This is a genomic window from Pseudomonas sp. QTF5, assembly GCF_000512695.2.
Lineage (GTDB): Bacteria > Pseudomonadota > Gammaproteobacteria > Pseudomonadales > Pseudomonadaceae > Aquipseudomonas.
The window spans coordinates 1-98497 of record NZ_AZRW02000020.1; the positions used below are offsets into that span (position 1 = coordinate 1).

General features: G+C 59.0%; 95 protein-coding genes, 5 tRNA genes, 5 pseudogenes and 1 riboswitch. Of the genes and pseudogenes, 50 read left to right on the top strand and 55 right to left on the bottom strand.

Features of this window, described 5'->3' with window-relative positions:
• Window positions 1–144 precede the first annotated feature (144 nt).
• Together IC37_RS16610 and IC37_RS16615 are read left to right on the top strand one after the other, a co-directional pair.
• Complete coding sequence (locus tag IC37_RS16610; protein WP_030131617.1) at window positions 145–486, top strand: type II toxin-antitoxin system RelE/ParE family toxin; 342 nt, start codon at window positions 145–147, stop codon at window positions 484–486.
• A 10-nt stretch (window positions 487–496) separates the two neighbouring features.
• The gene (locus tag IC37_RS16615) at window positions 497–799 is read left to right on the top strand and encodes an XRE family transcriptional regulator (RefSeq protein WP_030131618.1); all 303 of its coding nucleotides are present in this window, start codon (window positions 497–499) and stop codon (window positions 797–799) included.
• Between the two features lie 296 nt (window positions 800–1095).
• On the opposite strand, the gene IC37_RS16620 is transcribed toward IC37_RS16615, so the two are convergent.
• Window positions 1096–1185 (bottom strand) — tRNA-Ser (locus IC37_RS16620).
• A gap of 308 nt (window positions 1186–1493) precedes the next feature.
• On the opposite strand from IC37_RS16620, the gene IC37_RS16625 reads away from it, so the two are divergent.
• The 3 genes from IC37_RS16625 to IC37_RS16635 all read left to right on the top strand — a co-directional run bounded on the left by IC37_RS16625 (window position 1494) and on the right by IC37_RS16635 (window position 4237).
• On the top strand, window positions 1494–2183 hold the full coding sequence (locus tag IC37_RS16625) for a crotonase/enoyl-CoA hydratase family protein (protein WP_030131619.1): 690 nt from the start codon (window positions 1494–1496) through the stop codon (window positions 2181–2183).
• A gap of 214 nt (window positions 2184–2397) precedes the next feature.
• Window positions 2398–3120 (top strand): 1-acylglycerol-3-phosphate O-acyltransferase, encoded by a 723-nt coding sequence (locus tag IC37_RS16630; RefSeq protein WP_030131620.1) that lies wholly within the window; start codon window positions 2398–2400, stop codon window positions 3118–3120.
• A gap of 145 nt (window positions 3121–3265) precedes the next feature.
• The gene (locus IC37_RS16635) at window positions 3266–4237 is read left to right on the top strand and encodes a magnesium and cobalt transport protein CorA (protein ID WP_030131621.1); all 972 of its coding nucleotides are present in this window, start codon (window positions 3266–3268) and stop codon (window positions 4235–4237) included.
• A 115-nt stretch (window positions 4238–4352) separates the two neighbouring features.
• Here IC37_RS16635 and IC37_RS16640 read toward each other — a convergent pair whose 3' ends face one another.
• From IC37_RS16640 to IC37_RS16650, 3 genes are all read right to left on the bottom strand, one after another.
• A complete protein-coding gene (locus tag IC37_RS16640) occupies window positions 4353–5087 on the bottom strand; it encodes an amidotransferase (RefSeq protein ID WP_030131622.1) in 735 nt (244 codons plus the stop codon).
• 95 nt (window positions 5088–5182) lie between these two features.
• Entirely contained in the window at window positions 5183–7327 is a 2145-nt protein-coding gene (locus IC37_RS16645) for a 3-hydroxyacyl-CoA dehydrogenase NAD-binding domain-containing protein (protein ID WP_030131623.1), read from the bottom strand.
• A gap of 38 nt (window positions 7328–7365) precedes the next feature.
• Window positions 7366–8571: an acetyl-CoA C-acetyltransferase gene (locus tag IC37_RS16650; protein ID WP_030131624.1), complete on the bottom strand. Its 1206-nt coding sequence runs from the start codon at window positions 8569–8571 to the stop codon at window positions 7366–7368.
• A 589-nt stretch (window positions 8572–9160) separates the two neighbouring features.
• Between IC37_RS16650 and IC37_RS16660 the strand changes: the two are divergent.
• Window positions 9161–9968, top strand: a pseudogene (locus IC37_RS16660) (cytochrome c).
• Between the two features lie 124 nt (window positions 9969–10092).
• Here the strand turns inward: IC37_RS16660 and IC37_RS16665 are convergent.
• From IC37_RS16665 to IC37_RS16705, 9 genes are all read right to left on the bottom strand, one after another.
• Window positions 10093–10899 carry a transglutaminase family protein gene (locus IC37_RS16665; RefSeq protein WP_030131626.1) on the bottom strand — a complete coding sequence of 269 codons (807 nt, stop codon included), beginning with the start codon at window positions 10897–10899 and terminating at the stop codon, window positions 10093–10095.
• Window positions 10896–11846, bottom strand: coding sequence for an alpha-E domain-containing protein (locus IC37_RS16670; RefSeq protein ID WP_030131627.1), 951 nt, complete (start codon window positions 11844–11846; stop codon window positions 10896–10898). Before IC37_RS16670 ends, IC37_RS16665 begins: the two co-directional genes overlap by 4 nt.
• Window positions 11847–11858: 12 nt before the next feature.
• Window positions 11859–13268 (bottom strand): circularly permuted type 2 ATP-grasp protein, encoded by a 1410-nt coding sequence (locus IC37_RS16675; protein WP_030131628.1) that lies wholly within the window; start codon window positions 13266–13268, stop codon window positions 11859–11861.
• A gap of 383 nt (window positions 13269–13651) precedes the next feature.
• Complete coding sequence (locus tag IC37_RS16680) at window positions 13652–13993, bottom strand: ribonuclease E inhibitor RraB (protein ID WP_008005633.1); 342 nt, start codon at window positions 13991–13993, stop codon at window positions 13652–13654.
• A 215-nt stretch (window positions 13994–14208) separates the two neighbouring features.
• A complete protein-coding gene (locus IC37_RS16685) occupies window positions 14209–14442 on the bottom strand; it encodes a hypothetical protein (protein ID WP_030131629.1) in 234 nt (77 codons plus the stop codon).
• 370 nt (window positions 14443–14812) lie between these two features.
• Window positions 14813–15004 carry a PLDc N-terminal domain-containing protein gene (locus IC37_RS16690; protein ID WP_007902193.1) on the bottom strand — a complete coding sequence of 64 codons (192 nt, stop codon included), beginning with the start codon at window positions 15002–15004 and terminating at the stop codon, window positions 14813–14815.
• 83 nt (window positions 15005–15087) lie between these two features.
• Entirely contained in the window at window positions 15088–15618 is a 531-nt protein-coding gene (locus IC37_RS16695) for a hypothetical protein (RefSeq protein ID WP_030131630.1), read from the bottom strand.
• A gap of 236 nt (window positions 15619–15854) precedes the next feature.
• Window positions 15855–16373 carry an ankyrin repeat domain-containing protein gene (locus IC37_RS16700; RefSeq protein ID WP_030131631.1) on the bottom strand — a complete coding sequence of 173 codons (519 nt, stop codon included), beginning with the start codon at window positions 16371–16373 and terminating at the stop codon, window positions 15855–15857.
• A gap of 125 nt (window positions 16374–16498) precedes the next feature.
• Window positions 16499–18337 (bottom strand): long-chain-acyl-CoA synthetase, encoded by a 1839-nt coding sequence (locus IC37_RS16705; RefSeq protein ID WP_030131632.1) that lies wholly within the window; start codon window positions 18335–18337, stop codon window positions 16499–16501.
• A 354-nt stretch (window positions 18338–18691) separates the two neighbouring features.
• On the opposite strand from IC37_RS16705, the gene IC37_RS16710 reads away from it, so the two are divergent.
• Window positions 18692–18970 carry a DUF3509 domain-containing protein gene (locus tag IC37_RS16710; protein WP_030131633.1) on the top strand — a complete coding sequence of 93 codons (279 nt, stop codon included), beginning with the start codon at window positions 18692–18694 and terminating at the stop codon, window positions 18968–18970.
• Between the two features lie 123 nt (window positions 18971–19093).
• On the opposite strand, the pseudogene IC37_RS16715 reads toward IC37_RS16710, so the two are convergent.
• The 5 genes and pseudogenes from IC37_RS16715 to aroC form a co-directional block, all read right to left on the bottom strand.
• Window positions 19094–19207: pseudogene (locus tag IC37_RS16715) on the bottom strand (acireductone synthase); the annotation flags it as partial.
• A gap of 69 nt (window positions 19208–19276) precedes the next feature.
• Window positions 19277–19822 carry an acireductone dioxygenase gene (locus IC37_RS16720; protein WP_030131635.1) on the bottom strand — a complete coding sequence of 182 codons (546 nt, stop codon included), beginning with the start codon at window positions 19820–19822 and terminating at the stop codon, window positions 19277–19279.
• A gap of 20 nt (window positions 19823–19842) precedes the next feature.
• Window positions 19843–19935, bottom strand: a pseudogene (locus tag IC37_RS30990) (hypothetical protein); the annotation flags it as partial.
• A gap of 5 nt (window positions 19936–19940) precedes the next feature.
• On the bottom strand, window positions 19941–21092 hold the full coding sequence (locus tag IC37_RS16725) for an MFS transporter (RefSeq protein WP_177409407.1): 1152 nt from the start codon (window positions 21090–21092) through the stop codon (window positions 19941–19943).
• 28 nt (window positions 21093–21120) lie between these two features.
• On the bottom strand, window positions 21121–22212 hold the full coding sequence (gene aroC, locus IC37_RS16730; RefSeq protein ID WP_030131637.1) for a chorismate synthase: 1092 nt from the start codon (window positions 22210–22212) through the stop codon (window positions 21121–21123).
• An 85-nt stretch (window positions 22213–22297) separates the two neighbouring features.
• Here aroC and IC37_RS16735 point away from each other — a divergent pair, with 85 nt between their 5' ends.
• Both IC37_RS16735 and IC37_RS16740 read left to right on the top strand, forming a co-directional pair.
• Window positions 22298–23296, top strand: a complete 999-nt coding sequence (locus IC37_RS16735; RefSeq protein WP_030131638.1) for an alpha/beta hydrolase — start codon at window positions 22298–22300, stop codon at window positions 23294–23296.
• Between the two features lie 96 nt (window positions 23297–23392).
• Entirely contained in the window at window positions 23393–24184 is a 792-nt protein-coding gene (locus IC37_RS16740) for a hypothetical protein (protein ID WP_030131639.1), read from the top strand.
• 129 nt (window positions 24185–24313) lie between these two features.
• On the opposite strand, the gene prmB is transcribed toward IC37_RS16740, so the two are convergent.
• Window positions 24314–25222 carry a 50S ribosomal protein L3 N(5)-glutamine methyltransferase gene (gene prmB / locus IC37_RS16745; RefSeq protein WP_030131640.1) on the bottom strand — a complete coding sequence of 303 codons (909 nt, stop codon included), beginning with the start codon at window positions 25220–25222 and terminating at the stop codon, window positions 24314–24316.
• 238 nt (window positions 25223–25460) lie between these two features.
• Here prmB and IC37_RS16750 point away from each other — a divergent pair, with 238 nt between their 5' ends.
• From IC37_RS16750 to IC37_RS16770, 5 genes are all read left to right on the top strand, one after another.
• Window positions 25461–26051, top strand: coding sequence for a cysteine hydrolase family protein (locus tag IC37_RS16750; RefSeq protein ID WP_030131641.1), 591 nt, complete (start codon window positions 25461–25463; stop codon window positions 26049–26051).
• Between the two features lie 131 nt (window positions 26052–26182).
• On the top strand, window positions 26183–26503 hold the full coding sequence (locus IC37_RS16755; RefSeq protein ID WP_030131642.1) for a hypothetical protein: 321 nt from the start codon (window positions 26183–26185) through the stop codon (window positions 26501–26503).
• Between the two features lie 75 nt (window positions 26504–26578).
• Complete coding sequence (locus tag IC37_RS16760; RefSeq protein WP_030131643.1) at window positions 26579–27136, top strand: Smr/MutS family protein; 558 nt, start codon at window positions 26579–26581, stop codon at window positions 27134–27136.
• 77 nt (window positions 27137–27213) lie between these two features.
• Window positions 27214–27759, top strand: a complete 546-nt coding sequence (gene folE / locus IC37_RS16765) for a GTP cyclohydrolase I FolE (protein ID WP_007898818.1) — start codon at window positions 27214–27216, stop codon at window positions 27757–27759.
• Window positions 27760–27860: 101 nt separating this feature from the next.
• The gene (locus IC37_RS16770; protein ID WP_030131644.1) at window positions 27861–28232 is read left to right on the top strand and encodes a glutathione S-transferase N-terminal domain-containing protein; all 372 of its coding nucleotides are present in this window, start codon (window positions 27861–27863) and stop codon (window positions 28230–28232) included.
• 195 nt (window positions 28233–28427) lie between these two features.
• Here the strand turns inward: IC37_RS16770 and IC37_RS16775 are convergent, their stop codons facing one another.
• Entirely contained in the window at window positions 28428–29594 is a 1167-nt protein-coding gene (locus tag IC37_RS16775; RefSeq protein ID WP_030131645.1) for a PLP-dependent aminotransferase family protein, read from the bottom strand.
• An 82-nt stretch (window positions 29595–29676) separates the two neighbouring features.
• On the opposite strand from IC37_RS16775, the gene IC37_RS16780 reads away from it, so the two are divergent.
• The 3 genes from IC37_RS16780 to IC37_RS16790 all read left to right on the top strand — a co-directional run bounded on the left by IC37_RS16780 (window position 29677) and on the right by IC37_RS16790 (window position 32499).
• Window positions 29677–30123 (top strand): MarR family winged helix-turn-helix transcriptional regulator, encoded by a 447-nt coding sequence (locus IC37_RS16780; protein ID WP_030131646.1) that lies wholly within the window; start codon window positions 29677–29679, stop codon window positions 30121–30123.
• Window positions 30124–30443: 320 nt separating this feature from the next.
• On the top strand, window positions 30444–31793 hold the full coding sequence (locus IC37_RS16785) for an NCS2 family permease (RefSeq protein ID WP_030131647.1): 1350 nt from the start codon (window positions 30444–30446) through the stop codon (window positions 31791–31793).
• Between the two features lie 79 nt (window positions 31794–31872).
• A complete protein-coding gene (locus IC37_RS16790) occupies window positions 31873–32499 on the top strand; it encodes a LysE family translocator (RefSeq protein WP_030131648.1) in 627 nt (208 codons plus the stop codon).
• A 203-nt stretch (window positions 32500–32702) separates the two neighbouring features.
• Here the strand turns inward: IC37_RS16790 and uraH are convergent, their stop codons facing one another.
• A complete protein-coding gene (gene uraH / locus IC37_RS16795; protein WP_030131649.1) occupies window positions 32703–33056 on the bottom strand; it encodes a hydroxyisourate hydrolase in 354 nt (117 codons plus the stop codon).
• A 433-nt stretch (window positions 33057–33489) separates the two neighbouring features.
• On the opposite strand from uraH, the gene puuE reads away from it, so the two are divergent.
• The 6 genes from puuE (at window position 33490) to IC37_RS16825 (ending at window position 39390) form a co-directional block, all read left to right on the top strand.
• Window positions 33490–34416, top strand: coding sequence for an allantoinase PuuE (gene puuE, locus IC37_RS16800; protein ID WP_030131650.1), 927 nt, complete (start codon window positions 33490–33492; stop codon window positions 34414–34416).
• The gene (gene uraD, locus IC37_RS16805) at window positions 34413–34928 is read left to right on the top strand and encodes a 2-oxo-4-hydroxy-4-carboxy-5-ureidoimidazoline decarboxylase (RefSeq protein ID WP_030131651.1); all 516 of its coding nucleotides are present in this window, start codon (window positions 34413–34415) and stop codon (window positions 34926–34928) included. The genes puuE and uraD overlap by 4 nt, the downstream gene beginning before the upstream one ends.
• Window positions 34929–35016: 88 nt before the next feature.
• Entirely contained in the window at window positions 35017–36012 is a 996-nt protein-coding gene (alc, locus tag IC37_RS16810; protein ID WP_030131652.1) for an allantoicase, read from the top strand.
• Between the two features lie 122 nt (window positions 36013–36134).
• Window positions 36135–36638, top strand: coding sequence for an ureidoglycolate lyase (locus tag IC37_RS16815; protein ID WP_030131653.1), 504 nt, complete (start codon window positions 36135–36137; stop codon window positions 36636–36638).
• A 50-nt stretch (window positions 36639–36688) separates the two neighbouring features.
• Complete coding sequence (locus tag IC37_RS16820) at window positions 36689–37987, top strand: urate hydroxylase PuuD (RefSeq protein WP_030131654.1); 1299 nt, start codon at window positions 36689–36691, stop codon at window positions 37985–37987.
• Between the two features lie 617 nt (window positions 37988–38604).
• Entirely contained in the window at window positions 38605–39390 is a 786-nt protein-coding gene (locus IC37_RS16825) for an outer membrane protein OmpK (RefSeq protein WP_030131655.1), read from the top strand.
• Window positions 39391–39507: 117 nt separating this feature from the next.
• Here IC37_RS16825 and IC37_RS16830 read toward each other — a convergent pair whose 3' ends face one another.
• Entirely contained in the window at window positions 39508–40680 is a 1173-nt protein-coding gene (locus tag IC37_RS16830) for a patatin-like phospholipase family protein (protein ID WP_030131656.1), read from the bottom strand.
• 35 nt (window positions 40681–40715) lie between these two features.
• A complete protein-coding gene (locus IC37_RS16835; RefSeq protein ID WP_030131657.1) occupies window positions 40716–41648 on the bottom strand; it encodes a lipid A biosynthesis lauroyl acyltransferase in 933 nt (310 codons plus the stop codon).
• Between the two features lie 118 nt (window positions 41649–41766).
• Between IC37_RS16835 and minC the strand changes: the two genes are divergently transcribed.
• The 6 genes from minC (at window position 41767) to IC37_RS30100 (ending at window position 46457) form a co-directional block, all read left to right on the top strand.
• Entirely contained in the window at window positions 41767–42504 is a 738-nt protein-coding gene (gene minC, locus IC37_RS16840) for a septum site-determining protein MinC (protein ID WP_030131658.1), read from the top strand.
• Window positions 42505–42705: 201 nt separating this feature from the next.
• Window positions 42706–43518 (top strand): septum site-determining protein MinD, encoded by an 813-nt coding sequence (minD, locus tag IC37_RS16845; RefSeq protein WP_030131659.1) that lies wholly within the window; start codon window positions 42706–42708, stop codon window positions 43516–43518.
• Window positions 43518–43772, top strand: coding sequence for a cell division topological specificity factor MinE (minE, locus tag IC37_RS16850; protein WP_007898843.1), 255 nt, complete (start codon window positions 43518–43520; stop codon window positions 43770–43772). Before minD ends, minE begins: the two co-directional genes overlap by 1 nt.
• Window positions 43773–43953: 181 nt before the next feature.
• A complete protein-coding gene (locus IC37_RS16855) occupies window positions 43954–44589 on the top strand; it encodes an RluA family pseudouridine synthase (RefSeq protein ID WP_030131660.1) in 636 nt (211 codons plus the stop codon).
• Window positions 44590–44799: 210 nt separating this feature from the next.
• Window positions 44800–46089, top strand: a complete 1290-nt coding sequence (locus IC37_RS16860) for a M18 family aminopeptidase (RefSeq protein WP_030131661.1) — start codon at window positions 44800–44802, stop codon at window positions 46087–46089.
• Between the two features lie 191 nt (window positions 46090–46280).
• Window positions 46281–46457: a hypothetical protein gene (locus IC37_RS30100; RefSeq protein ID WP_008005668.1), complete on the top strand. Its 177-nt coding sequence runs from the start codon at window positions 46281–46283 to the stop codon at window positions 46455–46457.
• 82 nt (window positions 46458–46539) lie between these two features.
• Here IC37_RS30100 and IC37_RS16865 read toward each other — a convergent pair whose 3' ends face one another.
• Complete coding sequence (locus IC37_RS16865) at window positions 46540–47253, bottom strand: UTRA domain-containing protein (RefSeq protein WP_030131662.1); 714 nt, start codon at window positions 47251–47253, stop codon at window positions 46540–46542.
• A 350-nt stretch (window positions 47254–47603) separates the two neighbouring features.
• On the opposite strand from IC37_RS16865, the gene IC37_RS16870 reads away from it, so the two are divergent.
• From IC37_RS16870 to IC37_RS16895, 6 genes are all read left to right on the top strand, one after another.
• On the top strand, window positions 47604–48668 hold the full coding sequence (locus tag IC37_RS16870; protein ID WP_030131663.1) for an ABC transporter substrate-binding protein: 1065 nt from the start codon (window positions 47604–47606) through the stop codon (window positions 48666–48668).
• 179 nt (window positions 48669–48847) lie between these two features.
• The gene (locus IC37_RS16875) at window positions 48848–49654 is read left to right on the top strand and encodes an alkaline phosphatase family protein (protein ID WP_030131664.1); all 807 of its coding nucleotides are present in this window, start codon (window positions 48848–48850) and stop codon (window positions 49652–49654) included.
• Window positions 49655–49659: 5 nt separating this feature from the next.
• Window positions 49660–50496 (top strand): ABC transporter permease subunit, encoded by an 837-nt coding sequence (locus IC37_RS16880; RefSeq protein WP_177409409.1) that lies wholly within the window; start codon window positions 49660–49662, stop codon window positions 50494–50496.
• Window positions 50483–51283: an ABC transporter permease gene (locus IC37_RS16885; RefSeq protein ID WP_030131666.1), complete on the top strand. Its 801-nt coding sequence runs from the start codon at window positions 50483–50485 to the stop codon at window positions 51281–51283. The genes IC37_RS16880 and IC37_RS16885 overlap by 14 nt, the downstream gene beginning before the upstream one ends.
• A complete protein-coding gene (locus IC37_RS16890) occupies window positions 51280–52269 on the top strand; it encodes an ABC transporter ATP-binding protein (RefSeq protein ID WP_030131667.1) in 990 nt (329 codons plus the stop codon). Before IC37_RS16885 ends, IC37_RS16890 begins: the two co-directional genes overlap by 4 nt.
• Window positions 52270–52303: 34 nt before the next feature.
• Window positions 52304–52957: an HAD family phosphatase gene (locus IC37_RS16895; RefSeq protein WP_030131668.1), complete on the top strand. Its 654-nt coding sequence runs from the start codon at window positions 52304–52306 to the stop codon at window positions 52955–52957.
• A 105-nt stretch (window positions 52958–53062) separates the two neighbouring features.
• On the opposite strand, the gene IC37_RS16900 is transcribed toward IC37_RS16895, so the two are convergent.
• Entirely contained in the window at window positions 53063–54025 is a 963-nt protein-coding gene (locus IC37_RS16900) for a zinc-binding dehydrogenase (RefSeq protein ID WP_030131669.1), read from the bottom strand.
• A gap of 138 nt (window positions 54026–54163) precedes the next feature.
• Here IC37_RS16900 and IC37_RS16905 point away from each other — a divergent pair, with 138 nt between their 5' ends.
• Both IC37_RS16905 and IC37_RS16910 read left to right on the top strand, forming a co-directional pair.
• A complete protein-coding gene (locus tag IC37_RS16905) occupies window positions 54164–56245 on the top strand; it encodes a carboxy terminal-processing peptidase (protein ID WP_177409408.1) in 2082 nt (693 codons plus the stop codon).
• Between the two features lie 135 nt (window positions 56246–56380).
• Window positions 56381–58171 carry a bifunctional diguanylate cyclase/phosphodiesterase gene (locus tag IC37_RS16910; protein ID WP_030131671.1) on the top strand — a complete coding sequence of 597 codons (1791 nt, stop codon included), beginning with the start codon at window positions 56381–56383 and terminating at the stop codon, window positions 58169–58171.
• Window positions 58172–58320: 149 nt separating this feature from the next.
• Here IC37_RS16910 and IC37_RS16915 read toward each other — a convergent pair whose 3' ends face one another.
• The 6 genes from IC37_RS16915 to IC37_RS16940 all read right to left on the bottom strand — a co-directional run bounded on the left by IC37_RS16915 (window position 58321) and on the right by IC37_RS16940 (window position 61836).
• Window positions 58321–58650 carry a hypothetical protein gene (locus IC37_RS16915; RefSeq protein ID WP_030131672.1) on the bottom strand — a complete coding sequence of 110 codons (330 nt, stop codon included), beginning with the start codon at window positions 58648–58650 and terminating at the stop codon, window positions 58321–58323.
• 488 nt (window positions 58651–59138) lie between these two features.
• Window positions 59139–59546 carry an SEL1-like repeat protein gene (locus tag IC37_RS16920; protein WP_030131673.1) on the bottom strand — a complete coding sequence of 136 codons (408 nt, stop codon included), beginning with the start codon at window positions 59544–59546 and terminating at the stop codon, window positions 59139–59141.
• Entirely contained in the window at window positions 59547–59918 is a 372-nt protein-coding gene (locus tag IC37_RS16925) for a hypothetical protein (RefSeq protein ID WP_007898892.1), read from the bottom strand. It lies immediately after the preceding gene.
• A complete protein-coding gene (locus tag IC37_RS16930; protein ID WP_030131674.1) occupies window positions 59915–60256 on the bottom strand; it encodes a helix-turn-helix domain-containing protein in 342 nt (113 codons plus the stop codon). Before IC37_RS16930 ends, IC37_RS16925 begins: the two co-directional genes overlap by 4 nt.
• Before the next feature lie 115 nt (window positions 60257–60371).
• Complete coding sequence (locus tag IC37_RS16935) at window positions 60372–60827, bottom strand: YkvA family protein (RefSeq protein WP_030131675.1); 456 nt, start codon at window positions 60825–60827, stop codon at window positions 60372–60374.
• Between the two features lie 295 nt (window positions 60828–61122).
• A complete protein-coding gene (locus tag IC37_RS16940; protein WP_030131676.1) occupies window positions 61123–61836 on the bottom strand; it encodes an FKBP-type peptidyl-prolyl cis-trans isomerase in 714 nt (237 codons plus the stop codon).
• Between the two features lie 269 nt (window positions 61837–62105).
• Here IC37_RS16940 and IC37_RS16945 point away from each other — a divergent pair, with 269 nt between their 5' ends.
• Both IC37_RS16945 and IC37_RS16950 read left to right on the top strand, forming a co-directional pair.
• Complete coding sequence (locus IC37_RS16945) at window positions 62106–63938, top strand: di-heme-cytochrome C peroxidase (protein ID WP_030131677.1); 1833 nt, start codon at window positions 62106–62108, stop codon at window positions 63936–63938.
• A gap of 3 nt (window positions 63939–63941) precedes the next feature.
• Complete coding sequence (locus IC37_RS16950) at window positions 63942–65078, top strand: catalase family protein (protein WP_030131678.1); 1137 nt, start codon at window positions 63942–63944, stop codon at window positions 65076–65078.
• 291 nt (window positions 65079–65369) lie between these two features.
• Here the strand turns inward: IC37_RS16950 and IC37_RS16960 are convergent.
• The 4 genes from IC37_RS16960 to IC37_RS16975 all read right to left on the bottom strand — a co-directional run bounded on the left by IC37_RS16960 (window position 65370) and on the right by IC37_RS16975 (window position 65910).
• Window positions 65370–65446, bottom strand: a tRNA-Asp gene (locus IC37_RS16960).
• A gap of 19 nt (window positions 65447–65465) precedes the next feature.
• Window positions 65466–65541: transfer RNA gene (locus tag IC37_RS16965), tRNA-Val, on the bottom strand.
• A gap of 198 nt (window positions 65542–65739) precedes the next feature.
• Window positions 65740–65816, bottom strand: a tRNA-Asp gene (locus IC37_RS16970).
• 18 nt (window positions 65817–65834) lie between these two features.
• A tRNA-Val gene (locus IC37_RS16975) sits at window positions 65835–65910 on the bottom strand.
• Between the two features lie 160 nt (window positions 65911–66070).
• Between IC37_RS16975 and rdgC the strand changes: the two genes are divergently transcribed.
• The 3 genes from rdgC to sugE all read left to right on the top strand — a co-directional run bounded on the left by rdgC (window position 66071) and on the right by sugE (window position 68542).
• On the top strand, window positions 66071–66991 hold the full coding sequence (rdgC, locus tag IC37_RS16980) for a recombination-associated protein RdgC (protein ID WP_030131679.1): 921 nt from the start codon (window positions 66071–66073) through the stop codon (window positions 66989–66991).
• 152 nt (window positions 66992–67143) lie between these two features.
• The gene (locus tag IC37_RS16985) at window positions 67144–68109 is read left to right on the top strand and encodes a bile acid:sodium symporter family protein (RefSeq protein ID WP_030131680.1); all 966 of its coding nucleotides are present in this window, start codon (window positions 67144–67146) and stop codon (window positions 68107–68109) included.
• 118 nt (window positions 68110–68227) lie between these two features.
• On the top strand, window positions 68228–68542 hold the full coding sequence (sugE, locus tag IC37_RS16990; protein WP_030131681.1) for a quaternary ammonium compound efflux SMR transporter SugE: 315 nt from the start codon (window positions 68228–68230) through the stop codon (window positions 68540–68542).
• Between the two features lie 96 nt (window positions 68543–68638).
• On the opposite strand, the gene IC37_RS16995 is transcribed toward sugE, so the two are convergent.
• The 3 genes from IC37_RS16995 to IC37_RS17005 form a co-directional block, all read right to left on the bottom strand.
• On the bottom strand, window positions 68639–70513 hold the full coding sequence (locus IC37_RS16995; RefSeq protein ID WP_030131682.1) for an MFS transporter: 1875 nt from the start codon (window positions 70511–70513) through the stop codon (window positions 68639–68641).
• A 109-nt stretch (window positions 70514–70622) separates the two neighbouring features.
• Window positions 70623–71774, bottom strand: a complete 1152-nt coding sequence (locus tag IC37_RS17000; RefSeq protein WP_030131683.1) for a TDT family transporter — start codon at window positions 71772–71774, stop codon at window positions 70623–70625.
• Window positions 71775–71879: 105 nt separating this feature from the next.
• Window positions 71880–72191, bottom strand: a complete 312-nt coding sequence (locus IC37_RS17005) for a cupin (RefSeq protein ID WP_030131684.1) — start codon at window positions 72189–72191, stop codon at window positions 71880–71882.
• 300 nt (window positions 72192–72491) lie between these two features.
• On the opposite strand from IC37_RS17005, the gene IC37_RS17010 reads away from it, so the two are divergent.
• On the top strand, window positions 72492–75962 hold the full coding sequence (locus IC37_RS17010; RefSeq protein WP_030131685.1) for a PAS domain-containing hybrid sensor histidine kinase/response regulator: 3471 nt from the start codon (window positions 72492–72494) through the stop codon (window positions 75960–75962).
• Window positions 75963–76133: 171 nt separating this feature from the next.
• Here IC37_RS17010 and rmuC read toward each other — a convergent pair whose 3' ends face one another.
• The gene (gene rmuC, locus IC37_RS17015; RefSeq protein WP_177409410.1) at window positions 76134–77498 is read right to left on the bottom strand and encodes a DNA recombination protein RmuC; all 1365 of its coding nucleotides are present in this window, start codon (window positions 77496–77498) and stop codon (window positions 76134–76136) included.
• 175 nt (window positions 77499–77673) lie between these two features.
• Window positions 77674–77997, bottom strand: coding sequence for a hypothetical protein (locus IC37_RS17020; protein WP_081729396.1), 324 nt, complete (start codon window positions 77995–77997; stop codon window positions 77674–77676).
• Window positions 77998–78988: 991 nt separating this feature from the next.
• Here IC37_RS17020 and IC37_RS17030 point away from each other — a divergent pair.
• The 3 genes from IC37_RS17030 (at window position 78989) to IC37_RS17040 (ending at window position 81390) form a co-directional block, all read left to right on the top strand.
• Entirely contained in the window at window positions 78989–79213 is a 225-nt protein-coding gene (locus IC37_RS17030) for a hypothetical protein (protein WP_007898912.1), read from the top strand.
• 275 nt (window positions 79214–79488) lie between these two features.
• Window positions 79489–79971 carry a hypothetical protein gene (locus IC37_RS17035; protein ID WP_030131688.1) on the top strand — a complete coding sequence of 161 codons (483 nt, stop codon included), beginning with the start codon at window positions 79489–79491 and terminating at the stop codon, window positions 79969–79971.
• Window positions 79972–80118: 147 nt separating this feature from the next.
• Complete coding sequence (locus IC37_RS17040) at window positions 80119–81390, top strand: OmpP1/FadL family transporter (RefSeq protein ID WP_030131689.1); 1272 nt, start codon at window positions 80119–80121, stop codon at window positions 81388–81390.
• 76 nt (window positions 81391–81466) lie between these two features.
• Here the strand turns inward: IC37_RS17040 and IC37_RS17045 are convergent, their stop codons facing one another.
• The 14 genes from IC37_RS17045 to cobO form a co-directional block, all read right to left on the bottom strand.
• Window positions 81467–82015: a glutathione peroxidase gene (locus IC37_RS17045; protein WP_030131690.1), complete on the bottom strand. Its 549-nt coding sequence runs from the start codon at window positions 82013–82015 to the stop codon at window positions 81467–81469.
• Window positions 82016–82073: 58 nt separating this feature from the next.
• Window positions 82074–82196 (bottom strand): hypothetical protein, encoded by a 123-nt coding sequence (locus IC37_RS30575; RefSeq protein WP_256580749.1) that lies wholly within the window; start codon window positions 82194–82196, stop codon window positions 82074–82076.
• Entirely contained in the window at window positions 82193–83401 is a 1209-nt protein-coding gene (locus tag IC37_RS17050) for an MFS transporter (protein ID WP_030131691.1), read from the bottom strand. The genes IC37_RS30575 and IC37_RS17050 overlap by 4 nt, the downstream gene beginning before the upstream one ends.
• 52 nt (window positions 83402–83453) lie before the next feature.
• Window positions 83454–83858 (bottom strand): MarR family winged helix-turn-helix transcriptional regulator, encoded by a 405-nt coding sequence (locus IC37_RS17055; protein ID WP_030131692.1) that lies wholly within the window; start codon window positions 83856–83858, stop codon window positions 83454–83456.
• 155 nt (window positions 83859–84013) lie between these two features.
• The gene (locus IC37_RS17060) at window positions 84014–84748 is read right to left on the bottom strand and encodes an adenosylcobinamide-GDP ribazoletransferase (RefSeq protein ID WP_030131693.1); all 735 of its coding nucleotides are present in this window, start codon (window positions 84746–84748) and stop codon (window positions 84014–84016) included.
• 2 nt (window positions 84749–84750) lie between these two features.
• Window positions 84751–85326: an alpha-ribazole phosphatase family protein gene (cobC, locus tag IC37_RS17065; protein ID WP_030131694.1), complete on the bottom strand. Its 576-nt coding sequence runs from the start codon at window positions 85324–85326 to the stop codon at window positions 84751–84753.
• On the bottom strand, window positions 85323–86378 hold the full coding sequence (gene cobT, locus IC37_RS17070; RefSeq protein WP_030131695.1) for a nicotinate-nucleotide--dimethylbenzimidazole phosphoribosyltransferase: 1056 nt from the start codon (window positions 86376–86378) through the stop codon (window positions 85323–85325). The genes cobC and cobT overlap by 4 nt, the downstream gene beginning before the upstream one ends.
• Window positions 86375–86908 (bottom strand): bifunctional adenosylcobinamide kinase/adenosylcobinamide-phosphate guanylyltransferase, encoded by a 534-nt coding sequence (gene cobU / locus IC37_RS17075; protein ID WP_030131696.1) that lies wholly within the window; start codon window positions 86906–86908, stop codon window positions 86375–86377. The genes cobT and cobU overlap by 4 nt, the downstream gene beginning before the upstream one ends.
• A gap of 121 nt (window positions 86909–87029) precedes the next feature.
• Window positions 87030–88502 (bottom strand): cobyric acid synthase, encoded by a 1473-nt coding sequence (locus IC37_RS17080; RefSeq protein WP_030131697.1) that lies wholly within the window; start codon window positions 88500–88502, stop codon window positions 87030–87032.
• Complete coding sequence (cobD, locus tag IC37_RS17085) at window positions 88499–89491, bottom strand: threonine-phosphate decarboxylase CobD (protein WP_030131698.1); 993 nt, start codon at window positions 89489–89491, stop codon at window positions 88499–88501. The genes IC37_RS17080 and cobD overlap by 4 nt, the downstream gene beginning before the upstream one ends.
• On the bottom strand, window positions 89484–90392 hold the full coding sequence (cbiB, locus tag IC37_RS17090; RefSeq protein WP_030131699.1) for an adenosylcobinamide-phosphate synthase CbiB: 909 nt from the start codon (window positions 90390–90392) through the stop codon (window positions 89484–89486). The genes cobD and cbiB overlap by 8 nt, the downstream gene beginning before the upstream one ends.
• Window positions 90389–91039, bottom strand: a complete 651-nt coding sequence (gene bluB, locus IC37_RS17095) for a 5,6-dimethylbenzimidazole synthase (protein WP_030131700.1) — start codon at window positions 91037–91039, stop codon at window positions 90389–90391. Before bluB ends, cbiB begins: the two co-directional genes overlap by 4 nt.
• Entirely contained in the window at window positions 91036–92433 is a 1398-nt protein-coding gene (locus tag IC37_RS17100) for a cobyrinate a,c-diamide synthase (protein WP_030131701.1), read from the bottom strand. The genes bluB and IC37_RS17100 overlap by 4 nt, the downstream gene beginning before the upstream one ends.
• Before the next feature lie 10 nt (window positions 92434–92443).
• Window positions 92444–93055, bottom strand: a complete 612-nt coding sequence (gene cobO / locus IC37_RS17105) for a cob(I)yrinic acid a,c-diamide adenosyltransferase (RefSeq protein WP_030131702.1) — start codon at window positions 93053–93055, stop codon at window positions 92444–92446.
• 80 nt (window positions 93056–93135) lie between these two features.
• Window positions 93136–93366: riboswitch (cobalamin riboswitch) on the bottom strand.
• Between the two features lie 154 nt (window positions 93367–93520).
• On the opposite strand from cobO, the gene IC37_RS17110 reads away from it, so the two are divergent.
• Both IC37_RS17110 and IC37_RS17115 read left to right on the top strand, forming a co-directional pair.
• Window positions 93521–94105 carry a hypothetical protein gene (locus tag IC37_RS17110; protein WP_030131704.1) on the top strand — a complete coding sequence of 195 codons (585 nt, stop codon included), beginning with the start codon at window positions 93521–93523 and terminating at the stop codon, window positions 94103–94105.
• 68 nt (window positions 94106–94173) lie between these two features.
• Window positions 94174–95487 carry a sorbosone dehydrogenase family protein gene (locus tag IC37_RS17115; RefSeq protein ID WP_030131705.1) on the top strand — a complete coding sequence of 438 codons (1314 nt, stop codon included), beginning with the start codon at window positions 94174–94176 and terminating at the stop codon, window positions 95485–95487.
• A 394-nt stretch (window positions 95488–95881) separates the two neighbouring features.
• Here the strand turns inward: IC37_RS17115 and IC37_RS17120 are convergent.
• Window positions 95882–95956: pseudogene (locus tag IC37_RS17120) on the bottom strand (biliverdin-producing heme oxygenase); the annotation flags it as partial.
• Between the two features lie 163 nt (window positions 95957–96119).
• On the opposite strand from IC37_RS17120, the gene IC37_RS17125 reads away from it, so the two are divergent.
• Both IC37_RS17125 and IC37_RS30175 read left to right on the top strand, forming a co-directional pair.
• Window positions 96120–96971 carry a hypothetical protein gene (locus IC37_RS17125; protein WP_256580750.1) on the top strand — a complete coding sequence of 284 codons (852 nt, stop codon included), beginning with the start codon at window positions 96120–96122 and terminating at the stop codon, window positions 96969–96971.
• 976 nt (window positions 96972–97947) lie between these two features.
• Window positions 97948–98497: pseudogene (locus IC37_RS30175) on the top strand (lipase family protein); the annotation flags it as partial.

The following is a 98497-nucleotide window of genomic DNA, read 5'->3' on the forward strand; positions in this document are numbered from 1 at the left end:
TCCGCCCCCGATATGCTTTTTCAGGAAAAATCGGAGAGGCGACAACTATCCTGACACCGGGGGTACTGATCGCAGACCTCACTTTGCGGATCGAACGCTTAGCGGCAAATTTGCGCCATGCACCTATTTAGGTACATTATATTTATGACTGATCTTGTACCTGTGCTCAATGTCCGTTTCTTTCGCACGGACGCTGAAAATGAACCAGTGCGTGACTGGCTTGCTGATCTTCCCCGCGACCATAGAAGGATGGTCGGTACAGACATCAAAACCGTTCAGCTTGGTTGGCCCATCGGCATACCGGTGGTAAGAAAGCTGGATGCCGGGCTCTGGGAAATCAGGATTGATCTTGGCGACACCATCGCACGCATTATTTTTACAGTTGTTGGATCCGACATGGTGCTACTCCATGGCTTCATCAAAAAAAGCCAAAAAACACCCGCGCCCGACATGGCAATCGCCAAACAGCGCAAAGCAAGACTATGAGGCACAAAAGATGAACAAGCATATCGGATCTGACTTCGATGACTTCCTTGCTGAGCAAGGTCTTGCCGAAGAGGTTTCTGCCGTAGCTCTCAAGCGCGTCATTTCCTGGCAAATTGCTGAGGCTATGAAGCTGCAGCGTGTCAGCAAGAAAACCCTTGCCGAGCGGATGCATACAAGCCGCACCGCAGTAGATCGAGCACTCGATCAAAATGACTCAGGCATGACGTTGGCCACGCTGGCCAGCGCTGCCCGCGCACTTGGCCAGCGAGTAGAGGTTCGTCTGATTCCTGAGAGCGACGAATCTCACGCATAAATCCAGTTTCTTATCTGCATGCCCAAAATCTGGCACTACGCCAGTTTCATCACGCAGGTGAGAAGGCAGATCTGAAGTGATCCTACCTAATTGTGCCACTGCGGCGCTCGTCAGATCTGCCGCTTAGGCGACGTAGCTGTCCACCAAGCATCAGATACCGATTCCTGTAGAGATAGGTACAGGGTCAAAACCCATCCGTATTCCCAAATTGTTCCCATATCACCCTTTTTCAGACGCCAAAAACCACAAACCCCCGACTTTCTCTAGGAAAATCAGGGGTTTGTGTTTGCATAATGTGGCGGTGAAGGAGAGATTCGAACTCTCGATACAATTTCTTGTATACACACTTTCCAGGCGTGCTCCTTAAGCCACTCGGACACTTCACCGTATCTCGTCAAACATGTTCTGTCTGTCGAGGCGCGCTAATGTAGTCGAAAGCTTTTCTGATGGCAAACTTTTTTTGCAGAATTTTCATGCGGTTAGCGATTTAGTTGTTCCGGTGGGTGCCGTGCCATGGCAAACCCGCCAATCTCCGGCTTCGCGCCCTCTTCTATATAGAGGGGAATGCGCGGCTGGCGTGGCCGGCAACGCTTGCCGGGTGGGGAAAAGGGTGACCGGGTGGTCAGTCACGGCGCTTTACCTGGCCTACGCCGGTGGGTAACGTCTGCCCTACTTTATTAGAAGGATTGGCGTCATGAGTGAGTTGATTTCCTACCATCTCGAAGACGGTATCGCGACCCTGACCTTGAGCAATGGCAAGGTCAATGCCATCTCGCCGGACGTGATTGTTGCGTTTAACGCTGCGCTGGACCGGGCGGTGGCGGATCGGGCGGTGGTGATCATTACCAGTCAGCCGGGTATTTTTTCGGGTGGCTATGACTTGAAGGTGATGACCGCTGGCCCTAAAGAGGCCACTGCACTGGTGGCTGCCGGTTCGACGCTGGCTCGTCGCCTGCTGTCGCACCCGTTCCCGGTGGTCGTGGCGTGCCCTGGGCATGCGGTGGCCAAGGGTGCGTTTATTCTGTTGTCGGCTGATTACCGCATTGGTGTCGATGGTCCGTTCAGCATTGGTCTGAACGAAGTGCAGATCGGCATGACCATGCACCATGCCGGTATCGAGCTGGCGCGTGATCGTCTGCGCAAGTCGGCGTTTCATCGCGCGGTGATCAATGCCGAGATGTTCAATCCGCAGAGTGCCGTGGACGCCGGTTTCCTTGATGTGGTGGTGTCGGCCGAAGAGCTGCAAGGCGCGGCGCTGGCGGCGGCTCGTCAGTTGAAGAAGCTCAACATGATCGCCCACAAGAACACCAAGCTGAAAGTGCGCAAGGCGCTGCTGGAGACGCTGGACAACGCGATCATCCTGGATCAGGAGCATATGGGTTAAGCCCGTACGCGTTGCGCCGAAAAGCCCGACCGTCGTGTCGGGCTTTTTCTTGCGTGTCTGGTTTAAAACCTTACAAGCGCTCTAGACCGCATCTGACCCATAAGTCGGAAACATGCGCTCAAACATCGGCTATCTCCCACTTCTATAGCGGCAATTGCCGAAAACAGTGCACATCCGTACACTGCGCCACCTTTTGTCCCGGTGGGCCCTTTAAATGCTGTTTGTGTTTCGTATGTTATTGATGGGCTTGCACTTTATTCTGGCCGGAGTGCTTGGAGTGATCCTCGGTCTATACCGGCCGTTTAATCCGGATAACAGTCGTTTATGCGCGCGTCTGTATGCGTGGCCGGCAATGTGCATTTTGCGTTTGCGGGTGAAGGCTGACGTTGGGCCGTTGATGGCTAAACCCGATAGCTGCGTGATCATTGCCAACCACCAGTCCAACTACGATCTGTTTGTGTTCGGCAACGTGGTGCCCCGTCGCACCGTGTGCATCGGCAAGAAGAGCCTGAAGTGGGTGCCGCTGTTCGGGCAGTTGTTCTGGCTGGCCGGCAATGTGTTGATTGACCGCGGCAATGCGCACAAGGCACGCCAGTCGATGCTGACCACTACTCGCACCTTGCAGCATGAAGACACCTCGATCTGGGTCTTCCCGGAAGGTACGCGCAACCTCGGCAAAGATCTGCTGCCGTTCAAGAAAGGCGCGTTCCAGATGGCGATTGCCGCGGGCGTGCCGATTGTTCCGGTGTGTGTCAGCAGTTACGTCAAACACATGCGATTGAACCGCTGGCGCAGTGGGAAAATTCTGATCCGTTCTTTGCCGGCGATTCCTACGGCTGGATTGAGTCTGGATGACATGCCGATGCTGATCGCCCAGTGCCGCGAGCAGATGCGCGAGTGCATCGACTCGATGGATCGACAACTGCAAGCCGCTTGAGAGAAACCCGCCCTGTGCGGGTTTTCTTTTGCCTGCGAACTCTACAGATTTTGCTGACTCTCAAGCAGCAGACAAGGTTAAGCTGAATCCTGCCTGGCACCGCCAGTCTTTACAGAAAGCGGCTAATAAGAAGTGAATCACCATTATGGGTAGAGTCGTTGCTGCTGCGGTTTACAGCGCCGGTAAGAAAGTCACCAATATCACCCTCGACGAAGGCGCTGCCTGGGCTGCCAAGCCTGACCACTTTGTCTGGATTGGTCTGGAAGAGCCGAACGCCGAAGAGCTGTTCAACCTGCAACGTCAGTTCAACCTGCATGAACTGGCCATCGAAGACGCTCTGGAAAAACACAGCCGACCGAAGCTGGAAACGTTCGGCGATGCACTGTTTATCGTCACGTATTCGCCGATCCGCAATGAAGGCAAACTGGAGTTCATCGAGACTCATATCTTTGCCGGCAAGGGCTACATCATTACCGCACGCAATGGTCATTCGGCGTCCTACGCCTATGTCCGACAGCGTTGTGAGGCGCGGCCACTGTTATTGGAGCACGGGGAAGATTTCGTACTTTATGCCCTCCTCGACTTTGTGATTGAAAACTACCAGCCAATGGGCGAAGCGATCCATGCCGAGATCGATGAGCTGGAAGGGAACGTTATGTGCGGTTCCCTGAACGAGCGCGACATACAGAAACTCCACAGCCTGCGCCGCGATGTATTGCGCTTGCGCCGGTATGCGGCGCCGATGGTGGAGATCGGTGAAGAACTGCAAAAGCTAAACTTTCCATTCATCGACAAGAATATGCGCCCGTATTTCCGAGATGTGCAGATTCATGTCACTCGGCAGATGGAAGACCTGACGACTCTGGCGGACATTGCCAGCCAGACCATCGAGGTAGGGGTGTTGCTGGAGGCGTCACGGCAGAGCGTGGTGCAGCGCAAGTTTGCGGCGTGGGCGGCGATTCTGGCGTTCCCGACGGCGGTGGCCGGGATCTACGGGATGAATTTCCAGAACATGCCGGAGTTGAGTTGGCATTACGGATATTTCGGGGTGTTGGGGTTTATCACCATTGGGTGTGTTGGTTTGTGGGCGAGTTTCAAGCGGTCGGGGTGGTTGTGAGACCGTGGGGGTTCAGTCAGAACCGGTTGCCCCCATTCGCGAGCAAGCCCGCTCCCACATTGGATTTTCGTCGTGACACAGATCCAATGTGGGAGCGGGCTTGCTCGCGAAGCTTTTAGCGTTTAACCGCTTCACCCTCAGGCTTGTGCGCCACAAACCGCATCATCCACTCTGCGACGGTAGTGCCGTGATGCTCGTGTTCAAGACTCGCCATACCTTTCGAATAAATCTGCTCGCCCAACGCTTCCTGACGAATATCCAGCAGCGCCCGTGAGTAATCGTGAATGAATTCCGGATGACCCTGGAAGCACAGCACTTGATCGTTGATGTGGTACGCGGCGAACGGGCAGAAATCACTCGACGCAATCACCGTAGCGTTTTCCGGTAGTGCGGTGACCTGATCCTGATGGCTGATCAGCAGCGTCAGCTCTTCCCTCAGTGGGCTCATCCATGGCGCCTTGGCCGTGAGTTTGTAGTTGTGGGTGCCGACGCCCCAGCCCTGGGTCGCCCGCTCGCTCTTGCCGCCCAACAGTAGCGCCAGCAGTTGATGGCCGAAGCACACGCCCAACAGTTTGTCGCCGCGTTCGTAACGGTTCAGCAGGTACGTCTTGAGGGTTTGAATCCACGGGTCGGTGCCGAAGGAATCGGCCTTGCTACCGGTGACCAGATACGCATCGAAGGTCAGGTCATCGCTGGGATAATCGCCCTGCATCACGTTGTACACGGTGAACTCGGCAGCGATGGGTTGCTGCGAAAACAGACGCTGGAACATCTGCCCGTAACCCTGATATTGATCGACCAGTTCCGGACGCAGGATGTCGGTTTCCAGAATGCAGATGCGTAACGACATAAAAAATACCTGACACATGAAGGGAATAATGCACACCCCAGAGCCTGCCTCGAAACACGGTGGCAAGGCAAGCCCCGGAGCGCGTCATCGGTCCCTTAGAACAGCGCGTTTTTGGCGGCTTTCTCTAACAGCAGCGCAGGCGGTGTGAAGCGCTCGCCATACTGCTCAGCCAGATACTGGGCGCGAGCGACGAAGTCTTGCACGCCGTACTGGTTGATGAACTGCAGCGCACCGCCGGTCCAGGCCGCGAAGCCGATGCCGAAGATCGAGCCGACATTGGCATCTGCCGTCGAGGTCAGCACGCCCTCCTCCATACAGCGCACGGTTTCGATGGCTTGGACGAACAGCAGTCGATCGCGTATGTCCTTCGGCGAAATCTGCCCATCGGCTTTCTCGAAACGGCTTTTCAGCTCTGGCCACAAATGCTTCTGCCCTGTGGCCGGATAATCGTAGAAACCACCTCCAGCGGCCTTGCCCGGACGCTTGTATTCCTTGAGCAGCAAGTCAATCACGGCGAACGCCGGATGCTCAATCAGGTTTTTTCCTTCTGCTCGCAGGTCTTTGGCGGTTTGCTCGCGGATATGGCTCATGAGGCTGAGGGAAACTTCGTCGGAGATCGCCAGAGGCCCGACGGGCATGCCAGCCTTGCGCGCTTCGGTCTCGATCATCGGCGCGCTCACACCTTCGCCGAGCATGGCAATGCCTTCGTTGGTGAAAGTGCCGAACACCCGCGAGGTAAAGAAGCCGCGACTGTCGTTGACCACGATCGGCGTCTTCTTGATTTGCAGTACGAAATCGAAACCACGAGCCAGGGTTTCATCGCTGGTATGGGCACCTTTGATGATTTCCACCAGTGGCATTTTTTCCACGGGACTGAAGAAATGCAGGCCGATGAATTTCGTCTGGTCCGGCACGGCGGTGGCCAGGCCACTGATCGGCAAAGTCGAGGTGTTGGAGGCGACGACCGCGTCCGGGCCGACGACTGTTTGCGCGGCTGATGAGACCTTGGCCTTCAGTTCGCGATCTTCAAACACCGCTTCAATAATCAGATCGCAACCCGCCAGGTCTGCATCTTTTTCGGTGGCATGGATTCGAGCCAAAACCTCTTCGCGCTGCTCCCGGGTTAACTGACCACGCGCAACTTTCTTGTCCAGCAACGCCGCCGAGTGGGCCTTGCCCTTCTCTGCCGCGGCGAGGTTGATGTCTTTGAGCACCACGTCGATACCGGCTGATGCGCTGACAAACGCGATGCCCGCGCCCATCATCCCGGCGCCGAGCACGCCGACTTTCTTCGTTACATAAGGCGCTATGCCTTGGGGCCGCGAGCCGCCGGCATTGATCTCATTGAGCTGAAACCAGAAGGTGCCGATGAGGTTTTTCGCCACTTGGCCGGTGGTCAGCTCGGTGAAGTAGCGGGTTTCGATCAGGTGCGCCGTGTCGAAATCTACCTGAGCGCCTTCCACCGCAGCACAGAGGATTTTCTCCGGCGCCGGCAGGCAACCCTGGGTTTTGCTGCGCAAGATCGATGGCGTGATGGCCAGCATCGGCGCGAGCTTCGGGTCCGACGGCGTGCCGCCAGGGATCTGATAACCCTTCACGTCCCAGCGCTGCACAGCGACCGGGTGAGCGACAATCCACGCCCGCGCCTTAGCCATCAGCTCATCGCGATCGGCTGCCAACTCGTCGATCAATCGCGCCTGCAACGCCTGTTGCGGACGGATTTTCTTGCCTTCAAGCAGATACGGCAGAGCTTTTTCGATGCCCAGCATACGAACCATGCGCACCACTCCGCCGCCGCCCGGCAACAGGCCGAGGGTGACTTCCGGCAGGCCAAGCAGCACCGACGGATTGTCCAGCGCCACACGGTGATGACAAGCCAGACAGATTTCCCAACCACCACCGAGCGCTGCGCCGTTAATGGCGGCGACCACCGGTTTGCCGAGGGTTTCCAGGGTGCGCAGTTGGCCCTTGAGTGTCAGCACCATGTCGTAAAAGGCTTTGGCTTGTGGTTTGCCGATCTTGATCAGTTCATTGAGGTCGCCGCCGGCGAAGAAGGTCTTCTTGGCCGAGGTGATGATGACGCCGGCAATGGCGTCCTTGTCGGCGGCCAGTCGGGCGACGCAGGTGGCCATGGCGTCGCGGTAGACCGCGTTCATGGTGTTGGCACTCTGGCCCGGCATGTCGATGGTCAGGACGACGATCTGGTCCTGGCCTTTTTCGTAACGGATGGCTTCGGTCATGGCAATTTTCCTTGAGTCGAATTTTCTTAAAGTCAGGCTCAGAGGCGTTCGATGATGGTGGCAATACCCATGCCACCGCCGACACACAATGTCGCCAGGCCATAGCGCAGGCGCCGGGCTTCCAGTTCATCGAGCAGCGTGCCGAGAATCGCGCAGCCAGTAGCGCCGAGCGGATGGCCCATGGCGATGGAGCCGCCGTTGACGTTGACCTTGTCGGGGTCGATGGCCATGTCCTTGATGAACTGGAGCACGACTGAGGCGAACGCTTCATTGACTTCGAACAGGTCGATGTCTTCGACCCGCAGCCCGGCCTTGGCCAGCGCCTTGCGAGTGGCCGGCGCCGGGCCGGTGAGCATGATGGTCGGGTCGGTGCTGGTGACTGCCGTGGCGACAATGCGCGCCCGAGGCTGCAAGCCCAGCGCCCGCCCCTTCGCTTCGGAACCGATCAGCATCAGCGCCGCGCCATCGACAATCCCGGAACTGTTGCCCGGCGTGTGCACGTGGTTGATCCGCTCGATCTGGCTATAAACCCGCAATGCCGTGGCGTCGAAGCCCATTAGCCCGATCATTTCGAAGCTTGGCTTGAGCTTGCCCAGGCCTTCCATCGTCGAATCGGCCCGAATGAACTCATCGTGATCGAGCAGGATGATGCCGTTCTGGTCTTGCACCGGCACCAGCGACTTGTTGAACGAACCGTTCGCCCGCGCCCGCGCCGCCTTCTGCTGGGAGTGCAACGCAAAGGCATCGACGTCCTGACGGCTGAAGCCTTCAATCGTGGCGATCAGGTCGGCCCCCACGCCCTGGGGCGTGAAGTGGTTGTGAAAATTGGTTTCCGGGTCCAGCGCCCAAGCGCCGCCGTCGCTGCCCATGGGCACGCGGGACATCGACTCGACACCACCGACCACCACCAGGTCTTCGAAGCCGGAACGTATTTTCATCGCCCCGAGGTTCACCGCTTCCAGCCCCGACGCGCAAAAGCGATTGAGCTGCAGGCCGGCCACGCTGACGTCCCAATCGGCCACTTGCGTGGCGGTCTTGGCGATGTCGGAACCCTGATCGCCGATAGGCGTCACGCAGCCGAGCACCACATCATCGACCTGACTGGTGTCCAGGGACGTGCGCTGCTGCAGCGCCGTCAGCAGCCCGGCCACCAGATTCACTGGCTTGACGCTGTGCAAGGCGCCATTGGCCTTGCCTTTGCCACGTGGCGTGCGTAACGCGTCGAATATCAAAGCTTGGGTCATGACGTCCTCGAACCTGATGGTGCGATCTTCTGATCTTTATGCCCTCACCTTATGCCGAGCAGCCATGGATTCAATGACCACAGTGCTCATTGGCGTTGACGGTCACGCTCAGACGAACGGTAGTCTGCTATCGGATAAATCGATTCACGTCACCAAGCTGTCTAGCCAACGGGCGCCCAAGAAGCTGGCCATAAGCCTCATGCCTTTTTAGAAGCAATAAGTTGGCAATACATACGAAATGGATCTAAGCCAATCGTGACGCGGGCCCTAAGGTAAACCTGTACGAAGTTGTCGTCGGGTTTTGCCGAGGCACTCGTTCTACAAGGAAGTGCAGCGCTCTGTCGTCATGGAGATAGGCAGGCAGGCATCAGGAAATAACAAAAAAGGCGGTCAAGCCATGTTCAAGCATTCGAAAGTTCGTCAAGCCGGGCTCATTCTATTCGCCACTACACTGTTGTTGATTTTGCCGAACCTGACCAAGGTGATTGGCTGATCGGGCATCAGGGTTTTCATTTCGCCTGATAAAAATGTGATTGGCTCGCTACCCGGGTCAGCGTGGCTGTGCCAACCTTTGCGGCACTTCCACGACATGGACGGCGATCACTTGAAAGCGCTCACTCTAGCTCAGCATGCCTCTGTCTGCCGCACAGCTGAGTCTGGAGCTAGGCGCGAGCCCTCGCACCTGGCAGACCGAGCAATTGCTCAAGCATCCTCAGGTTCAGACCATCACAATCACTAACGATGTTTCCTACAAACGGGACATGAGCTATCGCGCCGTGCCGTTGGCGGCGTTGCTGACAGGCATCAAACCTGACGATCATCTGCAAGCCGTTGCCCTGGACGGTTTTGCCGCCGAACTGGCTGCCGCGCCGCTGCTCAATACCCAAGGCGCGCGGGCCTGGTTGGCGATTGAAGACCCGGCCCAGCCGTGGCCGCCATTGTCAGAGGGCAAGCACAGTGCGGGGCCGTTTTATCTGGTCTGGACCGATCCACAAGCGGGCAATATCAGCCCCGAGCAATGGCCGTTCGAAGTCGCCAGCATCAAGCGCATGGCCCCGGTGGCCGAGCGTTTCCCTGCCCTGCTGCCCGATCCTGCGCTGAAGGCGGATGATCCGGTGAACAAGGGTTTTGCGCTGTTTCAGAAAAACTGCCTGGCCTGTCATCGACTCAATGGGGCGGGAGATGCGCAGTTCGGGCCGGACCTGAATATTCCGTTCAACCCGACCGAGTATTTCGGCGCGGATTTCCTCAAGCGCTACATTCGTGATCCCCAGAGCTTGCGCCAATGGCCGCAGGCGAAGATGCCGGCGTTCGCGACGACGGTGTTGCCGGACGGGGATCTGGAGTTGTTGGTGGGGTATTTGAAGCATATGGCGGGGCGGAAGGTTAAGCCGTAACCGATCGTTCCCACGCTCTGCGTGGGAATGCAGCCCGGGACGCTCTGCGTCCCATCAAGAGCCGAACGCGGAGCGTCCGTTGAGGCATTCCCACGCGGAGCGTGGGAATGATCAGTGTGTAGGTTTACTGCTGTTGGACGGAGATCGGCACTGGCGTCGGCGACACAAACACCTTCGCATGCATCTGCTCGCACCCACCGCCACGGCGCATGCCGCGCACCGGGCAGGCGTCCAGGTAATCCAGGCCCACGGCCAATTTCAGGTGACGCTCCGGGCGGGCCAGTTCGTTGGTCACGTCGAAGCTGTACCAGGCGTCATCCAGCCAGGCTTCAGCCCAGGCGTGACTGGCCAGGTGTTCGCTGTTCTCGCTGTACAGATACCCCGACACATAACGCGAGGGAATGCCCAGGCTGCGGGCGCAGGCGAGAAACGCATGGGTGTGGTCCTGGCAGACACCGGAACGCCCGGCGAAGGCCTGGGCGGCGCTGGTGTCCACTTCGGTGGAACCCGGCGTGTAGGTCATGTGCTGGTTCAGGCCATGCATCAAATCGATCAGCGCCGTGCGATCCCGGCGTTGTTTGCACGACTTCTGAGCAAACGCGCGCAGGGCTTCGTCGGCTTCGGTCAGGCGCGTGAAGCGCAGGAACGGCAGCGCCGACTGGCTTTCATGCTCGGCTTCGCGCAGTTCGTCGATGTCCACCTGCCCTCGGGCGCCGATGATGATTGCCTCGTGGGGTTCGTCCAGGGTCAGCACATGCAGAATGTTGCCGAACGGATCGAGTTGCGCACGCACCGGGCGTGGCAGGTCGAGCTGCCAGCTGAGCACGTGCTGGCGCTCGCTGTCGTGGGGGGTCAGTCGCAGGTACTGGATGCTCGCCCGCACCTGATCTTCGTAGTGATAGGTGGTCTCGTGGCTAATGGAAAGTCTCATGCAGCCTCCAGGTAGGAACTGTGTATGGCGTTGCCCAACTGGCGCACCAGCGGGATGAACTCGGTCAGCCAGGCGTGCAGGCCTTCGTCGAGAATTTCGTTGATACCGGTGTAGCGCAGGCGCGCATCCATTTCCGCGGCCAGGCGTTGCGCGGGACGGCCGTTGGCCCCCGGCAATTGGGCGAGGATCTGGTCGATTTCTTCGGTGCAAGCCCGCAGGGAGCGCGGCACGTCGGCGCGCAGCAGCAACAACTCGGCCACATGCCGGGCGCCAGGGGCATCGCGATAGATCTCGGTATAGGCCTCGAACGACGACAAGGCCCGCAACAAGGCGCTCCACTGGTAATAGGCGTGAGCCGTGCCGTCGCTGACTGCTTCGGCCTGATCGCCGGCCATCTCGTAACGGGCGTCGAGCAGGCGCAAGGTGTTGTCAGCCCTTTCGATAAAGGTGCCCAGACGAATGAACCGGAACGCGTCATTACGCATGATCGTGCCGTAGGACGCGCCGCGGAACAGGTGGGAACGTTCCTTGATCCACTCACAGAAACGGCTCATGCCGTAGCGACTCAAGCCCTGCTCGGCAATCCCGCGAATTTCCAGCCAGGTAGAGTTGATGTTTTCCCACATGTCGGCGGTGATTCGCCCACGCACCGCATGGGCGCTGGCCCGTGCAGCACCGAGGCAGCTGTAGATGCTCGCCGGGTTGGCCGCATCCAAAGCGAAGAAATGCAGCAGCCGTTCGGCATGCAGATCGCCGTGACGCTCCAGGTAATCGTCCAGAGTACCGGTGATCAACAGCGGCATGGCGAGTTCGTGCAAACCATCACCACGCCCGTCCTGGGGCATGAGTGACAGCGAATAACTGATGTCGAGCATCCGTGCGAGGTTTTCCGCCCGCTCCAGGTAACGCGACATCCAATACAGATCCGAGGCAGTTCTACTTAACATGGCAGGCTTCCTTCAATCCTCGACCACCCAGGTGTCCTTGGTTCCGCCGCCCTGGGATGAGTTCACCACCAGAGAGCCTTCGCGCAAGGCGACACGGGTCAAACCGCCGGGCACAACCCGGGTTTCGCGGCCAGACAATACAAACGGACGCAGGTCGATATGGCGTGGAGCGATGCCGTTTTCGACAAAGGTCGGACAGGTCGATAAAGACAACGTCGGTTGGGCGATGTACGCGTGGGGCTTGGCTTTGATCCGCTCGCGGAACGATTCGATTTCCGCCGCCGTCGCCGCCGGCCCCACCAGCATTCCGTAACCGCCGGAGCCCTGGGTTTCCTTGACCACCAGCTCTGGAAGATTGGCCAGCACGTGGGACAGTTCAGAGGGATTACGACACTGCCATGTCGGCACGTTCTTCAGGATCGGCTCTTCATCCAGGTAGAAACGAATCATGTCCGTGACGAAGGGGTACACCGACTTGTCGTCCGCGACCCCGGTACCGATGGCATTCGCCAGCACCACGTTGCCGGAGCGGTAGGACGACAGCAGCCCTGGCACGCCGAGCATCGAATCCGGATTGAACGCCAGCGGATCGAGGAAGGCATCGTCGAGGCGACGGTAGATCACGTCGACGGCTTTCGGCCCGTCCGTGGTGCGCATGAACACCTTGTCATCGCGCACGAACAGGTCCGCGCCTTCCACCAGTTCAACGCCCATTTCCCGGGCCAGAAACGCATGTTCGAAAAACGCACTGTTGAAGCGCCCCGGCGTCAGCACCACCACACTCGGGTTGTCGAGCGGACTGGAGCTTTTCAAGGTGTCGAGCAACAGATTCGGATAGTGGTCGATCGGTGCGATGCGCTGGGCCGAGAACAACTCGGGGAACAGGCGCATCATCATCTTGCGATCCTCGAGCATGTAGCTCACGCCGCTGGGGGTACGAAGATTGTCTTCGAGCACGTAGTACGTGCCGTCGCCATCGCGCACCAGGTCGACACCGGAAATGTGCGAATAGATATCGCGGTGCAGATCCAGCCCTTGCATCGCCAACTGGTATTGCTCGTTGGCCAGCACTTGCTCGGCCGGGATGATACCGGCCTTGATGATGCGCTGCTCGTGATAGAGGTCGGCAAGGAACATGTTCAATGCCTTGACCCGTTGAATGCAGCCGCGCTCGACGACCCGCCATTCACTGGCGGGAATACTGCGGGGAATGGTGTCGAAGGGAATCAGGCGCTCTGTCCCCTGCTCATCTCCATAGAGCGTGAATGTAATCCCGGCACGATGAAATAACAGATCGGCCTCGCGTCGCCGTTGTGCCAAAAGCTCGTCAGGCGTTTCGGCCAGCCAACGGGCAAACTCCCGATAATGCGGGCGGACCTGGCCGCCGGCATCGTACATCTCATCAAAATAGGTGCGGATCATGCCGTACTCCTTGTCACCCGGACATCCAGGCCTTCGCAAGGCCCGTGCCATCGGCATAAACGCTTTGATATCAATCAGTTGGATATAGGCGCTGCACATACCGCACCAATCCTGTGCGGTAAATACCCCAACCTGATCACCCCCGCTTCATGGCGAAGCAATGCTGTCGCCTATCAGCAGCATAGCCAGAGTTGATTTCACTGCCCGGAAGGCGATGCGGATAATCCGCGCATTCGCAGAAAAGATGACCGAACACTTGCCGAACTTCCCTTTAGCCGCCTGTTTAGGTGGCTTTTTTTTGCCTGCCTGAAATGTTGTGAATTAAAACGAAAACGGCCAACCCAAAGGTCAGCCGTTGCTGAGTGTTGTCACTGTTCATAAGACTATGCGAGTAACCCTCGTACCTCCTGCTTGACGCCCCATCCTTCGATGATACCGCCCAGAGGCTCGACCACCGCCTCGAAGTCCTGCTCAAAGTCGCCGATTCCGTCGTAGGTGGCGTACATCACTTTGCTCAGTTCCAGATGCCACGCGCCGTCGTCGCGCACGCTGATCTGGGCATTCAAGGATTCACCACTGAAATGACCTGCCGCCCTGCGTGCCCGCTCCTCGTCCGGAAAAATGGCGTAGAACTCGATGGGATGGAATCGTGAAAAGTCGAAACCGCCTTCTTTCATGCGGCGCAGCACGCTGCTGCTGATGTCTTCTTGATAGGCTGTGCTCATGAAACGTCCCCCTCAGACTGATGGATAGACTTTCCGTATTCCCTGCACTTTCAACCGATTGGTGAGAGCGATACGGCAACAGAGGTTGCCGACGGGAAGCAAGCATGTAGCTGACAAGACCAGACCTTAGCGAGTCATTCGCTGATCTCGCTTGCAGAGTAGCCCCTAGATAGAGCTGCTGCCAAGGCCTGGGTATGAATGTGACGAGAGGTGTATCAGATTGGAGTAATACTGATGATTTCAATGCTGTTCTGGGATTTCAGACTTTTGACGGTCGGATCATCGGTACGCCCCTCCAGATCATTGAGGTCCAGTTCGGCAGCGACCGGCAAGCGCCGGGCGCGAATGAGTTTGGCGGCTTGCTCGCTATTCGGGCATTCCTCGCACTCGAAGAGCTCGTCCACTGTTTCACCGTGATCATCCACGAAAGTGATTTTCCACTTTTGCATCGGTGCCTCCTCGATAAAACCCATGGATGGGCTTACAAGTATCTGGACTTTTGCCCTGAGTGATCGTTCAAACGGATTACCGCGTGCAGGCATGAAAAAAACACAGAAACCTGTGTCGCCGAGCCTGTGCGAGGCACCGAACGAAAGGGGCAAAAGCCCTTGGTTACTTGGGGCTTTTCCAAGTGACCCGCCGTCAGGGCGAAACCCTCGGTGGCCGTTACCGCAGAAACGGATATGTACACCATCAAACTCGGAAAGATATGTAGATACCGATCTGCGATAGGACCGCTGCGGTGAGTCTGACTGACCGCAGCGCCTGCATCGCGGGCAAGCCACGCTCCCACAGGTACAGTGTTGCTTGCGGGAAAGATCAGATCCGCACATTGCCCCTTGGCCCGGCGATGGCCCAGATGATCAGGCCCAGGACCGGCAGCAGGAGGATCAATAGCACCCAGATGATTTTCATCCCGGTCTCGGCGCCACTTTTAAGCACGTTGATGATGGCCCAGATATCCAGGGCAAGAATAATCAGGCCAACCAGGCTGTTGAACGTGGAACCCATGGTGACGCTCCCGAAGAGTGATATGCACTCTTAGGATAGTCGGGCCTTGCGAGGGTTCCGTTTTATTACCGTCCTAGACAGCTTCAGACGTGGATCGCCACTTTCAGGGCTTCCAGGGAGGGCGCGGCGGCGATGCCGACTTCTGTGCACAACTCCAGCACCCGTGGCACGTCGTTACCGTACACCAGCACCACTTGCAGTTCGTCGTCGAGCAACTGGCTGAAGTTCATCAGCGTGTAACCGCCGTTTTCCTTGTTCATGCTGCTCATCTGCACCTGAATGCGGTTAAGCGCCGTCAGGGCTTCGGTTTTGGCCAGTTGCTTGGGTTTGATGTTGAAATCGACGCCAGGACCGAACGAAGCGACGATCTGCGCAAACAGGCCCATGTAGGTGTCGGCCTGGAACAGCACGGTTTCCGGCAAGCTGCCGACGACCACCCACTCGCCCAACGGGATCGGGAAGGTGTCGTCGTAGTTGATGTCCGGATTGGCCGCCAGAAAAGCCTCTGGATCGGCGTAGGCCTGAGCCGCTTCGTCAGCGACTTTCAGGATTTCGTCCTCGCTCATGCACCCGGAGCTGATTTTGCTGATGAGTTCGACGAGTGCGGCTTTCATGAGGTGGATCCTGTAGCGAGGGAGATTTGAGGGCGCGAAGGATAGCGCATTCGGAAACGGATTGCGGGACCAGGCATGAACCTGTAGCGAGGGAGCTTGCTCCCGCTGGGTTGCGAAGCAGCCCCAAAATCAGCCACCGCAGTCGTTCAGATAGACCGCATTCGCCGGGTTTACGACTGCTTCGCAGCCGAGCGGGAGCAAGCTCCCCCGTCACAAAAGCCCCGCAGCCACGAAGGTCAGGCCAGGAGTTTCTGCAATTGTGCGGTGGTGTCCACCGCGCCCATGGTTTTGGCCGCGTCCAGCGCGGATACACCGTTGGCATCCTTGGCTTTCGGATCGGCGCCTTTGCTGATCAGGTAGTCGACGATTTCGACGCGGTTGAACATCGCCGCCATCATCAATGCAGTGCGACCGTCGAAGGATGAACCTTCCACTTGCGCGCCACCTTCCACCAACGCCTTGACCACCGCCAGATCACCCTTGAAGGCCGCGCCGGCAATCGGGCTCTGGCCGTTGTCGTTGCGGATTTCCGGGTCGGCCTTGTGCTCAAGCAGGACTTTTACCGTCTCGACATGGCCGTGGTACGCAGCGAGCATCAGCAAGGTGTCGCCCTTGTGGTTGCGCAGGTTCGGCGGCAAGCCCTTGGTCAGCAGCGCAGCCATCATGGCCGCATCGCCCTCGCGCGCTTTGTTGAACACCTGTTCGGCAAATTCAGAAGCCTCTTCGGGGGTCATCTGGCGGCTTTTGTCTGACATTGGGGACTCCACATTCGGTCAATCGGAAAGCCGATAGTTTCCCGAGCGCTCCGGAACCTGTCACTTGTTTTTTCTCATGGAAGGCCATAGCCACATTCAATAGGAGCCACATTCAATAGCGATACTTAATAGCGGTGCTTGCCGCCGTGAATATCCGCCAGCACCTGCTCGGTGACTTGTACGTAAGTCTGGGTCCCTGGCAACCAGGCGTAGATCGGATCATCGCCGGTTTTGTTCGGGTCAAAGGCTTCGTCCTTGAGTCGGGTCTTCTGGTATTTGAAGGTTCCGGTGGTCTCCATTTTCACTTTCACCCGTAGGAAAAGTGGCACCGCATAGGCAGGCATTTGCTGCCTGGCGAACGCCAGCAACTCGCTGAAGTCCAGGGTCGCCAGGGATTCAGCCGGTGTGATCGCCGCCATCCCGGCACGCCCATTGGTATTGTGGATTTCCACGCCATAGGCCACGGCTTCGGCGATCTGCGGGTGTTGCAGGAGGATGTTTTCGACCTCGGTGGTCGAGACGTTTTCGCCCTTCCAGCGGTAGGTGTCGCCCAAACGATCGACGAATTGCGCGTGGCCAAAACCGATGTTGCGCAGCAAGTCGCCGGTATTGAAGTAACGGTCACCCTTCTTGAATACATCGTGGAGCACGACTTTTGCGGTCTTCTGCGGATCGGTATAGCCGTCCAGCGGCGCCTTGTCGTCGATCCTCGCCAACAACAAGCCCTGCTCGCCCTTGGCGACTTTATGCATAAAGCCCTTGGCGTCACGGGTGGGTGCGCCGCTGTCGTGGTCGTACGCCACCAGTTCCCATGACATCAGGGAAAAACCGATGGTGTTGTCGAAGTTGAGGATGTTGGTGAAGCCGATATTGCCATCGCTGGCGGCATACAGCTCGCAGATATGGTCAACGGCAAAACGCGTCTTGAACTCACTCCACGCGCCGGGACGCAGCCCATTGCCGATCATCTTCGTCACGCTGTGCCGACTGTCGTCCGGGCTGCGCGGTTGATCCACCAGGTAGCGGCATAACTCGCCGACGTAGCCGAGAGTGGTCGCCTGGTATGTGCGCACGTCACTCCAGAACTGGCTGGCGCTGAACTTGCGGCGGATGGCAAACCCCGACGCCCCGCTGATCGCCGAGCCCCAACACACGCAGAGCCCGGTGGCGTGGTACAGCGGCAAGGTGCAATAAACGACGTCCTGCGGCTGCATGTCCAGCGCAATCAACCCGAAGCTGGCGGAGCTGCGCATCCAGCGGCCGTGCTTGAACACCCCGGCCTTGGGCAACCCGGTGGTGCCCGAGGTGTAAATGTAGAAACAAGGATCGTCGAGAAAAACCTGCTGGCTGCTGACGGGGTTATCGCTGCACGCGTCGCAGCTGACCGTCATCAGGTTGATGAAGCCATCGGGCGAATTGCCCGGATGGCGATAAGTGTCTTGATCGGCGACAAACCAGGTGCGCGCCGTATCGATAGACACCCGCTCGCGGACCGCATTAAAGGCTGGAACCAGCTCTTCGCCGACCACGATCGCCACGGGTGCCACCAGGTTAAGGCTATGGGCCAGGGTATCGCGGGTCTGGGAGGTATTGAGCAAGGCGCTGATCGCACCGACCTTGGCCATCGCCAATATCGTCACCAGCAGTTCCGGACGATTTTCGATAAAAATCGCCACCACATCGCCCTTGCCGATGCCTTGGGCGATCAAGTGATGGGCAATGCGATTGGCCCACTGATTGACCTGTGCATAGGTGAGCGCCACCTCACCCTGCAGCAAGGCCGGGCCATCGGGATTGCGCAATGTCGCCTGCTCGAAGCTCCAGCCAAGACCACACGCTTGGGTCGGGTCCTTGACGTTGGCGGCTTTCATGCCCTTCACCACCCGGGGAATGGCTTTGGCAATGGAAGGCAGCTTGCGGAGCATCATGCCCCAGGTAATCGTGTCGTTCAGCGTGCGGCTCATGGTGCTCCCGTTCGATCTTCTTATTGTCGGGCGGCGTTGATTGAAACGGAAAATACGTCAGCGGTTCTTGAGCTGTACACGCGGTTTTTGAAATGTTTTGTATCCGCGACCGAAGCGTTCCGACCAGGCATCGCAAAGCGGAACCCTGGCGTTGTGATTGGTTCCATCTAATCACGGGCCGACCACGCAAAATGCAGGATGCACGATGGCCATTCATGCAGATTGCACGAAAGCACAAAAACGCCTTAAAGCTAACTTATTGATTTATATGGTTTTTTAAAAAAACAGGCGCTGGCACAATCACTGCAACTACCTCTCCATGTTGCCCTTCAAGCACAAACGGAGCCGATAGACATGAGCCTGATCCAGGAAAAATTTTCGTCGCTATTCTCCAACTTCGAAGTGACCACCCAGCCACGGCCTGACGGCGGCATTCTGCTGACCCTGCGCAGTACGGACGGCAAAGTCTTCAAACGTTCGATTTCCTATCAGCAATTGCATGCCGGCGATCAGCTGTCGTGGGTGATCAGCGCGATTCGCCGTGACGTTGCCGAACAGGCCAGCGAACTGCCGCAGATCTCCATGCTGCAAAGCCAGCAACGGTTCGCCTTGCCGACCTATCACTCGATGTAAGTCGTTACAACGCAATCCCTGTAGGAGCCGAGCTTGCTCGCGAAGGCGGTGTGTCAGCCAACATTAATGTCAGCTGACCCGCCGCCTTCGCGAGCAAGCTCGGCTCCTACGGGTTACGCGTGGTTACAAGGCAGAAGGGTTTATCCGCGCAAAGCTGTCGACGGTCACATGACCTGCCAGTTCCCCGCCCTCACGGGCCAGGCCGCAAGTTGCCATGCCGACCGTGCGTGCCGCATCGTCGAACACAAAACTCACCGCGCTGGTAGGGCCTTCGATGTCGGTGAGAATCGCTTTGACCGGCATCGCTCAGTCCTCGAGACGCGGGAAGCGGCTGGCGATGTCATCGCCGGTGAAATTGACCACCCAGCCTTCGGGGTTGTTGAACAGGCGGATTGCGACGAAATGCGGATGCTCGCCCATGTCGAACCAGTGCTTTGTGCCGGCTGGCACCGAGATCAGGTCGTTTTTCTCGCAGAGCACGGCGTAGACGTAATCGCCGATGTGCAGGGTGAACAAGCCACGACCGGCGACGAAAAATCGTACTTCGTCTTCAGCATGGCGGTGTTCATCGAGGAACTTGGCGCGCAACTCGGCTTTTTGCGGATGATCGCTGTTCAGGCTGACGACATCGACGGTGATGTAACCGCGCTCGGTCATCAGCTTGTCGATTTGCTGCTGATACGCGGCGATCACTTCTTCCTGGCTGGCGCCCGGCTGGATTTTGGCCGCGGCTTGCCAACGGTCAAAGCGCACGCCCTGTTCGGCCAGGGTCGAGGCGATGTCTTCGAGGTGGGTCAATACCTTGTTCGGCAGGTCAGGACTGCTGACGTGGTAAACGGACAGGCTGCTCATCTGGGCAACTCCTTAACGGTTCATGCTTTATGGTTCGAGAGCGAGCGCGTCTTCAACTCGCACTCGAACAGAAATTCAAACGCCTCGATCTGCAGCAGTGCGTCGCTCGCGCGCAGGCTCAAGGCCTGTCCTCTTGCATGCGTGTGGCAATGATAACGGCAGCGGCGAAGGCTGCGAGACTGGCAATACTAAAGGTCAATGTGGCACCGAGAGCATTCCAGCTGTAGCCGGAATACAGCGCGCCCAGTGCGCCGCCGGTGCCGGCCAGTGCGGCATACAACGCCTGGCCCTGCCCTTGCTGTCGCGCGCCGAAGCTACGTTGCACGAACTGGATGGCAGCCGCGTGAAAGCTGCCGAAGGTTGCGGCGTGCAGCACTTGAGCGAACAACAATACCCAAAGGAATTCGGCAAACGAACCGAGCAACAGCCAACGCAGGGCTGCTAGCAGGAAACTCGCCAGTAACACTCGGCGCACCGAGAAGCGCGCCAGAATCTTGCTCATGACCAGAAACATCAAGACCTCGGCAACCACACCGACCGCCCAGAGCATGCCGATCAGCCCGCGACTGTAACCGAGTCGCTCAAGGTGCAACGTCAGAAAGGTGTAATACGGCCCGTGACTCATCTGCATCAGCGCCACGCAACCGTAGAACGCCAACACCCCGGGGTTACGCAACTGCTGGAGGAATCCCTCCCCCGCCAACCGTTCACTCTGAACCGGTTGCGCGTTAGGCACCCACAAACTGCTGACGACGATACCGGCCATGACCAGCACCAACGCCACCGGATAGACGTCCAGGCTAAGCCATTCGAACAACCGGCCGAGCGCAACCACGGTGATGATGAAACCGATGGAACCCCACAGACGAATCTGACTGTAGCGAGACGTCTGGCCGTTCAAGTGCGCCAGGGTGATGACTTCGAATTGCGGCAATACCGCGTGCCAGAAGAACGCGTGCAAGGCCATGACCATCGCCAGCCACGCGTAGCTTTTGCTGACGAAAATCAGCGAGAAGGTCAGCAGCGTACAGACCGCGCCGAACCGCACGATGGCCAGACGTCGCCCGGTGTAGTCACCGAGCCAGCCCCAGATATTCGGCGCCACGCAGCGCATCAGCATCGGGATTGCCACCAGTTCGCCAATACGCGCACTGGAAAAGCCCAGATGATCGAAGTACAGCGCCAGAAACGGCGCCGTCGAACCGAGCAAGGCGAAATAGAACAGATAGAAACTGGAGAGCCGCCAGTACGGAAGCGCCGCCACGGCCATCAGACTGCAGCGGCCTTAAGAACAGCCATTAAAGCTGGCCCAGCACCGGCGTGCTCACGCGCACATCGACATTCTGCCCACGGTGACGCAGCAGGTGATCCATCAACACGATGGCCATCATCGCTTCGGCAATCGGCGTGGCGCGGATGCCGACGCACGGGTCGTGACGGCCCTTGGTGACAACCTCGACCGGGTTGCCATGGATGTCGATGGAACGGCCCGGCGTGGTGATGCTCGAGGTCGGCTTGAGTGCCAGATGCGCCACGATCGGTTGACCGGACGAGATGCCACCCAGAATGCCCCCGGCGTTGTTGCTGAGGAAACCTTCCGGGGTCATTTCATCACGGTGTTCGGTGCCACGCTGGGCGATGCTGGCAAACCCGGCGCCGATTTCCACGCCTTTGACCGCGTTGATGCTCATCAGCGCGTGGGCCAGTTCTGCATCGAGGCGGTCGAAAATCGGCTCGCCGAGGCCCGGCATCACGCCTTCGGCAACCACGGTGATCTTCGCGCCGACCGAATCCTGGTCGCGACGCAACTGGTCCATATAGGCTTCCAGCTCCGGCACTTTGTCCGGGTCGGGGCTGAAGAAGGCGTTTTCTTCCACCGAATCCCAGGTCTTGAACGGGATTTCGATCGGGCCGAGCTGGCTCATGTAGCCGCGAATGACGATGCCCTGGGTGGCCAGGTATTTCTTGGCAATCGCACCGGCTGCCACGCGCATCGCGGTTTCACGGGCCGAGCTGCGACCGCCGCCGCGGTAATCGCGCTCGCCGTATTTGTGGTGATAGGTGTAGTCGGCGTGGGCCGGGCGGAACAGATCCTTGATCGCCGAATAGTCCTTGGACTTCTGGTCGGTGTTGCGGATCAACAGGCCGATGGCGCAACCGGTGGTGCGGCCTTCGAACACGCCGCTGAGGATTTCGACTTCGTCGGCTTCCTGGCGCTGGGTGGTGTGGCGGCTGGTGCCGGGCTTGCGGCGGTCCAGGTCGCGCTGCAGATCCTCAAGGGAAATCTCCAGGCCCGGCGGGCAGCCATCGACAATGGCGACCAACGCCGGACCATGGCTTTCGCCCGCGGTGGTGACAGTGAACAGCTTGCCGTAGGTATTGCCGGACATGCGGGACGCTCCGTGAAATCGAAACTAAAATACGTAATGCGCGCCAGTATACGCAGGCTACCCGACTAGTTCATCCTCGAACCTTATGGGCGCCTGCGAGTCCAACCGGCACCTTGTTGATGATGGCGTGATGATGCTGCGAGTTCTAGCCTTGAGCCTTACCTTGTTTACCGGCTTTGCACAGGCCACTGTCCTGCAACGCCCGATCACATTGGACACGGGCAGCGGCGAGCTTTTCGGCTCGCTGTTGCTGCCCAAGTCCGACACGCCTGTACCGGTTGTCCTGATCATTTCCGGCTCTGGTCCTACGGATCGTGACGGAAACAACCCCGACGGCGGACGCAACGACAGCCTCAAACGACTGGCCTGGGTGCTGGCCAAACACAACATCGCCAGCGTGCGCTACGACAAGCGCGGCGTGGCGGCGAGCCTGGCGGCCACGCCCGATGAGCGCAATCTGTCGGTGGAGGCCTATGTGGCCGACGCCGAAGCCTGGGGCCAGAAGCTCAAAGCCGATCCGCGTTTTGGCAAACTGATTTTGCTGGGCCACAGCGAAGGTGCCTTGATCGCCAGCCTGGCGGCGCCGAACGTCGATGCCGCGGCGGTGATTTCCATGTCCGGCAGCGCCCGGCCGATCGATCAGGTACTGCGCCAGCAGTTGAGCAATCGCCTGCCACCACCGTTGATGTTGCGCAGCAATGAACTGCTCGACAGCCTCAAGGCCGGGCATACCGACGACAACGTGCCCCCGCAATTGCAGGTGATTTTCCGCCCCAGCGTGCAGCCGTATCTGATTTCGCTGTTTCGCCAAGACCCGGCCGCGGCCTTCGCCAAACTGAAAATGCCGGCGTTGATCATCCAGGGCAGCAACGACATTCAGGTCGGCGTGGGGGACGCCAAGGCACTCAAGGCCGCCAAACCGGACGCCGAACTGGCGCTGATCGAAGGCATGAACCACGTGATGCGCATCGTGCCCAACGACGTGAAGCGGCAATTGGCCTCCTATAAAGATCCGCAATTACCGCTGGCCGCCGAACTCGGCGCGCGAATCCTCGGGTTTATTGACGGACTTCGCACCCGTTAACCGGTTACCCTCCAGTCCTGAAAAAAACGGCCGATAAGCCTTTGTCGCCAGCGCAATGGCTGGCGGCAAGCAGGGCTTGGACAGGATCTCGCCGTTATGACTGATACCCAGACTTCACCCGACACCACCGCTGAAAAAGACGCACCGCCAGCGGTCGAGCTGCCGTGGGCGGACGTCCACGTCGAGCACCACAAAATGCTCCGCCTGGCGCCGCTGAAAACCGACCGCAACACTGGCGGGCGGCCATTGCGCTTTGTCGAATTCGGTTACGCCGAACGCACTAGCAAGGAACACAGCCTGCTGCGCATGACCATCAAGCTGCCGGGCCAGCGTGTGCGCAAAGAACAGAATCATCTGGACGTGTGGGTCGATCACGCCACCAAATGCGTGCATTTCGGACCGGAAAGCGGCTTGCAGATCGAGCCGATGAACCGCGGCATCGGGCGTTATATGGCCGCTCAGGGCATTACCTGGGCGAAGAAGAGATGGCCCGCCTACACCGTCGACGGCACCGACCTGAACAACAAGGATGCGCTGAACGAAGACACTCGCCTGCGTCGCGATCACGTTCTGCGGGTGCATGGTTTTGACGTGGTCTACGCCGACGCCCAGCATTTGAAGGGCAGCGTTAAAGAGGTGTCGGTCGGTGATTTGCTCAGCGACTGGAACAGCGAAAAGTTGCAGCAGGTGGAAATCCTCGAAGCCGCGCAGATGCTCCAGCAAGCCGAGCAGAACCTGGCGGAACAGGAAGTCAAACTGAAGAAGCACGAAGAAAAGGTCAGCAAGTACAAACGCGAAGACGCCGGGCTGCGTTTTACCATTACCTGTCTGGTGGCGTTTGCGGTGTTTCAGGCGGGGTTGTTGATCTGGATTGCTACGCATCGGTAAAGATTTGAGACCGAGGCGCGGCCATTCGCGAGCAAGCCCGCTCCCACAATGAATCTGTGTCTGACTACATATTTGTGATCGACAACGAATTCCTGTGGGAGCGGGCTTGCTCGCGAAAGCTTTCTTAAGTCAGACGCGAGAAGCGAACAACGCCTGATGATCGCGGCACTGCTCCGCTGTCAGCATGAACACCCCATGCCCACCGCGCTCGAACTCCAGCCAGGCGAAGTCGACTTCCGGGTACAGCGCCTCGACGTGAACCTGGCTGTTACCCACCTCGACAATCAGCAAACCCTTCTCGGCCAGATGATCCGCCGCTTCGGCGAGCATGCGACGCACCAGGTTCAAACCGTCGTCGCCACAGGCCAGGCCCAACTCCGGTTCGTGCTGATACTCGTCCGGCATGTCGGCGAAATCTTCCGCATCGACGTAAGGCGGGTTCGACACGATCAGGTCGAAACGTTGACCCGGCAAGCCATCGAAACCATCGCCTTGAACGGTGAACACCCGCTCATCGACACCGTGGCGCTCGATGTTCTGGTTCGCCACTTCCAGCGCTTCGAACGACAGATCGGCCAGTACCACTTCGGCATTCTGGAACTCATAAGCACAGGCGATGCCGATGCAACCGGAACCGGTGCACAGGTCGAGAATGCGTGCAGGTTCGGCGCCGAGCCACGGTTCGAAACGCTTTTCGATCAGCTCGCCAATTGGCGAACGCGGGATCAGCACGCGTTCGTCGACAATGAACGACATACCACAGAACCAGGCTTCGCCCAGCAGGTAAGCGGTCGGAATGCGCTCTTCGATGCGGCGCTTGAGCAAGCGTTGCAGATTGACCAATTCGTCATCTTCCAGACGGCAGTCCAGATAGCTGTCGGCAATTTCCCACGGCAAGTGCAGCGCACCCAACACCAGTTGACGGGCTTCATCCCAGGCGTTGTCGGTCCCATGGCCGAAAAACAGATCCTCCCCATGGAAGCGGCTGACGGCCCAACGGATATGGTCACGCAGGGTACGAAGTCGGGAAGTGATCACGGGGCAAACTCCAGAAAAAACGACTGACGATTCTAACAGCCAAAAGACGCCACGACGACGCAGGAAAAACACCGGATCAGATGTAGGACCCTTCTATTTTTTCAGCAAGCTATTGAACAGAACGAGTATCTTGACAAGGCTGCGACCCAACAACGGCGGTGCCTACGATGGTAGCGATTCACAGAAGCGCTCAGCCAGAGGACAATGTCGCAAAAGCCCCACCCGAAGGAGCCCCAGAATGTCCGTTCCAAAAACGATGTTTCAACTCAGCGGCCGTGGTTATGCAGCGGCCAATCTGGGTCATGCGACCCTTGTCATCATCGATGCCCAGAAAGAATACCTCAGCGGCCCCTTGGCACTGAGCGGCATGGATGCTGCCGTCGCGAACATCAAACAACTGGTGACCGCTGCCCGTGCAGCCGGTCGGCCGATCGTGCATGTGCGCCACCTCGGCACTGTCGGTGGGCTGTTCGACCCGCAAGGCGAGCGCGGCGAGTTCATCCCGGGGCTCGAGCCACAGGGCGACGAAACCATTATCGGCAAATTGCTGCCGAGTGCGTTTCATGGCACTGAACTGCTGGAGCGCCTGCAGAATCTCGGCTCGCTGGACCTTATCGTCTGCGGCTTCATGAGCCATTCCAGCGTCAGCACGACCGTACGCGCTGCGAAAAACCTGGGCTTTCGTTGCACATTGGTTGAAGACGCCTGCGCGACTCGCGACCTGCCCTACAAGGGTGGCGTCCTGAGCGCCGAGCATGTGCAGCACACCGAAATGGCGATCATGGCGGACAACTTCGCCACCCTCGCCCAGACCCGCGAACTGATCTGATCAACCTTCGATGAGCGGTCCAGGCCGCCGCTCATCCGCAAAAGCCTCTTATTTGCTGTAATTGCCCTAGCCTCAGGAACATCCCGGTTAACTGCCGGTCGAAGGGCCGATACCCATTGAGGAAGGTCGGAATGAAGTTATCCGATGGTTTTGATGCACGCCGCTTGCGGCCCAAAGGCCAAAGCAACTGGCGTTTTCGCTTCGGCGCAGCGTTCGCTGCCTTGCTGGCGACGTGCGGTGTGTTGCTGGCGATGGCCGGCGCGGCCAGCTTGCTGGGCCGGCCACCGGCGCTGGGCGAGTTGAATGCCAGCCCGCTGGGCTCGGCGATCATTCTGGCCGTGGGCCTGTTCGTGCTGTACATCGGCGTGTGGCTATGGCGCCGCTGCCGTCGCCGCTCGCGCCAGTCGCGAGAGCTGAACATGTCTCCACACTTGATGAAAAAACACGACTAAGCCCAACGCCGGACGTTTTGTCGCGCCCGATTCGTCCCGACTTGGGTAAACTGGCCGCCCTTCGCGGAGGCTGACATGCAAGACGACGATTTTTCCCTGTTCAAAAGCGCGATCCAAGGCGTCAAGCCGATCAAGCACGATCGCGCCGAAACCGGCAAACCCAAGGCCGACCGCGCGCAAATCGCCAAGCTGCGCCAGGCCGCCACCGTGCGCACCGATGCCACCGCCGTTGACGGGCTGTCCGATCAGTTCGTCATTGATGTCGGCCCAGAAGATGAGCTGATGTGGGCCCGCGACGGTGTCCAGGAAAGCCAGATGCGCAAGCTCAAGATCGGACAGATTCCGTTCGAAGGCAGCCTCGATCTGCATGGCATGAACGTGGAAAAGGCCCGTGAAACCCTTTGGGCCTTTCTGGCCGAAGCGACCAAATTCGAAATCCGCTGCGTACGTGTCACCCACGGCAAAGCGGTACGCCTGGACGGCAAGCGGCCTATGATCAAGAGTCACGTCAACACGTGGCTGCGCCAGCATTCACAGGTGCTCGGCTTCACCTCGTGCCAACCGAAACACGGCGGCGCCGGAGCGGTTTATGTGATGCTCAAACGCACCATGATGGAAGGTCGCGACGAGTGATGCCGTCGCTTCACGCTTGCAGCGCCGTGTCCGTCACCGTACCCTTGCCCTTTGCGTAAAATCCCACAGGTAGTTTCATGTCCCTGGAACAGAATTACACCGAGATTCTCGGCCAATTGGGCGAGGACGCCTCCCGCGAGGGCCTGCTCGACACGCCAAAACGTGCCGCCAAAGCCATGCAGTACCTCTGCCGCGGTTATGAACAGACACTGGAAGAGGTCACTAACGGTGCCTTGTTCAGCTCCGATAACAGCGAGATGGTGCTGGTCAAGGACATCGAGCTCTACTCGTTGTGCGAGCACCACATGCTGCCGTTCATCGGCAAGGCCCATGTTGCCTACATCCCGAGCGGCAAGGTTCTGGGGCTGTCGAAAGTCGCGCGTATCGTTGATATGTACGCCCGCCGCCTGCAGATCCAGGAAAATCTCAGCCGCCAGATCGCCGATGCGGTCCAGCAAGTCACCGGCGCCCTGGGCGTGGCGGTGGTGATCGAGGCCAAGCACATGTGCATGATGATGCGCGGTGTGGAGAAACAGAATTCGACGATGATCACCTCGGTGATGCTCGGCGAGTTCCGCGAAAATGCGGCCACCCGCAGCGAGTTTCTCAGCCTGATCAAGTAACTCGCAGCACGAAGAAAACCGGCACTGATCGCCGGTTTTTTTTCGCCTGCGAAAAATCAGGTAAGCTGCGCGCCTTCTGTTTGCCCTGTGAGGCTTATCCCGTGTTCGTTAAAGCGCTTCGTATCGGCCTCGGCCAACTGATCATCTTCATCGATTTCATTACTCGTCCAGGCAAGAAGCAGCGCCCCGCCGCCGCTCAGGCTCAGGTCGAAACGGCCGCCAAGGACCTGACCCTGTATCAGTTCCACGCCTGCCCGTTCTGCGTGAAAACCCGCCGCACCCTGCGCCGCCTGAACGTTCCGGTGGCGTTGCGCGATGCGAAGAACAACGAACAGGATCGCCAGACCCTGCTTGAGCAAGGCGGCAAGATCAAGGTGCCGTGCCTGCGTATCGAAGAGAATGGCCAGACCACCTGGATGTATGAGTCCAAGGTGATCATTGATTATCTGGATAAGCGGTTTGCTGCAGCCTGAGGTTTTGTGGTGCTGTTGATGGCCTCTTCGCGGGCAAGCCTCGCTCCTACAGGTTTTGTGTCGTGTCCAAATGATGGGCAAACACTAAACCTGTTAGGAGCGAGGCTTGCCCGCGAAGGCGTCGGCACAAGCACTGCAAATCCCGGACAAAAATAAACCGGCCGAATGGCCGGTTTATTGTTTTATACCCTCCTCTCAAGCCGCTTCTGCCGCCTGGCCCTGACGCACCGCCGTCGCCAATCGCTTGAGCCCTTCGTCCAGCCGCGCCGGGTCGATGTGGCTGAAGTTCAGCCGCAGGTGACCGGGGTTCTTGTCCGGCTCAGGGAAAAATGGCTCGCCTGGCATAAACGCCACATCCGCCGCCAGAGCAGCCTTGAGCAGCGTTCGGGTATCCAGCGGCTGCTTTAGCGTCAGCCAGAAAAACAGCCCACCCTGCGGCACGTTCCACTGCGCCAGGTCGCCGAAATGCTTTTCAAGTGCTGACTGGAATGCATCCCGACGAGCCCGATAGAAGTCACGCAACTCACCCAGGTGCTGCTGGTATTTTTCGGTGCCGATCCATTGCAGCGCTTGCCACTGCCCGATGCGGTTGGTGTGCAGATCGGCCGATTGCTTGAGCCGCAGCAAGTGCGGAAACAGGTCTGGGCTGGCGATCAGGTAACCGACCCGCAGGCCCGGCAACAGGGTTTTCGACACGGTGCCGGTGTAGATCCAGCTGGCCTTGTTCAAGCGACTGACGATCGGCGTGGCACTGCCGCCGTCGAAGGTCAGCTCGCGGTAGGGTTCGTCTTCGATCAGGGTCACGCCGAACTCGTCGAGCAACGCCGCCACTGCATCACGCTTGGCCTCGCTGTAGCGCACCGCCGATGGGTTCTGAAACGTCGGAATCAGGTAAATGAACGCTGGTTTGTGTTTTTCCAGACGGCTGCGCAATTGCGCCAGATCCGGACCATCGGCTTCCAGCGGGACGGTGATGCAGTCGGCGCCGAACAACTGGAAGATCTGCAACGCTGCCAGGTAAGTCGGCGCTTCAAGCAGGATCTCGGTGCCTTTGTCGATGTAAAGCTTGGCCGCCAGATCGAGGGTTTGCTGGGAACCGCTGACCACCAGCACCTGACTCGCCTCGCACGGCACGCCCAACGCTCGGGCTTCGGCCGCCAGCGCTTCACGTAGTGCCGGCTCGCCTTCGCTCATGCCGTATTGCCCCATGGACAGCGGCATGTCCGCCCACTCGACTTTCGGCAGCATGGCTTCGGCCGGTAAACCGCCAGCGAACGACATCACTTCCGGACGCTGGGCGGCGGCGAGGATTTCACGGATCAAAGAACTTTTAAGGCGCGAGACACGTTCGGAAAAAGCCATGGGAGTCACCGGTAGCGAGGCCTGAGGAAAATGAGTCAAACTGGTTGACCGAAATTACGACAGACCGAGCGGATACGTCAACATGCTTGACCTTAAAAACCCCAGCACTCAGCAACAAGCCATGGAAGCGTTTTTCTTCGGTTACCAGGCGTTCACCGCCAAGGCCGACGAAATGCTCGAGCGTCGCGGCTTGAGCCGGGTGCACCAACGCATCGTGTTTTTCATCGCCCGCTACCCTGCCCTCAGCGTCAAGGAGTTGCTGGCGTTACTCGGCGTGAGCAAACAGGCGCTGAACATTCCGCTACGTCAGTTGGTGGAAATGCATTTGGTGAACAGCGTCGCGTCCGAAACCGATAAGCGTAAGCGACTGCTGGAACTGACTGCGGAAGGCGCGCGATTCGAGCAGTCGTTGCGGCGCGAGCAGGTGAAATTGCTGGAGCGGGTGTTTGCCGAGGCTGGGGAGACTGCGGTGAATGGGTGGCTGGCGGTGAACCTGGCGATGGGGAAAAGTCAGGAGGCAGCTGACTGAAACGCTCTACCCGCGACATGTGTATCGACTGATCTAAAGCTATCGCGGGCAAGCCACGCTCCCACAGGGGAATGCGCTTACCTGTGGGGAGCGTGGCTTGCCCGCGAAGGCGTCCTTCCTGGCGATATATCCCTATTGCCAAACTTTTCGTCTACAAAATCAAAAACATTATTTGCTTTATTTGTATACAAAAGCATAATTCGCTTCGTGCGAGTTCTTGACCAACAAGTCAACAAATTCGCAAGCACCTCAAAGGGTCGCTGCCACCCTCATGGGTCCGGCCCTGGAAATAACAATAAAACTCTTGAGGAGTACTCGCTGTGGAAAGCCGCAAATCCGAAGCCTCGACGCTGGAACTCTCGCCGCCATTACGCAATGGCTGGCTGGAGCGCATCTTCAAACTCAGCTTGCACGGCACCACGGTGAAGACCGAGCTGATAGCCGGTCTGACAACCTTCATCACCATGGCCTACATCATCTTCGTCAACCCGAACATCATGGCGGATGCCGGCATCGATCATGGGGCGGCGTTCGTCGCCACTTGCATCGCCGCCGCGCTGGGTTGCCTGTTGATGGGGCTGTACGCCAACTGGCCGGTCGGCCTGGCGCCGGGCATGGGTCTGAACGCGTTCTTCACTTACACCGTGGTCGGCACCATGGGCTACAACTGGGAAACCGCACTCGGCGCGGTATTTGTGTCCGGTGTGTTGTTCATGATTCTGACCTTCTCACGGATCCGCGAATGGCTGCTCAATAGCATTCCAGTGAGCCTGCGCTTCGCCATGGGTGCCGGCGTAGGTTTGTTCCTCGGACTGATCGGGTTGAAAACCGCCGGTATCGTCGTCGATAGCCCGGCCACGCTGATCAAACTCGGCTCCCTGCGCGAACCTGGCCCACTGCTGGCTGCCATCTGCTTCCTGATGATCGCCGTGCTCAGCTACCACAAAGTGTTCGGTGCGATCCTCATCAGCATCATCACCGTGACTCTGGCCGGTTGGGGCCTGGGCCTGGTGCATTACGAGGGCATCATGTCTGCCCCGCCAAGCCTGGCTCCGACCTGGATGGCCATGAACGTCGCCGGCGTGTTCAACGTCAGCATGATCAGCGTGGTCCTGGCGTTCCTCTTCGTGCACATGTTCGATACCGCCGGCACCTTGATGGGCGTCGCCCAACGCGCCAATCTGGTGAACCCCGACGGCAAAATCGAAAACCTTTCCCGCGCCATGAAAGCCGACAGTGCATCCAGCGTGTTCGGTGCGGTGGTCGGTGTTCCGCCAGTCACCAGCTACGTGGAAAGTGCCGCTGGCGTCGCAGCGGGTGGTCGGACTGGTCTTACCGCTGTGACCGTAGGTGTGCTATTTGTTGCCGCGATGTTTTTCGCACCGCTGGCTGGCATGATTCCCGCTTACGCCACCGCCGGTGCGCTGATTTATGTGGCGATGCTGATGATGGGCGGTATGGCACACATCGAATGGGACGAGGCGACCGACAGCATTCCGGCGATCGTCACCGCGATCATGATGCCGCTGACCTTCTCGGTCGCCGATGGTATTGCGCTGGGTTTTATCACTTACGTGGTGCTAAAGGCCTTTACCGGTAAGCACAAGGAAATTTCCGTCAGTTTGTGGGTGCTGTGCGCGATCTTCATCGCCAAGTTCATTTTCTTGTAAGCCGTCTACGTTTCAAAAACAGTGTTTCAAAACAGCCTCACCCCGTCGGGTGGGGCTTTTGCACATAGGGAGGAAAGTGATGAGTCTGGAAACCTGGCTGCTGTTCAGCGGCGCTGCGCTGGTGGTGATCCTGGTCCCGGGGCCACTGTCGTTGCTGATGATCAGCAACAGTCTGAATTACGGTTTGCGCCGTTCTTACCCGGCGTTTCTGGGTGGCGTGATTGCGTCGATCTGCCTGCTCAGTGCTTCAGCGCTTGGCTTGGGCGCATTGTTGCTGGCGTCGGAACAGCTGTTCAGCGCCCTGAAAATCGTCGGTGCGTTGTACCTGTTCTACCTCGCCTGGCAGAGCTGGCAGCAATCGCGTCAGCCATCCCAGGGCGCCGAAGTGCCCCAGGCTGCACCGGTGCCGCGCTTTCGCGCACTGTTCGGGCGCGCGTTCATGCTCGGCGCGAGTAATCCGAAAGATATTTTGTTCTTTGCCGCTTTCCTGCCGCAGTTTTTGAGCGCCGAACAGCCGTTCCTGCCGCAGTTGCTGGTGATGATTGTCACCTGGACCGTGTTGGATCTGCTGTGCAAGCTGGCTTATGGGCTGGGGGCTCATGGCGCGGCGGGGTATTTGCGCAGCGGCAAGGGGCAGAGCTGGTTTAACCGGGTGAGTGCCGGGTTGTTCAGTGGCGCCGGTGCGGCGTCGTTGTTGAGCCGTTAAAAGCAAAAGCTTCGCGAGCAAGCCCGCTCCCACATTTGATCTCTGCCGGTCACAAATAATGTATTCGCAGAAGATCCTCGTGTGGGAGCGGGCTTGCTCGCGAAGGCGTCATCAGCAACACCACACATCTCAGGGCAAAAAAAAGCCCGCAGTGTGAGCGGGCAAAGACCAAAGAAGCTTTATGCGCAGATTCTTGGGGGAGTCTAGCTTCCTCTGTAGGTCGAATAGCTATACGGCGAAATCAACAACGGCACATGGTAGTGATCCTGCTGCGCAGAGATGCCGAAACGCAGCACCACCACATCCAGGAACGCAGGCTCAGGCAGCTGAACCCCACGGGCGCGGTAGTAATCACCCGCATGAAACTGAAGCTGATAGACCCCGGACCGATAGTCATCGCCTTGCAGCAGCGGCGAATCGACACGACCGTCGCTGTTGGTAATCGCAGTGGCGACCCATTCCAGCTGCGAACCTTCAACGCGGTACAACTCGACCTTGATCGAGCTGCCCGGGCAACCGTGTGCAGCATCCAAAACGTGTGTAGTCAAACGTCCCATTGATTCTGCGCGCCTGCCTGCGTGGAGCAGTCAGACCTCGCGCCTCCCGAAGTCAGTTGAAAAGGAGACCGCACCGTTTCGGAGCACGAAAAGCTGCGGCGAGCGACTGATTAAGACATTTTTCATAAAAATTGTACACAATAAAAACGACATTTTTACCGCTACCCTCGCCATTCAGCGTTTGTCAGCGAATCTTGCGCCAAACCATAAGATCAGAGCACCTTCTATCCATTAGCTGACCAGTCAGGCAGGTTTCTTGCAACACCCTTCAAAGTCGATAGTCAGTGAAAAATGCAAAAAATCAGGCTTACAAAGTGAATATAAAGTTGTATACAATCACTCCATCGCTGTGACGCCAGCCTGCCCTCTCATCGCCAGGCCGCCACACACCCTGACTTTGAATAAGTCGACACGAACAAGAAGGAAGACTGCAGTGAGCGCTGACTATCCACGCGACCTGATCGGTTACGGCAGTAACCCTCCTCACCCACACTGGCCGGGCAATGCCCGCATCGCTCTGTCCTTCGTACTCAACTACGAGGAAGGTGGCGAGCGCAATATCCTGCACGGCGATAAAGAGTCCGAAGCCTTCCTCTCGGAAATGGTCTCGGCGCAGCCGCTGCAAGGCGAGCGCAACATGAGCATGGAATCCCTTTACGAGTATGGCAGCCGTGCCGGCGTCTGGCGGGTTCTGAAACTGTTCAAGGAATTCGACATCCCACTGACCATCTTCGCCGTGGCCATGGCCGCCCAGCGCCACCCGGATGTGATCCGCGCCATGGTCGATGCTGGCCATGAAATCTGTAGCCACGGCTATCGCTGGATCGACTACCAATACATGGACGAAGCGCAGGAACGCGAGCACATGCTCGAAGCGATCCGCATCCTCACTGAAATAACCGGAGAGCGCCCACTGGGCTGGTACACCGGCCGCACCGGCCCGAATACCCGTCGACTGGTGATGGAAGAAGGCGGTTTCCTCTACGACTGCGACACCTACGACGACGACCTGCCCTACTGGGAACCGAACAACCCGACCGGCAAGCCGCATCTGGTGATCCCGTACACCCTGGACACCAACGACATGCGCTTCACCCAGGTCCAGGGTTTCAACAAGGGCGACGATTTCTTTGAATACCTGAAAGACGCGTTCGATGTGTTGTATGCCGAAGGCGCCGAGGCGCCGAAAATGTTGTCGATCGGCCTGCACTGCCGCCTGATCGGCCGTCCGGCACGTCTGGCTTCGCTCAAACGCTTTATCGAATACGCTAAAAGTCATGAACAGGTGTGGTTCAGCCGTCGCGTCGACATCGCCCGTCACTGGCACGAAACCCACCCGTATCAAGGGGCCGCGAAATGAGCCACTTCCAAACCCTGAAGCCATCGATCCTGAGCCGCGACGCGTTTGTCGCCGCCTTCGCTGACATCTACGAACACTCGCCATGGGTGGCCGAGAAGGCCTTCGACCTGGGCCAGGACCCTTCGATCGACGAGATCGAAACCCTGCACCAGCGCATGAGCGACATCCTGTTGAGCGCCGATCATGCCAGCCAACTGGCCCTGATCAACGCTCACCCGGACCTGGCCGGCAAAGCCGCCGTCCAGGGCCAACTGACCGAAGCCAGCACGAACGAACAGGCTGGCGCCGGTATTCACCAATGCACGGCCGAAGAGTTTTCTCGCTTCACCGAGCTGAACGACGCCTACAAAGCCAAGTTCAAGTTTCCCTTCATCATGGCGGTAAAAGGCAGCAACCGGCATCAGATCCTCGCGGCGTTCGAAACGCGCATTCACAACTCGGCGGATACCGAATTCAAATGTGCGCTGGCGGAGATCAACAAGATCGCGTTGTTCCGATTACTGACCCTATAGCAAGCCTGGCCCGAGTGCTCTTAAACGCGAAAAGTACCCAGGGCCTCGCAAGCATCCCAAGCCAACTTATTAAAGGCAGACAAGAAGAATGAAAGCTTACGCCGTACCTTTCGAGAAGTTCGTCAACCTGGCCGACGCCCGCCTGGGCACCAAAATCATCTCGGTCACCGATGACTGGTTCGCAGACGCCAACCGTCTGTTCCAACCGACCCCGGCCGTGTGGAAGGAGGGCGTGTTCGATGACAACGGCAAGTGGATGGACGGCTGGGAGTCGCGCCGCAAGCGCTTCGAAGGCTACGACAGCGCGGTGATCCGCTTGGGCGTACCGGGCTCGATCAAAGGCGTGGACATCGACACTTCATTCTTCACCGGCAACTTCCCGCCGTCGGCTTCCCTGGAAGCCTGCTTCCTGGCCTCGGGCGAGCCGGACGAAAACACCCAGTGGACTGAAGTGCTGTCGGCCGTCGAGTTGCAAGGCAACAGCCACCACTACCACGAAATCAATAACGACCAGGCGTTCAGCCACCTGCGCTTCAACATCTACCCGGATGGTGGCGTGGCCCGTCTGCGCGTGTACGGCATTCCGTTCCGCGACTGGTCCGCTGTGGGCGACAACGAACAGGTCGACCTGGCTGCTGCCCTGAATGGCGGTCGTGCGCTGGCCTGCTCCGACGAACATTTCGGCCGCATGAGCAACATCCTCAATCCGGGCCGTGGCATCAACATGGGCGACGGCTGGGAAACCGCACGTCGTCGCACGCCGGGCAATGACTGGGTGATCGTCGCGCTGGGCCATGCGGGCGAGATCGAGAAAGTCATCGTCGACACCCTGCACTTCAAGGGCAACTACCCGGACACCTGTTCGATCCAGGGTGCATTCGTGAAAGGCGGCACCGACAGCCAGATCGAGACCCAATCTTTGTTCTGGCGCGAACTGTTGCCAAGCCAGAAGCTGGAAATGCACGCCGAACACACCTTCGCCGAGCAGATCAAGGCACTGGGCCCGATCACCCACATCCGCCTGAACGTGTTCCCGGATGGTGGTGTGAGCCGCCTGCGGGTATTGGGCAAGGTCGCGAAATAAGCGGTGAGGCCATTCGCGAGCAAGCCCGCTCCCACATTTGAAATGCATTCCCCTGTGGGAGCGGGCTTGCTCGCGAAGACGCCAGAACAGACAACACAGAACTTAACGAAAAGAAGACCAGCATGCGCACATTGACGATTGAACCACTGACCAAAGAAGCCTTCGCCCCTTTCGGTGACGTGATCGAAACCTCTGGCCGCGATCACTTCATGATCAACAACGGTTCGACCATGCGCTTTCACAAACTGGCTGTGGTCGAAACCGCCACGCCAGAGGACAACGCGATCATCAGCATTTTCCGCGCCGACGCGCAGGACATGCCGCTGACCGTCCGCATGCTGGAGCGTCATCCGCTGGGCAGCCAGGCTTTCATTCCGCTGCTCGGCAACCCCTTTCTGATCGTGGTCGCGCCACTTGGCGATGAACCTGTATCAGGCTTGGTCCGCGCCTTCGTCACCAACGGCAGGCAGGGCATTAATTACCATCGCGGCGTCTGGCACCACCCGGTGCTGACGATCGAAAAGCGGGATGACTTCCTGGTGGTTGATCGCAGTGGCAAAGGCAATAACTGCGATGAGCATTTTTTCAAAGAGGATGAGTGTTTGATCCTCGCCCCCCACCAATAAGAGAAGGTCTGATCACTCGACGACAGAGTGACAGGCGAGAGGTAAAGACTGTGGAAGCACATCTGTTGGAATGGCTGAACCTGAGCGTGCGCTGGGTTCACATGATCACTGGCGTGGCCTGGATCGGCGCGTCGTTCTATTTCGTCTGGCTGGAAAACAACCTCAATCGGGTCAATCCGAAAAACGGGCTGGCGGGCGATTTGTGGGCGATCCATGGCGGCGGTATCTATCACCTGGAAAAATACAAACTGGCTCCACCGACCATGCCGGACAACCTGCACTGGTTCAAATGGGAAGCCTACTTCACCTGGCTGTCGGGGGTCGCGCTGCTGTGCGTGGTGTTCTACTCCAACCCGACGCTGTACCTGCTCGCTCCGGGCAGCAGCCTGACCGGCCCTGAAGGTGTTCTGCTGGGCATGGGTTCGCTGTTCGTCGGCTGGTTCGTCTACTCCTTCCTCTGCGACTCGGCCTTGGGCAAACGCCCTGCCCTGCTAGGCTTCATCCTGTTCGTGCTGATCATTGGCGCCGCTTACGGCTTCAGCAAAGTGTTCAGCGGTCGTGGTGCCTACCTGCACGTCGGCGCGATCATCGGCACCATCATGGTCGGCAACGTGTTCCGCATCATCATGCCGGCGCAGCGCGCATTGGTGGCAGCGATTGCCGAGAACCGCACGCCCGATCCGGCGCTGCCGGCCAAAGGCTTGCTGCGTTCGCGTCACAACAACTACTTCACCTTGCCGGTGCTGTTCATCATGATCAGCAACCACTTCCCGAGCACCTACGGCAGCCAATACAACTGGCTGATCCTGGCCGGGATCGCGGTGCTGGCGGTGTTGGTGCGTCACTACTTCAACACCCGTCATGACAGCCACAAGTTTGCCTGGACCCTGCCCGTTGCGGCGGTCGGCATGATCTGCCTGGCCTACGTGACCGGGCCGGCGCCGATGTCCAGTGCACCTGAAGTGGCCAAGGCGCCTGGGACCATCGAGTACCAGCCGCTGCCGGAAACCGCCCTTGGCGGTGGTGCCAAACCTGAAGCGGCAAAAGCAGCGCCGGCTGCTGAACCGACTCAGGCGTCAAATCAGGGGCCGTCGTTCGACAAGGTTCACAGCGTGATCCAGGAACGTTGCGCCGTGTGCCATTCGGCCAAACCGACCAGCCCGCTGTTCAGCGCGGCGCCAGCTGGCGTGATGTTCGACACGCCCGAACAGATCAAACTCCAGGCCCCGCGCATCCAGGCCCAAGCCGTCGCCAGCCAGATCATGCCACTGGGCAACATCACCCAGATGACCCAGCAGGAACGTGACCTGATCGGCGCGTGGATCGTTCAGGGAGCGCCGACCAACTGATTCATCGTTGAAAAGCTTCGCTGGCAAGCCAGCTCCTACACGTGCATGACCTGTAGGAGCTGGCTTGCCAGCGAGTGGCCGCACCGCGGTCACCCTGATGCGCACGACCATCAACGACTGCCACGCCCACCACAAAACCACAAAACCCTGTGGGAGCTGCCTGCGCCTCAAACAATAAAAACAAGAGGGAGCAACAGATGATTCGTACCCCGACAAACCTGCAGTTCAACGACGCCAGGCTGACCGCCGACAACCGTGCCCCAAACCTGTCACCGCCGCTCTGTTGCGGGGCACTTGAGCCATGGCGCGGGAGTCAGTATTCTCCGCGCCCGCCCGAATCCGCTCAAAAAAAAAGCGCGGATGTAATTTCTGACCGGAAAGCCAACTTACCCCGGCTCTGGACAGTACCAAGGCACCCCAAAATCACGCTCAATCGACTGTTTTCGAACAGCCGAACGGGCGTTTTTTTGCTTTTTTAAAGCCTTGGCTCAGCGCTTGCTAACAGCATTGAAGCTGACCGACTGGATGATTTTTTACAGCAGCAAGAAAAGGCGCCACACCAGAGCGCCGACCTTAGAAAAATAACGTGGAACCACCTACTTTTTGGGAGCAACCGAATGAAACGTACGTGCACCAGCCTGATGCTCGCGGGATCCTTGCTGGCCGGGGGCCAGGCAATGGCCGGCGACTTGCTGCAATGGCAGAACAACAGCCTGACCTACCTCTATGGCAAGGACTTCCAGGTCAACCCGCGCATTCAGCAAACCGTCACCTTCGAGCACGCCGATGCCTGGAAATACGGGGATAACTTCTTCTTCGTCGACAAGATTTTCTACAACGGCGAGAAGGACTTCAACGCCGGCCCGAACACCTACTATGGTGAGTTCCAGCCGCGTATTTCCTTGGGCAAAGTGCTCGACCAGAAAATCGAATTCGGCCCGATCAAAGACGTGCTGCTGGCCATGACGTACGAGTTCGGTGAGGGCGATACCGAGTCTTACCTGATCGGTCCGGGTTTCGACCTGGCGATTCCCGGGTTCGACTACTTCCAGTTGAACTTCTACCAGCGCCACACTGAGGGCAGTCGCCCGGGTGACAACGTCTGGCAGATCACCCCGGTTTGGTCCTACACCATTCCAGTGGGCGATTCGAACATCCTGATCGATGGTTTCATGGACTGGGTGGTCGACAACGACAAGAACAGCAAAGGCACCTACCACGCCAACCTGCACTTCAACCCACAGATCAAATACGACTTGGGCAAAGCGCTGAGCATTGGCGAGAAGCAGTTGTACGTCGGTGTCGAGTACGACTACTGGTCAGACAAGTACGGGATCAAGGACAGCCAGTACTTCAAGACCGATCAAAGCAACACGAGCTTCCTGGTGAAGTTCCACTTCTGATCGTAAAAGCTTCGCGGGCAAGCCCGCTCCCACAGGTTCTGTGTCGTTCACATCATCGGCGAACGACACAGAACCTGTGGGAGCGTGGCTTGCCCGCGAATAGCCGCACCGCAAATCTCAAGCCGAAACCGCAGGCTCCACCAACCCCAGAAACCGGCACAGCTCATCGCGCTTGGCCAACGCATCGCGCCGCCCCAGATCAATCAACTCGCTGCAATACCCCGCCTCGAACAGCAGATAACTCAGCACCCCCGCCCCGCTGGTCTTGGTCGCCCCCGGCCCGCGCAAAAACAGGCGCAAGGCCGCCGGTAATTCCTGGCGATGCCGCGCGGCTATCTCATCGATTGGCTGACTCGGCGAAATCACCAGCACCTCCACTGGCGCCGCCCCCAATGCACGACTCGGCGTGTCGTCGGGCAGCAGATGACTGAACTGATTCAGACGCTGCAGCAACTCAATGTCACTTTCCAGGCTATCAATGAACGTACTGTTGAGCATGTGCCCGCCGATTTGCGCCAAGGTCGGCTGTTGCCCGGTGTAGGCGCGTTGCAGCGGCTGTTCCGGGTCGACCCCGCGCGGGTTGCCGCTGACGCCCACCACCAGCACGCGGCTGGCACCCAGGTGCAGGGCCGGACTGATCGGTGCCGATTGACGTACCGCGCCATCGCCAAAATATTCTTCGCCGATTTTCACCGGCGCAAACAGCAACGGAATCGCCGAACTGGCCAGCAAGTGTTCGACGCTCAATTGTGTCGGCACGCCGATTCGCCGATGGCGCAACCAGGACTCGATGGTGCCGCCGCCCTGATAGAACGTGACAGCCTGACCGGACTCATAGCCAAACGCCGTGACCGCCACCGCCTTCAATTGCTTTTGCGCGATGGCCTCGGCAATCCCGGACATGTGCAGTTTGTCGTTGAGTAAACCGCGTAGCGGTGAGCTGTTGAGCAAGGCCACTGGCACCTGAGCGCCAATCCCCAGCAAACTGTGACTGACAAAGCGGGTGGCTTGATGGATCACCCCCGGCCAGTCGCTGCGCAATACCAAATGGCTGCGGAAACCTTGCCAGAAGGCGGTCAGACGCTGAATCGCGCCACGAAAGTCCATCGCCCCGCTGGCCAGGCTGACCGCGTTGATTGCGCCGGCCGAAGTGCCGACGATGACCGGAAACGGATTAGCCGCCCCTACCGGCAGCAGCTCGGCAATCGCCGCCAGCACACCCACCTGATAAGCCGCCCGAGCCCCGCCGCCGGAAAGTATCAACCCTGTAACCGGTTCAGCAGAACTCATCGCAACACTCCATGGTGCTTAAAGGGATCGGTGACTCAACCGCGTTTGGCGTACAGCTTCGGCTCGCCCGGTGGACGGGTCTTGAAGCGGCGATGTGCCCAGAGGTATTGCTCCGGACATTCGCGCAATGCACTTTCGACCCACTGGTTGATCCGGATGCAGTCAGCCTCTTCCGTTTCGCCGGGAAAGCCCTCGAGCGGCGCATGGATCATCAACCGATAACCACTGCCGTCCGCCAGGCGTTCCTGGGTGAACGGTACTACCAGCGCTTTGCCCAGCCGTGCGAATTTGCTGGTGGCGGTGACGGTCGCCGCCTGAACCCCGAACAACGGCACAAAGATACTTTGCTTGGCGCCGTAGTCCTGATCCGGTGCATACCAGATCGCTCGGCCTGCCCGCAGCAGTTTGAGCATGCCGCGCACGTCGTCACGCTCCACCGCCAGCGAGTCGAGGTTGTGCCGCTCGCGGCCAAGACGTTGGATGTAGTCGAACAGCGGATTCTTGTGCTCGCGGTACATGCCATCGATGGTGTGCTGCTGGCCGAGCAGCGCCGCGCCGATCTCAAGCGTAGTGAAATGCACGGCCATCAGAATCACGCCCTTGCCCTCCGTCTGGGCCTGCTTCAAATGCTCCAGGCCTTCGACATGGGCCAGTTTCGCCAGACGCTTGCGCGACCACCACCAGCTCATGGCCATCTCGAAGAAGGCGATGCCGGTGGAGGCGAAGTTTTCCTTGAGCAGACGCTTGCGCTCGGCAGCGGACTTTTCAGGGAAACACAGATCAAGATTGCGCTTGGCAATGCGCCGTCGGTCGCCGGCCACTCGATACATCAATGCGCCCAGGGCGCGACCGATCGACAGCAACGCCGGATACGGCAGCTGCACAATCAGCCACAACAGCCCCAAGCCACACCACAGCGGCCAGAAACGTGGAGAAAGAAATGCTGTTCGAAAACGCGGGCGATCCATTAAAGGTTCCGTCAAGACAGTGGCCGCGCATTCTACATCGTTCGACCCGGCTTGCGGCCCGCGGGCGTTCTCGTTATAAGTCTCGGCACTTTTAGTGACAAGCCGTTGTATGCCGACCATGAGCCAAACCGAACCGCTAGACCAAGATCCCGTGTTCCAGTTGAAGGGCAGCATGCTTGCCATTACGGTGCTGGAACTGGCCCGTAACGACCTTGAGAACCTTGATCGGCAACTGGCCGCCAAAGTCGCCCAGGCGCCCAATTTTTTCAGCAATGCGCCGCTGGTACTGGCCCTGGACAAACTCCCGGCCAGCGAAGGCTCGGTCGATCTGCCGGGGCTGATGCGCATCTGCCGCCAGCATGGCCTGCGCACCTTGGCGATCCGTGCCAGCCGCATTGAAGACATCGCCGCCGCTATCGCGGTCGATCTGCCGGTGCTACCGCCGTCCGGCGCCCGTGAGCGACCGCTCGACCCGCACGAAGGCACTGTTGTAAAAAAACCGGAAAAACCACCGGAACCGACCATCAAACCAACCAAAATCATCACTTCGCCAGTACGCGGTGGCCAGCAGATTTATGCCCAGGGTTGCGATTTGGTGGTGATTTCATCGGTCAGCCCGGGGGCGGAACTTCTCGCCGATGGGAACATCCATGTATACGGCGCGATGCGCGGTCGTGTCTTGGCCGGCGTCAAAGGTGACACGAAAGCCAGGATTTTCTGTCAGCAGATGACCGCTGAACTGGTCTCTATCGCTGGCCACTACAAGGTTTCCGAGGATCTGCGTCGCGATCCATTGTGGGGCGCGGGCGTACAAGTCAGCCTGTCGGGCGACGTGTTGAACATCATTCGGCTTTAACGGATACTGCCGCATTTTCCAAGCATCTCTAAAACGTAGCGAAAACGGCTCAAACGAAGTAGGAAAAAGGCTAAAAGCAGTGTTTACCGGGGGTAAGCGCCGCTCAGAACCGGATTCCAGCCAAGGCTGTCCGACTGCAGTAGTTTTTCAAGAGATGTTTTTCAGGGGCTAAACGTCCTTTTTCCTTAGGGGTAAAACACCTTGGCCAAGATTCTCGTGGTTACATCCGGCAAGGGTGGTGTGGGTAAGACCACCACCAGCGCCGCTATCGGTACCGGCCTCGCTCTGCGCGGCCACAAAACAGTTATCGTCGACTTCGACGTCGGCTTGCGTAACCTCGACCTGATCATGGGTTGCGAGCGCCGCGTGGTGTATGACTTCGTCAACGTGGTAAACGGCGAAGCCAACCTGCAACAGGCCTTGATCAAAGACAAGCGGCTGGAAAACCTCTATGTCCTGGCCGCCAGTCAGACTCGCGACAAAGACGCGCTGACCGTCGAAGGCGTGGAAAAAGTCCTGATGCAGCTCAAGGAAGATTTCGATTTCGTGGTCTGCGACTCCCCGGCCGGTATCGAGAAAGGTGCCCACCTGGCCATGTACTTCGCCGACGAAGCGATTGTAGTGACCAACCCGGAAGTCTCCTCCGTACGTGACTCGGACCGCATGCTGGGCCTGTTGGCCAGCAAGTCCCGTCGTGCCGAAAGAGGCGAAGACCCGATCAAGGAACACCTGCTGATCACCCGCTACCATCCAGAACGTGTCAGCAAGGGCGAAATGCTCGGTGTCGAAGACGTCAAGGATATTCTCTCGGTGACATTGCTCGGCGTGATCCCTGAATCCCAGGCGGTGCTCAAGGCATCCAACCAGGGTATTCCGGTTATCCTCGACGACCAGAGCGACGCGGGTCAGGCCTACAGCGATACCGTTGACCGCCTGCTGGGCGAAAATCGCGAACACCGGTTCCTCGATGTCGAGAAGAAGGGATTCTTCGAGCGACTTTTTGGAGGTAGGTAATGAACCTTTTTGACTTCTTTCGTGCCAGTAAAAAGGTCAGTACCGCGTCGGTAGCGAAAGAGCGTCTACAGATCATCGTGGCGCATGAACGCGGCCAGCGCAGTACGCCGGATTACCTGCCAGCCTTGCAGAAGGAACTGGTGGAAGTGATCCGCAAGTACGTCAATATCGGGTCCGATGACGTGCACGTCGCTCTGGAAAACCAGGGCAGCTGCTCGATCCTGGAACTCAATATCACCCTGCCCGATCGCTGAGTCGATCCGACGGGAGCCACGGCGGCTCAGGCTCTTACGCACTCCGTAGGAGCGAAGCTTGCTCGCGAACACAGGCAACTCGGTGTATCTGATAGACCGAGGTGACGCATTCGCGAGCAAGCTTCGCTCCTACAGGGGCGGGGCCTGAGCCGCCGTTGGCGTTTGTTACGAGGCTGTTTTAATGCCGTTGTCCAACATCCGCATCATCCATCAGGACGCCGCCGTACTGGTGGTGGACAAACCGACCCTGTTGCTCTCTGTCCCTGGCCGGGCCGATGACAACAAGGACTGCCTGATTACCCGCCTGCAAGAAAACGGCTACCCGGAAGCGCGCATTGTCCATCGGCTGGACTGGGAAACGTCCGGCATCATTCTGCTGGCCCGTGACCCGGATACCCATCGCGAACTGTCTCGGCAATTTCACGACCGCGAAACCGAAAAAGCCTACACCGCCCTGTGCTGGGGACAACCGGAACTGGACAGCGGCAGCATCGATCTGCCCCTGCGCTACGACCCGCCGACCAAGCCACGCCATGTGGTGGACCACGAGTTTGGCAAGCACGCCTTGACCTTCTGGCGTGTGCTGGAGCGTTGTGGCGACTGGTGCCGCGTCGAGCTGACGCCGATCACCGGCCGTTCCCATCAGTTGCGCGTGCATATGCTTTCCATCGGCCACCCGCTGTTGGGTGATGGGCTCTATGCCCATGAGCAAGCCTTGGCCGCCTGGCCACGACTTTGTTTGCACGCGAGCATGCTCAGCTTTACTCATCCCCAGACGGGCGAACGCCTGCGCTTCGAGTGCCCTGCACCGTTCTAAGGCCAATGAGCAACCTGTGGGAGCGGGCTTGCTCGCGAAGAGGGAGTGCCAGTCGACATCCATGTCGCCTGATACACCGCTTTCGCGAGCAAGCCCGCTCCCACAAGGAGATCTCTGGCAGGCACAGATTCGAGTGCACCCCAGCAGCAGCCCACCGCCAATTCTGCGACCAATACGTTAAACTGGCGCCACTGCTGTCTGGAGCTACTTATGCGCGAAGAGTTGAACCAAGGCCTGATCGACTTCCTCAAGGCCTCCCCTACCCCGTTCCATGCCACCGCCAGCCTTGTTCAGCGTCTGGAAGCGGCCGGTTTTATGCGCCTCGACGAGCGCGAGCCATGGACCACCGAAGCCAACGGTCGTTATTACGTCACCCGTAACGACTCTTCGATCGTCGCGATCAAAATGGGTCGCCACTCGCCGCTGCACGGCGGTATTCGCCTGGTCGGCGCGCACACCGATAGCCCGTGCCTGCGGGTCAAACCCCAACCGGAACTGCAACGTCAGGGCTTCTGGCAACTGGGCGTCGAAGTCTATGGCGGTGCACTGCTGGCGCCGTGGTTCGACCGTGATCTGTCTCTGGCCGGCCGCGTGACGTTCCGCCGTGATGGCAAGGTCGAGAGCCAGTTGATCGACTTCAAGGCACCGATCGCGACCATTCCGAACCTGGCCATTCACCTCAACCGCGAAGCCAACATGGGCTGGGCGATCAATGCCCAGACCGAACTGCCGCCGATCCTCGCGCAATTCGCCGGTGACGAGCGCGTGGACTTCCGCGCCGTGCTCACCGATCAGCTGGCACGCGAACACGGCCTGAACGCTGACGTGGTGCTCGATTACGAGCTGAGCTTCTACGACACCCAAAGCGCCGCAGTCATTGGCCTGCACGGCGATTTCATTGCGGGTGCGCGTCTGGATAATTTGCTGTCGTGCTACGCCGGCCTGCAAGCATTGCTGACGGCCGAAACCGACGAAACCTGTGTGCTGGTCTGCAACGATCACGAAGAAGTCGGTTCCTGCTCGGCCTGTGGCGCCGACGGTCCAATGCTTGAGCAAACCCTGCGCCGTCTGTTGCCCGAAGGCGATGAATTCGTACGCACCATTCAGAAATCCCTGCTGGTCTCCGCCGACAACGCCCACGGCGTGCACCCGAATTATGCCGACAAGCATGATGCCAACCACGGCCCGAAACTCAACGCCGGCCCGGTGATCAAGGTCAACAGCAACCAGCGCTACGCCACCAACAGCGAAACCGCCGGGTTCTTCCGCCATTTGTGCATGGCCGAAGAAGTACCGGTGCAGAGCTTCGTGGTGCGCAGCGACATGGGCTGCGGCTCGACCATCGGCCCGATCACCGCCAGCCACTTGGGCGTGCGCACCGTGGACATCGGTTTGCCGACATTCGCCATGCACTCGATCCGCGAGCTGTGCGGCAGCCATGACCTGGCGCACCTGGTCAAAGTGCTGAGCGCGTTCTACACCTGCCGCGAATTGCCGTAGTCCTTGGTGATTAAAAAGTAACTTTTGTGGCGAGGGAGCTTGCTCCCGTTGAACTGCGCAGCAGTTCCTTCTTTGGGGCCGCTTCGCAGCCCAACGGGAGCAAGCTCCCTCGCCACAATGATCTCCATCACCTCCGCTCGTCCGAAAGCCGCCTAGACTTCCAGTACCCCCTCTCCGACAAGGCTGTCACCATGATCTCGATGTCTTCGTTTCACGCCATGCTGATCCCGATTCTTTCCGGGATGATCATGCTGGCCATCGGCTTCAACTTTCGCGACAAGAACGCGGGCGTGTTCGCGATGTGGGTCGGCATGCTGATGATCCTCGCCACCGTGATTTACAAGATTCTCGCCAAACTCAACGAATAAATTCTCGCGCCTGGCTCGCATTGATTTTTACGGGGTCGTACCTCCCGAGGCCGCGGGCCCGCTCCTACGGAAGATCAAAGAATCAAACCACATCCACCCCGACATGAATCGCATCATGGCGCCAAAACTCCAGGTCGCAATCGATCAGTCGTTCATGCTGATCGTAATTGACCCGCGCAATCCGCAACCCCGGGCTGCCCACCGACACCCGCAAAGCCGCCGCCGCGTCCACCGACAATGCCGTCGGCACCATCTCGAAGCGCACCCGCCCGTAATGCAAGTCGTAATGCCGTGCATACAATTCGGTCATCGACTGATTCAAATCGAAGTCCAGAATCCCCGGAAAAAACTGCGGATTGAGGTAGTGCTCCACATACAGCACCAATCGCCCGTCAATCCGTCGCGAGCGGCAGATCTGGATCACGCTCGATAGCGCCGGCAACTGCAACCAGGCACACACCGCCGCCGACGCCGGCTGCAACCGCGCCGAAATCACCTCGGTGGATGGCACCCGTCCCTGGGCACTGACCATCGCGTGAAAGTGGCTGCGCTGCATCAGGTTATAAGCCAGCCGCGGTGGCGACACGAACCAGCCGCGCCGTTCCTCACGATAAATCTGGCCCTGAGCCTCCAACTGCAATAAAGCCTCGCGCACGGTGATCCGCGTGGTACCGAACAACTCACTGAGCTTGCGCTCCGCCGGCAACTTGCTTCCGGGCGCCAACAGGCCATGGTCGAGCTGTTCCTGCAGAACCTGCCCGATGGCTGTCACCGCTTTGGTTGTCTCGATGCGCATCAACGTTACCTATCTGGACTAGACCAGCACTGATTCAGGGCAGAACCGCCATTCAAATCGGTTCCCTCAACTGCCTGCAAGCCTAGGCACTGCATATGACTGACAGATGACAAAGCCGCCGAACGGTCGCGCCAGACACCTGCAATTTTATGGCCAAGTCCCTTTCATATAAGCCTTTTAGCCATGGTCTACGCTTATCTCGCACCCCGCGTATCCGAGCGCAGAAAATTCAGGCCGACCGGTCGTCGACATTAAAATGTCATCCAATCCGCCTAAATTGGCTCAGGTATTGCTGACCTAGACCAACACAACCGCAATCGCAGCGTTGAAAACGCCCAAAGGAGCTTCGGATGAAACAGTTTTTCCTGGCATCACTGTTAGGCTCGACCATTGCCCTGTGCACCACCGCCATGGCGGCGGATGATCTGAAAACCCTGGAAGCCGCTGCGAAAGCGGAAGGCGCAGTCAACAGCGTCGGCATGCCCGATGACTGGGCCAACTGGAAAGGCACCTGGGAAGACCTGGCCAAGAAATATGGCCTGAAACACATCGACACCGACATGAGCTCGGCCCAGGAAATCGCCAAGTTCGCCGCGGAAAAAGACAACGCCAGCGCCGATATCGGCGACGTCGGCGCCGCCTTCGGCCCGATCGCGGTCAAGCAGGGTGTGGTGCAACCTTATAAGCCAACTACCTGGGACCAGATTCCCGATTGGGCCAAGGACAAGGACGGTAACTGGGCGCTGGCCTACACCGGCACCATCGCGTTTATCGTCAACAAAAAACTGCTGCACGGTTCTGAAGCACCGACCAAATGGGCCGACCTCAAGACTGGCAAGTACAAAGTCTCTATCGGTGACGTCAGCACCGCGGCCCAGGCGGCCAACGGTGTACTGGCCGCCGCCCTCGCCAACGGTGGTGACGAGAAAAACATTCAGCCAGCCCTGTTGCTGTTCGCTGACATCGCCAAGCAAGGTCGCTTGTCCATGGCCAACCCGACGATCGCCACCATGGAAAAGGGTGAAATCGAAGTCGGCGTGGTCTGGGACTTCAACGGTTTGAGCTACAAGGCCAAGATGGCGAATCCGGATGATTACACCGTGCTGATTCCGTCCGACGGCTCGGTGATTTCCGGTTACACCACCATCATCAACAAATACGCCAAGAACCCGAACGCCGCCAAGCTGACCCGCGAGTACATCTTCAGCGATGCCGGCCAAATCAACCTGGCGAAAGGCAACGCCCGTCCGATCCGCGCCGAGCACATCAAACTGCCGGAAGACGTGAAGACCAAGCTGCTGCCTAACGAGCAGTACAAAAAGGTCACGCCGATCAAAGACGCCGACGCGTGGGAAAAGACCTCCAAGTCGCTGCCGCAGAAGTGGCAGGAAGAAGTCATTATCAACATGCCGTAAGGCGGTAGATCCCCATTCGGGGATCTGATGGAGATCCAATGTGGGAGCGGGCTTGCTCGCGAAGAGGGACTGACATTCAACATTGATGTTGGCTGACAGTCCGCCTTCGCGAGCAAGCCCGCTCCCACAAGGGATTGGTTGCGTACTTGAATCATCTGTTTTCGCGGAGTCCCAGCCCTATGAAGCACAACGTCATCCTTGTCGTGCTCGACGGCCTCAATTACGAAGTCGCGCGCCACGCCATGGGGCATCTGCAGGCTTATGTTGGCGCAGGACGCGCGGCACTCTACAAACTGGAGTGCGAACTGCCGGCCCTGTCCCGACCACTTTACGAATGCATCCTGACCGGCATTACGCCGATCGACAGCGGCATCGTTCACAACAACGTCTCACGCCTGTCCAACCAGCGCAGCATCTACCATTACGCCACCGACGCGGGCCTTACAACCGCGGCCGCGGCCTATCACTGGGTCAGCGAGTTGTATAACCGTTCGCCGTTCGTAGCTGCCCGGGACCGTCACACCGACGACCCCAAACTGCCGATCCAGCACGGTCATTTCTACTGGAGCGACCACTACCCGGACTCGCACCTGTTCGCCGACGCGGAAAACCTGCGCCTGCGCCACGCACCAAACTTTTTATTGGTCCACCCCATGAACATCGACGACGCCGGGCACAAGCACGGCCTCGACACCCCGCAGTATCGCAATAGCGCTCGCTCGGCCGACATCATCCTGGCTGACTATCTGCAAGGCTGGCTGGACGCCGGTTACCAGGTGCTGGTGACGGCCGACCACGGCATGAACAACGACCGCTCGCACAACGGCCTGCTGCCCGAAGAACGCGAAGTGCCGCTGTTCGTCCTCGGCGATGCTTTCAGCCTCAACAAGAACGCCGCACCGAAACAGACCGAAATCTGCGGCACTGTCTGCGAACTGCTGGGCGTGCCCCACGACAAACCTGTGTGCCGGGAGCTGCTCAAGTGAACACCATGACCCGCGGTAAATGGCTGGCCGTTCTGTGCCTGGTGCCTTTCGCGATTTTCTTCTTCGTGTTCCAGATCGCCCCGCTGCTCTGGATAATGATCAATAGCCTGCAATCGGAAGAGTTCGGCTGGGGCCTGGCCAACTTCAGCAAAATCTTCAACTCGAAGTTCTATTTGCAGGCGATCCAGCACAGCCTTGAGATCAGTTTCTGGTCCAGCGTGTTCGGCATCATCATCGCCATACTCGGCGCCTACTCCTTGCGCCGGGTCGATTCGAAACTGCGCAACTTCGTCAACGCCTTCGCCAACATGACCAGCAACTTCTCCGGCGTACCCCTGGCCTTCGCGTTCATCATTTTGCTGGGTTTCAACGGCAGCATCACCATCATGCTCAAACAGGCCGGGATTATTCAGGACTTCAACCTGTACTCGAAAACCGGGCTGATCATTCTCTATACCTACTTCCAAATTCCCTTGGGCGTGCTGCTGCTCTACCCGGCTTTCGACGCCTTGCGCGAAGACTGGCGTGAATCTGCCGAATTGCTCGGTGCGAATGGCTGGCAGTTCTGGCGGCATATCGGTTTGCCGGTGCTGACCCCGGCGCTGCTGGGCACATTCGTAATCCTGTTGGCCAACGCCCTCGGCGCGTATGCCACGGTCTACGCCCTGACCACCGGCAACTTCAACGTGTTGCCGATCCGCATCGCAGCGATGGTTTCCGGCGACATTTCTCTCGACCCGAACCTGGCCAGTGCCCTGGCTGTGGTGCTGGTGGCGTTGATGACCGTTGTGACCATCGTGCATCAGTTGCTGTTGAAGAGGAGCTACCATGTCTCGCGCTGAACTGGGCCCCGTCGGTGTCTATCACCGCGTCGTGGTGTATTTGCTGTTTGCCATTCTGCTGTTGCCGCTGATCGGAACGCTGATCTACTCGATCTCCAGCAGTTGGTCCGCGACGATTATGCCCAGCGGTTTTACCTTCAAGTGGTACATCCAGCTGTGGAGCGATCCGCGCTTTCTCAACGCGTTCGGTCAGTCATTGCTGGTCTGTGTCGGCTCGTTGATTCTGTCGGTGGTGCTGATTCTGCCGCTGCTGTTCGTGGTGCATTACCACTTCCCGAAACTCGACGCATTGATGAACATTCTGATCCTGCTGCCCTTCGCGGTGCCGCCGGTGGTGTCGTCGGTGGGGCTGCTGCAGCTCTACGGTTCGGGGCCGTTCGCGATGGTCGGCACGCCGTGGATTCTGATCGGTTGCTACTTCACCGTGGCGCTGCCGTTCATGTACCGGGCGATCACCAACAACCTGCAAGCGATCAACCTGCGCGACCTGATGGACGCCGCGCAACTGCTCGGTGCCAGCACTTGGCAGGCGGCATTCCTGGTGGTGCTGCCGAACTTGCGCAAAGGTCTGATGGTGGCGTTGCTGCTGTCGTTCTCGTTCCTGTTCGGTGAGTTCGTGTTCGCCAATATTCTGGTCGGCACCCGCTACGAAACCCTGCAGGTCTACCTCAACAACATGCGTAACAGCAGCGGCCACTTCACCAGCGCGGTGGTGATCTCCTACTTCTTCTTTGTGCTGGTTCTGACCTGGGCGGCCAATATCTTGAACAAGGACAAAAGCGAATGAGCTATGTCAGCGTCCAACATCTTCAAAAAAATTATTCTGGAACAACGGTATTCAGCGACATCAACTGCGAAGTCAAGAAAGGCGAATTCGTCACCCTCCTCGGCCCGTCCGGTTGCGGCAAGTCCACCCTGCTGCGTTGCATCGCCGGTCTGACGTCGGTGGATGGCGGCAAGATCCTGCTGGAAGGTCAGGACCTCGTCCCGCTGAGCCCGCAAAAACGCGGGATCGGCATGGTGTTTCAGAGTTATGCGCTGTTCCCGAACATGACCGTGGAGCAGAACGTCGCCTTCGGCTTGCGCATGCAGAAGGTCAACGCCGACGACAGCCACAAGCGCGTCGCCGAAGTGCTGACACTGGTGGAACTCAATGACTTCGCCGCCCGTTACCCACATCAATTGTCCGGCGGCCAATGCCAGCGTGTGGCGCTGGCTCGCTCGCTGGTGACCCGGCCTCGGTTGTTGTTGCTGGATGAGCCGCTGTCGGCATTGGATGCGCGGATTCGCAAGCATCTGCGCGAACAGATCCGTCAGATCCAGCGCGAACTGGGGCTGACCACGATATTCGTCACTCACGATCAGGAAGAAGCCCTGACCATGTCTGATCGAATCTTCCTGATGAATGAGGGAAAGATCGTACAGAGCGGCGATGCCGAAACCCTTTATACCGCGCCAGTCGATGTTTTTGCCGCAGGCTTCATTGGTAACTACAACCTGCTGGACGCCGACAGCGCCAGCAAACTGCTGCAACGACCGATCACCCATCGCCTCGCCATTCGCCCGGAAGCCATCGAACTGAGCCTCAACGGCGAACTCGACGCGCAGATTCGCAGCCACAGCCTGTTGGGCAACGTGATTCGCTACCGGGTCGAAGCCCGAGGCGTGGAATTGGTGGTGGATGTGCTGAACCGCTCGGCGGCCGACCTGCATCCCGATGGTCAGCGCCTGGCGCTTTCCATCGATCCGACGGCCCTGTGTGAGGTAGCCTGATGCCTTTGCTGATGTTGAAGAGAGAACTGCACTGATGGCCCTGGCAATTTTTGATCTGGACGAAACCCTGATCCACGGCGACTGCGCCACCCTCTGGAGCGAGCAAATGGGCCGCCTGGGCTGGGTCGATCCCGAGTCGTTCATGCGTCAGAACAACGAACTGATGGACGCTTACAGTCACGGCAAGTTGCGCATGGAGGATTACATGACCTTCAGCCTGGAGCCGATGATCGGCCGCACACCGGAAGAGGTCGAACACTTGGTGGCGCCTTGGGTGGAAGACTTCATCGAGCCAATCATCTTCAGCGACGCCACCAAAGCCATTGCCGCCCACCGCAAGGCCGGCGACCGGATTCTGGTGATCTCGGCCTCGGGCACGCATTTGGTCAAGCCAATTGCCGACCGCTTGGGCATCGACGAGATTCTCGGCATCGAACTGGAACTGCTGCACGGGGTGTACAGCGGCAACACCGTTGGCACCCTGACCTACCGCGAGGGCAAGATCACCCGGTTGCTGGAATGGCTGGATGCGGAAGAGGAAAACCTGGAGGGCGCGAGTTTCTATTCGGACTCACGCAATGACTTGCCGCTGCTGCTGAAGGTGGATTTCCCACACGTGGTGAACCCGGATCCGGTCCTGCTCGAACACGCCGAAAAAGCCGGCTGGCCGATCCATATCTGGAAGTAACCAGGAACCAATGTGGGAGCGGGCTTGCTCGCGAAGGCGGTGTGTCATTCAACATTGATGTCGACTGACACACCGCCTTCGCGAGCAAGCCCGCTCCCACAGGGTTTAGGTGAGGCTTTCGTCGATCACCAACACCAGTTTGCCGGAAACCTTATTAGTCGCCAGTTCCGTAAACGCTGCTTCGGCATCCTTGATCGCAAATGCCCTGGCCAGTTGCGGGCTCAAACGTCCTTCGGCAAACAGCGGCCAGACATGCTGGCCAAGATCGCTGAACAAGTCGGCCTTGAACTGCTCGTCGCGATTGCGCAGGGTCGAACCCAGCAGTTGCACACGCTTGACCAGTACCTGCGCCAGATCCAACTGAGCCTCCCGACCGCCCATCAAACCGATCAGCACCCAACGACCATCGCGAGCCAGCAGCTTGAGGTTCAACGCCGCGTAATTGCCACCCACCGGATCGAGGATCACGTCGAACGGCCCAAGATCGTTCAAGCTATCCAGATCGTCGTTGCGCACCACTCCACCCTGCGCGCCCAACGCTTCACAGTAGGCCAGACGCTCGGCGGAACCGACGCTGACCCAGCACGGATTACCAAACGCTTTGCATAGCTGAATGGCCGCTGAACCGATTCCACTCGCTCCGGCGTGCAGGAGAACTTTCTCACCCGGTTTGAGCGCCGCCAGCTGAAACAAATTCAGCCAAACGGTCGCATACACTTCCGGCAACGCCGCAGCCTCGGCCAGGGACAAACCTTCGGGAACCGGTAACACATGCCGTCCGTCGACAACTACCTCTTCGGCCATCCCTCCCCCGGCCAGCAAGGCGCAAACCCGATCGCCGACCTGCCAGGACGAGCCCGGACCAACCTCGCTGATCACCCCCGAACACTCAAGACCCAGTACTTGACTGGCCCCCGGTGGTGGCGGATAAAGCCCTGCTTTCTGTAACAAATCGGCGCGATTGAGTCCTGCTGCCGCTACTCGGATGCGAACTTGTCCTACATCACACGCAGGACTCGGCTCTTCAACCCACTCCACTCGCCCCTCAACGCCTTGCAATGCTTTCACAGTGCCTCCATAGTGAGTCTGGACTGAGCCCGAAGCTGTAGCGTCGGGCTTTTTGCATTATGCGACCGGTCCTTGTGGATCCGGCGACTTCAAAGACGGCCTAATATGCGTTATCAATTGTCACCGCGTCGAATCAGCATGAAGCATCTGCTCCCCAGCACCGCCCTCGCTCTTGTCATTGGCCTCGGTCTTTTGCCGATGTCGAGCAATTCGTTCGCAGCCAACAGCTGGGATAAGCTTCAGCCCGATCGTGACGAAGTAATCGCCAGTCTGAACGTCGTCGAATTGCTCAAGCGTCACCATTACAGCAAACCACCGCTCGACGATGCGCGCTCCGTGATCATCTACGACAGCTATATCAAGCTGCTGGATCCCTCGCGCAGCTACTTCATGGCCAGCGATATTGCCGAATTCGACAAATGGAAAACCCAGTTTGACGACTTCCTCAAAAGCGGCGACCTGAACGCCGGGTTCACCATCTATAAGCGCTACCTGGACCGCGTCAAGGCGCGTCTGGACTTTGCCCTTGCCGAGCTGAACAAGGGCGTCGACAAGATCGACTTCACCGCCAAGGAAACCTTGCTGGTCGATCGCAAGGATGCCCCTTGGCTCAAGACCACCGCCGAACTGGACGACCTGTGGCGCAAACGCGTCAAGGACGAAGTGCTGCGGATGAAGATCTCCGGCAAAGAGTCGAAGCAGATTCAGGAAACCCTGACCAAGCGTTACAAGAATCAGCTGACGCGTCTGGACCAGACCCGTGCGGAAGACATCTTCCAGGCGTACATCAACACCTTCGCCATGTCCTACGACCCGCACACCAACTATCTGTCGCCGGATAACGCGGAGAACTTCGACATCAACATGAGCCTGTCCCTCGAGGGTATCGGCGCCGTGTTGCAGAGCGATAACGATCAAGTGAAAGTCGTGCGCCTGGTGCCTGCCGGCCCGGCCGACAAGACCAAGCAGGTTGCACCGGCCGACAAGATCATCGGCGTGGCCCAGGGCAACAAAGAGATGGTCGACGTGGTCGGCTGGCGCCTGGACGAAGTGGTCAAACTGATTCGTGGGCCGAAAGGTACCGTGGTGCGCCTGGAAGTGATCCCGGCCAGCAATGCGCCGAACGACCAGACCACCAAGATCGTGCCGATCACCCGCGAAGCGGTGAAGCTCGAAGACCAGGCGGTGAAGAAGTCGGTCCTCAACCTCAAGCAGGATGGCAAGGACTACAAGCTCGGCGTCATCGAGATCCCGGCCTTCTACCTGGACTTCAAGGCCTTCCGTGCCGGCGATCCGGACTACAAGAGCACCACCCGCGACGTCAAGAAGCTGCTGACCGAGCTGCAGAAAGACAAGGTCGACGGCGTGGTCATCGACCTGCGCAACAACGGCGGCGGTTCCTTGCAGGAAGCCACCGAGCTGACCAGCCTGTTCATCGACAAAGGTCCGACGGTACTGGTGCGTAACGCCGACGGTCGGGTCGATGTTCTGGAAGATGAAAACCCGGGAGCGTTCTACAAAGGCCCGATGGCGTTACTGGTCAACCGTTTGTCCGCCTCGGCTTCGGAGATTTTCGCCGGCGCCATGCAGGACTACCACCGCGCGCTGATCATCGGCGGCCAGACCTTCGGTAAAGGCACTGTGCAGACCATTCAGCCGCTGAACCATGGCGAACTGAAACTGACCCTGGCCAAGTTCTACCGGGTTTCCGGTCAGAGCACCCAGCACCAGGGCGTCTTGCCGGACATCGATTACCCGTCGATCATCGACACCAAGGAAATCGGTGAAAGCGCCCTGCCGGAAGCCATGCCGTGGGACACCATTCGTGCGGCCATCAAGCCTGCACTTGACCCGTTCAAACCGTACATCACGCAGCTCAAGTCCGAGCATGACGTGCGCACGGCCAAAGACGCGGAGTTTGTCTTCATCCGCGACAAACTGGCCCTGGCGCAGAAGTTGATGAGCGAAAAAACCGTCAGCCTCAATGAAGGCGAGCGTCGCGCACAACATGCCGATATCGAAGCCAAGCAACTGGTCATGGAAAACATCCGTCGCAAGGCCAAAGGCGAAGAGCCGCTCAAAGAGCTGAAGAAAGAAGACGAAGATGCCCTCGCGGCCGAGCCGGACAAGACCAAGCCAGAAGACGATGCTTATCTGAGCGAGACCGGGCGGATTCTGCTGGATTACTTGAAACTCAACACCGCGGTTGCCAAGCACTAAGTTGTTACAAGCAAGATGATGGCAATTTAATGTTGACGCTCCCCGAAGCGTCATCAAACAGTCATCATTCTGTCGTGAAATAAAGGACCTGAGTGCACATTGCACTCGGTCCTTTTTTTATCGCCAGAGAACACCATGACCACAACCGAACAGCTGAGTGCCTTGAGCTCGATACTGACTCAAAGCGGTTTGCACAGCCTGTTCCAGCCGATTATTTCCCTCTCCGAACGATGCATCATCGGTTACGAAGCCCTCAGCCGTGGCCCCTCCAACAGTCCGCTGCACTCCCCCATCGCCCTGTTCGCGGTAGCTCGCCAGGCCGGTCGCCTCAGCGAACTGGAGATCGCTTGCCGTCAAAGTGCTTGCCGATGTTTCAATGAACAGCAACTGCCCGGCAAACTCTTCCTCAATGTGTCCCCGGAATCCCTGCTCGAAGCAGCGCATCAACCCGGACGCACTTTGCAACTGCTGCAGGATTTCGGCATACCACCGAGCCAGGTGGTGATCGAACTCACCGAACAGACCCCGACCGACGATTTCCAGTTGCTGCAAACCGCCCTGCATCACTATCGGGCAATGGGCTTCTCCATTGCACTGGATGATCTGGGTGCCGGCTATTCGAGCTTGCGGCTCTGGTCCGAGTTGCGCCCGGATTACGTCAAGATCGATCGGCACTTTATCGACGGTATTCATCAGGACGCGCTCAAGCGTGAGTTCGTCGGCTCGATTCTGCAGATCGCCAAGGCTTCCCGGGCAAAAGTGATCGCCGAAGGCATCGAATTGCCGGAAGAACTGGCGGTGTTGACTGAGATGGGCGTTGATCTGCTGCAAGGTTATCTGCTCTGCCGGCCCCAGGAGCATCCGCCCCGCGATGCCCGAAGTTTCATTCCCAAACCAAACAGCGTCGCCGCGATACTGAATGAGGAAGTCAGTGACCTCAGCGCCCTGCTCAACGACCAGCCGGCGGTGACCAGCGCCACCCCGACCGCCACCGTGCTGGAAGCCTTCCGCCGCCAGGCCAACCTGAACTCCCTGGCGGTGCTTGACGAACAGGGCCAGCCCTGCGGCATTGTCCACCGTCATTCACTCTCGGACGCCCTGCTCAAGCCCTTTGCCACCGACCTGTTTGCCCGCAAGCCCATCAGCCGCTTGATGAGCGACGACTTCCTCGCCGTGGAGCTCAGCCAGTCGCTGCAACAGGTCAGTCGCTTGATCACCAGCCGCGCGCGCCAGCGTATCGAAGAAGACTTCATCATCACCCTCAACGGCGGCTATCTGGGGCTGGGCCGAGTGATCGACGTGCTCAAGCTGATTACCGAACTGAAAATCCAGCAAGCCCGCTACGCCAACCCGCTGACCCTGCTACCGGGCAACGTGCCGATCCAGCAATGCCTGACACGCCTGCTGCAACAGGAACGGGAATCGGTGATCTGCTACGTGGACATCGATAGCTTTAAACCCTTCAACGACATCTACGGCTACGGTCGCGGGGATGAAGTCCTACTGTGCCTGGCGCAATGCCTGAACGACCGCGTCGACCCTTCCCGCGACTTCGTCGGCCATATCGGCGGCGACGACTTCCTGCTGGTCCTCGGCCCGGAAGACTGGCGCAAACGCCTGAATCAACTGCTGGACGACTTCCACAGCCAATGTCGCCGCTTTTACCGCAGCGAACACCTGGAAGCCGGCTGCTTCATCGCCCCTAATCGTCAGGGCATAAGACAAGAGTTTCCGTTGCTGTCACTGTCCATCGGCGTGGTGCATTTGCATCCACAGGCCTGCGGACAACTCGACGCGAGCCAGTTGGCAGAGATGGCCTCACAGGCCAAACACCACGCGAAGAATGTGCCGGGGTATAGCGTGCATGTGATTGATAGTCTGGCGGTGCCTGGGCGAGAAGATGAATTGCTTATAGGGCAGCGGTGATTGATGGGGCGCATTCGCGAGCAAGCCCGCTCCCACATTGGTTTTGCTGGAAGCACACAATCTGTGTGACTCGACATACCCCTGTGGGAGCGGGCTTGCTCGCGAAGACGCCCGCTCAAACAACACAACTCTTGAGCTCTGATACTCGGCTAACCAGCATCCGAAGGTCGCGCCCGCAACCGCCGCCCAATCACATCCAGCACATCACACCCATCCCGTAACGGAATGGCACAGAGCAGCGCAAAGTCACTGAGTATCATTGAATCGCACTCGATAGAGCCGCGCATGGACAGATTCTCAAGTACCTGGGTGACGGCGCGAATTCGATAACTAGCAGCGTCGGTCAAAATATCGAGCGGCGCGTGGGTATCGACGAACAGCGTGGGCATGTCGTTGCAGTTGCTGGTGAGCGCCATGAAGCGGCTTTTGGGGTGGGGAATTGGTTTTTCGTAGGGTGGATCAGGGGTAATTGCTGTCATTGTTTGATTCCTAACGTATGGATTGGAGCCGCCAGAAATCACTTCCACGCAATAGGTGGCGGCTGTACGCAGGTGTGGAAGACCAGGACGTTAGGCACCTGGCGCACTCGAAAGCGCCCCGCGCACAGCCACCATAAAACACAGACGATAAAAAACGCCGAACTGGTGGCGCTTGATGCGCCTAACGATAGAAGGGCTTCCACGCCCTGTCACTGAGTTTGCAGTGACAACCCCAAGACTATCGATGGAGCGCATTCCGCACCAGTTCATGCAAACCGCTACAACTTGAAGGAAATCTCCGATGGATCTGCCCGGCAATAAACGCTCGAGACTTTGCAGGGGTTCAATCAGGAAAAAAGTCAGGCAAGGATGATGTTGATGTAGGGCGATTCGCTAATGATCACTCAATTAATCAACAAGCAGGCAGAAACGCAAACGTGGCGAGAGGTTTCCCTCTCACCACGTTAATTTGTCAGACACACAATTATTTAATCCGTAGAACCACGAGACGCCAACTCTTTCAATTTGAGTTCGGCCAACGGATGCCCGGCCTTCGCCGCCATTTCCCACCAGCGAGCCGCTTCAGCCGGATCCGGCGCCTTGCTCGGTGTACCGGCCAGGCTGATCACACCAACCTGATACGCTGCCTTGCCATCCCCCGCCAACGCGGCCAGGCGCAGTAATCGCACACCCTCCTCGCGCGCACCAAGACCGACGCCGCGAAAGGTCAGAATATGGCCGTAGAAGCTCTGGGCGCCGACATCACCCAGGTTGGCCATACGGGCGAACTGGCCCTCGAGCCATCTCCAGCCTCGCGGCTGACGTACAAACCATGACCAGTGAAACAATCGGCGGGCCAGCCAGTAACTGGCCCGCGCCTTGAGTCGTAAAAACACTCAGGCTTCCGCCGACTCGGGGTACTCGTATTCGAACACTCGTACCACTTCCGAGGCATGCCAGGACGCGGCAGCCACGCCATCGGACGGGCCGGAGAAGCGCCCGAGGCGCTCGACACATTCGAAGAAGCCGGTGCGCGGCAAGCGGCTGGCGCCTTGGCTGATCACCAACGAGCTGCGCAACGGCTGCTCGGCTCTGGCATCCAGCGCGGCCAAGTGCTCAAGGGCTGCGGTCAAGGTTTGCATGGCCGGCGTGGGTAGCTGCAAACGCTCCAGCAACGCCCGATAAGTCAAAAGATGGCGCTGACGACGCGCCTGATCCAGCTCCCCCAACAATCCATCCCAATGTTGACGACTGATGCGTACGCTCACGATTCATCCCTCCATCCTGGCACCGTCAATTCCCAGGCGAGGCTGCGGCGAATAGCAGCGTCGGGTTGACGCTCACCGCTTTCGATCAAGGCGAGATATGACGGGCTGATGCCTACCGTGCGGGCGAGCGCCTCAATGGCGATGCCCTTCCCTTCGCGCAAATTGCGTAGTTGATCCAGACCCGGAAGAATCTGGTCTGGTGCCGCCGCGGGAGGCACTGTGGCGTCACGCGGTGGTTGTTGCTTGATGCCTGCTGCTTTCAGTAGAGCCTGATACTGAGCCCATGGCAGAACCGCATATTCGGGTTCGCCTTCGCGTGTAATTATCTGAATATCCATGACTACCCCGTAGGACAACGACACTTAGCGAGTCGGCGCTTTTCCTTAGAAGTGTAATCCTAACAGCGGCCAAGGTCGCGGGGGGGCATGAATATCTGGAGGATTCTGAATTGGCTCAGTTTTTTTTCGGGCCCTGCACCTGTAATTGTTCGGGGGTATCAGGCAAGCGTTCGACTACCGCAAGCTTCTCCGGCAGCTGGCGCTTGCGCCAGGCGCGGAAGGCGTTGAGCTCGTCATCGAGGACCTTCATCAACCAGGCCAGCACAGCAATGTCGTCGAGCATGCCGAACATCGGGATGAAATCCGGGATTGCATCTATGGGGCTCAGGAAATACATCAGGCCGGCCACCACCGAAAGCAGTGCTTTCGGGCTGATGGCCCGGTATTCGCCACGCCAGTAAGCGAGGCAGAGAGCTTGCAACAGGCGCAAATCGTCTTTGAGCTTGCCCAGACGATTACCCTGGCTGGCACCTTTGCTGGCAACCGCGAACAGCAGGGTCGGCAAACGACCACGGGCGAGCAGGCGTCCGGCCAGAGGCAGGAAACGAGCGAAATTCCAGGGCGTTTTCATTTGTTCCTCCCGCTGAAATGTTATCCACACAAATTGTGGATAACCTTGTGAACAGAGCTGCATTTCATCGCTGAAAGCCCCGTTTCATAAGGGCCTGACTCAGATCGGGCGTTTTTTACTCACATAAAAAAACCCCAAGATTTCATTGACTTGGCGTTCTGGCCCGTCTAGCTCGAGCGCCCTCACTGGCTATGACTTCAGCGTACCGCATCCGTTCGCTTTGTTTACCTCCACTGAACCCCAGATGCAACAACGCCCCGCATAAGCGAGGCGTTGTTTTCAGAGCAGACGCGAATTACTTGGTGGCGTCTTGTTTTGCTGGATCCTTGATGGCCAGCAGCTCCAGGTCGAATACCAGCACCGAGTTGGCTGGAATCGCCGGGCTTGGGCTTTGGGCGCCGTAAGCCAGCTCGCTAGGGATGTACAGTTTGTACTTCTCGCCAACGTGCATCAGTTGCAGGCCTTCGACCCAACCCGGAATCACACCGCTGACCGGCAGATCGATCGGGCTGCCGCGCTCGACGGAACTGTCGAAAACGGTGCCGTTGGTCAATTTACCGGTGTAATGAACAGTCACTACGTCGGTCGACTTAGGCTGAGCGCCATCGGCTTTCTTGACCACTTCGTATTGCAGGCCGGAAGCCGTGGTGGTGACACCCGCTTTCTTGCCGTTCTCTTCGAGGAATTTCTTGCCGGCGGCTGCCGACTCTTCGCTCATCTTGGTCAAACGTTCTTCAGCACGCTTTTGCAGTGCGGCGAAGGCTTCGACCAACTCTTCATCTTTCAGCTTCTGTTCTTTCTTGCCGACGGCATCTTCGATGCCCTGGGCTACCGCTTTGGAATCCAGGTCATCCATGCCTTCCTGAGCCAGGCTTTTGCCCATGTTCAGGCCGATACCGTAGGAAGCTTTTTGCGCCGGGGTTTTCAGCTCTACGCTGGTCTGCGAATCACAACCCGCAAGTACCAGGCCAACCAGGGCCACCGCCGCCGCCAACCGATGCTGTTTCATGCTATTTCCTTGTTCATGCGCCTAAAGGGCAATCGAGTAAAGCCGCGAGCTTATCAGGCCGCCACGACCAATGGCTACCGGCATGAGAGCAGGAAACGTCTGATAAGTTCAGGTGTTTAAACGCATTTCGGCCATAGAAGGATGAAGCTTCTGTCATTTGGCTCTTACAAACTCAAAGGTCGGTTCCCACAGCCTCTGGCGTAATGGCCTCTTGCCGCACCTCGTCAGCTGAGGCATAAGAGAGCTACAAATTGACAAGGATGTTTATCTTGCGCCTCATATTCCGCTTGCTGATTCTGATCGCCGTATTACTGGGGCTAGGCCTCGCCATAGTGCTGTATTACGTCGCCAACCCGAAATTGCCGGTCTGGTCACCGGCGCAACAGGTGAACTATCTGGAGCAATGGAGCGCCGCCGACCGCCAGGCTTACTACTTCACGCCTCAGGGTACCCAGGTCAAAGGTTTGCGCTATGACTGGTTCAACGCCCTGGAGCTGCCCTTCTCGCAACGCCGATTCGCCGCTCCCGAATACCTCGCACGCTTTGGCTTTCTGATCGACCCGAGCCAGAAAGCCACGCCGAACAACCCTGGGAACCTGCCCGTCGGCTTTGCCCGTCATCAAAATCCCGGCAGTCAGGACGAGTTTCTGGACATCACCTGCGCCGCCTGCCACACCGGCGAATTGCGCTTCAATGGCCAGGCCGTGCGCATCGACGGTGGCTCGGCCCAGCATGTGTTGCCGTCCAGCGTTCCTACGCTGCGAGGCGGCAGTTTCGGACAAGCACTGGTCGCCAGTCTGACCTCGACTTACTACAACCCCTGGAAGTTCGAACGTTTCGCACGAAACGTTCTGGGCCAGGACTACGACGCCCGGCATCAACAGTTGCGCAAAGACTTCAAAGTCTCCCTCGATACCTTCTTGAAAGTGGCCTGGAACGACACCCATCGCGGCCTCTACCCCACCGAAGAAGGCCCCGGTCGCACTGACGCTTTCGGGCGTATTGCCAACGCCAGCTTCGGCGACGCGATTTCACCCGCCAACTACCGCGTTGCCAATGCTCCGGTGGACTACCCGCAACTGTGGGAGATGTGGACCTTCGACTGGGTGCAATGGAACGGTTCGGCGCAGCAACCGATGGCCCGTAATATCGGTGAAGCCTTGGGTGTGGGCGCCACGCTGAATTTCTTCGACAGCAGCGGGCAGCCTTTCAAGGGCGACGACCGCTACCCGTCCAGCGTCAGGGTGCGCGATCTGCACCGGATCGAAGAAACCCTGCAACGCCTCAAACCGCCCGCCTGGCCGGAAGCCCTGTTGGGCAACATCGACAAGCCCCTGGCCGCAAAAGGCCGCGAACTGTTCGCTGAAAACTGCGCCGGATGCCACGTACCTCGCGTCACACAAAGCGACGGCAGACCGGTGCATCATCTGAAATTACTGCCTGTGGAGGTGATTGGCACAGACGCCGGCGCCGCCAACAACATTGCCGACCATCGCTTCGACCTGACGGCCTTGCAGTGGGATCCGGCAGAGCTTGCGCAACTGGACGTACAACTGCATCCCAAACCCACGGAACCATTGGATATGAGCCAGTTGTCAGTGGCCAAGGGACTCGCTTATGTCACTGCTTTCGTGAGCAACCAGGCCTACCGCGAAGCCAATGTGACACCTGCAGAGCGCCCGAACCTGGACGGATTCGGCCTGCCGATCGGCGTTCAGGAATTGCGTAGCTACAAAGCCCGACCACTGGCAGGCGTCTGGGCCACGCCGCCGTTTCTGCACAACGGTTCGGTTCCGAGTATTTATCAACTGCTCTCGCCCCAGGATGAACGCGCCACCACGTTCTACAAGGGCACCTTCGAATACGACCCCAAACATTTGGGTTATCGCACCGAAGCCTTCACCAACGGTTTTGTGTTCGACACGCGCATCACTGGCAATCACAACAGCGGTCATGAATTCCGCGCAGGCGAGCGCGGCAACGGCGTCATTGGTCGCCTGCTGCAACCGGAGGAACGCTGGGCGCTGCTGGAATACCTGAAAGTGTTGGGCGGCCCGATGGAGTCACAATTGCCAGACCGCTTTCTCAGTCAAAAGGATTGACCCATGCTGATCACTCTCTGGTTGCGCCTTGGCGTCTTCCTCGGCAAAACCCTGCTGTGGTTGATAGGTCTGGGCCTGCTCGGCTGGGCGCTGATCATGGCCTGGTCCGCCTGGCAGCATCGCGGCCCGGTATCGGCTGAAGAGCTGATTCCGGACGGCGAAGCGGCAATGACCCAGGACATCATCCAGACGGCCGTGCGTATCGTCGATCAACACCGTGAAAGTACCCGCTACCTGCGCGATGCCCACGCCAAGGCTCATGGCTGCGTGAAGGCCGAGGTTCAGGTGCTGCCGGATCTGGCGGCGGAGTTACGTCAAGGCGTATTCAGCGAACCCGGCAAAACCTGGCAGGCGACGATGCGGCTGTCCAACGGCAATGCGTATCCGCAGTTCGACAGCATCCGCGATGCCCGGGGCATGGCGATCAAACTGTTCGATGTGCCTGGTAAACAGTTGCTGAGTGACCGGCAAGGGCGCAGCGAACAGGATTTCGTGATGTTCAACCATCCGAACTTCTTTGTCAGCGATGTCGCCGAGTATCGTCAGAATGTGGCTGCTCAGGCTGATGGCAAAAAGGTGATGGCGTTCTTCCCGGGTTGGAACCCGCGCACCTGGCAGGTTCGCCATCTGTTTATTGCGCTGGCGACGCTCTCCCCTGCCCCGACAAGCCCGACGCAGACCACTTACTTTTCGGTATCGCCATACAAGTTCGGTGACGCCAACGCCAAATTCCGGGTGATGCCGGATCCTGATAGCTGCCCGGCCTACGCGCTGCCCACGCAAAATCAAAACCTGCCGAACTTCCTGCGCAGTGCACTGAACCAGCAGCTATCGACCGATCGGGTGCCGGCGTGTTTCGTTTTACAGATCCAGCGTCAGGATGCGGGCAAGTACATGCCGATCGAAGACACCAGTATTGAGTGGAGCGAAAGTGACGCGCCCTTCGAAACCGTGGCCCGGATCAAACTGCCTGCCCAGGACTTCGACACCCCGGCGCTGAACCTGCAATGCGACAATCAGTCGTTCAATCCATGGTTCGGCCTTGAAGCCCATAGGCCGATTGGCGGGATCAACCGGTTGCGTAAAGCGGTGTACGAGGCGGTGAGCGACTACCGACACAGCCGCAACGCTGAACAATAGGCAAGGCAGGAACGAAAAAAGCGACCCAAGAAGGTTAATGCTGGTCGGGTGCGGAACCTGTGGGAGCGGGCTTGCTCGCGAAAGCGGTGTGTCATTCAACATTGATGTTGGCTGACCCGACGCCTTCGCGAGCAAGCCCGCTCCCACATTGGATTGCGCTCAACTGGCATTACCCGAACCGGTCGCTTTTTCAGTGGAGGGACCGCACAAAGGCAATCTCCAGACAGCAAAAAGCCCGCATTAAGCGGGCTTTCCGTGGTACCTGGCGTTCAGCGTTCCAGATACCGAATATGGCGCAGCGGACGGGACTCGAACCCGCGACCCCCGGCGTGACAGGCCGGTATTCTAACCGACTGAACTACCGCTGCGCGTAGCGTTGAAAGTAAGTGGTGGGTGATGACGGGATCGAACCGCCGACATTCTGCTTGTAAGGCAGACGCTCTCCCAGCTGAGCTAATCACCCTTTACCTTCGTTGCGGGGCGCATTGTGCCACAGATTTTCATAAAGTGTTGATTTAATTGATAAAAAATCAAAAAAATCTGAAAACCGGTAAAACGACACACCCTGCAGGAACTACCGACAAACTACAGACAGAAAAAAACCCGCGTTAGCGGGCTTTTCCGTGGTGACCTGGCGTTCAGCGTTCCAGGTTACCGAATATGGCGCAGCGGACGGGACTCGAACCCGCGACCCCCGGCGTGACAGGCCGGTATTCTAACCGACTGAACTACCGCTGCGCGTAACACTAAAGCGAATGGTGGGTGATGACGGGATCGAACCGCCGACATTCTGCTTGTAAGGCAGACGCTCTCCCAGCTGAGCTAATCACCCTTCACTTTCGGTGTGGCGCGCATTCTACGGAGCGACCCAACCTCTGGCAAGCACTTTTTTAATTAATTTTCTCAGGCCTTCCAAAGGCTTAGAGAAGGGTTGGCCTACAGCACACGGAGGACAATAATGCCCCCCTTTGTATAAAGGAGAGACTCACCCCATGTGGTTCAAAAACCTGCTTATCTATCGCCTGACCCAAGATCTGCCTTTTGATGCCGAGGCGTTGGAAACTGCACTGGCCACCAAACTGGCGCGTCCATGTGCAAGCCAGGAGTTGACCACCTACGGTTTCGTCGCGCCATTTGGCAAAGGCGAAGATGCGCCACTGGTACACGTCAGCGGAGACTTCCTGCTGATCGCCGCCCGTAAGGAAGAACGCATTCTGCCGGGCAGCGTCGTGCGTGACGCGGTTAAGGAAAAGGTCGAAGAGATCGAAGCCGAACAGATGCGCAAGGTCTACAAAAAGGAACGCGATCAGATCAAGGATGAAATCATCCAGGCCTTCCTGCCTCGCGCCTTTATCCGTCGCTCGTCGACCTTCGCCGCCATCGCGCCGAAACAGGGTCTGATCCTGGTTAACTCGGCTAGCCCGAAACGTGCCGAAGACCTGCTGTCCACCCTGCGTGAAGTGATCGGCACCCTGCCGGTGCGTCCGCTGACGGTGAAGATGTCGCCGACCGCGACCATGACCGAGTGGGTTACCACCCAGAAAGCCGCGAATGATTTCTTCGTGCTGGACGAGTGCGAACTGCGCGACACCCACGAAGACGGCGGCATCGTGCGCTGCAAGCGTCAGGACCTGACCAGCGAAGAAATCCAGCTGCACCTGAGCACCGGCAAAGTGGTCACTCAATTGTCGCTGGCCTGGCAGGACAAACTGTCGTTCGTGCTCGACGACAAAATGGTGGTCAAGCGCCTGAAGTTCGAAGACCTGCTGCAAGATCAGGCGGAACAGGACGGTGGCGACGAAGCCCTGGGCCAACTGGACGCCAGCTTCACGCTAATGATGCTGACCTTCGGCGACTTCCTGCCGTCGATGGTTGAAGCGCTGGGTGGTGAAGAGACCCCGCAGGGCATCTAAGCCGACGCACGGTCTAAATGTGGGAGCGGGCTTGCTCGCGAAGGCGTCCTGACAGTCAACATCATCGTTGAATGGCAGACCGCTTTCGCGAGCAAGCCCGCTCCCACATTAGGCCTGCGTAATTTTTGAATACGAATAACAAGGATCAGGCCATGCGCGCACTGGCTGCATTGAGTCGTTTTGTCGGCAACACCTTCGCTTACTGGGTACTGATTTTTGCCGTCGTGGCGTTTGTGCAACCGACCTGGTTCATCGGCTTGAAAGGCGCCATTGTGCCGCTGCTGGGGCTGGTGATGTTCGGCATGGGCCTGACCCTCAAACTCGAAGACTTCGCCGAAGTCGCTCGCCATCCGTGGCGCGTGGCCCTGGGCGTGGTCGCTCATTTCGTGATCATGCCCGGCGTGGCGTGGTTGCTGTGCCAGGTTTTCCACCTGCCGCCGGAAATCGCCGTCGGCGTGATTCTGGTCGGCTGCTGCCCAAGTGGCACCTCGTCGAACGTGATGACCTGGCTCGCACGCGGCGATCTGGCGTTGTCGGTGGCCATTGCCGCCGTCACCACCCTCCTCGCTCCGCTGCTGACCCCGGCACTGATCTGGTTGCTGGCCTCGACCTGGTTGCCGGTATCGTTCATGGAGCTGTTCTGGTCGATCCTGCAAGTCGTGCTGCTGCCAATCGTGCTCGGCGTGGTTGCCCAGCGCGTACTCGGTGATCGGGTTCGTCACGCGGTGGATGTGTTGCCACTGGTGTCGGTGGTGAGCATCGTGATCATCGTCACCGCAGTGGTGGCTGCCAGCCAGGCGAAGATTGCCGAATCCGGCCTGCTGATCATGGCCGTGGTGATGTTGCACAACAGCTTCGGCTACTTGCTGGGTTATTTCACCGGGCGCCTGTTCAACCTGCCTCTGGCCCAGCGCAAATCCCTGGCACTGGAAGTCGGCATGCAGAACTCCGGCTTGGGTGCCGCACTGGCCAGTGCGCACTTCTCGCCGCTGGCAGCTGTGCCGAGCGCATTGTTCAGCGTCTGGCACAACATTTCCGGGGCGCTACTCTCGACGTATTTCCGTCGTATGAGCGAGAAAGAAGACCGGCAAATCGCTGCTCAGCAGGCAGCGGATTAAGCCGCAAACTTGATCCTCGGGTTAATGATGGGCACTCTATTGCCCAACGCGGGGACGACCTCGCGGCTCGATCGAGTGATTAATCCGGGGACGACCCCATCCATCGATGAGGTCTGTGATGTCCTGGATCATTCTGTTTTTCGCTGGTCTGTTCGAAGTCGGCTGGGCCGTCGGCCTGAAATACACCGACGGTTTCAGCCGCCCTATTCCTACCGCACTGACCGTTGCCGCCATGGCGATCAGCCTTGGCCTGCTGGGCCTTGCCATGAAGGAATTGCCGCTGGGCACGGCCTATGCGGTCTGGACTGGCGTGGGTGCGGTGGGCACGGTGATCGCCGGAATCATTCTGTTTGGTGAATCCATGGCGCTGTTTCGGCTGGCCAGTGTGGCGTTGATCATTGCCGGGTTGGTTGGGCTCAAGGTTAGCGCTTAGGCCACTACCGTCTTCGCGGGCAAGCCCGCTCCCACATTTGACCGCATTCCAATGTGGGAGCGGGCTTGCTCGCGAAGAGGCCCGCAAAGTTACCGACTATCTAACGGCCCCACGCAAATCCCCCACCAACCCTTGCAATGTCGCCGGTTCAGCCGCTTCAACGGCCACCGCCGGCCCCGCCACCAAAGTCACCCGCGACCACAGCCTGCGAAACACGCCCTTGTCCGGATCACGGCTGAAGAAACTTCCCCACAACCCCTGCAACGCCAGCGGAATCACCGGCACCGGCGTTTCTTCGAGAATCCGCGTCAGCCCGCCCTTGAACTCGTTGATCTCGCCATCGGCGGTCAACTTGCCTTCAGGGAAAATGCACACCAGCTCGCCGTCCTTCAGATACTGGGCGATGCGGGTGAAGGCTTTTTCGTAGATCTGAATATCTTCCTGACGCCCCGCGATCGGAATTGTCCCGGCGGTGCGGAAGATGAAGTTCAGTACCGGCAAGTTGTAGATTTTGTAATACATCACAAAGCGAATCGGCCGACGCACTGCGCCGCCAATCAGCAACGCATCGACGAACGACACATGGTTGCAAACTAGCAGTGCCGCGCCCTCATCGGGAATCAGCTGCAGATTGCGATGCTCGACGCGGTACATGGAATGGCCGAGCAGCCAGATCATGAAACGCATGCTGAACTCGGGGACGATCTTGAAGATATAGGCGTTGACGCCAATGTTCAGCAGCGACACCACCAGGAACAGCTGCGGGATCGACAGCTTGGCGATGCTCAGCAAGAGGATCGACACAATCGCCGACACCACCATGAACAGAGCGTTAAGAATGTTGTTGGCGGCGATCACCCGAGCACGCTCATTCTCGACGGTACGCGACTGGATCAGCGCATACAGCGGCACAATGTAGAAACCACCGAAGACCCCAAGCCCCAGAATATCGATCAACACCAGCCAGGCGCGGCCAAACCCAAGGACTTCGATCCAGCCATGGCCAGCAACGCTGTCCGGAATCCCGCCGGAATGCCACCACAGCAACAGGCCAAACACCGTCAGACCGAATGAGCCGAACGGTACCAGACCGATCTCGACTTTGCGTCCGGAGAGCTTCTCGCAGAGCATCGATCCCAGTGCGATACCGACCGAGAACACCGTAAGAATCAGCGTTACCACGGTCTCGTCGCCGTGCATCCATTCCTTGGCATAGGCCGGAATCTGCGTCAGATAAATCGCCCCGACAAACCAGAACCATGAGTTACCGACGATCGAACGCGATACCGCAGGGGTTTGCCCGAGACCCAGTTTCAAGGTGGCCCAGGACTGGCTGAAGATATTCCAGTTCAGGCGCATTTCCGGCGATGCCGCCGCGGCCCGGGGAATGTTGCGGCTGGCCAGGTAACCGAGCACCGCGATACCGATGATGGCCGTGGACACGACCGGCGCGTAATTGCTGGACGACATCATGATCCCGGCGCCAATGGTCCCGGCGAGAATTGCCAGGAAAGTGCCCATTTCCACCAGACCGTTGCCGCCCACCAGCTCTTCTTCGCGCAAGGCCTGCGGCAGGATCGAATACTTCACCGGCCCGAACAGCGCCGAATGGGTGCCCATGGCAAACAGCGCCACCAGCATCAGCGACAGGTGATCGAACATGAAACCGACCGCGCCCACCGCCATGATGACGATTTCCCCGAGCTTGATCAGACGGATCAGCGCGTCCTTGGCGAACTTTTCCCCGAACTGCCCGGCCAGCGCCGAAAACAGGAAGAACGGCAGGATAAACAGCAACGCACACAGGTTGACCCAGATCGAGCGGTCACCCTCGATAGTCAGCTTGTACAAAATGGCGAGAATCAGCGACTGCTTGAAGATGTTGTCGTTGAACGCCCCGAGCGACTGCGTGATAAAAAACGGCAGGAAGCGCCGAGTACGAAGCAAGGTGAACTGAGAGGGGTGACTCATCTTCCATGTGTCCCTGATGTTGGGTAGAGAGTGGGTAAAGAGTGGCGTGGATACTTTTATTGGAATATCGAACGTCGATCCAGGCCACAGATTACCCAATCTTGGCCGGTTATTTCTTTAATCCTGCAATGCACGGCGAGACAAACAGCTCACCCCGCCACGCACCCTGCACCGTACGCTTGGCGACTATCAACCACATCACCGCCAGCATGGCCACCAACACGCAACCAAAAACACTGAAAAACGTCAGGTTCAAGGTGCTGGCCAGTTTCAGCGTAGCCAGTGAATAGACACCCAGCGGGAAAGTGAAGCCCCACCAGCCGAGGTTGAACGGGATGCCGGCGCGCAAGTAACGCGCGGTGATCAACAGCGCAATCAGCATCCACCAGAGCCCGAAGCCCCACAGTGTGATGCCGGCCACCAAGCCAAGCCCTGCGGCAATCTCGCCGATACCCGGCAGACCGTTGGCGGCAAAGATCGCTGGCGCGTCGGCGCCCAACAGCAACATACCCAGCGCACCGGTGCCAATCGGCCCAAGGGCCAGCCAGCTCGAGGCGGCCATGTTTTCGTGGGGCAATTTATGCAACGCCATACGCAGCAACAGGATGGTCAGAATGCTGAACGCCACCGGCAGGGAAAACGCCCAGAGCACGTAGCTGGTCACCAACACCACCAGTTGTGAATGAGCATCGACCAAGTGCGGCGCCAACAAGCCGCCGCTGGCAGCCGCCACTTCCGCCGCCACCACTGGCAACAGCCAGACGGCGGTCATCTGGTCGATGCTGTGCTCCTGACGAGTGAACATCATGTAGGGAATCAATACGCCGCAGGCCAGCGACATCGCCACGTCCAGCCACCACAGCACTTCGGCGAGGTGAATCACTCCATCGCCCCAGCGCAGCAAACCGAACAGCAGAAAGCCATTGATGATGGTCGCAAGCCCCATGGGAATGGTGCCGAAAAACATCGAAACCGTGGAGTGCCCAAAAATCCGCCGCGCCTCGTCGAAGAACATGACCCAACGCGCGGCATACAGGGCCGTGAACAAAACAAAAAGGGCAATATTGAACAGCCACACCCCTTCGGCAAAGGCATGCAGACCGGGATTCGACACCGGCAATTGCGCAAGCGCCAGCGCCAATACACCCGTGCCCATAGTCGCCGCGAACCAGTTGGGGGTGAATTGGCGGATGGCCTCACGTGGGTGCTGCAAATGACTGAGCGGTTTGATACCGGGTTTAACGCTATGGGTGCAGGTCATGGTGAACTCCTGTCCTCTTGTGAGGTGGAGTTCATGATAGATCCGAATAGAATATCGATATAACGGGCAATATCTCTAACTGTTATCTGCTTTATAGATAACTAATCAGACACTGCCTTCAGATTCGATCACCAATATTCTCGCCACACTCAACGGATGAGCTACATGCTCAGTGCCCACGGAGGCATAAAAAATATCGCCGACTTCGAGTAGCGTTTCCTTTTCCAGGCCTTCTTCGCGATAACGCATCTGCACCTGCCCATCGAGTACCACGAACACTTCCTGACCGTCGTTGATATGCCATTTATAGGGCTGATCGGTCCAGTGCAAACGAGTGGTGATGCCGTTCATGTTGGCAATGTCCAGCGCCGCCCAAGCACGGTCACCGGTGAAAGATTTGCTGCGGATGATCTTCATGGGTCGGTCCGTCGAAATGAATGGCGGTGCCAAGGCTAACGGTCATAGAACATCGATGCCACAGACTTTGACGGATTGCATCGGTTGATCGATATTGCGTTGAATCAGTAACGCCGTCTTCGCTGTAGGAGCGAGGCTTGCCCACGAAGAGGCCCGACAAGACACCAAAGATCCAACTGACTCCCAACCTGCGACACCCCGCCGCGCCACGACCTTGGTCGACACTGACTAACTCTGGTGGTCATGCGAAACTGTTTTGACCGGGCGAAGTCCCCCGGATGTCTTTTGTCTGGAGCTCCCATGTCGCTGTCCATCGGGCTGATCGCCACCGTCGCCCTGGCCTATATGGCCATCCTGTTCGCTATCGCCTTTTACGGCGACCGTCGCAGCACGCCGTTGCCGCCACGGGTGCGGGCCTGGGTGTACAGCCTGTCGCTGGCCGTTTATTGCACCAGTTGGACGTTCTTTGGCGCAGTGGGCCAGGCGGCCGAACAACTCTGGTCATTCCTGCCGATCTACCTCGGGCCGATCCTGCTGCTGGTGTGCGCGCCGTGGGTCCTGCAAAAAATGGTGATGATCAGCAAACAGGAGAACATCACCTCCATTGCCGACTTCATCGCCGCCCGTTACGGCAAATCCCAATCGCTGGCGGTGGTGGTGGCGCTGATCTGTCTGGTCGGCGTGTTGCCCTACATCGCCTTGCAGCTCAAGGGCATCGTGCTGGGCGTGAACCTGCTGATCGGCGCCGGTGCCGACGCCATGGGCACCCGCGCGCAGGACACGGCGCTAATCGTATCCTTGGTGCTGGCGCTGTTCACCATCGTTTTCGGTACCCGCAACCTCGACGCCACGGAACACCACCGCGGCATGGTGCTGGCGATCGCCTTTGAATCACTGGTCAAACTGTTCGCTTTTCTCGCGGTCGGCGCGTTCGTGACCTACGGCCTGTACGACGGTTTCGACGATCTGTTCGACCAGGCCATGCTCGCCCCGCGTCTCGAAGCGTACTGGAAAGAAACCATCAACTGGCCGTCCATGGTGGTGCAAACCGGCGTGGCGATGATGGCGATCATCTGCCTGCCCCGGCAGTTCCATGTGACCGTGGTGGAAAACATCGAGCCTCAGGATCTGCGTTTGGCCAAGTGGGTGTTCCCGGCCTATCTGGCGCTGGCGGCATTGTTTGTCGTGCCGATCGCGCTGGCCGGCCAGATGATGCTGCCCAGTTCGGTACTGCCGGATTCATTCGTCATCAGCCTGCCCCTGGCCCAATCCCACCCTGCTCTGGCGATGCTGGCGTTTATTGGCGGCGCTTCCGCGGCGACCGGCATGGTGATCGTGGCCAGCGTGGCGCTGTCGACCATGCTCTCCAACGACTTGCTGCTGCCGTGGTTGCTGCGGCGTAACAACGCCGAGCGGCCGTTCGAAGTGTTCCGCCAGTGGATGCTTTCGGTGCGCCGGGTGAGCATCGTGGTCATTCTGCTATTGGCCTATGTCAGTTATCGACTGCTGGGCTCCACCGCAAGCCTGGCAACCATCGGCCAGATCGCCTTCGCCGCCGTGACCCAACTGGCCCCGGCCATGCTCGGCGCGCTGTATTGGAAACAGGCTAACCGCCGTGGGGTGTTCGCGGGACTGGCCGCCGGGACGTTCCTCTGGTTCTACACTCTGGTGCTACCGATCGCCGCCAACAGTCTCGGTCTGCCCATGAGCAGTTTTCCGGGCCTGGCCTGGCTGCAAGGCAACCCGTTGAACCTGCCGATCACACCGCTGACTCAAGGCGTGGTGCTGTCCCTGGCGGGCAACTTCACCTTGTTCGCCTGGGTCTCGCTACTGTCACGCACGCGGGTTTCGGAGCATTGGCAGGCCGGCCGCTTCATCGGCCAGGAAATTAGCGCCCGCCCAAGCGCCCGTTCGATGCTGGCGGTACAGATCAACGACTTGCTGCAACTGGCCGCCCGTTTTGTCGGCGAAGAACGGGCTCGTCAGAGCTTCATCCGTTTCGCCTACCGCCAGGGCAAAGGCTTCAACCCGAACCTGAACGCGGACGGTGAATGGATCGCCCATACCGAACGCTTGCTGGCCGGTGTACTCGGTGCATCCTCGACCCGGGCGGTGGTAAAAGCCGCCATCGAAGGTCGGGAAATGCAGCTCGAGGATGTCGTGCGGATCGCCGACGAAACCTCGGAAGTGCTGCAGTTCAATCGCGCCCTGCTGCAAGGCGCCATCGAGAACATCACCCAAGGCATCAGCGTGGTCGACCAGTCGTTGAAACTGGTGGCCTGGAACCGGCGCTACCTTGAGTTATTCAACTACCCTGACGGTTTGATCAGCGTTGGCCGGCCGATTGCCGACATCATTCGCTACAACGCCGAGCGCGGTCTGTGCGGCCCCGGCGAAGCAGAGGTGCATGTCGCCCGTCGCTTGCACTGGATGCGTCAGGGCCGGGCCCATACCTCCGAGCGGCTGTTTCCCAATGGTCGAGTGATCGAGCTGATCGGTAACCCGATGCCCGGCGGCGGTTTCGTCATGAGCTTCACCGACATCACCGCGTTCCGCGAAGCCGAGCAAGCGCTGAAAGAAGCCAACGAAGGCCTCGAGCAACGGGTCACCGAACGAACCCACGAACTGTCGCAACTCAACCTTGCCCTGACCGAAGCCAAGGGCACCGCCGAATCGGCCAACCAGTCGAAAACCCGTTTCCTGGCCGCCGTCAGCCATGACCTGATGCAACCGCTGAACGCTGCGCGACTGTTCTCTGCCGCCCTCTCTCATCAGGAAGACAGTTTATCCAGTGAGGCGCAGAAACTGGTTCATCACCTGGACAGTTCACTGCGCTCGGCCGAGGACCTGATCAGCGACCTGCTGGACATTTCCCGCCTGGAAAACGGCAAGATCAACCCTGATCGCAAGCCCTTCATGCTCAATGAGTTGTTCCATACATTGGGCGCCGAGTTCAAGGCGCTGGCTCAGGAACAGGGGCTGAAATTCCGCGTCAGGGGTAGCGCGCTGCGGGTCGACAGCGACATCAAACTGCTTCGGCGGATTTTGCAGAACTTCCTGACCAATGCCTTCCGCTACGCCAAAGGGCCGGTGTTGCTCGGCGTTCGGCGGCGCAACGGCGAACTGTGCCTGGAGGTCTGGGACCGTGGACCGGGTATTCCGGAAAACAAACAGCGGATGATTTTCGAAGAGTTCAAACGCCTCGACAGCCACCAGACCCGGGCCGAGAAAGGTCTGGGTCTGGGCCTGGCGATTGCCGATGGGCTGTGTCGCGTGTTGGGTCACACCTTGCGCGTGCGTTCCTGGCCGGGGCGCGGCAGCGTGTTTAGTGTCAGCGTGCCGTTGGCTCGGGTACAAACCGCGATGCCAACCAAAGTCGCCGAACTCAATGGCCATTTGCTCAGCGGCGCGCAGGTGCTGTGTATCGACAACGAAGACAGCATCCTGATCGGCATGAACAGTTTGCTCACGCGCTGGGGTTGCCAGGTCTGGACCGCGCGCAATCGTGATGAATGCGCGACGCTGCTCGGTGATGGGATGCGTCCGCAACTGGCGCTGGTGGATTACCACCTGGACGATGGCGAGACCGGAACCGAGTTGATGGCGTGGTTGCGCACGCAACTGGGTGAGCCGGTGCCGGGGGTGGTGATCAGTGCCGATGGACGGCCGGAGACGGTGGCCCAGGTGCATGCGGCGGGCCTGGATTACCTGGCCAAACCAGTGAAACCGGCGGCGTTGCGGGCGTTGTTGAGTCGGTATTTGCCGTTGTAATGCGGCAGGTCTGAACCCTGTAGTGGGGCGATTGACGCCTTCGCGAGCAAGTCGGATCGCCGCACCGCCGCTCCCACAGGGGTTTGTGGTGTTCACTCTATTTGTGTAACAACACCAATCCACTGTGGGAGCGGCGGTGCGGCGATCCGACTTGCTCGCGAAGCTTTTCGGCTACTCCGGCAACTCGGCCAAGCCATCGACATCCGTCATCGCCCGCTCCAGCAAGTCCGCTGGCAAGCTCTTGCTGGCCCGTGCCCCTAGCAGTTTGAGCTGCTCGCTGCGGCTGACCAGGTTGCCGCGGCCTTCTGTCAGCTTATTGCGTGCAGAACTGTAGGCCTTGTCCAGTTGCTGCAGGCGATTGCCGACTTCATCCAGATCCTGAATGAACAACACGAATTTGTCGTACAGCCAACCGGCGCGCTCGGCGATTTCCCGGGCGTTCTGGCTCTGGCGTTCCTGCTTCCACAGGCTGTCGATGACGCGCAAGGTGGCCAGCAACGTGGTCGGGCTGACGATCACGATATTGCGGTCGAATGCCTCCTGAAACAGCGTCGGCTCAGCCTGCAACGCCGCAGAAAACGCCGCTTCGATCGGAACGAAAAGCAGAACGAAATCCAGGCTGTGCAAGCCGTCGAGCCGCTTGTAGTCCTTGCCGGCCAGGCCTTTGACGTGATTTCGCAGAGACAGCACATGCTGTTTGATGGCGATCTGGCCGATGGCATCGTCCTCGGCCGCCACATATTGCTGATAGGCCGTGAGGCTGACCTTGGAATCGACCACGACCTGTTTGTCGCCGGGCAGGTAAATAATCACATCCGGCTGGAAACGCTCACCGTCCGGCCCCTTGAGATTGACCTGGGTCTGGTACTCACGCCCCTTCTCCAGGCCCGCGTGCTCAAGCACCCGTTCGAGAATCAGTTCACCCCAGTTGCCTTGGGTTTTCTGCCCTTTCAAGGCGCGCGTCAGGTTGGTGGCTTCGTCGCTCAGGCGCAGGTTCAGTTGTTGCAGCCGCTCCAGTTCCTTGGCCAGGGAAAAACGCTCGCGGGCTTCGGCCTGATAGCTTTCCTCGACGCGCTTTTCGAACGACTGGATACGTTCCTTCAACGGATCGAGCAACTGCCCCAAACGTTGTTGGCTGGTTTCGGCAAAGCGTTGCTCACGCTCATCGAAGATCTTGCCCGCCAGCTCGGCGAATTGCGCACGCAGCTCGTCTCGGGAGCCTTGCAGGTCGTTGAGGCGCTGCTGATGGCTTTCCTGCTGCTCACGCAGTTCGGCGTTAAGAGAGGCTGCCTGAGCATCGAGGCGACGCAATTCAGCCTCTTTGCCAGCGCGCTCGATATTCCAGGCGTGGGCCGCGTCGCGGGCATCGTCGCGTTCGATCTGCAGCAGTTCGACTTCACGGCGCACGGCGGCCAGATCGGCCTGTTTGGCGGCGTTGGCCTGGCTCAGGTCGGCGATTTCATCACGGCAGGTATCAAGCTGGGCATTCAAGCCGTCCTGCGTCAGCTGGGCGATGGCGAGGCGCTCTTCCAACAGCGCCAGCTCGGCCTGCCCCGAACTTGCCCGACGCTGAAGTTGCCAGGCCAGTACCAGTAACGGCAGTGCAGCGCCCGCCAGACCCAGCAATGCGCTGGTCAAGTCCATCGCCATAGCCACTCCTGCCGATCAGATAAAGCGTGAAGGTTAACCAAAGCGTCAGGTCTTGGACAGCTCAGTCTTCGGTCAGGCCGAGTTCCTGTTGTGCGCGTCGGTCGCCCGCACGTGCGGCCTGACGCAACAGCTCCTGACCAATGCGGCGGTCCCGGGCATTTCCACATTCGCGGCACATCAGCTGGCCGAGGCGGCTTTGCGCGGCCACGACGCCTTCGCGGGCAGGCTGCTTGAGCAAGCGTCCGGCGAAGTGTTTGACGTTGGAGTTTTCGCCCAGTCGCGGGCTGTCCAGTAGCCACTCGGCCACGCGCATCGAAAAGCGCTTGGGTGGGGTAATACTGGGGGATGTTGAGGCAGCAGGGGCTGATACTGAGCGAAACTTCATAAAGCACTGTGGGCAGATCGGAAGGCGCGCCACTCTACTCTTTTTTTCGTACAGGTAAAGCCGAAAAAAGCCTGCACGCCCGTCCTAGAGCAAGCGCTTGGGACAATCCACAGAAGCTGTGGATAACTCAGTGGACAACCGCCTTTGAACTCGCGCAAAGCCGTGTGGGATGGGGCTCGCAGTCAAACTGACGATTTTTTCACCAGTAAAAAAAAGCGATGTTTTTCATTGACTTAAATTTTCATTACAGGCACCCACTCCCATTGAGGCGAGGATGACAGTGGGATTACAGTTCGCGCAACTTATGTGCACAAGTCTCTGCGAGGCAGTTATATCGATGCGCTTTTTCGGCGCGTTTTTTGGTAATGCCTGGGGATAAACCCGTGCAACCCGCGCTACAGATTGATCCTGGCTCGATCGTCCTCTCGGATCAACGGTCGGGTTGCGGGTTATTACGGGGCACTCGTCTCCCGGTGACTCTTGCGACCACTCAGCCGGAACTCGTCGATAGGTATTCCAGCGATCTTTTTTGCGAACAGACTTCCCTTTCGCAATTCAATCCGTTAGTATCCGCGGCGTTAGTACCAAGCTGAAAGTCAATTCTGGTCGAACAAATCCCCCCGGTCAGCCTTCTCCAAGAGACGCCTTCACCGACAAAGCGGGATCGACCACCTCGATGGTTTCCAGGTAAATCTTGCGCCAACATAGCCTTTGAATCGAAAACCAAGGGTGTTGCGAAGCTCACTTACTCTGACCGAACCAGCCTGCAAATTGATCAGGATCTTCACCCCGGGCCCAGAACCTTTGCCCTTGATGTGTTGCCTGCCCTCCTAAGTACCTACCTGCCAGCCCAAGCGCGCCAATTTATCAGCGCTTCAAACTGGCTGCTTTGTTCCAGTCGGGTTCTTCGTTCGACCAATGGTGGTCGTCGTCACTGGAACGTTTTAACTTTGCACGGTTCTTATCCGTGTCGCTTGTAGGAACACCAATTATGTCCACTCAAATCCACACTCAGGATGCCATTCGCACCCTAACCAACGCTTTTGCTCCAATGAACTGCCTGATTATGGCCGCTCGCAAAGGCTGCTTCAGCTTCACTCTGGTCAACGAACACGGCATCGCTCGTCACAGCGAACGCCTGTACCCGGATCAATACTCCAGCGCAGAACCGCTGCAGGCTGTGATCGAACGCACTCGCCAGGCACTGGTTGCCTGAGACGCCAGAAAGGCTGAAAACCTCAAAAGCCCTGCTGAAAAGCGGGGCTTTTTATTGCCCGATATTTCTCATTTCGCGACCTACGGCTAAGCACCAACCGATATAACGGTTATAACTCGAAGCCGGAAATATTTTAAAAACAGTCCTTTACAGCGAAATAATGACACTACACTTCAACTCAAGCGGCTTGATCCGCTTCCGGCGAGACTGAATCGATCCATTGCTGCCAAGGCCCCCTTCAGGTCTCGCCGACCACTTCAGGTTTCGAGGGCTTTATGGGTATCGCTGCCAGCGAACTGTGTCGTTATGTGATCCGTCCGACATTGATCTACCTCGGACGCCACAGCGCAACTGCCGAATCCCTGCTACTGGGCATCGCCGCCAGTCAGTCAGCCCTTGGTTCAGCCCTGCATGACCGTCGTGGACACGGCCTGTACCGAATCACCGAGCCCCGCCACAAGGCACTTTGGGATCACTACCTGGCCCTGGACCCGGATCGGGCAAGCCTGGTCCGCGGCTTGGCCAGCCAGCATGCTTTTCTCAGCGGCCCGCACGTGGAATTGACCGTCAACCTGCGTTACGCCACTGCCATCGCCTGGCTGCTGGTAGAAGAACAGAACACTCCCCTCCCCGCCTCCGATGACCTACTGGGAATGGCCCGAATCTGGCGCCAGACATTCCAGCCCCAAGGTCGTCTGCGAGATTTTACCTACGCCTGGCAAACCTGTGTTTCATCCTTGAATCAGGTCGCCTGCTGATTTACCCATTTTCCGAAGATCGCACAAAATGTCGCGATTATGGTCTGATTGTCCTACAAAACCGCTCTAACTCAAGCGATACAGGCTATAGCGCCTGGACGAAAATGTTGGTAATTTTCGCCCCGGTGATCACCAGGAGTTCTAATAATGAAAAAAGTAATGCTCAAAACCACCCTTAGCCTCGCCGTTGCCTTGGCATCCACCCAGATATTTGCAAGTGGCTTTGCCATCAACGAACAAAGCATCAGCGGGATGGGCACAGGTTTTGCCGGGCGATCCTCTTCTGCCGACGACGCAAGCACCATTTTCGGCAACCCTGCCGGCATGTCTCGCCTCAAGCGCGAACAAGTGACCGGCGGCGCTGCACTGCTCGACGCACACACCGACATCAGCCACGCCAGTTCCAGCCCGAACAGCGGCAGCAACGATGGCGACATGGTTCCGCTCGTTGCCGTGCCGATGGGCTACTACGTCAAGCCAATCGATGACCATTGGGCATTCGGCATCGGCATGTATGCCCCTTTCGGCCTGGTGACCGACTACGAGAACGGCTTTGCCGGCCGTTACTTCGGCAGCAAGAGCGAAGTGAAAGTCATCACCTTGCAACCGACCGTCAGCTACGCCCTCAACGACAAGGTGTCGATCGGCTTCGGTCCGACCATCAACCGCATTGAAGGGACCCTGGAATCGAACCTGTCGATCACTCAGGCCGCGCCGGACGGCAAGGTCAAGATCAAGGGCGACGACACCGCGCTGGGCTACAACATCGGCGTGCTGGTTCAAGCCACCGACAGCACGCGCGTTGGCCTGACCTACCACTCGAAAGTGAAGTACAAGCTCGAAGGCGACACCAAGGTCAACTACAACGTCCTCGCAGCGGTGGGCCAGAACCCAAGCCAGAAGTACGACGCTTCGCTGGACGTAACCACGCCTGAGTCGGTCGACTTCTCGGTCACTCACGCGCTGAACGACAAGTGGACCCTCTACGCAGGCAGCACCTGGACTCGCTGGAGCCGCCTGAAAGAAATCCGCGTCGAAAACGAAGGCGTGCCGACCATTTTGAATGGCCAGTTCGGCACCATCACCGAAGAGCAGAACTGGCACGACACCTGGGCTCACGCCATCGGCGCGTCCTACCAGTTGAACAAGGAATGGGTACTGCGTACCGGTCTGTCCGTCGACCAGGCACCGACCAACAACGTCGACCGCTCCCCGCGCATCCCGACAGGCGATCGCAAGATTTTCAGCCTGGGCGCCGGCTGGAGCCCGACCGACGATTTGACCATCGACGTGGCGTACTCGTACCTGCGTGAAGAGTCGGTCAAGGTCAACAACAGCAACAACCGTGGCCAGACCTACAACGCCAAGTATGAAAACTGGGCGAACGGTTTCGGTGTAGGCGCGACCTACCGTTTCTGACGGTTCATCACTCGCCGATTGAATTGAAGAAGCCCCGCACTCTTGTACAGAGGCGGGGCTTTTTAGTGCGCGTCGATCAGGGTTGCGAAGCGAGAGCTTTCTCAATCGCCTCGATGAACTCGGGATTATCCGGCTTGGTCAGGCTGGAAAAATTGGCGATCACTTTGCCTTGGCGATCGACCACGTACTTGTAGAAATTCCACTTCGGCGAACTGCTTTGTTCAGCAAGGACCTTGAACAAATGCGTTGCGTCATCGCCGCGAACTTTCTGCGGCTCGGTCATGGTGAAAGTCACGCCGTAGTTCACGTAACAGACCTTGGCAGTCTCTGCGCCATCTTTGGATTCTTGCTTGAAGTCATTGGACGGAACACCGACCACCTCAAGCCCTTGATCCTTGTAACGCTGATACAGCGCCTCAAGGCCTTTGAACTGCGGGGCAAAGCCACAGAAGCTCGCGGTATTGACCACCACCAGTGGCTTGCCGGCGAAGCGCTGGCACAGATCGATGGATTCCTTGGCTCGCAGTTTCGGCAGCGAGCCTTGCAAAAGCTCTGGGCACTCGGCCCGCGCCAATCCAGTAAAAGCCACCAACAACGCGGGAACTGCAAGCCAGCGCATCAGCATGTCGGACACCCTTGAGCAATAATCGTCAGAAAACGAAATTACTCGCCTTCGTCGCTCGCTAGCAAGCACCCATGCCCAACTGCATCAATGCCAACCCGCCCTGACGCCAGCCCCACCACGCCAAGGCCAGCAGCAATACGCCGATGGCGATTACAGCCATCCGCGGCCAGAGACTGTTCATGCTGCACTCATCCGGGTTTGCAGACGTGCCACTGGCTGCTCGCGCACCGGCCAGTTCAGGGCTGCGGCTACCAGACTCAGGAGAATCGCCACCTGCCAGATCAAGTCGTAACTCCCGGTTCGGTCATACACCACCCCACCCAACCAGCCGCCGAGGAACGATCCGAGCTGGTGGAAGAGGAAAACAATCCCACCGAGCATGGACAAATTTCGTACACCGAACAAGGTCGCCACTGTGCCGTTGGTCAAGGGCACCGTCGACAACCAGAGGAACCCCATGGCCATGCCGAACGAATAAGCTGTGACCTGAGTGACCGGCGCCCAGAGGAACAGCACAATCACCACTGCCCGCAACAGATAAAGACCGGTGAGCAAACGTGGTTTGGACATCCGCCCGCCAAGCCAGCCCGCCGTATAGGTGCCGAAGATATTGAACAGTCCGATCAGCGCCAGCACCGTGGTGCCGACGGAGGCTGGCAAATGTTGGTCCACCAGATAGGCCGGCAGGTGCACGCCGATGAACACCACTTGAAAACCGCAGACGAAAAAGCCGAACGCCAACAGCCAGAATCCTGAATGGGAACAGGCTTCGCGCAGCGCTTCAGAAAGGGTTTGCTCGTGCCCGAGAACCGGCAGCGGCTTGTCCTTGAGCATGCTCACCAGCGGCACGATCAGTGCCACCACCAGGCCCAACACCAGCAATGCAGCGGACCAGCCAAGCCAACCGATCAATCCCAGCGTACCGGGCAACATGGCGAATTGACCGAAAGAACCGGCGGCGCTGGCGATCCCCATGCCCATGCTGCGTTTTTCCGGCGGCACGGCACGACCGACCACGCCGAGGATCACCGAGAACGAGGTGCCCGACAGACCGATGCCGATCAACAGCCCGGCGCTCAAGGACAAGGTCACCGCCGAATCGGACAGCCCCATGAAAACCAGACCCAATGCGTACAGAACGCCACCGATCAACACCACCTTCGCGGCGCCAAAGCGGTCAGCCAGAGCACCGGTGAACGGCTGCGCCAGGCCCCAGATCAGGTTCTGCAAAGCAATGGCGAAAGCAAACACTTCGCGACCCCAGCCGAACTCGGCACTCATGGGCGCCAGAAACAGCCCGAAGCCGTGTCGCACACCCAAGGACAACGCCAGAATCAGCGCACTGCCCAACAGCACCCAACCGCATGTACGCCACATCGATGTCATTCTTGTTCTCCGGTAGCGGGTATATACCCGCTTAAGATCGAACAAACCGGCCTCAAGCCAGTTCGTCCAGCAGTTTCAGCAAGGTTTCACGCTTCTCGGCACCCAGCCGGTCGATCAACCGCTGCTGGGCCGCTTCCCAAGCCGGCAAGGCCGCTGCCAAACGTTCACGCCCTGCCTCGGTAAGCAGCACGATGCGATTGCGCATGTCCTCACCCTCGACCAGCGTCACCAAGCCTTCGCCCTCCAGCACCCGCAGATTGCGCCCGAGGGTGCTGCGATCCAGGCCCATGGCTTCGGCCAAAGACGAGATGCTCGGCTGATCCAGACGCTGCAGATTGCACAGCAGAGAATATTGGGCAACGTTGATCCCGAAGCCGTCGAGGGCGCCGTCGTAATGCCTGCTGACGCCACGAGCGGCGCGACGCAGGTTAGTGCACAAACATTGGGAAGGAAGCATAGTGCGTGTATATACCCGCGGTTAAATGAAAGCAATTTTTTCGACACATATTGCCTGTAGGAGCGAGCGGTGCGGCGATCCGACTTGCCCGCGAAGAACGATAACGCGGTCGGCCTGATGGACTGCAGCGCTCCCTTCGCGGGCAAGCCTCGCTCCTACAGGATCAATGCAAGCCCCACCAGTACCACCATTTCCAGCAATTCCAGCAATGCCCCCGCCGTATCGCCGGTTGTCCCGCCCAAACGCCGCACCATCACTTGCCGCAACCAGACAAACAGCACCGTCGCCAACACAAGCGCCCACACACCGCTGAGGCCAGCCATCAGCACACAGGCCACCGCACTGATCGCCAACACCTGCTGACCCGCTAAACGCGGCAGATGATCGGCCAGCGCCTGCCCCAATCCACCCGGGCGCACGTAAGTCGTGGTGAGGAATAAGCCCAGTAACGCGCTGCGGCTAATCAGTGGAACGATGATCAGGACCACGCTGTGCTGCTGCTCGATCAACGCCAGCAACGCGGCGAACTTGAGCAGCAACACCAGCACCAGCGTCACCACCGCAATCGGCCCGCTGCGTGGGTCTTTCATGATGGTCAGGGTGCGTTCACGGTCGCCGTAACCCCCAAGCCACGCATCGGCGCTATCGGCCAGGCCATCCAGGTGCAACGCGCCGCTGAGCACGACCCAAACGCTCAGCAGCAGTGCGGCGTGAAGCAATAATGGCGTGCCCAGCAATAGCCCGTTCAGCCCCCACAGAATCACGCCGAACAGAAAACCGACCAGCGGATAAAACAGCAGCGATCGGCCCAATTCCTCAGGGGCCGGCATGCCCGGCAGGCGAATCGGCAGGCTGCTCAGAAATTGCAGGGCGATCCAGAACGGCAACATTGTCAGATCGCTTCCCTTAACAAGACGCCGGACTCGACCGACAACGAGAACAACGCGCCATGGCCAACTTCAACATTAAGCAACTGTTCACGCGGCAATCCGCGCGCTTGAGCCAGCAACAAACGCATGACGCCGCCATGGCTGATCAGCAAGATTCGCTCACCCGCATAGGTCGCGTGCAGCCGTTCGATGGCCGCCAACACCCGTGTCGAAAAATCCGCAACCGGCTCACCCTCGGGCGGCGTGAACGAATAAGGATCAGCCCAGAACAAACCCAACGCCTCGGCGCTGGTTTCCATCAACGCCGCCGCGCTCTGCCCTTCCCAGGCGCCGAAGTGCAGCTCTTGCAGATCCTTATCCAGTTGCACCGGCAAACCCAGTTGCGCCCCAAGCTCTTCAGCAAAACGCGCGCAACGCTGCAACGGCGAACTGACCAGTCGATCCCAGGGCCCCTGCTCGATCACCGCCGCGCGCATCTGCTCCCAGCCCTTGCCGGTCAGCGCATCGTCGAGGCTGCCGCGCAAACCGCCGCCGAGTTCGGTTTCGCCATGGCGCAACAGGTCCAGGCGCAAGGTCATGCCGGGCGATCCGCCACCGCGGCTTCGGCAAATGTCGCCATCTGCCCGTGCAGGTCGCAGGCCAGACGCAACAATGGCACGGCCAATGCCGCACCACTGCCCTCGCCCAGTCGCAGACCGAGGTCCAGCAACGGTTCGGCGTTCAGGGTTTCGAGCACATGCCGATGACCCGGCTCGGCGCCGCGATGACCGAACAGCAACCACTCACGGCAGGCCGGATTCAAACGCACCGCCAGCAGTGCGGAGACGCTGCAAATAAACCCGTCGACCAACACCGCGACACCTTCCTGAGCACAGGCCAGGTACGCGCCGACCAGCGCAGCGATTTCGAAACCGCCGAGGTTGAACAAGGTCTGCAGCGCATCGCCCCGTTGAGCGCCATGCAACGCCAAGGCGCGTTCGATGACCTGAGCTTTATGGCTGACACCCGCCGCGTTCAAACCGGTGCCCGGCCCGGCCAGATGCGCCACCGGGCAATCGAGCAACGCACAGGCCAGCGCGCTGGCCGCGGTGGTGTTGCCGATGCCCATTTCGCCACCGATGAACAACTGCGCGCCGGCTGCGATGGCGCGCTGCACACTCTCGCGGCCGGCCTGCAAGGCGAGTTCGCCTTGGGCCTGAGTCATCGCCGGCCCCTGGACGAAATTCGCCGTGCCCGGGCCGATATTCAGGTGACGCACACCCGGCAGATTCAACGAGGGCGTGACGGTGCCGAGGTCGACCACTTCCAGGGAAGCCCCCAACTGCCGCGCCAACACGCTGATCGCCGCGCCGCCGCTGACAAAGTTATGCAGCATCTGCCCGGTGACTTCCTGCGGAAACGCCGACACCCCTTCGGCGACCACACCATGGTCACCGGCAAAAATCGCGATCCACAGCTGATCGAGCGTCGGCTTGACCTGCCCCTGCAACCCGGCCAGTTGCACCGCCACCGACTCGAGCCGGCCGAGTGAGCCGGCTGGCTTGGTCAGTTGCTGTTGACGCGCCTGCGCCTGTTCGACCGCTTGCGCGTCGATTGGCTTGCACGGGTTCAGCCACCAGGAGTGAGTCATAACGCAGTTCCTTTCAAAGTCAGGGGCAGGCCAGCGACGGTCAGGACGACTCGCTGACAGCGCTCGGCCAAGGCTTGATGCAGCCAACCGGCTTCATCGACATAGCGGCGAGTCAATTCGCCCAGCGGTACGACACCCATTCCGGTTTCGTTGCTGACAAAAATGATTTCACCCGGCAACGACGCCAGGCAGTCCAGCAGGGCTTCGCGTTCGGCCGACAAGCGCTCGGCGTTATCGAGCATCAGTAGATTGGTCATCCACAGGGTCAGGCAATCCACCAGCAAGCAACGATCGGCACTGGCGTTTTCGCGCAGCACGCGGGCGAGTTCCAGCGGTTCTTCGATCAATGCCCATTCGGCCGGACGGCGAGCGCGATGATGGGCCACCCGTTCGTTCATTTCACCGTCTTGAGATTGGCTGGTGGCGATGTAGGTGGCTATATAAGTGACTTGGAGTTGACTGTCTGTCGCCAGTTTTTCGGCCAAGCGACTTTTGCCGGAGCGGGCGCCGCCGAGGATCAGTTGCAGCATGGTTTATTCCTTAAGATGTGCGGTGAGGCGACTTCAGTCTTCGCGAGCAAGCCCGCTCCCACATTCGAACGTATTCCAATGTGGGAGCGGGCTTGCTCGCGAAGAGGCCAGCACATTCACCCTAAAACCCACAAAGCTCCCGCAACAACCCGGTATCCAGATGCTTCTCCACCAGATCCGCCAACCGCTCGATATCGCGCTCGCGCAAGGCGTGATAATCCACTTCCTGCACATCCTGCAACCCGGCCCAGCGCAACAGCGCACTGCACGCCGCCGGTGACTCGAACAGCCCATGCAAATACGTGCCGAAAATCTGCCCATCGACACTTTGCGCGCCATCGCAGCGACCATCGTCCAGCTGTACCGCGGCGTTTTCCAGGGCCGGCCCGGTGGTTACGCCGGCATGAATTTCATAGCCGCTGACCTCTGCGTCCTCCAGCGCCAGGCGCCCACGCACATTGCGCAACTGCTTCTCGTCTTCGAGCTGCGTTTCGAACGCCAGCAGGCCCAAACCGGCACTGGAACCCGGCGCGCCTTCGAGACCCAGCGGGTCGTGCACCTGCTCGCCAAGCATTTGCAGGCCGCCGCAGATCCCCAGCACTTTTCCGCCGTAGCGTAAATGCCGCGAGATCGCCGTGTCCCAGCCGTTGGCCCGCAGATACGCGAGGTCGCTGCGCACGCTTTTCGAGCCGGGAAGAATGATCAGATCGGCCGACGGAATCGTCTGGCCGGGGCCGATGAATTGCAGGTCCACTTGCGGATGCAGGCGCAGCGGATCGAAATCGGTGTGGTTGCTGATGCGCGGCAGTACCGGCACCACCACATTGAGCACTTGATCGGCCTTGTCGGTCTGACGCTGATCGAGACCGTCCTCGGCCTCAAGATGCAGGTCCATCACATACGGCAAAACGCCGATCACCGGTTTGCCGGTGCGTGCTTCCAGCCAGTCCAGCCCCGGTTGCAGCAAGGCGATGTCGCCACGAAAACGGTTGATGATGAAGCCTTTGACCCGCGCCTGTTCGCTGGGCGAAAGCAACTCCAGCGTACCGACTAAATGCGCGAAAACTCCGCCACGATTGATGTCAGCAATCAGCACCACCGGGCAGTCAACCGCCTCGGCAAACCCCATGTTGGCGATGTCGCCGGCACGCAGGTTGATCTCTGCCGGCGAACCCGCGCCTTCGACCATCACCACCGGATACGCCGCGCTCAGCCGTTCGTGGGAGGCCCGCACCGCTTGCATGGCGATGGCTTTGTAGTCGTGATAGGCGACGGCGTTCATGGTGGTGACCGCGCGACCATGAATGATCACTTGGGCGCCGGTATCGCTGTTGGGTTTGAGCAGCACCGGGTTCATGTCGGTGTGCGGCTCCAGGTTCGCGGCCTGGGCCTGCACCGCTTGAGCGCGACCGATCTCGCCACCGTCGGCGGTCACCGCGCTGTTGAGGGCCATGTTCTGCGGCTTGAACGGCACGACACTCACACCCTGACGCGTGACCCAACGACACAGCGCCGTCACCAGCGTGCTTTTACCGGCATCCGATGTGGTGCCCTGCACCATCAAAGTCGCGCCCTGCACCTTCAACGTAGTCATTGCGCTTCCTTAAAGTAAGCTTCAAGCGCTTGCTCGAGACGCTGCCAATCCGCTTCATCGGCGGGCAAGCCAAACCGCACGCTGCTGTTGTGGGTGAACAATCGCAGCAGAATGCCGCGTCGGGCCATGAATTCATGCAGCGCTTCGGCACGCTCGGTGATCAGCCATTGGAACAATGCGCAGCCACCCTGAGGTTTGAAACCGTACTGCTCAAGCAGCAACGCCAGACGCTCGCCGGCTTCGTCAGCGCGAATGCGCTGTCGCGTGTGCCCCTCGGTATCCGTCAAGCACGCCTGGCCCAGCACGCGGGTCGGACCGCTGACCGCCCAAGGCCCGACCTGTTCAGCCAACAGTTTGAGCAACTTGCGCTCGGCCAATACAAACCCCAGCCGCACACCGGCCAGGCCGAAAAATTTGCCGAAGGAACGCAGCACGATCAAGCCGATCTGATTGGCGAACGGCGCCAGACTCAGATGCGGGGTGTTGTCCATGAATGCCTCGTCCACCACCAGCCAGCCACCGCGCTGGGCCAGCCGCGCATGCCAATCCAGCAGGCGAGCCGGGGTCAGGCTCAGCCCCGTGGGATTGTTCGGGTTGACCACCACCAGCACATCAAGGCTGTCGAGAAAGAAATCGACTTCCGACTCCAGCACTTCACGCACGATGTAACCGTTGCGACGCCAAGCTTCGGCGTGCTCGGCGTAACACGGCGACAGCACGCCGACCTTGCCGGCCCGACGCAAACGCGGCAGCAACTGGATCGCCATTTGCGAACCCGCCACCGGCAACACCTGAGCCGCACCATAATAGTCGCAGGCGGCCTGCTCCAGACCGTCATCGGTTTCCGGCAACCGCGCCCAGGCCCGCAGCGGGATGTCCGGGACCGGGAATGGCCAGGGCGCCAGACCGCTGGAGAGGTCGAGCCAATCGGCTTCGGCAATGCCGTATTCAAGCGCCGCCTTGCGCAAGCGGCCACCGTGCTCAAGCATAGAACTCAGCCCCCACGCAGAGAATCAGCAGCCATAACCATACCCCGCGCTGGACCAATTGCCAGCCACGGTCGATGGAATCGGCATCCGCCGGCACGCCTTCACCCAATAGCGGGCGCTGATGCAGTTCACCGTGATAAATCGCTGCCCCACCCAATTCGACACCCAGCGCACCGGCACCGGCCGCCATCACCGGCCCGGCATTCGGGCTGTCCCAGGTCGGGCCCTGGGTACGCCAGCACTTCAGCGCCAGTCGGGTTTTGCCCAGCAGCGCGTAGGTCAACGCCACCAGGCGTGCAGGAATGTAGTTCAGAACATCATCGATCTTCGCCGCAGCCCAACCGAAACGTTCGAAGCGTTCGTTGCGATAACCCCACATCGCATCGAGTGTGTTGCTCAGGCGATAGAGCACCACGCCGGGCGCACCCGCCACGGCAAACCAGAACAGCGCGGCGAACACCGCATCGCTGCCGTTCTCCAGCACTGACTCGGTGGCAGCGCGGGCGACTTCGGTTTCATCCAGTTCGCTGGTCTGACGGCTGACCAGATAGCCGACGCGTTTGCGCGCCTCGATCAGATCATCACTGCGCAGAGCCTTGGCCACTGGCTCGACATGCTCGCCGAGGCTGCGCAGGCCGAGGGCGCAATAGAGCGCGAGAATCTCGACGATCCAACCGACATAAGGCGCCCAGGAAAATGCGGTGGCCAGCAAGGTCAGCGGCACGACCGCCATCACCCAGGCCGTAACGCCGTGACTGCGCCACCCGCGACCACCGGAGTTGAAACGTTGCTCGATGCGATCGGCAAAACGACCGAACGCCACCAGCGGATGCCAGCGTTTGGGTTCACCCAGCAGCGCATCCAGCGCGACCGCGGCGACACTCAACAACGCCACACTCATTGACTCACTCCCCAATAATTTTCATACAGCAACTCGCTGAGTGGGCGCGCTTGCGCCCAACCTTCGAGTACCAGCATCGGCGCCGGATAGAATTCCTTGACCGGCCCCAGACAAAGAACGGCCAAAGGCTTGGCCCCGCTCGGTAACCCCAGCAAGTCCGCCAACGCTTGCGGCTCGAACAGCGACACCCAGCCCATGCCCAGGCCTTCGGCGCGGGACGCCAGCCAAAGGTTCTGGATGGCGCAGGACAACGAGGCCATGTCCATTTCCGGCAATGTACGACGGCCGAAGATATGACGTTCGCGATCGTCCATCAGAGCAGCGACCAGCACCTCGGCGCAGTCGTTGATGCCTTCGACCTTGAGCTTCATGAATTCGTCGGAGCGCTCGCCCAGAGCTTCGGCAGTGCGGATGCGTTCTTGTTCAACCAGTTGCTGGATCATGCCGCGCAGTGCCCGGTCGCTGATGCGGATGAAACGCCAGGGCTGCATCAAGCCGACACTCGGCGCCTGATGCGCGGCTTCGAGCAGACGACGAAGTAACTCGGGTTCGACCGTGCCGCCGCTGAAGTGCCGCATGTCGCGACGTTCGGCGATGGCTCGGTAAACGGCTGCGCGTTCGGCTTCGGAAAATGCGTTGTCGGTCATGGCCTCTTCGCGAGCAAGCCCGCTCCCACATTTGAAATGCGTTCCCCTGTGGGAGCGGCGGTGCGACGATTCGACTTGCTCGCGAAGGCGGCCTCACGATCAGGCACAAACAGCGCGGCAATCGCTGTCGGATTGGACGGAAAATAAAAATGCACATAAGAAGCCGTCATCCGCCCCTCACGATAAACCGCCTCCGCCCCTCGCCCGCCATTGGGGCTCAAACCTCGGGCAATCGGCTCAAGTTCGGTGCTGGTCAGCGAGTGGTGATACGTGTGCCCGCGCAGCAACCCTTCCGGCAATTCGACCGCCTGCAAGGCCAACGCGGCCAGACGCTTCTGCATCACCGCATCACCGGCCAGCAAGCCAACCAGCTCAGCGCGAGTGCCCTCGACATCGGTCAACGAATCCAGCAGATACAGCATGCCGCCACACTCGGCCAGCAACGGTTTGCCCGCCGCGTGGTGAGCGCGGATCGCGGTCAGCATCGGCGTGTTTTGTGACAACGCCACATGGTGCAATTCGGGGTAACCGCCCGGCAGATAGAGGCTGTCGGCCTCCGGCAGCCCGGCGTCGCGGATCGGCGAGAAGAAGGACAATTCGGCGCCCATGGCCCGCAGCAAATCCAGGCTCGCACCATAGGTAAACGCGAAGGCTTCGTCCCGGGCCACGGCAATCCGCACACCGGCCAGCAACAGTTCGGCCGCGATCACTTCAGGCGCGGCGAATTCCACGGCCGGCGGCAACGCGACGTCGCAACTGCTGGCCAGTGACTCTGCCGCTGCATCGAGACGCAGGTCGAGATCATTCAATTCGCTGGCCTGAACCAGGCCGAGATGCCGACTCGGCAATTCGATCCCGGTCTCCCGGGACAACGCGCCGTACCAGCGCAAGCCTTCAGTCAGGCTGCCTTCGAGCAACTGCGCATGCCGCACGGTGCCGACCCGGTTGGCCAGCACACCGGCAAACGGCAAGTCCGGCTGATAGCGCGCAAGGCCCAGGGCCAGCGCGCCAAACGTCTGCGCCATGGCGGTGCCGTCGATCACGCCGAGCACCGGCACACCGAAATGCCGCGCCAGGTCGGCGCTGGACGGCGTACCGTCGAACAGCCCCATGACGCCTTCGATGAGGATCAGATCGGCTTCGCCAGCGGCCTCCCACAATAGACGCCGACTTTCTTGCTCGCCGACCATCCACATGTCGAGTTGATAGACCGGTGCGCCGCTGGCGCGCTCGAGAATCATCGGGTCGAGAAAGTCCGGGCCGCATTTGAACACGCGAACCTTGCGCCCCTGATTGCGATGCAAACGGGCGAGCGCGGCGGTGACGGTGGTCTTACCCTGACCGGAGGCCGGCGCGGCGATCAGTACCGCCGGGCATTGACGATGGCTATTCATAAAGTGCAGTTCACAGCTCGACGCCTTTTTGCGCTTTGATTCCGGCCTGGAAGGCGTGCTTGATCATGCCCATTTCAGTGACGGTGTCGGCCAGCTCGATCATCTCCGGCTTGGCGCCGCGACCGGTGACCACCACGTGCTGCATCGGCGGACGCGCCTGCAAGTCGCTGAGCACTTGATCGAGATCGAGGTAGCCGTGCTTGAGGGCGATGTTCAACTCATCGAGTACGACTAGACCAATGGACTGATCACGCAGCAGTTCGCGGGACACTGCCCAGGCGGCTTCGGCAGCGGCGATGTCGCGCTGACGGTCCTGGGTTTCCCAGGTGAAGCCCTCGCCCATCACATGAAAACGCACCTGCTCCGGAAAGCGCCGGAAGAACAGCTCCTCGCCGGTGCTGGTGCGCCCCTTGATGAACTGCACCACGCCGCACTGCATGCCGTGGCCCATGGCCCGCGAAAGCATGCCGAACGCCGAGCTGCTCTTGCCCTTGCCGTTGCCGCTCAGCACCAGCAGCAGACCGCATTCATTCGGCGAGTTGGCGATGCGTTCATCGATCACGGCTTTTTTGCGCAACATGCGCGCCAGATGGCGTTCGTCACGATCGGGAGTATCAGTCATGGGGGAGCTCTCCGTTGAGGCTGGATAACGGCGGGCAGGCACAAGAATAGACGGCAAGAAGCCTGGCATCGCCCACCGTGATGCCGTTGGATGAATCAGGCCGGTCTCCGGGCTCATGAGCGGCTTGCGCCCGACTGCGCGCCTTCCCATGTCGTCGACACAGTGGCTCAAGGCGCAGCCTTCACTCATTTACCGTTGCGGGGGCAGCGCCGGGATCGTGATCATTCTTCGCGTGAAGAGAGTCACTCACCGGCTTCCCTGTTTCACTCTGTCGACCAAGGTCACAGAGCACCTGAAACAAGCCGCGAAGGTTAGAGGGTTGGGGATGGAGCGTCAATTAAAGCCGGGGCGCCGCTGAGCGAATAACTGCCGTCGATCAATTAACTGACGCCAATCTTGTGCCACACTGCCAGCAGTGATATCAAAGAGCCACAACCTCACAATACAATAACAAGGGTGAGCCACATGCAAGGCATGATCATCAGCAATCCGAAGCTGGAATTCCTGCGACCGGTGCTGGAACGCTGGTTTGACTGTATCGACCGCTACAACACTGTGCGCGGCGATAACGACACACCTTATTGGTACGACGAAAAAGCCAATCTCGGCTTGCTCTCCGCCGCGGCCTGGATGGCGGAAATGGTCACCTTGCAACAAACGCCGACGCGCAAGCAGAACGAAGAAGGCGAACGCAACACCCACGCCGACCTGTTTATCGCCAGCAGCGAAGAGCGCGCGTATTTCCAGGCCACCCAGCGCTGGCCGCGGGTCAACAGCCCGAACCTGACCCAGGCACTGGCGGACATCACCTGTGACGCAAAGCGAATCAGCTACGCCAGCGACCTGAAACTCGGTTGCCTGTTCGTTGCGCCGCAAAAAGCTCAGCAGAGCGCTACACCGGAAGAACTTCAGGACATGGTCGACGACCTGCAAAAGGAACACTGCTGCGCCGTAGCCTGGTATTTCCCGTACGCCTACCGCAAGTTGCGCAACGAAGCCGGAAACTATCACCCCGGCATTGCCGTGCTATTCAAGGAAGCCCGCGGCTGACCGGTTGATCCATCGAGCGTCTACGCTTCTCTATGATTACGTCAATGCATTCATAGGGAAGATCAGTAATGCGCAAACCCCAGCTCGTTTTCATCATCGCGCTCGCCGGAGGGCTCGCCGCCTGTGGTGAAACCTCCAGCCTGCAAGTCTCGGATGGCACAGGCCCCTCACCCAAGCTGCCAGAGCCGAATAAAACCCTGATCCCGACGGTGAACATCGCCCCGGCAATCGGCTGGCCTGAAGGGGCGAAACCTGTCGCCGCGGCGGGGACTCAGGTGACGGCGTTTGCCGAAGGCCTCGATCATCCGCGGTGGCTCTACGTGCTGCCCAATGGCGATGTGCTGGTGGCCGAAACCAACGCGCCACCCAAACCCGATGATGGCGCAGGCATTCGCGGCTGGGTCATGGGCAAAGTCATGGGTCGCGCCGGGGCTGGCGTCCCCAGCCCGAACCGCATCACCCTGCTGCGGGACAAGGACCACGACGGCGTCGCCGAAACCCGCACGGTGTTCCTGGAAAACCTCAACTCGCCCTTCGGCATGACCCTGGTCGGCAATGACCTGTACGTCGCCGACACCGACCGCCTGCTGCGTTTCCACTACGAGAACGGCGAGACGGCGATCAAGTCGCAGCCAATCAAAGTGGTCGATCTGCCGGGCGGCACGCTGAATCACCACTGGACCAAAAACGTCATCGCCAGCAAGGATGGCAGCAAGCTGTACGTCACCGTGGGCTCAAACAGCAACGTCGGTGAAAACGGCATGGATCAGGAGGAAGGCCGCGCGGCGATCTGGGAAGTGGATCGCGCCACCGGCAAGCATCGGATCTTCGCCTCGGGGATTCGTAATCCCAACGGTCTGGCCTGGGAGCCTCAGAGCGGCGCACTGTGGACCGCCGTCAACGAGCGTGACGAAATCGGCAGCGACCTGGTGCCGGACTACATCACGTCAGTGAAGGATGGCGGGTTCTACGGCTGGCCTTACAGCTATTACGGCCAGCACGTCGACATTCGCGTCGAGCCGCAAAACCCCGATCTGGTGGCCAAGGCCATTGCCCCTGATTACGCGGTGGGGCCACATACCGCATCACTGGGCCTGACGTTCGCCGAAGGCAGCAAGCTGCCCGCTCCGTTCACTCAAGGTGCATTCATCGGCCAGCATGGCTCGTGGAACCGCAAGCCACACAGCGGCTACAAAGTGATTTTCGTGCCATTCAGCACCGGCAAACCGACCGGGCAACCGGTGGACGTGCTCACCGGATTCCTCAATGACGAGGAAAAAGCCATGGGCCGGCCGGTGGGTGTTGTGATCGATCAGCAGGGCAGCTTGCTGGTGGCGGATGATGTAGGGAACAAGGTGTGGCGCGTTAGCGCGGCTAAATAATGTGATTACTGCAAGACGAAAAATCTGTGGGAGCGGGCTTGCCCGCGATAGCCATGGGTATCTACATATCTTCACGACTTTGATGGTGTACATATCCGTTTCTGCGGTCACGGCCACCTAGGGTTCCGCCCTTACGGCGGGTCACTTGGAAAAGCCCCAAGTAACCAAGGGCTTTTGCCCCTGTCGTTCGGTGCCTCGCCCAGGCTCGGCATGCCCTCGCTCCGGTCCTGCTCCGTAGGGCCGCCGCGATCGGCCATCCATGGCCGTGCGCGGCTAACCCGGCATCCATGCCGGGTTGCCCACTACGCAGAACCGGAACGAAGCCTCTCGAGGGGCGGTGCGTCAAGATCAAAAGCTGCAGGCGAGCTAACGCTCGGCCTGTTGAGTGGTGGAAAGCATCGCGCTTGATCAGAAACGCGGCTCCGAGCTTCGAACCTTCCGAAACAAACAACCAGCCCAGCGCCTCGGCTTTGGTCCCTCCCGGTCATTGCATGGCTGCAAATGTCAGATATTTCAGAGACTGGCGTAGGCGCGTTCCCAAACGTTTCCTGGCCCCTCAAATCGTTCTGGATGACGGCTATACCTCTGTTGATACTTCGTTTTTCAGCGTGGTTTTTTGACAGGGACATCAAGTGACGGTACTCCAGGAATGGGAAAAGCCAATTCTCAACAACGCTCCTTCGTTGTGTTTCGCGAGCCGGCAATTTGCCCGCGCACTGGCAATCATTGCACTGGCGCTTGCCGCTGGCGGTTGCGTTTTTGCACCGGCAGAGAGCTTTACCTTGCAGGCCGAAGTGCCGGCCGATTTCAGGGTCAAGGCTGATGCCTATTACGAGCCGGCCAGCGGCGAAACCTGTGAGGCGCCGCCGCGCCAGCGCGGAAAGGTGGCGCCGAACCGCAAGTTTTTCACCAGTGAATTCCAAAGCATTGCGCGCACGGCCGAGTTTCAGATCCCGCTGACGACGCGCGCGGGCGGCTGTCCGTTGGTGTTGAGTAGTTTGAGGTTGAATTTGCGAGGGAAATGGGGGCCGGCTCGGCTCGATGGCAGTAATGATTTTGCCAGCCTGTCCTTTTACGACGCACTTGCAGATGACCGTCCAGATTTTCCAGCCTCCGGTATTCAGGCGTTTCAAGGGCAATGCCAGTGGCTGTTTCGCACTGTGGGACCCGAGCGGGCGATCATAAAAATCCTGCACTGTCGGGCCGTCGACGCGGATGGGCTGATGGTGAAGCGCATAGCGGGCGGGGTATTGCAGCGCGATCAGTTGCCGGGCAGGACGGTGAGGATGGTGTTCGGAATGGCGGCCGAGGAACGGCCCTTTGGGCAAGACACCTGGATCCGCTTTCCGCAAGGTTGGAAACGTTGCCTGGGTGAAAACCTTGAGGATCAAGACGCCTTCTGTCGCGGCAACACCACAGATTTCAAACCTTTCAAAATGCCCGACGGCAGAACTTGCACCGTTTACCCCAACTGCACTGAATAAGGAAATCAGATATGGCACATCAGGAGCGAGATCACTCTTGTTTCAGCAGCAAAATGCTGGTTTGCCCGCTACGGGGACACTGGACGAGTTTTCGATTGGTTGACGAGCAGGGTGACGGAAAACCCTATGGTGGTTTGCCTTACTCCGTTGTGGACAGTGTCGGCCAGGAGTATACCGGACGATTGGATGGTGAGGGATTTGCAAAGCTAGAGAACCATTACCGAGGAACTGTCGTACTCACCTTGGACAAGCGGTACAGCGGACTCGATAAGCCATATGAACGGTTGATAAAACGAGAGTACTACCCCCTCCCCATCACCGAACTCCAGTACCGCGCCGAACAAACCCGTTTTTTCCACGAAGACGGATTTCGTCGTGAACACAACCCGGCCATCAAGGACGCCGATGTCTTTGTTCAGGTCGAGGTGCGGGACCTGGTCCGTGATGGCGCGCATTTGCCACCGGTGGCCCAGCGCTTCTACGAACCCCAAAGCGCACTGCTTCGGGCCATGAGCGAACTGGGTTTCGGCCCCGAGCATTCGTTCGGCATTGCGCTGAGCCCCAACCAACACAACGTGCTGGAAGTGCGGCCGATGCGCGCCTTGCGGCCACTGCTGTCCACCGATGACAAATTCTGTGCGCTGAATCTTTATCAACTGGCACTGATGGCGACCTTGAGTTACACCGACTTCGCCCAGGACCCGTGCGAAAAGCCGCTGGATAAAGTGCGCTTTCCTGAGGACCCGAGCATCGGCAATCTGTTTGGCGAGGCATTGGCCAGCTATCGGGAGAGCTGGCGAATCGATAGGAGCCAAACCCAAAGGTTTTACCCGTTGTACGAAGACGTGCCTTATTCAAAGCGTCTGGAAATCCTGCCGTTCAACCCGACGCTGTATCAGCAAAATCACCCGGACAAAGGCAAGGATCAGGAACACCCGGCCAACCAGCATTTTTTCGATGATCAGGAAGATGGCGNTCGGGAGAGCTGGCGAATCGATAGGAGCCAAACCCAAAGGTTTTACCCGTTGTACGAAGACGTGCCTTATTCAAAGCGTCTGGAAATCCTGCCGTTCAACCCGACGCTGTATCAGCAAAATCACCCGGACAAAGGCAAGGATCAGGAACACCCGGCCAACCAGCATTTTTTCGATGATCAGGAAGATGGCGGCGATACCCAGGCGTTCATGTGTCATCACGATGAAGTCGTTTTGATTTCGGTGCGCGGCACGGCCAGTCTGAAAGATGCACTACGTGATGTGCATGCGCTTCAGGTTCCGTTCGAGGAGGGTGTCGGGCAGGTTCATAAGGGGTTTTACAGCGCATATCAGGCGCTCAGCGAGTTCGTGCAAAACTATTTGCACCGATTCTACGCAGGTCAAAAAATCATCATATGCGGCCACAGTCTCGGTGGAGCCATCGCCTTGCTGCTGGCCGAAGCATTGCGTCGAAACACCACGCATAAATACAACATCCTCCTCTACACCTACGGCGCCCCACGCGCTGGCGACTCAACCTTTGTTGAAGGC

What these genes read in the sequence shown, in the direction of transcription:
- IC37_RS16775 (WP_030131645.1), bottom strand. Translation starts at nt 29,594, where the DNA reads ATGGCTTTTTCCGAACGTGTCTCGCGCCTTAAAAGTTCTTTGATCCGT.
- cobU (WP_030131696.1), bottom strand. Translation starts at nt 86,908, where the DNA reads ATGCTGCAACTGATCCTCGGCGGCGCCCGCTCCGGCAAAAGTCGCTTG.
- bluB (WP_030131700.1), bottom strand. Translation starts at nt 91,039, where the DNA reads ATGACCGACAACGCATTTTCCGAAGCCGAACGCGCAGCCGTTTACCGA.
- IC37_RS16650 (WP_030131624.1), bottom strand. Translation starts at nt 8,571, where the DNA reads ATGACCCAAGCTTTGATATTCGACGCGTTACGCACGCCACGTGGCAAA.
- folE (WP_007898818.1), top strand. Translation starts at nt 27,214, where the DNA reads ATGTCCCTGGAACAGAATTACACCGAGATTCTCGGCCAATTGGGCGAG.
- IC37_RS16875 (WP_030131664.1), top strand. Translation starts at nt 48,848, where the DNA reads ATGAAGCACAACGTCATCCTTGTCGTGCTCGACGGCCTCAATTACGAA.
- IC37_RS16860 (WP_030131661.1), top strand. Translation starts at nt 44,800, where the DNA reads ATGCGCGAAGAGTTGAACCAAGGCCTGATCGACTTCCTCAAGGCCTCC.
- IC37_RS17030 (WP_007898912.1), top strand. Translation starts at nt 78,989, where the DNA reads ATGTCCACTCAAATCCACACTCAGGATGCCATTCGCACCCTAACCAAC.
- IC37_RS16755 (WP_030131642.1), top strand. Translation starts at nt 26,183, where the DNA reads ATGAAGTTATCCGATGGTTTTGATGCACGCCGCTTGCGGCCCAAAGGC.
- IC37_RS16940 (WP_030131676.1), bottom strand. Translation starts at nt 61,836, where the DNA reads ATGAAACAGCATCGGTTGGCGGCGGCGGTGGCCCTGGTTGGCCTGGTA.
- IC37_RS16630 (WP_030131620.1), top strand. Translation starts at nt 2,398, where the DNA reads ATGCTGTTTGTGTTTCGTATGTTATTGATGGGCTTGCACTTTATTCTG.
- IC37_RS17080 (WP_030131697.1), bottom strand. Translation starts at nt 88,502, where the DNA reads ATGACTACGTTGAAGGTGCAGGGCGCGACTTTGATGGTGCAGGGCACC.
- IC37_RS16880 (WP_177409409.1), top strand. Translation starts at nt 49,660, where the DNA reads ATGACCCGCGGTAAATGGCTGGCCGTTCTGTGCCTGGTGCCTTTCGCG.
- IC37_RS17100 (WP_030131701.1), bottom strand. Translation starts at nt 92,433, where the DNA reads ATGAATAGCCATCGTCAATGCCCGGCGGTACTGATCGCCGCGCCGGCC.
- IC37_RS16815 (WP_030131653.1), top strand. Translation starts at nt 36,135, where the DNA reads ATGCGCACATTGACGATTGAACCACTGACCAAAGAAGCCTTCGCCCCT.
- IC37_RS16760 (WP_030131643.1), top strand. Translation starts at nt 26,579, where the DNA reads ATGCAAGACGACGATTTTTCCCTGTTCAAAAGCGCGATCCAAGGCGTC.
- uraH (WP_030131649.1), bottom strand. Translation starts at nt 33,056, where the DNA reads ATGGGACGTTTGACTACACACGTTTTGGATGCTGCACACGGTTGCCCG.
- IC37_RS17115 (WP_030131705.1), top strand. Translation starts at nt 94,174, where the DNA reads ATGCGCAAACCCCAGCTCGTTTTCATCATCGCGCTCGCCGGAGGGCTC.
- IC37_RS16665 (WP_030131626.1), bottom strand. Translation starts at nt 10,899, where the DNA reads ATGAGACTTTCCATTAGCCACGAGACCACCTATCACTACGAAGATCAG.
- IC37_RS16935 (WP_030131675.1), bottom strand. Translation starts at nt 60,827, where the DNA reads ATGAAAACGCCCTGGAATTTCGCTCGTTTCCTGCCTCTGGCCGGACGC.
- IC37_RS16835 (WP_030131657.1), bottom strand. Translation starts at nt 41,648, where the DNA reads ATGGATCGCCCGCGTTTTCGAACAGCATTTCTTTCTCCACGTTTCTGG.
- IC37_RS16910 (WP_030131671.1), top strand. Translation starts at nt 56,381, where the DNA reads ATGACCACAACCGAACAGCTGAGTGCCTTGAGCTCGATACTGACTCAA.
- IC37_RS17035 (WP_030131688.1), top strand. Translation starts at nt 79,489, where the DNA reads ATGGGTATCGCTGCCAGCGAACTGTGTCGTTATGTGATCCGTCCGACA.
- IC37_RS16615 (WP_030131618.1), top strand. Translation starts at nt 497, where the DNA reads ATGAACAAGCATATCGGATCTGACTTCGATGACTTCCTTGCTGAGCAA.
- IC37_RS17110 (WP_030131704.1), top strand. Translation starts at nt 93,521, where the DNA reads ATGCAAGGCATGATCATCAGCAATCCGAAGCTGGAATTCCTGCGACCG.
- IC37_RS16905 (WP_177409408.1), top strand. Translation starts at nt 54,164, where the DNA reads ATGAAGCATCTGCTCCCCAGCACCGCCCTCGCTCTTGTCATTGGCCTC.
- IC37_RS16625 (WP_030131619.1), top strand. Translation starts at nt 1,494, where the DNA reads ATGAGTGAGTTGATTTCCTACCATCTCGAAGACGGTATCGCGACCCTG.
- IC37_RS17055 (WP_030131692.1), bottom strand. Translation starts at nt 83,858, where the DNA reads ATGCTTCCTTCCCAATGTTTGTGCACTAACCTGCGTCGCGCCGCTCGT.
- IC37_RS16610 (WP_030131617.1), top strand. Translation starts at nt 145, where the DNA reads ATGACTGATCTTGTACCTGTGCTCAATGTCCGTTTCTTTCGCACGGAC.
- IC37_RS16865 (WP_030131662.1), bottom strand. Translation starts at nt 47,253, where the DNA reads ATGCGCATCGAGACAACCAAAGCGGTGACAGCCATCGGGCAGGTTCTG.
- uraD (WP_030131651.1), top strand. Translation starts at nt 34,413, where the DNA reads ATGAGCCACTTCCAAACCCTGAAGCCATCGATCCTGAGCCGCGACGCG.
- IC37_RS16915 (WP_030131672.1), bottom strand. Translation starts at nt 58,650, where the DNA reads ATGACAGCAATTACCCCTGATCCACCCTACGAAAAACCAATTCCCCAC.
- IC37_RS16700 (WP_030131631.1), bottom strand. Translation starts at nt 16,373, where the DNA reads ATGTCAGACAAAAGCCGCCAGATGACCCCCGAAGAGGCTTCTGAATTT.
- IC37_RS17000 (WP_030131683.1), bottom strand. Translation starts at nt 71,774, where the DNA reads ATGACCTGCACCCATAGCGTTAAACCCGGTATCAAACCGCTCAGTCAT.
- IC37_RS30575 (WP_256580749.1), bottom strand. Translation starts at nt 82,196, where the DNA reads ATGAACAGTCTCTGGCCGCGGATGGCTGTAATCGCCATCGGCGTATTG.
- IC37_RS16710 (WP_030131633.1), top strand. Translation starts at nt 18,692, where the DNA reads ATGAGCCTGATCCAGGAAAAATTTTCGTCGCTATTCTCCAACTTCGAA.
- IC37_RS16885 (WP_030131666.1), top strand. Translation starts at nt 50,483, where the DNA reads ATGTCTCGCGCTGAACTGGGCCCCGTCGGTGTCTATCACCGCGTCGTG.
- IC37_RS17010 (WP_030131685.1), top strand. Translation starts at nt 72,492, where the DNA reads ATGTCGCTGTCCATCGGGCTGATCGCCACCGTCGCCCTGGCCTATATG.
- rdgC (WP_030131679.1), top strand. Translation starts at nt 66,071, where the DNA reads ATGTGGTTCAAAAACCTGCTTATCTATCGCCTGACCCAAGATCTGCCT.
- IC37_RS16705 (WP_030131632.1), bottom strand. Translation starts at nt 18,337, where the DNA reads ATGAGCCGCACGCTGAACGACACGATTACCTGGGGCATGATGCTCCGC.
- IC37_RS17040 (WP_030131689.1), top strand. Translation starts at nt 80,119, where the DNA reads ATGAAAAAAGTAATGCTCAAAACCACCCTTAGCCTCGCCGTTGCCTTG.
- IC37_RS17045 (WP_030131690.1), bottom strand. Translation starts at nt 82,015, where the DNA reads ATGCTGATGCGCTGGCTTGCAGTTCCCGCGTTGTTGGTGGCTTTTACT.
- IC37_RS17020 (WP_081729396.1), bottom strand. Translation starts at nt 77,997, where the DNA reads ATGAAGTTTCGCTCAGTATCAGCCCCTGCTGCCTCAACATCCCCCAGT.
- IC37_RS16675 (WP_030131628.1), bottom strand. Translation starts at nt 13,268, where the DNA reads ATGATCCGCACCTATTTTGATGAGATGTACGATGCCGGCGGCCAGGTC.
- IC37_RS16890 (WP_030131667.1), top strand. Translation starts at nt 51,280, where the DNA reads ATGAGCTATGTCAGCGTCCAACATCTTCAAAAAAATTATTCTGGAACA.
- IC37_RS16985 (WP_030131680.1), top strand. Translation starts at nt 67,144, where the DNA reads ATGCGCGCACTGGCTGCATTGAGTCGTTTTGTCGGCAACACCTTCGCT.
- aroC (WP_030131637.1), bottom strand. Translation starts at nt 22,212, where the DNA reads ATGTCCGGCAATACCTACGGCAAGCTGTTCACTGTCACCACCGCGGGC.
- minC (WP_030131658.1), top strand. Translation starts at nt 41,767, where the DNA reads ATGAGCCAAACCGAACCGCTAGACCAAGATCCCGTGTTCCAGTTGAAG.
- IC37_RS16750 (WP_030131641.1), top strand. Translation starts at nt 25,461, where the DNA reads ATGTCCGTTCCAAAAACGATGTTTCAACTCAGCGGCCGTGGTTATGCA.
- minE (WP_007898843.1), top strand. Translation starts at nt 43,518, where the DNA reads ATGAACCTTTTTGACTTCTTTCGTGCCAGTAAAAAGGTCAGTACCGCG.
- IC37_RS16735 (WP_030131638.1), top strand. Translation starts at nt 22,298, where the DNA reads ATGGGCGCCTGCGAGTCCAACCGGCACCTTGTTGATGATGGCGTGATG.
- IC37_RS16645 (WP_030131623.1), bottom strand. Translation starts at nt 7,327, where the DNA reads ATGACCGAAGCCATCCGTTACGAAAAAGGCCAGGACCAGATCGTCGTC.
- IC37_RS16685 (WP_030131629.1), bottom strand. Translation starts at nt 14,442, where the DNA reads ATGCAAAAGTGGAAAATCACTTTCGTGGATGATCACGGTGAAACAGTG.
- IC37_RS16690 (WP_007902193.1), bottom strand. Translation starts at nt 15,004, where the DNA reads ATGGGTTCCACGTTCAACAGCCTGGTTGGCCTGATTATTCTTGCCCTG.
- IC37_RS16950 (WP_030131678.1), top strand. Translation starts at nt 63,942, where the DNA reads ATGCTGATCACTCTCTGGTTGCGCCTTGGCGTCTTCCTCGGCAAAACC.
- cobT (WP_030131695.1), bottom strand. Translation starts at nt 86,378, where the DNA reads ATGACTCACTCCTGGTGGCTGAACCCGTGCAAGCCAATCGACGCGCAA.
- IC37_RS16740 (WP_030131639.1), top strand. Translation starts at nt 23,393, where the DNA reads ATGACTGATACCCAGACTTCACCCGACACCACCGCTGAAAAAGACGCA.
- IC37_RS16790 (WP_030131648.1), top strand. Translation starts at nt 31,873, where the DNA reads ATGAGTCTGGAAACCTGGCTGCTGTTCAGCGGCGCTGCGCTGGTGGTG.
- cobC (WP_030131694.1), bottom strand. Translation starts at nt 85,326, where the DNA reads ATGACCTTGCGCCTGGACCTGTTGCGCCATGGCGAAACCGAACTCGGC.
- IC37_RS16670 (WP_030131627.1), bottom strand. Translation starts at nt 11,846, where the DNA reads ATGTTAAGTAGAACTGCCTCGGATCTGTATTGGATGTCGCGTTACCTG.
- IC37_RS16635 (WP_030131621.1), top strand. Translation starts at nt 3,266, where the DNA reads ATGGGTAGAGTCGTTGCTGCTGCGGTTTACAGCGCCGGTAAGAAAGTC.
- IC37_RS16895 (WP_030131668.1), top strand. Translation starts at nt 52,304, where the DNA reads ATGGCCCTGGCAATTTTTGATCTGGACGAAACCCTGATCCACGGCGAC.
- IC37_RS16680 (WP_008005633.1), bottom strand. Translation starts at nt 13,993, where the DNA reads ATGAGCACAGCCTATCAAGAAGACATCAGCAGCAGCGTGCTGCGCCGC.
- cbiB (WP_030131699.1), bottom strand. Translation starts at nt 90,392, where the DNA reads ATGAGTGTGGCGTTGTTGAGTGTCGCCGCGGTCGCGCTGGATGCGCTG.
- IC37_RS17050 (WP_030131691.1), bottom strand. Translation starts at nt 83,401, where the DNA reads ATGACATCGATGTGGCGTACATGCGGTTGGGTGCTGTTGGGCAGTGCG.
- IC37_RS16825 (WP_030131655.1), top strand. Translation starts at nt 38,605, where the DNA reads ATGAAACGTACGTGCACCAGCCTGATGCTCGCGGGATCCTTGCTGGCC.
- IC37_RS16780 (WP_030131646.1), top strand. Translation starts at nt 29,677, where the DNA reads ATGCTTGACCTTAAAAACCCCAGCACTCAGCAACAAGCCATGGAAGCG.
- IC37_RS16930 (WP_030131674.1), bottom strand. Translation starts at nt 60,256, where the DNA reads ATGGATATTCAGATAATTACACGCGAAGGCGAACCCGAATATGCGGTT.
- IC37_RS16870 (WP_030131663.1), top strand. Translation starts at nt 47,604, where the DNA reads ATGAAACAGTTTTTCCTGGCATCACTGTTAGGCTCGACCATTGCCCTG.
- cobO (WP_030131702.1), bottom strand. Translation starts at nt 93,055, where the DNA reads ATGACTGATACTCCCGATCGTGACGAACGCCATCTGGCGCGCATGTTG.
- IC37_RS16640 (WP_030131622.1), bottom strand. Translation starts at nt 5,087, where the DNA reads ATGTCGTTACGCATCTGCATTCTGGAAACCGACATCCTGCGTCCGGAA.
- IC37_RS16695 (WP_030131630.1), bottom strand. Translation starts at nt 15,618, where the DNA reads ATGAAAGCCGCACTCGTCGAACTCATCAGCAAAATCAGCTCCGGGTGC.
- sugE (WP_030131681.1), top strand. Translation starts at nt 68,228, where the DNA reads ATGTCCTGGATCATTCTGTTTTTCGCTGGTCTGTTCGAAGTCGGCTGG.
- IC37_RS30100 (WP_008005668.1), top strand. Translation starts at nt 46,281, where the DNA reads ATGATCTCGATGTCTTCGTTTCACGCCATGCTGATCCCGATTCTTTCC.
- alc (WP_030131652.1), top strand. Translation starts at nt 35,017, where the DNA reads ATGAAAGCTTACGCCGTACCTTTCGAGAAGTTCGTCAACCTGGCCGAC.
- cobD (WP_030131698.1), bottom strand. Translation starts at nt 89,491, where the DNA reads ATGCTTGAGCACGGTGGCCGCTTGCGCAAGGCGGCGCTTGAATACGGC.
- IC37_RS16830 (WP_030131656.1), bottom strand. Translation starts at nt 40,680, where the DNA reads ATGAGTTCTGCTGAACCGGTTACAGGGTTGATACTTTCCGGCGGCGGG.
- IC37_RS17060 (WP_030131693.1), bottom strand. Translation starts at nt 84,748, where the DNA reads ATGTTGCCGTTCTGGATCGCCCTGCAATTTCTGAGCAGCCTGCCGATT.
- IC37_RS17005 (WP_030131684.1), bottom strand. Translation starts at nt 72,191, where the DNA reads ATGAAGATCATCCGCAGCAAATCTTTCACCGGTGACCGTGCTTGGGCG.
- IC37_RS16725 (WP_177409407.1), bottom strand. Translation starts at nt 21,092, where the DNA reads ATGGCCGTGGCGGCGCTTCCGTACTGGCGGCTCTCCAGTTTCTATCTG.
- IC37_RS16995 (WP_030131682.1), bottom strand. Translation starts at nt 70,513, where the DNA reads ATGAGTCACCCCTCTCAGTTCACCTTGCTTCGTACTCGGCGCTTCCTG.
- IC37_RS16720 (WP_030131635.1), bottom strand. Translation starts at nt 19,822, where the DNA reads ATGAGCAGCCTGTCCGTTTACCACGTCAGCAGTCCTGACCTGCCGAAC.
- IC37_RS16855 (WP_030131660.1), top strand. Translation starts at nt 43,954, where the DNA reads ATGCCGTTGTCCAACATCCGCATCATCCATCAGGACGCCGCCGTACTG.